We start from the raw sequence: 112,879 nt of genomic DNA on the forward strand, positions 1-112,879 counted from the left end.
GTCGGGTTCCAGTGTACCGCGTGCATCAGGTTGATGCAGCATGTACCGTTGGCGAAAACACGAGACACCCCATAACGACCTGGGAACCTCCCCGAAATTCCGAGAGGAACGACCGTAGATGACCGGTCACCACGAATCTACCGGACCCGATCTCGCGCTGAGCAGCGATTCCGTGCGCCGGGTGAGCCAGTATCAGACGGCGGGCGTGAACGCCCGGTTGAGGCTGTTCGCGCTCCTGACGGCGCAGGGCGTGCCCGCGAGCGAGGCGGACGACCTGGTGGCCGCGCTGGAGGCCGGTGCGATCGCCGGGGCGCAGAGCGAGGTTGTGGAGCGGGAGGGCATGGCGCCGGCCTCTCGGGGCGAGTTGTTCGCGGACGGCTGGGATGACGGTGTGAGGACGGTGAGCGAGGCCCTGGTGGGCATCGCGGACCGGGACTGGTCCCGGCGCGGCGGCCGGTCAGCCGGAGCCGCTGAACTGGCCGTACACATCGGGGACGTGAGGCAGCGTGAGCGGGCCGACCTGGTGCGGCTGGAGAAGTTCGTCCGGGGGAGCGTCCTGCCGGGCACCCATCCGCACACCACGGCGCGGCGGCGGGTGCTGGAGGCGCTGGGCGAGGCCGGCGGTCTGTGCACGGCCCGGACCCGGAACGCGGACGGGGACGTCATTGTCTGCACGCTCGCTGCCGGGCACTACGACCCGGACGACAAGCCACCCTTCAAGGACGGAAAGCCCGGCGGCTGGCACAAGGCGGATGCGTCGATCTGGAATGACTTGGGCGCGGCCTGCATTCCGCACGCGGCCCTCTGAAAACCACAGGAACTGACCGCTCGGGGAGGCAACGAAATGTCAGCGATTCAGCTCAAGGAACACCAGGTCGATCAGCATTCCGCGTTTCGTAGGTGGGTGGGATTCCCTGCAAGGTCGTCTGTGCCCCCGCAGGGTGCCCGTGCCACGATCGTGTCAGCGACCGGCTCGGGCAAGACGATCACGGCCGCTGCGTGCGCGCTGGAGTCGTTCGCGGACGGCCGGATCCTCGTGACCGTCCCCACTCTGGACCTGCTCGCGCAGACCGCTCAGGCGTGGCGTCTGGTGGGCCACCGGGCCCCGATGGTGGCGGTGTGCTCGCTGGAGAACGACCCGGTGCTGAACGAGCTGGGAGTGCGGACCACCACCAACCCGATCCAGCTCGCCCTGTGGGCGGGGTCCGGGCCGGTCGTCGTGTTCGCCACGTACGCCTCCCTCGTGGACCGCGAGGACATCGACTCACCCGAGGGCCAGCGGAAGGTTCGCGGGCCGCTGGAGGCCGCTCTGGCGGGCGGAGACCGGCTCTACGGCCAGCGCATGGACGGCTTCGACCTCGCGATCGTCGATGAGGCCCACGGAACCGCCGGTGATCTTGGCCGTCCGTGGGCGGCGATCCACGACAACGCCCGCATCCCGGCGGACTACCGGCTCTACCTCACCGCGACCCCCCGCATCCTCGCCGCGCCCCGCCCGCAGAAGGGCGCGGAGGACCAGGCGGAGATCGCGACCATGGCCGACGACCCCAACGGCACCTACGGCGCGTGGATCGCCGAGCTCGGGCTGTCGGAGGCGATCGAACGCGAGATCCTCGCCGGGTTCGAGATCGACGTCCTGGAGATCCGCGACCCCTCCCCCGTCCTCGGGGAGTCCGAAGAGGCCCGGCGCGGCCGGCGCCTGGCGCTCCTGCAGACCGCGCTCCTGGAGCACGCGGCGAAGTGGAACCTCAAGACCGTCATGACGTTCCACCAGAAGGTCGAGGAAGCCGCCGCGTTCGCGGAGAAGCTCCCCGAGACGGCAGCCGAGCTGTACCTGAACGACGCCTCGGACGCCGACCTGGCCGCCGCGGCCAAGCTGCCGAAGTCCTCCATCGACGCTGAGTTCTACGAGCTGGAGGCCGGCCGCCACGTCCCGCCGGACCGGGTGTGGTCGGCGTGGCTGTGCGGCGACCACCTCGTGTCCGAGCGGCGCGAGGTGCTGCGCCAGTTCGCCAACGGCATCGACGTGGCAGGCCGCCGGGTGCACCGCGCGTTCCTCGCCAGCGTTCGCGTTCTCGGGGAAGGCGTGGACATCACCGGCGAGCGGGGAGTCGACTCGATCTGCTTCGCGGACACCCGCGGCTCGCAGGTGGAGATCGTGCAGAACATCGGCCGCGCGCTCCGCCTCAACAAGGACGGCAGCACGAAGGTGGCCAGGATCATCGTGCCGGTGTTCCTGGAACCCGGCGAGGACCCGACCGACATGGTGGCCAGCGCCAGCTTCAAGCCGCTCGTAGCGGTCCTCCAGGGCCTGCGCAGCCACGATGAGCGCCTGGTCGAGCAACTCGCCTCCCGCGCGCTCACCAGCGGCAAGCGCAAGGCCCACGTCCAGCGTGACGAAGACGGGCGGATCGTCGGAGCCGGCGGCGAGGGCGCCGGCGAGGACCAGGAGCAGGACGACACCGACGCCGCTGCCGAGTCGGCCTTGCTCCACTTCAGCACCCCCCGGGACGCGGCCACGATCGCGGCTTTCCTGCGTACGCGGGTGTACCGGCCGGAGTCGCTGGTGTGGCTGGAGGGCTACCAGGCCCTGCTCCGCTGGCGCAAGAAGAACGAGATCACCGGCCTGTACGCCGTCCCGTACGACATCGAGGTCGAGGTCGGCGTCACCAGGGACTTCCCGCTTGGCCGCTGGGTGCACCAGCAGCGCAAGGCGCTGCGGGCCGGGGAGCTGGAGGACCGGCGCAAGACCCTGCTCGACTTGCCGGAGGCCGGGATGGTCTGGGAGCCGGGCGAGGAAGCCTGGGAGAGGAAACTCGCCGCGCTCCGCTCGTACCGGCGTGCCACCGGGCACCTCGCGCCGCGACAGGACGCGGTGTGGGACGACCCGGCCGGCAGCGGCCGCGTGCCGATCGGGCAGCACATGGCCAACCTCCGGAGGAAGGGTGGGCTCGGAAAGGACCCGAAGCGCGCGGCGGAGCGGGCGAAGCAGCTGGCGGCGATCGACCCGGACTGGAACTGTCCCTGGCCGCTGAACTGGCAGCGGCATTACCGGGTGCTCGCCGACCTGGTCGACGCCGACGGCAGCCTGCCCTACATCGCACCCGGCGTCACCTTCGAGGGCGATGACATCGGCACCTGGAGGTGGCGGCAGCAGGAACCCGGCACCTGGGCACAACTCCTCCCCGAACAACGCGAGCGGCTCACCGCGCTCGGCGTACAGGGCGCCTCTCTCCCCGTGACGGCCGCCGCCTCGGCGGAGCTCCGTCCGGCGCTGGCCGCCGCCCTCAAGGGGCCGAAGAAGCCAGGGAGCAAGGCCGAGACGGCGTTCCAGCGGGGCCTGACAGCCCTCGCGCAGTGGGTGGAGAAGGAGGGGAAGCGGCCCGTCCCGCGCGGGGCGGTCGTGGAAATCACGGACGACGGCGAGACGGAACCGGTGAAACTCGGGGTATGGCTCTCGAACACCAAGTCGAGGCGGGACAAGCTCACCGCAGAGCAGCGCACCGCCCTCGCCGCGCTCGGCATGGAGTGGGCGGGCGCGGTACCGGCCGTGGAGGCCGTCCCGGAGCCGCCTGCCTCGCTGCCCGCACAGCCGGCGGCCCCGAAGAAGGGGCGGGTGCGGGAGCACCACGAGGAGTGTGACGAGGAGCTGTACGAAGGCGGGAACTGCACCTGCTGGTCCATCAAACGGTTCGGACCGCCCTCCGAGCGCGACAGCTACTGGGACAACCTCTGACCACTCCCCCGACCCCGCGAGACCCCAGCCCGCCGGCAGGGCCTGGGATCTCGTACGCCAGCCGCGCGGCGGCGGGCCGCTACGGGCGGCGCGGGACGGTGACCCGGACCTCCGCCAGGAGCCGTGAGCCATCCTCCGGCCTACGGGGCGTCGGTGGTGGTGAGTACGCGACCGGCGAGCGGGCCACCCGGGAGTCGGACGATCACAGCGGTACCTCCAATCCGGCGGGACTGTCCCGCCTCACCGTCGCGAAACAGGGCCCACCGGCGTCCGGGTAGTCGTCTGCGGCAACGGGCGCGTACGGGTTGTGCGCATGGTGCGCAACGGCCCGACAGCAGGGACAGCCGCACGGCCAGCCTGCGGGGATGGACAAGTTGTCCCACGCTGGCGCCCGCATAACCCCCGTTGCAGGGCCCGCTTCCCGAATCAGGCCCTGGAACGGATTCAGTTGTCGAAGCCCTTTACTTGTGGGTCACCGCCGTTTGCGCGTCCGCTCAACGAGTGTCACTGCGACACAACTGACGAACTCACAAACGCACACGATCACGACGACAGGGTTCCTGCTGTTGGCGATCAGAACAGCCAGGATGAGGATCTGGCCAAACCACATGACCTTGAATAAGGTGGCCCTTTTTTCAGGGGACCCCTTCCTCTGTTGCACTCTCTACCTCCTGGCCATGCCGGGCGACCACAGATCACGTGTTCTCGGACTGGCCTGTAATTAGCCGTAGTACCACTCCTGCATGAACGCGGCGCCACCGAAGCCGGCCGCCCCGATGACGCACGCTCCCGCGAGATGCCCAAGCGAGTCACTGCCGCCCACAGCCTCGCCAACCACCGCTCCGGCGCAACCGCCGACTGCCGCTCCGATGACGGGGTTGTCGGTTGCCAGGGTTGCCACGACTCCAGCGATGGCGCCGACACCAATACCCGCGATGAGCCCTCCGAGATCTGTGGTACCGGTGGGGTCAACACGGTTGACGGGGTCACCGTCGGCGTAGAGGTAGGGATTGCTTTCCTTGCCGCTGGGGTCGGGTTGGGTGAAGCGGCCGAGGCTGGGGTCGTAGTAACGGGCGCCCATCTTGTACACCCCTGAAGGGTCGAGGTAGGTGCTCGTGTAGCGGAAGGGCTGCTGGGTGCCGGTGTTGGTGCGCGGCTCGCCGTAGGGGCCGTAGGTGTACGTGGCGGTGCGCTTTCCGGAGGCATCGACCAGGCCGATGACGGAGTTCTGGGCGTCGGTGAGGTAGTACTGGCTGCTGCCCCCTCTCCTCATGGCCACCAGGGTGCCCGACGGTTCGCGGACGAAACCGGTCGCGGCTCCGGAGGCGCTCTGCCCGGTGATACCGACCGCGGCGTTGGTGAAGGTGGTGCTGTCACGGTTCAGGCGCTGGGTGTTGTCCACTCCGGCGTAGGTCTGGTTGGTGGTGGTGCCGGACTGGGTGTAGGCGGCGAGCTGGGTGAACGGGGTCCAGTCCTCGCTGGTGCGGGCGCCGGTGGGGCTCGCGGCTGAGGTTTCGTTGCCGGCGCCGTCGTAGCCGAAGCCGGAGTCGGAGTCGTAGGCGGTCAGTTCGCCGGCGTCGTTGTAGCTGTAGGTGTGCTGGGCGTCCGCGCAGGTGGAGGGGAGGCTGGTGCCGGTGGAGCTCTGGGTGCGGTTGCCCGCCTTGTCGTAGCAGTACAACCAACCCGCTGTGGCGGAGCCGTCCTTGGTCTCCACCGCCTTCGTCAGGCGGCCGACGGTGTCGTAGGTGTAGGTGGTGGTGGCGCCGTCAGCGGTGCGCTTGTGGATCTTGTCGGTGTCCTTGCCGCCGGCCGTGTAGTCGTAGGAGATCGACGACAGGATGGTCGAACCGGACTTCACCTCGACCTTGGTGGGGCGGCTGGAGTCGTCCGGGGTGACGGCCTGGGTGGTGCCGCCGGGGAAGGTCGTCTTGGTGCGCTTGCCGTCATTGTTGTAGTCGAACGTCGTTTTCGCACCGCCCGGCTCGGTGACTGAGGTGAGCTCGTTGGCGTCGTCGTAGCCGTAGGTGACGGTGCCGGCGGAGTCGGTGGCGGTGGCCACGTTGCCGGACGGGTCGTAGGTGACCTCTGTCGTGCCGGTGCCGGTGCCGGGCAGGGTGCGGATGCGTTCGCGATTCTGCTCGTCGTAGGTGAACGTCGACGTGCCCGCCTGGGTGGTGCGGGTCTTGAGGTTGCCGTCGGCGTCGTAGGTGAACGTGGCGGTGGTGCTGCCAGCGGTCTGGGTCTTGATCCGGTCGCGGTTGTCGTAGGTGTAGGTGGTGGTGATGCCGCGGCCGTCGGTGACGGTCTTCTGCCGGCCCAGGTCGTCATAGGTGTAGGTGACGGGCTTGAGCGGGCCCGGCGGGGTGACCTTGGTCAGGTTGCCCTGGGAGTCGTAGGTGTAGCTGGTCTTCTTCTGGCGCGGATCGGTGGCGGTGCAGCGCTGGCCGGGCAGGCCGCCGCAGTCCATCGTCCCGGACTTCGGGTTGTAGGTGTAGGTCCACTTTGCGGCGGTGCCGCCGGTGGTGGTGTCGGTGGAGGTGAGCAGGTTGCCGGAATCGTCGTAGCCGTTGGTGGTCTCCTCCGCGGAGGCGGAGGTCAGCGTGTCGGGGAAGTAGCCACTGCCCTTCTTCACCCACGTCGTCGTGGCCTGGGCGCCGGTGGGGAGGGTGACTCCGGAGGGGTTGAAAGCCGAGTCGTAACTGAACTTGGTGACGTTGCCGGCGTCCGGGGTAGCGCCCATGGCGTCGGTGGCGGTGGCGATGTCGTTGTCCGGACCCCAGGACTTGGAGCGGGTGTGGCCGAGCGGGTCCTGGGTCTGCTTGGTGTGCCAGTAGCCGTCGACGGTCTTGAAGGTGTTTTTGCCGCGCGGATCGGTGACGCGGACAGTTCCTTCGGTGTCGGTCTGGTCCTGGCCGAGCAGCCAGCGGAAGGCGGTGGTGTTGCCTGCGCCGGTGGCGTTGTCGACCACGCGGGTGAGGGAAGCGGCCTTGGTGCTGTCCCAGGTGAAGGTGGTCTGCCGGCCCTCCGCGGTGGTGATCTTCGTCAGCCGGTTGGAAGTGTCGTAATCGAAGACGGTCGTCTTGCCGTCGCTGTCGGTGAACGTGTGGATCAAGTCACCGGTGTACGTGTAGCCGATGGAACGACCGGTGTTGTCGGTGACCTTGGTGATGTGGCTGCCGTCGTTGGTGACGGTCAGGGTCCTTCCCGACGCGGCGGTGATCTTGGCGGGGAAGGCGCCGGAGTAGGTGACGGTGGTGGCATTGCCGTTCTTGTCTTCCACCTTCGACACGCGCGCGTCCCCGGTGGTGCCGGAACGGGTGAAGGTGGTCTTCTCCCCCGTACGGCGGCTGGTGAGGGTGAAGGACTTCTTGTCGTCCGCTTCGGTCAGGTCCTGCTTGTAGCCCTTGGCCGGGGTGAAGCCGGAGCCGCTGCGGGCGAAGACGGCCATCGTGCCGGTGGGACCCTCGACCACGACCGCCGTGGGGGTCGCTTCCACGACGCGGTAGTCGGCGCCGGTGGTGGTGTTCCAGCCCGTCTGGCCCAGGCTATTGAAGGTGTTGCCCCACGACAGGCCCGGGCCGGCGTCCGGGATGTCGAGGCCCTTGACGGTCACGAGCAGGTTGCCGTTGTCGTAGTTGACCTGGGCGCTGATCGCGTCGGACACCTGGGCGGTGTAGAACTCCGACCACGGCACCTGCCCGACTCCTACCGGCAGCACACCGGTGTCGGCCGCGGCCGACTTCAGCAGCGGACCGCGCTTGTCGGCGGCCCTCACCGGCGTGCTGGCCGGGGGCCTGGTGGCACCGAGTGGAGTCTTTGTGACCTTGGGGGCGTGAGCGGCGAAGGCGCCTGCCCGTGGCTGGGCTGCGACGGGGAGGGCGGCTGTGATCGTGGCGGTGGCGGTCGCTGCCGCGATGACCGACAGGGGCAGCCATCGTCTGCGCGCGGGTAATGCGGGCATGCGAACATGCACGAGGGTCTCTCCAATGCTTGAGCAAACTGAAGTGAGCAGGGCCCAAGGGGGTGGCACCCGTGCCGGGGTGCCACCCCGCCCTGCGTCGCTGAGGTTGTGATCTGACTGCAGCTGAGGTGGTCAGCTGACGGCAGTGGACTGCCCGGCCAGCGACACCGTCGCGCGGCTGTTAGGCGCAGCGCTTGTCGGTGCGGACGTCGTAGCTTGGCTCGCCGGTGATGTTGATCTGTCCGTAGCCGGAGGTGCACTCGCTGACGGTGTTGGCGGCATTTCCCCAGAACTCCTGGTCGTGAGTGCCGAATACGGTCCGCTTGCCCACCAGTGAGTTGCGGTCGTAGGACCACACGCCGACGGTCAGGTCGAAGGTGATGTTCTTGTCCAGGAAGGACTGCCACATCCAGACGTAGCCGTAGTTCTGCTTGCAGCTGGGCGAGTAGAACTGCTTGACCGAGGCGGTCTTGTCCGTGCCCCGGTAGATGTACGACGTGGTGCCGATCTGATAGGCGTCGGAGCACACGCCAGCTGCCTGCGCCACAGCACTGGAGGGATTACCCGCCTCCGTGCCGGCAGACGTGGCGGAAGTGCCAGAAGACGGAGCCGGGCCCGTACCTGCCGCGGCCACTCCGGTTCCCAGCATCGACAAGGCGGCCCCCGCCGTCATGGCCGCGATCGTCATCTGTGCGCGTCTCACGTTGCACTCCCCCTTGGCAACACACAGCGCAGCCGCCATGAACGTAGACGAGCGCCCGGTCGGCTTGCGCAACGAAGGCGCACCCAGCGGTGCGCGTTCACATCCTCACCAAATCATGAGACGGAGCGGCATATTCCGTAGAGGCAATGCGCTGCGTATTCACAGATACGCTGAGTAGCGCCATGGATTCGAGCCCTGACTACCTGCGTTCTCATGGCTATCTCAAGAAACACCCCCAAAATGAAGGTGTGATGCACCCACAGCTTTCATATGCCCTGCTACTCAACAGCATGTGACATCTTCGACAGGCATGTCATCGGGAACCACGGGCACTCGCAGGAGATTTGCCGCTCGCTAAAGGTTGTCCCGTAAGCCCACGAGGCTGAGGGTCATGCTGCGTCAGGGTCGGTGCCGATGGCGCCGGCCGAGCGAAGGGAACGCCCGAGGTCTCCGGTGAGGATGCGCGGGTGTCGCCGCCACCACCACAGGTCGGGGCCGGGCAGCCTGTGGAACTGGTCGAGTGCTTGGCCGTCGTCGTCGACGGTCGCGGCCCTGTACCGGTCGTCCAGAGCTTTGATCCGCGGGGTCCAGAGCTGGACGATGTGTTCGTCCAGCAGGATCCATGCCTCGTGCAGCCAGTTCCGGCAGTAGAGGTCGTTGGTGTACTCGTAGATGTCGTCGCTGTAGCCGCGCTCGATGGCGCTGACCAGGGCGGCCCACGCGTTCACCCTTTCAGTGACCGTAAACGCCGTTCGCCAGCCGCGCTGGTGCAACAGCTCCCCCACCTCGGTCTCCGTAGCCACGGGCGGAGGATCTCACGCGGAAGCCGTCCGGGCGATCGAGATACCGTCCCGCCAGAGGCTGCGGGCCCTGAAGCATGATCAAGGTGAGACGATCTCGCCGTGGCTGGTGTGATCACGGCGTCGGAACCCTCATGGATAGCCCCGTTCACCGGGCTCAGCCCACGACAGTTCACGAAACTTGTGACCGCGTTGCGGCGGGAGGGCGCCGACCCGGTGAGCAGAGGCCGACCCTGGGGCCTGCCGCTGGAAGACAGATTTCTGCTGGTGGCCGCGTACTGGCGGACGAACCTCACTCTGCGGCAGTTGGCCCCGTTGTTCGGGGTCTCCAAGTCCGCCGCGGACCGGATCATCGCCCACCTCGGGCCATTGCTTGCCCTGCGGCCTCGCACGAGGTTCCGGAAGGACACGGTGCTGATCGTCGACGGCACCCTAATCCTCACCCTGGGACCACACGATCGCCGAGCAGTCGAAGAACTACAGATACTCCACCAACCACCAAGTCGTCATCGACGCCGACACCCGTCTGGTCGTCGCCGTCGGCCGGCCGGTCCTGGGGAACCGCAACGACTGCAAGGCATGGGAGCTGTCCGGTGCGAAGGACGCCATCGGCCGGACCACTGTGATCGCTGACGGCGGCTACCGGGGCACTGGCCTGATCATCCCTCACCGCCGTGACCCCGGTCGGGCCGAACTACCAAGTTGGAAAGAGGAACACAACGCCTCTCACCGCAAGGCCAGGGCCCGCGTCGAGCACGCCTTCGCCCGGATGAAGAACTGGAAGATCCTCCGCGACTGCCGCTTGAAGGGCAACGGCGTTCACCACGCCATGCTCGGCATCGCCCGCCTCCACAACGTCACCATCACCGGCTGAACCGAGCAGGCAGGTCAGCAAGCACGATCGTGATCATTTACGGGACAGCCCTTAGGCGTGCTTGAAATCCAGCACTAATGCCGAACTCACATACGAGGCAAGGGGGTCGGTCGACCCGTGCGGTCTACGACGCTATGACCGTCGGGGCCAGGCCGGACTCCGCCAAGCGAGAGGTGATCTCATGCGACGCACCGAGTACGACGGTGCCCGCAGCGGCTTTCCGATGGGCCCGGCCTAAGGGTCTCCTCCCTGCCTTTGACGTGACGTCGTCCTGGTGGTCCCGGTCCGCTGCGGAGGCGATGGACGCCAACGCCATCCCGGCCGCGATGCCCGCCCTGTGATCTCCGGCTGCGCGCCGGCCGACCGGATCGCCGACGCGCTCTGCACCCCGAATCCGACCGCGTAGGCGAGCGGGCGAACGTGACGGCGTTCGCGGTGCGGCGGTTCGTCGACCGCGGCCTCCTGGCCGACCTGAGTGCGAACCCGGACGGGACGCTGCACCACCCCGGTCAGATCGCGGAGGTCTGCCAACGCGAGGACCTCGCGGACCTGGTCGCCGCCGACACCCCGCTCGGACCCGAGCAGGCCGCCGCCCGCCTCCGGGTCCGACGCGCCGATTGGGGTCACATAGTCCGGTTCGGCTGGGTCCGCTCCCCGCAGTCGATCGAGGTCCGCTTCGGCACCAGCCGGGCCGGAGCCGTCGACGTCGCGCTCTACACCACCGCCTCCGTCGACGCGGCCGTTCCCGCCCACCCCGAGGTCGACTGGGAGCAGCTGCGCGCGGTGGAGAAAGGCCGGCGCTCCCCGCTCGCCTCCCTGAGCCCGGCACCGGCACCCGCGTAATCCTGCTGAGGGTGCAGCCCTGCGCACCCGGGCCCGTGGTCGCGCCGGGTGCGGAGGGTGGTCACCTGGCCTGGGGGCGCGCGGCCTCCAGGCGGTCCAGGCGTTCGTAGAGGGCGCGGACGAGGCGGGCGCGGTTCTGGACGCAGCGCACGGTGCTCTCGATCGTCACGGACAGCCGGCCTTCCGCCTCGCACAGGACGATGTCGGCGAGCGCCCGGGGCCCGCTGTTCTTGGGGAGTTGAGCGGCGCGGCGGCGGACGTCGGAGGCGACGGCGCGGGCGTGGCCGGTGAGCTGGAGGGCGATCTGCTCCAGGTCGCGGGCGGTGAGGGCGTCCTGGTCGGTCCAGGCGAGGACGGCCTTGACGAGGCTCTCGTACGGCTCGCGGTCGAGGGGGAGCTCCGCCTCGATGTGCCCTTCGGGGTCGTGCAGGACCGTGTGCGTGCTGGTGTGCATGGCGACCCTCGCTGCTGGGGAGGTATCGCGCGGATGGCCGGCGGTCACTGCTGCGGGTCCTCGCCGCCGGGGCGGTCGTCCTGGTCCTCGGTGTGCTGGGCGAGGAACCGGGCGAAGCCGCGGTCCGCGCGGGCGAGGAGGCCCGGGGAGGGGACGCCGTAGGCAGGCGACTGGAGGCCGCGGCCCTCGATGGCCGGGGCGGTGGATGCTAACCGGCACGGCAGCACCAGCCGAAGCCACGAGCCGCCGGTTCCCTCGAATGGGCGAGGCCCCGGCGGCTGCTCAGGCCGGTCCGGCCGCCGGTGGTGTGGTGACTTCGGGATCGGTCCCGCTTTGCGGTCAGGGCCGGCGGCGGAGCCAGCCGCGGCCCCGGCCGAGCTCGGGGGCGTCCTCCGGCTCCGGGGCGTGAGGCACCACCGCTCCCCGGTTCCGACTGGTCGCAGAGCTGAACGACCTCGTTTGCGTGGTTGTAATCAACTTGCTGCCCGCCTCGTCGGGCGGGCAGGGTCTGGATCATGCTTGAACTACGTACCTTGGAAGCAGACGACTGGCTACTTTGGCGGGAGTTGCGACTGGCCGCGCTTGCTGAGGCGCCCTACGCGTTCGGATCGACGCTGACCCAGTGGCAGGGCTCCGGCGACCGAGAGGAACGCTGGCGTGCCCGTCTGTCGATTCCTGGCGCGCACGATCTCATCGCGCTCCTCGACGGCTTCCCAGTGGGCATGGCCAGCGGTGGCTTCGATCACTTCTTGCGACAGCGTTTGTTGACGAGTTCTGACGTCGTCGCCCGGCCGAGGACTCCGCGGTTCGTCACGAGTTTTGAAGGCCGATGTAGCGGAGTCGTGTCGGTGGCTCGCAACAGGGCTGCCACAAGGTTTCAAGATCGCTTGACCTTGCCCCAGAGGGAAGGGCGACAGTGTCTCCGTAGATCAAATGAGCGAGCGGTGTGCGCTCGCCAGCCGGGCAGGACGAAGAGGGGGAGTTCGAGTGACGGCGACCTGCGTCATTCTCGATATCGGTGGCGTGCTGGAGATCACGCCGGAAACGGGGTGCGTGCAGCGGTGGGAAGAGCGGCTGGAGTTGCCGCTGGGCACTGTGCATGAGCGGATGCATGACGTGTGGCAAGCCGGGAGCATCGGGAGTATCAGTGAACGAGAGGTTCACGAGCAGGTGGCAGCACGCTTGGGGCTCGACGCGCCCCAGGTTGAAGGCTTCATGGCTGATCTCTGGGCGGAGTACTTGGGAACGCCTAACGAGGAGCTCATCGCTTATGTGCGTGGGCTGCGAGGAAGCTGCAGGCTGGGCATTCTGAGCAACAGCTTCGTCGGCGCCCGGGAACGGGAGACGGCGCTGTATCACTTCGACGAACTGGTCGAGCAAATCGTGTACTCGCATGAGATCGGCGTTGAGAAGCCGGACCCGCGTGCCTTCGAGGCCGTATGCGCCAGCCTGGAGGTGCGGCCGGAGAGCTGTCTGTTCATCGACGATCTCGCAGTCAATGCTGAGGCTGCTCAGGCAGCGGGCATGCAGGCACATCTGTTTGAGGACAACGCACGGACGATTACGCGCATCGCAGCCCATCTGGACGCTGGTCCCCGGGTTGTAGGGCCTGTCCCGCTCGGGTGATGTCGGCCTGGCCGGCCTTCAGCGGTTGCCGGCCAGGCGGTGGAGTGGTTGATCAGCCCGCTTCTGCGTGTTCGGCACGGGCTCGGGTGCTGGCCAGGCGGTAGGAGTCGGTTCCGGTCTCGATGATGGTGCCGTTGAAGGTGAGCCGGTCGACGATGGCGGCGCAGAGACGGGGGTCGGTGAAGGTCTTCGTCCAGCCTCCGAACGACTCGTTTGAGGCGATGGCGACGCTGTTCTTCTCCTCCCGCTCGGTCAGAACCTGGAACAGCAGTTCGGCGCCGTGCCGGTCCAGTTCCATGTATCCGAGCTCGTCGATGCACAAAAGGTCGACGCGGCCGTAGCGGGCGATGGTCTTGTTCAGCTGCTTCTCGTCGGCGGCTTCGACCAGCTCGTTCACCAGTTTGGTGGCGAGCGTGTAGCGAACGCGGTAGCCCTTCATGGCGGCCTCGGTGCCCAGAGCGATGAGCATGTGGGACTTGCCGGTGCCGGAGTCGCCGATCAGGCAGAGCGGCTGGCTCTTCTTGATCCACTCGCAGCTGGCGAGGGTGTTGATGGTGGCCGCGTCGATGTTGGGGTTGGCGTCGAAGTCGAAGGTCCGCAGTGATTTCTCCCTCGGGAACCCGGCTGCCTTGATCCGCCGTTCCGAGCGTCGGCGGGCCCGGTCGTCGCACTCCGCCATCAGCAGCTCGGCGAGGAAGCCGCGGTAGGTCATCTGGTCCTTGGCGGCCCGGTCGGCGATGTCGGCGAACTCGTTGCGGATCGACGGCAGCCGCAGCAGACGGCAGGCGGTGTCGATGGCGGTGGTGGCGGCTTGCTCGGTCAGTCCTCGCTGGCGGGGCAGGGTCACTGTGCTTCTCCCTCTCGGTGGTCACCGCCGCTGGCGCGACGTCGGAGCAACTGGTCGTAGGGCGTCACCGAGGGCAGTGGCCTGGTGTCCGGCGGCAGGTGGTTCAGCTTCCACTCGTGCAGGAACGTCACGGTCGCCGACGGCTGCCCGGTGCCCAGCGCAGACGAGGTGACTGGAGCGGGTTCGTCCTCGGTCTGGGCGGCTTTGCGGGCCTCCAGGGCGACCGCGTCCGCGGTCAGGGCCCCGGCCCGCAACGCTGTCGCCAGACCGGCGACCAGGTGCTCATGCGGGATATGCCGGGCCATCAGGAGCACCTCGATCAAGGCCCGGGTGCCCTCAGTGTCGCCGTGTGCCCTGACCGCTGCGGCCCACCAGGCGTCATGGACAGGGGTGAACTTGCCGGCGGAGCGGGCCTGTTCGAGTGCGGTCGCGCCGGGGAAGGCGCCTGGCTTGCGGATCAGGGCTTCGAGGTAGTGGTCCAGTTCCAGGCGGCAGCTGCCCTTGGCGATTAGCCGCTCGTGGCGGGCCGCTTCCACATTCTTGTCGTAAACCACCAGGTGAGAGGCGTGCAGCATCACCCTGACCCGCTTGCCGATCAACCTCACCGGCACTGAGTAGCGGTTGGTGCGGACCGCGATCTGGCTGTAGCGGTCGACGCGAGGCGTGAACACCCGTCCGGTCTCGAACGGCTCCTCGGGCAGCGGCATCAGCAGCGGCCGCTCGACCTCGAAGTACTCGTCGATCGTTCGGGGTCGGGATCCGATCCGGCGTCGGCCGTCGTGCTGGTCCCACTGCTCGACCAGTTCGTTCAGCTCCGCCAGTGACTCGACCTCGGGCACTGGGGTGAAGTGGTTGCGGCGGAAGTAGCCGATCTGCCCCTCGACTCCGCCTTTCTCGTGAGCGCCGTCGATGCCGGGCCGGCAGTAGAAGCTCTCGATCCCAAAGTGCGATTTGAAGGCGATCCACCGGTCGGTCTCCACCCTGGCCCGGCTCAGGCCCAGCACGCGGGCAACGGCGGCCTTCAGGTTGTCGTAGCGGACCTTGCTCCGTGGGACACCGCCCAGCGTCCGCAGGGCGTGCACGTGCCCTTCGAAGAAGGCTTCCTGGCCGCAGGAGGCGAAGACGCGGTGGACTGCCTTGCCCGAGTACGACAGGCGGAAGGAGAACAGGTAGCAGGTGACCAGTTCGCCGGCGAGGCGCACGCTCACGTCGCCGAAGTCGACCTCGGCCTCCATGCCCGGCTGGTGGGTCTGCGGCACGAACGCTTCCAGCGGGGCCTTGCCCGACTCCACCAGGATCCGAGGCTTTCGGTCCGCGACGTAGCGCCGGACCATCTGGTAGGAGACGTCGGCGCCGTGCTCTTCGACCAGGCGGTGGAAGAGGCGCGTGACCGTGTGCCGCTGCTTGCGCGGGGCATCCAGGTCCGCCCGGAGGATCTCGTCGATCACCGTCTTGTACGGATCCAGCGCGGTCGGGCGTGGCGGCAGCTTCTTCCGAGGCTCTGGCCAGACCGAGTCCACGGCCCTGCGGACCGTCCGCCACGACACGTTGTGCTTGCGCTCGATTTCCCGCATCGTCATGCCGCCGCGGTGGTCGCGCCGGATCGCGGCGTACAGCTCGACCTTCGACATCTGCGGCATGACCAGGGCCTTTCACCAGGAACACCCCGATGCTCCCGTGGCAAGGACCCAAGTGCCGTCAAAACTCGTGAACATCACCCGACCGTGGATCTGGGTGCCTCCCGAACCCGTGAACAACTGACGACGCAACTCGTGAACAAAGCCATGTCGTCGTGGACGTAGAAGGCTTCCAGCGGCCACACGGTGCGCTGCGCGGTGAACGGGATGATCCCCAGCGAGACGGACGCGAGCGGCATCACGGCCAGGAGGTGGCGCAGCTGCCCGCGCATCGCCTCGGGGTCAGCGGTGCGGAAGCGCAGGACGGACTCCTCCATGAGGACGACGTAGCGGTGCCCGCCTTCGTAGAGGAACCGCGAGCGGGCGACGCGGGCGGCGACGGCTTCGGCGACGTCGTCGGGGGTGCCCTGGAAGCGGGTGATCTGGTTCATCAGCGCGGTCGCGAACGCCGGCGTCTGGAGAAAGCCGGGCGGCACGTTGGACAGGTAGACCCGGCAGTGACGGGTCTGCTCATGGAGGGCGAGCCAGTCCTCCTGCACCTGGCGCATCCCGTTGCGGTGCAGGCGGCGCCACTCCATGTACATCGAGTCGACGGCGCGGGCGGTGGCGATGAGGTCGTCGGCCTGGTCGTCCGCGCCGCACGCCGCGCACCAGGTGCGAATATCGCTGTCGGAGGGCGCGGCCGCGCCCTTCTGGATGCGGGTGGTCTTGGCGGGGTGCCAGCCGCACCGGGCGGAGAGTTCCTTCCCGGTGAGGCCGGCGTCCTTGCGCAGGTGCGTGAGCCGCACGGCGAGCGCCTCGCGGGCCGCCTGAGCGCTGGACGAGGGGGAGGCGGTCGTCATGACGTGCGTGGCCCTTGGGTTGTGCGTCGGTCAGATGCGGTAGTCGGCGTGGTCGGTGGCCAGGTCCCACACCGCGCGGAACGCCTCCACGCACAGCTTGATGGCCTGCGGGTCGTCGGTGTGGTCGGGCTCGAGGGCCTGGCCGTCGCCGGAGAAGATGTTCCAGCGCACGAGGCGGTCGTCGATGAGCCAGAAGTCGTTGCCGGGCAGGGCGAGGGTGGAGGCGCGGCGGCGGGGCAGCCAGCGGACCTGTTCGCCGGCGCGGCAGTTGGCGTCGGTGATGGCGTGCTCGAAGCGGATGTAGTCGGTGACGGGCTCGGAGACGATCCGGGCCCGGCGGACCTTCACCCCGCGGGCGACGGTCCGTTCCACCAGGGGCAGCCAGCCGCTCCAGTACTCCGAGTCGTCCGCAGGCACGCTCCCGTCCCGCAGGAACGCCTCGAAGACCTCGCGTTCCTCCCCCACGGCGTAGACGTCGCGGAGCTCCAGGTGCAGGGCGTGGGCCTGGGCGGAGTCGAGCAGGTCCTCAAAGCTGGGTGCCGGCGGCCTCTGCGGCATCGCACGCCCTCCTGATCTGCTCCACCATGCTGACCGGGATCCGGACGATCCCCTCGTCGTCTGCGGGCGGACTGTCCTGACTGCAGGTGGCCCGCATCGCCGCGTCGGCGAACTTGCCCTGCAGAACCAGTTCCGGGCCCTGGGCGGTGTCGGTGTCCACCCACACCGCCGGGCAGTTCCCTCCACCCGAGTTCGGGTCCGTGCCGAAGAAAAGTAACGCCATGATCGCCTCCGGAGAAAGCCAGTTGCGGAGAGTTGCGCACTGACCGTCCCGCAGGCGGATACTGGCGTCAAGGGCGTCTTGCCGGGCCAGGCCGACAGTGCTGGTGGCGGCATTTATGCGGGGCGCGGACAGATTTCGCCGAGAACGGGCCTGATTCGGCTGACCGCCGGACGGCTGTGGTGAGGGTTCCTACGCTCCGATCATGAACTGGACGAATGCGCTGGCGATCTTCGGTGCCGTCACCGGGGCCAGCGGCCTGGGCTGGCAGATGTGGAGCCACCGCCTCACAGGCGGCCGGGTGGAGGTCCTCTCCACCCGACTCAAGCGGGACGGCCGGTGGTGGGTGCGCACCGATGTCTCGAACGTCGGCCGCTTGGACGTGACGATCGTCGGCTACTCCGTCTGGCGTGACATCCCCGGGCATCGCCTGAAGCGGGCGGTGTGGAAGCTGCGGGCCGTCCGGCGCCTGGGGTGGAAGCGGGCCCGGCGCATCCAGGTGTTGTTCAACCCGGCGGTGCACTTCGGGGCGCCGGTGCAGGTCGGGAGCGAGGCTGAGCGCATTGACCTGCCGTTGGTCCTCAAGGCCGGCTCCATGGTGTCGCTGCCGCTCATCGGGATGGAGGTGCCCAATCGGATAGGCCGGCAGCTTCGGGTCTCCCTGCACCTGGGTACCGGCCGCATCATCCGGGCCGACGTCCACGACGCCGACGCTCTGGAGCCCCTACGGATCGACCTGGACGAATACACCGGCGACTGGTCCTTGCACATCGGCCCGCCCACGACCGACTGACCGGACGCGTAACCGGGCCTTCGAGGGGCGGCGGGCGCTTACCGTGGGGCCGTGACCCCACCTTCCGATGACGTAGCCGACCCGGTGCCGGTGCGGGTCGTGCTGCCCGCCGATCCGGTGCTCAGTCATCCGGAGCAAGAGGTCGTCGCGCGGCTGTGGAGACGGCGGCAGACCGAGACGGGCTGGTTGTACCTGGTGGGGCTGCCGTCGTACCGGGACCTCGAGGACGGCGGCGTGGAGGCGGCGGAGTACCAGGTGTGGGTCCGCGCCCCCGACCATGTGCGGCCGGTCGACGGCGTCGACTACGACCAGGTCCCCACCGAGCCGCTTCCGCCGGCTCCGCCGACGTCGGTGGTTCGCGAGTTCCTCGGGGAGCGCCGGCCTTCGGGCTGGGTCCTGGCAAAGGTGCGTGAGGGGCGGGGCCCGGCCCGGGGCGTGCTGCACGCGCCGGACTGTGAAGAGGCACCCGAGGGAGCGCCGCTGCTCGATGTGCAGCGGGCCCTGGACGTCGCGGAGAACCCGGGGACGCAGTTGTGCACGCTGTGCGGGTGCGCTCAGGAGCTGACGCCGCTGCTGAGCGGCTTCGACCACATCACCGGCTCCTGACCCGACCCGCTACCGAGGCCGAACGTGAGCGGATCCGCCGGCCTCAGCTTCCGGCCGGTGACGGTGACACCGCCTGAGCGCTCCAGACCCGCCGGGCGCCGCGGCCGCCGCTACTCGGTGGTGTGCTCGGGGTCCGGCAGTTGGGGCGGGAAATGGCGCTCCAGGATCTCCACCCACCGGTGCAGGACCACGAAGCCGGTGGTGTCGGCCTGCGCCTGGACCAGTTCGGTCAGGGCGTCGACGAACGGCTGGGCGGGGCTGTCCGGCGGCAGGGTTTCGGCAGCGTGCTTCAGCCGCTCGTGCACGGTCGGGAAGAGCTCCTTGGCCCACTTGTCCTGTTCCTTGATACGCCGGGAGCCTGCCTCCAAGCTGATCTGCATGACGGTCCACTCCGGACAGTCGGAGGTGTGCCAGATCTCGTACGGCGTGCCGCCCGCGACGCGGACGTTCTCCCGGGCGGGGCCCGCTGTGCAGTCCGGGCACAGTTCGCCCGGCGTCTCCGCGAAGCCGTTCTTCATTCTTCTCGCTCCCTCCGCCTGGAAGGTCACGAGCCTGCCACGGAAGATAACGCGATGACCAGGGCTTTGCCGCGAGGCCTTCGCACGAGGCAGAGGCAGGGGTGGCCTTGCGCGGGGTCGGTCGTCCAGGGTGGGGCAATGAGCGCACTGCGACCCGGTGACATCACCGACGAGATGATCCAGGCCATGGACGCGGCCAAGCGGCAGGGACTACAGAAGGATCTGCGCGCCCTCGCCGCCAACATCCGCGCCGACGCCGAAGGCCGCTACGACAGCGCGGAGCCCGGATGGCGCTCCGGTGTCGAATGGACGCTGCTGTGGATCGAGAACACCGCCAGCCAGCTGACCGAGGGCAGGCCGGACGCGGGTGCCGGCGGCCGGGGTCAGGGCGTGTCTCCGGAGTAGTAGAAGCGGCACAACAAACCCGGGCCGCCCGATGGGCGCGGGTCGTCGGGGCGCGGGTCGTACAGCGCCCGCCCGCCGGGCCACCGCCCCAGCTCGGTCATCAGGGCGACACCGTCGTCTATCTCTTCTGGCCGCCAGCCCGTGATGTCGAGCAGCAGGCCGTCCAGCGGGCCGCCGACCAGCGCGGCGTACGTCTGGTGCGGCAGCGGGCCCGGGTTGGGGTCGTCGTGGTCGTGGTCGTGGCCGTACACCCGGCCGCGCAGCAGCTGCTCGTCACCATCGTTCATCCGACCAGCCTCCCAGCCGCCACCGACAGCCGGACAGAGCCGGCGGGCCCGGCCTGGGTGGAGGCCGGGCCCGCTGCGCTCACCACGGCTTGGGCAGCGCCGTCAGCGCCCGCCGATCCTCACCGCGGCCAACGACCCGCCACACCGGCCGGTCGGCCCCATCATGAGTGAGCTGGTGCAGGGTCGTCGTCGCCACGGTGATCCGCCAGTTCGGCTGGGCACGGTCGTGGAAGGCGGCCTCCCTCGTGTCCGGGGCCGCACGGCGCGGGGCCGGGGCGAAGACGAACAGCAGCGGCGGGAAGGGCCGCTCCAGGGACGGCCCGGCGTAGGTCTCCTGCCAGTGGCTGCGCGGGACGCGGGCGGCGTTGCCGCGCCCGGACGCGGGGGCGCTGCGGTAGGACTCGTAGCGCTCCAGCTTGGCGAGCAGGCGGGCGTAGGACATGGTGCGGTCGATCTCCACGAACGCGCTGGAGCCGTCGGCCAGGAGCGCCACGGCGTCGGGCACGAGGTTCCCGGCCGGGGTGGGGTGGGCGACTTCCACCCGCCAGTCGGCATGGTCGGCCATCTCCGCCTGGTGGAAGGCGATGACGGTGTCGACCAGGGCGAGGCCGTGCTCGCGCAGGCCCGTCTTGCTGGCCGCGATGCGCTTGCCTGTCGTGCGGCCGGTCGTCGGCGCGAGCTCACCGGAGGCGGCGGCTTCGGCGAGACCCGCCGGGGTGCAGTACCAGTAGCTCTGCTGGGCGCGGTGGGTTCGGCCGACCAGGGCCGGGGACTCGTCGAGCAGGTTGCGCAGCGCGCGTCGCACGTGGTCGGTGTCCTGCTGATGGGGCAGCAGCAGTGCCTTGAGCTGGCGGGGTGTGGCCAGGCGCAGCTGGGCGAGGGTGAGTAGGGCCTCGCCGCGGAGGTCCGCGCCGGCCTTCGTCGCCGCGGCTTTCCGGGGGCGGGACGCTTCTACAGGTACATCAGTACCTGTAGAAGCGGAGTTGCAACCGGCCGGGGCAGGCGAATCGGGGGTCTGATCAGCAACAACCGTCAGACGGCGGCTGGAAGCTGCGGGGCTGGGAGCGGGGCTTGTCGCAGGGCTCGGAGCGGGGCTTGCCGTCGCAGCGGTGCCCGCCAGGGCCGGCGGGGTGTGCGGGTCGGGTGCGGTGGTCATCGCGTCCTCGGGTTCCTCCGGCCGTGCGCGGCCGGGTCGGCAGTCGTCCGGCCCGCGCGGATCTGCGCACGGGCCGGAGCCACCGTGTGAAGCCACCCCTTGACCGCGGTCTGACAGCCACCGACACCAAGTGCCCGATTCCTCCTCGACCGCCCCTTGCAGTCCGGGTCTGTCCGTGACTGGAGTCACGCCCGCACCGCGTCCCGGAGCGCGGACTCTGTCCACAGGGCGGGGCTCTGAGGATCGCTTCTGAGGCTGCCGCGATCGGCGCAGCGGCCCGTACGTGAGGAGCTTTCCGTGATTTATGTTCAGAACCCACCTCTGTCCCAGGTTCCCGGCGTGCCGCTCGTTCCGTTGACGCCGGATGCGGCGATCAGCGCCTTCGGCTACCTCCGTGCCGTTCAGGCCGGTGACACCGAAGCGGCTGCCAAGCTCGCCGACGCCGATCCGCGGATGCCCGCGCTGCTCGTCGACATCGCCGAGCGGATCATCGTCCCGGTCACCGCCCTGTGTGGTCTCGACCCGGACCCGTGCGACGACTCCTTCGCCCTGGAGGCCGTCGGGCAGGTCCTCGTGGCCACCCTGCGCAACTGGTCGGTGGTGGCCGGGCCGCACACCGCGGAAGGCATCGCCCGCGCAGTCATCGGCTTTGTCGCGCACATCCTCACCGAGGAGGACCGCGAGGACGTCTCCGACGTCCTGCGCGAGCTGGAGGCCGTCGGCGTGAGCCAGGCCCTCGAGGTGCATCCCGCACCGGACGGTGCGCACCCGGTGCGCCTGACCATCGTGTAGCGCGCACCCGAGATCGGCGGTGGAGCGCACCGTGCGCACCGGGTGTGCACCGCCACCGGCCAGGTCCACCGCACCGTGCGCACCACCGCACCGCGCCAGGCGCGCCACCGGCGGCGGGCTCCTATATCACGCACCCCCTTGACCGCGGTCTGATCGGCGACCGGAAGCGCTGTGGCAAGGAAAAAGGGGCCGGGTAGCAGAGGAGGACAAGGGGGCGCGCTTCCAGGTAGCAGACCTCACGCGCGCACCCTGCCGCACCTGAAGAAGGGGTGCCGGTGCGCGCACCGGGTGCGGTGGACATCGCGGTGCGCACCACAGTGGCGTCCATCGTCATCCGGCGCACCGCAAGTGGAGTCCACTCGGTGGAAGCCATCGGGTGGACTCCACTCAGTGGACCCCATCGGGTGGCTCCACCCGGTGGGCTCCATCGGGTGGGCTCCACCCGATGGGCTGGACGGTGCACGGAATCGTCACCACAGCCAGGCGTTGGAGTGCCGCACCCGGAACAGGGCGCGGGCGTCGCGGCGCGCGGCGGCGTTGCCGATCCGGTTCTGCCGGGGGCGGGGCCGGCGCGAGTTCCCGGCGGCGAGGCGGCGCTTCCCGGCTTCCTGAAGTCGCTTCCTCTGCTTGCGCAGTTCCGCATTCTTCTCGGCCTTCGACTTCGGCTTCCGGGGGCGCTTCCAGATCGGCTGCCACCCCAGGGGCTCGTCGGGCTCGGGCTCCTGGTCCTCGGTGAGCGCGGCGGCCATCTGCTCGCGGGCGGCACGGGCGCGGGCGAGGGCGTCGTCGGGGTTGGGGCGTTCTTCCGGGGTGTTCACGCGACTCCTCCTTGGGTTCGACCCGGCGCGGGTTGGGAGCCGGGGTGCTGGGTGTGCGGCGGCGGGGCCGTCGCCGGGGTGCGCTGCGGGCGAAGGCCGTGGGCGACTTCGCGCGCCCGCCGGCTGTCCTGGAGCGTGGCGGCCACCTCCGCGGCGGCGGCTTCCAAGGTCTGGCGGGTCCGTTCCACCGTGTCGACGCCGGTCTCCAGCTCGGGAAGGCGGCTGTCCTTCCGGCCGTCGCGGAATGGCCGCGGGTGCGACCTCGAGGCGGTCGGCACGGCGACGGCGTACGGCCGGGTGCGAGAGCCCAGACGCTCCGCACGGCGCACAGCGTGGACCCGGGCGGCCAGGGCGTCGGCGGCGAGGCGGGCTCGCTCGTACTGCGGGGCGGACCTTTTGCGGGTCAGCGGGCGCAGCACGGCCTGGTCCTCGGTGTCGCGCGGGTACAGGGCGCGCAGGTCGGCGGTCATCATCCGTCGGCTCGCCGGGCGGGTGAAGTCGTCGACGACCGTCTGCACGATCTGTTCGTCCAGGCCCGGCTCGTGGGGCCGACCGCGCAGGACGTAGGAGATGTGGCGGCGGGCCTCGGCGAGCAGGTGGTGGCGCTTGAACGCGCCGCGCATCACGTACACCACGGCGACGACGTCGACGGCCGCCAAAGCGATGTCGACCACCGGCCGCACCCGCGCCCACACCGCCGCGGCCGCCGCCCGCGCTCGCTCGGCGAGCCGGTAGACGGTGCAGGCGCCGAACGCCCGGATTGCCGATTCCCGCCATCGCCTGCGGAGCTCGGTCAGGGACAGCAGCTCCTTGCGCTTCGGTGAGCGGGTCTGGTCGGCAGCCTGGCAGGCAAGCGCATAGCCGGCCTTCTCCCCCGGCGCGTGGCCCTGCCGTTCCTCGTACTTGTCCGTGAGGACGGACAGGGCGTCCTCGATCTGCTGGCGGCGGGTCGACTGCCAGCCGATGAGACGCCGGTCGATGCCCGCGATGTCCATGACGGGCCCGACCGCCGCCGGGCGACCCCGTCGACGGGACGGGTGGTCACCACGCACATGCCGGAGGGGGCGACGGCGGTGCACCGCTGACGTCCCGTTTTTCCGGCCGTCCCGCCCGGACCTCGGCCGCGAGGTCCGGGCGGGCCCGCTCCACGCGGATCAGGCGTACGTCAGGCTGATCTGCCGACCGTTGATCGTCCAGTGCTGGCCGCGGTCGAAGCTGTCGCACGGCCGGATGCGGACCTCGGGGGTGTTCCAGGTGTTCGCGAGGCAGTAGCCGGACGCGTGGGTCAGGCTGATCTGCTGGCCGCGGACGGTCCAGTGCTGGCCGCGGTCGATGTCGCAGCGCCGGGTGCGGACCTCGGGGGTGTTCCAGGTGTTGGCCAGACAGTAGTCGGGGGCGTAGGTGAGCTTGATCATGTCTCCGTCGACGGTCCAGTACTGGCCGCGGTCGAGGCTGTTGCACTGCCGGGTGCGCACCTCCGGGGTGTTCCAGGTGTTGGCGAGACAGTACGCGCCCGCGGCCCGGGCATGGGTGCCCGGTTCGGCGGCCGTGGCGCCGGCGGACGGCAGGAACGAGGCCGTCACCGCGAGAATGGCCACAGCGACGGCATTGCGGAGTCCGAGGGTCATGGAGCATCACCTTTCGCACCGGCGAAGTCGGGTGGCCCGCACATGTGGGCCGTGCCGTAGTTTTCCAACCCATCGGACGACAAACCGTGACACGCACGCTGTCACCTGAACGGCCCAGCGGTGTCAGTCGGCCGTGTGACACCGGGCGCCCGTCCGCCTCCCCGCGCGGCGACCGTCACCCGGGCTCGTGCCGCACTCCCGGCCGCTCCGCGTTCGCCGCCGTTGCGGATGATCAGCAGGACCCAGGCCAGCTCGGGCCCGCTCTGCTCCTGGAGCCGGGCGAACGCCGCCTCGTCGGCCGCGAGGGGCTCCAGCTGCATCATGTGCGCGCCCCGGACGCTGCGGGTGGCCTCGGCGCGGATCGTGTTCAGCACGCCGTCGGGACGTGGTGACCGAGCGGCAGGCCGAACTCCTCCTAGGGGAGGGCCGGCACCCGGACGCCGACCGGATCGAGCGCGAGCTCCTGGCGCAGGGCAAGACCCCGGAGCAGGCCCGGCGGGCGACCGTGCTGGGCAGGCCCATCGAGCACAACCGCTCACCGAAGACCGACAAGGCCAAGGAGCGCACCCCCTGGCTGGCCTTCGACCTGACGTTCCGGCCCCCGCCGACGGCCCACATCGCGTGGGCCCTGATGGACGACCGGCACCGCCGGGTGCTGGAGCTGTGCAACGACATCGCTCAGGACAAGACGCTGGCGTGGCTGGAGGAGTCGGTCGCGGAGATCCGCTGGAAGGCCGGCGGCAAGGAGCGCGACCGGGTCAAGGACGGGCTGGTCGTCGCGGTGTTCCGGCACTACGAGTCCAGGGCCACGGAATCGAGGCCGCTGCTCCACGCCCACGCGGTCGTGTCGATCCGTGCCCGGCGGCCGCACGACGGGAAGTGGGGCAACCTGTCGGCGGACTCGCTGATGACCCACATAGTCGCCGCTGACACTCTCTACACCCTGTACTTCATGGAGGAGGTGTCCGCCCGGCTCGGGTGGGCGTGGGAGCCGCGCGAGGTGACGCCCGGCCGCAGCCGTCAGGCCGAGCGCGGCCAGGCCCCGGCCCTTCCACACGCCGGGCGGGACACCGGCTTCGTCCTGGGCGGCGCGCAGCGGCGTGCCCGCCGTGCGGTGGCCGTCGCCGACCATCACACCGCGGAAGAGATAGCGCCACCCGTTCCCCGGGCGAACCTCCGACATGCTGATCATCGGCCCATGGAAACCCGGCGCTGACCTGCGAGAAAGCGTGATCCCGGGTACGTCCCGCCGGGCGGGAGGGCATCACCAGATCTTTACCGCCCCGCCCGCCAGGCGGGCCGCCGGGCCAGCCCGAGACGGTAAGCCGCCGGTGTGTGCACAGTCCGCCGCATGAATACGAACCTTTTCCACGGAGACCTCTGCCCGCTGTGTCGTCGCCCGCTCACGCTGCGCCCGACCGTCGAAGTCCGCTCGAACGTGCCGTACCCCACCCGGACCGAGTACCTGCCCCACTGCACCGTCTGCGCCAACGACCTGCCCAACGTGCAGAGGTGGAACGACCTGATGAACGACCGCTACGGCCTCTGACCCGGACCGTGCGAATGCTGCGCCACGACTTCATCGGCACCATCCAGCGCGACTGAGCACCACGTCACCGACGCCCTTCAACACGAACAGCCATCACCGCCCCCGGCCACCGGCCGGGGGCTTCGTGCGTCCTGGAGGAGTTCGCCGTGCCCACCTACGAGACCCTGCCGCGCTTCACCGCCGACCTTCACCGCCTCACCCCGGAGCAGCGTCGCCGCTTCCGCCAGGCCGTGGCCGTCTTCGTCGGCGACCTGCGCGCCGGACGCGGGCGCTTCCGCGTCGGCCTTCGCGTGAAGGGTGTCCGCAGCGCGCCCGGCGTCTTCGAGCTGACCTGGGACGGCAACGGGCGGGCGACCTGGCAGTACGGGCCAGCCATACGTCCCGGCGTGCAGCACGTCATCTGGCGTCGCATCGGCACCCACGACATCCTCACCGGCCCGTAACGCCTCACCGGGTCGCGTCCGCGTCGGGAGGCGGGCGCCCGCGGACTTGTGCCGATGGAGCTGCTGCCGCCAAAAATCGCGGGACTTCCCCAATTGGGGAAGTCCCGCTCAACAGCAGGGGTCAGTCCTCAACCAGTTCTGCGTCGACGATGCCGTCCTCGTCGACGGCGACGTTGACATCGGGGATGGCGTCGGCGTCGACCTTCACCTTGCTGAGGATCCGGCCGATGCGGCGGATGGCGTCCTGCTGCCGCTGGGCTTCTTCGCTGCTACGGGCCTTACGTGCGGCCTTGTCCTCCGTGGCGTTCTCGATTGCCTGCCGCGCCACGTTCAGAGCCTGTTTCAGATCCGCTGATCTGTGACGCTCGGTGGCGGGGCTGGGCGCCCAAATGCAGGAAGGTGCTGGTGGTGTTGGAGGGGGCGGGCGTGCTGGAGTCCGAACCTTGTGTCACGCCCTCTGTGGTGGTGGATACTGCGGGAGAGCGGTCCTGCCCCGGGGCCCCCTCCCGTCGTCGGCGTGACGTTCGCGCGCCCGCCCGGCGGACGGCCGATGGAAACCGTCCTCGCCGGGACATCCGGGCGGTCGCGGAACGCCCTCCGCACGGAGGCGCGTACGGGGGCGGCAGGCTCGGGCCGCTACGGGCTCGGGTCATCAACTGGTCAAGCCCATCAGTACGTCTTTCATGCTCCCGGCTTCCGGCACGGTCAGGTTCACCGGAATCATTTGATCGATTCCTGTGGGAAGGCCGAGGTCGGCGCATTGGTTGACGGGACTGCTGCCCCCCGCCGTCAGGGCCTGGCCGGCCAGCGCCCCTCCCGAGTGGGCGGCCGCGGTCCGGTCGCGGTGGTGCCCGCCTTGTCCGGCGCAGGAGTTGCCGATCACGGCGTTGCCGAAGCCGACGACGCTCGTGGCGTGGGCGGGTACGGCGGTGACCGCCGCGACAGCAGTGGCGAGCAGGGTCAGTGCCCCTGCGGCGTAAGTCCGGTTCATGGTCAGGCAACGCCCCCACGCCCCTCCCGGGCACGGTGGGGCACCCGAACGGTGTACACCGCCGTTGCGCCGCGTCGACCAGATCGCCAAGGGCAAGTGACCGCTCAGGTGGTGGCCGGTGCCGGTTTCCTCGGCCAGCTCGGGGTGGCGCCCTTCCGGGCGAGGCGCCTGGTCATGAGGGTGATGGCTGCCCAGGTGATCAGGGTCTCGGAGTGCTGGACGAGCCGTTCGTAGTCCCTCGCGTGGCGACGGGCGTGCATCATCCAGGCGAGCGACCGTTCGACGACCCAGCGGCGGGGCAGCACGATGAAGCCGGAGGCGTCCTTGGGACGGCTGACGGGCTTGATCGTGAGGTTGAGATGCTGCTTCGCCCAGCCCACGAGCTTCCCGGCATAGGCGGAGTCGGCCCACACGATCGTGATCTCGGGGTGCATCAGCCGCAGGCGGAAGAGGACTTCCTTGGCCGCCGCGGCGTCATGCAGGTCGGCGGGGGTGACCATGACCATGAGAGGAAGGCCACGGGTGTCGACGACCAGGTGACGCTTGCGACCGTTGATCTTCTTGCCCGCGTCATAGCCGCGGGTGGCCCTGGAGACGGTCTCGGCGGCTTTCACGCTCTGTGAGTCGATGACCGTGGCGACCGCCCGGGGTCCCTTGCCGAGGTCGCGGCGGATCCGGTCGGCGAGGTGGTCGCGGATCTGGCCGATGACCCCGGCGGCTGCCCAGCGGGCCATGAACCCCCAGACCGTGCGCCAGGGCGGGAAGTCCGCGGGCAGAGCCCGCCACTTGCAGCCCGTGTCGACCACGTATCGGATCGCGTCGACGATCTCCCGCCGGGGATGCTTCTCCGGCCGGCCGCCGCGGCTGGTCTCGCAGGCCGGCACCGGCAACAGCGGTTCGAGCAGGGCCCATTCCGCGTTCGTGGTGTCGGAGGGATAGCGACGCTGGCGCATGACTGCGGCTTCCCTCCGCATCGGATGGGGTGGGGCGCCCGGCCGAAGGCCGGGCGCCCCACCCGGTGGTGGTCAGGCAGAGACGACGAGGTCGAGGGTGGATTCGATGGAGTTGAGCTGGGCGACGATGTGGCGTACCCACTTGTCGCCCGGATGGGCGGCGGCGTGCGGGGCGACGGTGCCGGTGATGAACCGGCGGAACTCGGTGAGCTTCTCGGCAAGCACGGCCCGCTCGTATGCCTCCAGCGCGGCCCGTTCGGCGCCGAGCTGGTAGCCGTCGGCCCGGGTCCAGATCAGCGGTGGCCAGCCGTTCTCGGCGATGATGTCGCGCAGAGCGGCCAGCCCGGACCGGACCTGGCTGGGGGACAGTCCGCTCGCGCGGGTCAGCTGGGGAAACAGCAACCCTGCCGGTCTGGCCTCGAACAACACGAACCGCAGGGTGTCCGCATGCCGCTGGGCGGCCTCGCCCCGGCGCCGTGAGGCGCGGGGCACGGCTATTCGCCCCGCAGCATGCGGGCGAGCTCGCCGTCCATGTCGACCTTGCCCGTGTCGACCGCGGTCTCGATCCAGTCGAGCGTGGCTCGGACCTTCGCGACGTTCTCGTGGACGATCGTGCGTTCGTCCTCGCCGAGCGTGCGGTCGCGCAGGCCGGGAACGGCCCGGCCGGCCGCGGCGACGAAGGAGTGGCAGGCGGTGACCAGGTCGAGAAACTCCACCGTCCGGTCGATCTTCTTCACCGCCGGTGCGACGGGGCTGGTGTCCTCGAAGTGGTCCCGGGCTTGCCGAGATCGTTCGACCTGGGCATGGTTGACCTGGAAGCGGGCGGTGTCGTCGCTCATCGCCTTGAACGCGACGTCCGGCCGGCGCAGCAGGTTCGTGGCCGCCGTGGTGGCCACGTGTTCGTCGCGGGTGAACTCCTCCACCGCCCGGGCCTTGTCCACCGTGGTCACCTTGGCCGTGACCTCGGGCCGCTTCAGGAAGTCGCTGGTCACCACTGCGGCGACCTGGTCGTCCTGGGCCAGCGTGTGGATCGCGGTGATCTTCTCCTTCGGCGTCACCGGTGTCTCGACCCGGTTGCCGACCCGCCGGCTGGCGTCGTCCGGCGTCCACCGGGCCTTGCCCCCGGGCGGCGTGAGGATCGCGTCGAACCGTTCCTGATCGTTCTCGATGTAGGCCAGGATCCGGTGAACGGTGTAGGAGACGCCCCTCTGGCGGCGGTCGGCCGGCCAGCGCGAGGACGTCCACCGCGCCGACTTCACCGTACTGAACTTCAGGCCGATGTCCTCGGCCAGCCGCGTGAGCGTCGTGGTCACCGACCACTCCGGGCCCACCCCGTGGTGGCCGCCCGGCTCCCTCAACGGCTCGATCTCCAGAGCGCGGTCCCCGATCGTGAACTGCCCGCGCGTCTGCTGTTCCACCACGTCCCGCAGCTCGGACACGATCTGCTCATAACGGGACTGGCTGACGCTTCCGACCTTGTCGATCTCCTCCGGCATGGGTTTCACCACCCATGCGGGCCGCAGCACGGAGCTGACGTCCGTGACGTGGACACGACCCGCTCACCGCCGAGAGTCCGACCGAAAATCCACTGATCACAATGATTGACAGCAAATGACCGGATCGTGAGCGGAGTTGGGTTCAGGATGCGTTCACGCTGCGGTCACTGTGCCCGTTCGCCGAACGTTTCCTTCCGGCGCCGCCAGGCCCTCACCACACACCGGCGCGAGCAGTACACGGCATTCGACCTCCGGTCGACGCCGGCCACCCACCGGGCCCCACACTCGGGACACTCAACTTCGCCCGCACCGCCCAGCACGGCAGCCGTTAGCCTCCGCAACCGCCGGTCCGTACGCCACTGCCTGGCACGACACGCCGCAGAACAGAACAAGGCGTCAGGCCGCGACCCCGTCCTCAGCCGGTCGCCACAAGCCCGACAGTTCCTCTCCCCGGCCCGCCCAGTGCCCTTGGACACCACGCCAGCGTAGAACCCAAGGCTACTCAGAACCGGAGATCAGAAACACGCACTTACTGATCTTTTCGTAAGTTCGGTGGGTGTGCTGGGTCTGTGGGTGGAAGGATGTCCGGGTGGCTTATCGACCTTCCCCCTCGGCTGCCGGCTCCTCTCTTCCTCCTTTGTCAAGGCCGCAGTTGGCGGAGGCACGGCGTGTTCGGGCAGTCGAGTTGTTCGAGGACGGCGTCTCGAACGCGGAGATCGCGAGGGCCGTAGGGGTGTGTAGCGAAAGTGTGCGGCGCTGGCGTCGGGTGTGGGAGCAAGGCGGTGCTTCGGCCCTGCGGCGGCGTGCGGCCACCGGACGCCCGCCCAAGCTGGACGACACCCAGGTCGAGAGGGTCCGGGCCGCGTTGGAGCAAGGTGCCCAGGCTCATGGTTTCGAGGCCGACCTGTGGACGCTGGAACGAGTCGGCACGGTCGTCACCCGGGCAACGGGGGTGGTGTTGTCGAGGGCGTCGGTGTGGCGGCTGCTGACCGGCCGGCTCGGATGGAGCCTGCAGCGGCCCGAGCGGCGGGCGGTCGAGCGGGACGAGTCGGAGATCGCCCGCTGGATCGCGCACGAGTGGCCGCGCATCAAAAAGGGGCCGTGAACACACGTGCCTGGATCGTCTTCCTCGACGAATCAGGTGTCTCCCTACTGCCTCAGATCCGCCGCACCTACGCACCCCGTGGCCGGACCCCGCTGCTGCGGCACCGCCTGAACTGGAAACGGGCGTCGATGGCCGGAGCCCTGGGTTACCACTCCACCGACCCCGATCGCGGGGCCCGCCTGTGCTTCCACCTCAAGCCCGGAAGCTACGACACCGCCGGGCTCATCGAGGTCCTGGAGCAGATGAAGGTGTTCTACCGCGGCGAGCGAGTGGTCCTGGTCTGGGACGGCCTGTCGGCCCATTGGAGCCGGGCGATGCGGGCTTGGGCTGCCGAGCAGGACTGGATCACTCTGGAGCGATTACCCGCCTACGCTCCCGAGCTGAACCCGGTGGAACTGCTGTGGTCCTCGCTCAAGAAGCGTGAACTGGCCAACCTCGCCGGCGACCACCTCGCCGATGTCGCCGACGCCACCGAACAAGGCATCCACCGCATCAACCACAACCCACAACTGCCATGGTCCTTTCTCACCCACACCGGCCTGACCATCCACCCAGCACACCCACCGAACTTACGAAAAGATCAGTAGAAGTCGTCTCATTTGGTGAGTCTGCGGTAGCAGATGAGGGTGCAGGCGATGCTGGTGAAGGCCAGGAAGTGCTCGGCTTTGCGCTCGTAGCGGCGGTGCAGGCGGTGGCATCCGGCGGGCCAAGACATCGTGCGCTCTACGGTCCAGCGATGGCGGCCCAGACGGGTCGAGGACTCGATGCCCTTGCGGGCGATGCGGTGCCTGATGCCGCGGCTGCGTAACCATCGCCGCAGGTGGTCGTAGTCGTATCCCTTGTCGGCGTGGACCTTTGCCGGTCTGCGTCGCCGGCGCCCGCGCCGGGAACGGATGGGCGGTATGCCCTTCACGAGAGGGATCAGGGCCTGGCTGTCGTGGAGGTTCGCTCCCGAGATTCCGGCGGACAGGGGCAGACCGGTCAGATCCCCTTTTTCAGGGCCCGCATGTTCACCGAGTCGATCGCGCAGCGGGACCAGTCCAGCTCGCCGCGGGCACCGAGCTCATCGAGGACCAGGCGGTGGAGTTTCGCCCACACCCCGGCCTTCGACCACTCCGTGAACCGCCGGTGGGCGGTGGCACCCGAGGGCCCGAACGAGGCAGAGGGCAGTTGCTGCCACGTGCAGCCCGACGTCGCCACGAACACGATCGCAGCGAGCACTTCCCGGTCGCCGTGCCGACGCCGGCCCCCACCTTGCGGGCGAGTCGGCGCCTCTGGCACCACCCGCTGGAACAACTCCCACAGCTCATCTGGCACCAGCCGCTCAACGATCCCCACACCCGCAGACTACCGAAGGAGCCAAATGAGATGATTTCTTGGGCAGCCACTTTGGCGCGAGCCTCGAAGATCAGGGCCCAAAATCGGGCACTAACGGGCAGGCCACAAGCATGCCCGATTCGCGGGCTAACGTAATGGGCCCTGATCACTCGCACCAAGGCAGCTCCAGCCCAAAGCCGCTCCACCGACCTTGAGAGTGTCCCCGGCTGCGCTCGGCATCGCCGAGTACGTCATCGTCGCCGACCCGCCGCACATCGTCCTCACTCGCATCCAGCTCTACTCACCCTGACTGATCTCGATGGCAGGCCGCGGAGGCTTTGCGGTCCTCCTCGCCGATGCGGGCGTACGCGTCGGCGGGCCCTGCTCCGTGCAAAGTGCAGTACCCGCCCCTTCTTTAAGCATTGCGATTAGGATAGGGTGTCCCAATGCAAATCGCGCTGCGGGTCTTGGAAATTGAATGTACTGATCCGATCGTTCTCGGACGTTTTTGGAGTGCCGTGCTTGGGTCCCCTATCGGGCCCGGAGAAGATGGAATCAGTATCAGGATTCCGGGCCACATTCCACAGTTCCTCTATCTGGTCGAGGAGCGAGACTCCATGCGGCCGCGAAGCCGTACTCGCCTTTGGCTGAACCCTGTGCAGGGCTCATTGGTTGAGGAAGTGGAAAGACTTAAGGCATTGGGGGCGACAGTGCTCGAAATGCGCTGGAGGCACAAGGGGTACGGATTGGGAGTGGTCACGATGGCTGATCCAGAGGGTAACGAGTTCCGTGTCGAGTCCAGCGATCGAGAAGCTGCGGAGGTTGAGGCACTCATGGCAGAGTGACAGCCGTTTGCGGCTGGCGGAAATGTCCCCGTCAGCCGCAAACGTTTAGGGGATCAGCCGCAATAAAGGTTATTGGCCTTAGTGCTGACGACCTTTGACCCCGTCTGCCCCTGGTAGTGAATCGCCAGAGTCGCGATCGTGGTGTACGGGTGCCTGGACACGATGCCAGCACACTTGTAGCTCACGTTGAGTTTCTGGCTTGTGCACGACCTCCAGCCGCCGTCCTTGAAAGCGACATCGCCGAATGTCCCTCCGTGAGAGATGGCCACTGTCAGGTGACACTCATCGGGTGCGGGATTCGTGCACTCCCCGAACCTTGCCGATGCATAGATCGTCTCTGCCGTGGACGAGGAAGTTGGGTGCATCGGCTGTGACGCCACAGCTCACAATTTCCTTCTCCGGCCGATGTTCCGACTTGGGAGCGGCCTGGATGGAAGCACGTGCTCCAGGAGTCGGCAGCCCCTGGGCACTAGCCGGCGTTGCCGCTGTGGTCAGCACGGCTACAGCAGCAACGCCCGTGGCAGCAGCGAGCCCGAATCTCTTGGTTGTCAAATTTTCCCCCTCATTCTTGGGGAATGCGGGGGAGCCTGACGTACCCCGGATTCCCCGATTCCCCTTCTGATGTCACCAGACCCACGGGCTTCCTGGTCAGAGAAGTCCTCATGTGAATTTGGTGCTGCGGTCTTTCTATATCGTCTGCACGGGCGGGCGCAAGCAGTTTGTGCGCGAGGTAGTTCCTGTCGAGCGAATGGTGGCCGAATCCCTTCCTTTCACTACGTGAGGAAATCTCCGCTAAGATCCATTTGTAGCGTATGGCCCGACTAGGGGGATTCTTGGGATGCTCAGATGTTGCTGCCCTGCTCGCGCACATCCATCGACACTCTTACTGGCACACCTCAGAGGGCGTTTGATCTAGGCGGATTGCCGCTTATGCCCTAGTAGGTTCCTCGCCAGGTTGGCGTGGTCTCGTCCGTTATGCGCTTGGCGAGATTGTCGATGGACGCGACGTGGATCATGGCCTCGGAGCTGGCGGTGAGGGTTTCGTAGTCGCGGGCGAGGCGTCGGTGCATCATGATCCACCCGATGCTCCGTTCCACCACCCAGCGTCTTTTCACTACGTGAAATCCGCGAACTCCGGGGTTCCTGTTGACGACTTCGACGTCGATTCCGAGCTTCACCCCGTGCTCGACGACGGCGTTCTTGAAGCCGGTGTCGACCCAGCTCTTGGAGATGGTCGGATACGTTTCCTTCGCTTGGTCGAGGAGGCGTATTCCCAGGGCGTTTTCGTGGAGGCCGGCGGCGGTGACGGTCACGGCGAGGATGAGGCCGAGCGTGTCGGTCAGGATGCCGCGCTTGCGGCCTACGATCTTTTTGGCGGCATCGGTCCCCTGGCTGGTCACAGGCACGTTGCTGGAGGTCTTCACGCTCTGGGTGTCGATGACGGAGGCGGTGGGTTCGGGCTTGCGGCCCTCCTTCGCGCGGGCCAATCCCGTGAGGTCGTAGTTGAGTTGGGCGAAGATTCCCTCGTCGCGCCAGGCGGCGTAGTAGAAGTAGACGGTGCCGTGCCCCGGGAAGTCGTGCGGGAGGTATTTCCAGGGGATTCCGGTGCGGTTCAGGTAGAGAATCGCGTCGAACACATCACGGAGGTCGACTTTGGGCGGCTGGCCGGTGGGCCGGCGGTCGAGCCGGGCTTCCCGCCAAGCCGTCAACGTCGGCTCGATCAGGGCCCATCGGGCGTCGGACAGGTCGCTGGGGTACGGCTTCCGCTGGCTCACGCCGTAGCGTGATCATGGACTACACCGGAAGTCGTCATTCCGCTGCCCTCAGGCGTTTCTGTGATCTTTTCAAACCAGACGAACTTCAAGGTGCAACCTCGGATGAGACGGACAGTCGAGTTCGCAGCTTCAGGAGGCTCGATAGCCACCCACCCACCCATACACCTCAAAATATGACACGGATCAAAGGCTCTAATCGGGCCTGACCTGCGTAAACGCCCTCTGAGGGCCTGTTTCGGGGGGTGTCACAGCCACTCGTTGACGGCGGCGACGAGGACGGTCGACTCGTAACGGACCGCGAGCTTGTCGTGTCGCGTGGCCCCGGTCCGGTGTCTTTCGAGGCGGTTGATGCCGCACTCGACCGCGTGCCTCTCGCGGTAGTCACTCGGGTCGAACTTCGGCGGCCGACCGCCGAGCGAGCGGCGTTTCTTCCGGTTGAGGGGCGAGTGCCCGTTCGCGGACCCGGCACCGCCAGGTTCCGGCGCGTGCGGGCCGGGTGCCGACGAGGCGGCTCCGCCGGGTTCCCGAGCCGCCTCTGCCGGTTCGCTCCGCCGTCGCCTGCCGGCCACCGGTCCCCGGCATGCGCACTCACCGGGATGAGTCACACCGGTGGCGGCCTCACGTCACGTCACGTCACGTCGCGGAGCCGTGGGCCACCGGTTACGGAATGGTTGCGCCCTCGGCGCTCAGCGCGGCCGGCACCGGCTGGAAGAAGGTCTCGCCGCCGGAGGAACAGTCGCCGCTGCCGCCGGAGGTCAGCCCGATCGCCGCGTCCCCGTCGAAAAGCGCGCCGCCGCTGTCGCCGGGCTCGGCGCAGACAGTGGTGTCGATCAGTCCAAAGACCGATCCCTCCTGGTAGTTGACGGTCGCGTCGAGGCCGGTGACTGTGCCGCCGTACACACCGGTGGTGCTGCCGCTGCGCTGGACTTGTTCGCCCACGTAGGCGTCAGCGGCGTGGGTGATCTGCTGAGAGCCGCCGTCGTAGAGGTCGACAGCGCTCGGGTGGTCGCTGGCCGGGTCGTCGTACTGGGCCAGGGCGTAGTCGGTGTCCGGGAAGTGGGAGTCGACGGTCTGGGCGATCTCGCCGCCGCCCTGGGAGTCGGACCAGCTGGAGGCGGCGTTGCCGCAGTGACCGGCGGTCAGGAAGTAGGGCGAGCCGTCGACCGAGACGTTGAACCCCAGGGAGCAGCGCACGTCACTGCCCCAGATGGCGTCGCCGCCCGCGCTCAGCGGCTTGAAGGGGGAGGCCGCCCGGCGTACGAGGACCTCGTCCCCCAGCGCCCTGGTCACGGCATCGAGCCGGGTGCGCTTCGCCCCCGTGACGGTGGGATCGACGGTCACCACGACCTTGTTCCGGCGGGGGTCGATCTCCCAGGCGGTGCCCGCGATCCGGGCCCGTCGGGCCAAGGCTGTGGTGGCGGAGCGGAGCTGGGTGGTGGAGAAGCGCACGGTTCTGGCAACCGCTCCGGCGGCGCGGACCCGGGCCGCGGCGGACGGGTCGGTGACGTTGACGACGAAGTGGTGGGCCGAGGCGTCGTAGTAGGAGCCGGCCGCATGGTCGCCGAGGTGAGCCAGGAGTGCGGCGGTTGCCTGGGCGCGGGCGGCGGGAGGAGCGTCGGCCGGGGCCGCGGCGGCCGTGCCGGCGCCCGGAAGCACGAGTGCGCCTGCGGAGAGCGCCAGCGCACTCGCACCGCTGAGGGTGCAGGTGGCGACAGTTGTACGGCGTTTCCTCATGTGGAGCCTCCAGTGGGGGTTGCCCCGTCCGCTCGGAGGGCCGGGGCCGGAGGGAGGCACGGCACGGAGACGCCACGAGCCGAAGAGGGCGTGCCCATGCCAAGCGCCGACGAGTATGGCAACGCGTTCCTTGCACGAACAAGGAAGGATTCAAGCCGCCCGCCCGGTACGGCACTTCGACCGCCAGCCGAGTTCGTCGGCTCACGTCACCGTCCGTCAGGCCAAGCCAAGTCCCGCGCGGTGCCACGTAGAGTCGGCACCACGGGGTCCCTGCGCACGCTTCGCACACGCGCGAGTGACCGACAAGCACCGCTTGTGTCCGGTATCCGGAACCTGGGCCGTCGATTTAGACGTTCTTGGCCCAGCGGTGACCGGACGCAGACCTGATGTGGCCGTCGGCTTTTGCCTGAACGGCCCGACACCGCCATGACGGACATCAGCCACGACACCTCGGAGCGCGGGTGGGGCCGGCTTCCCCAGGAGCTGGAAAACTATGTCGTCTGCCCGCCCCACAGGGCAAGCCGGTCCCGGTTGGCCGTCGTGCACGGGGTCGCCCGGCTCGGGTGCGAGCAACTAGCTCGGACATCGCCGCCTGCTGGTAGGCCACAACGTCATACGCCCGGCCCCGCAGCGGTGGTGACGGTGGTGGCGCACGACTTCTCGCGCACCACCACGCCGGCGCGAATGGCGCACTCGTACTGAAACGGGAGGCGGGGGGGGTCCCCCGGCCCGCATCCTGCCCCCGGCCGGCTCGCCGGGATCGGCCGGGCAGGCCGGGCCGGTGTGCTAAGCCGCCGGGCGCGGACAGGAGGTGCCCAACCGTCAGTGCGGCCACAGGATGGTGCCGGAGCGGCGAGAACGCACGAAGGCGTGCTCCGAACGGGTGACGTGTCGCTCTGGGAGTGCACGTTCGAATGTCTGAGGTGACCCTCGAAGGTGCGCTTCCCGGTCCGGGCTCCCGTCCGAGGCGCCAGGGCCTGGGGGACGCGCCGGATTGGAAAGGAGTTGCCGCATGAAGATCGGAATCGCACGCAGCCTCGCCGCCGGGCTCACAGCGACGATGCTGGCCACGGGGGCAGGCGTCGTAGCGTCGGGTACCGCCTCCGCGGCGCCGTCGACCACGACGGTCAGCCACGCCGCACCGACCGTCGGGAAGAAGTGCCACAAGGTCAAGGGCCACTACCGGACGGTCACGGCTCACGGCAAGACCAAGCGGGTCTGGGTCAAGCCCCACAAGGTCTGCACCAAGAAGTAGCCGCTCGAGCTGCTGCCGGAGGTGCCCGCCCGCCGGCACCTCCGGTCCCGCGTCTTCCCCCTGCCCCGGAGCCCCTCGACATCGCGCTGCTCCGAGCGCCTGGGCTCTCCGGCTATTCCGGGCATGATTTCCGTCCTGTGGCTACTCGCGAGGACGGGGTTCGGAATACAGCCCCCGTGCGAGTCCTCCGGGGGAGCTCCTGGAGGACTCGCGCGTTGTGGGCGACGGCCACCGGACGGATCCTGAGAAGGATGCGGAGGGTCGCATCGCCGCTGCTTGCGCCGCAGAGCGCCAAGGAACTCCTCCTCGCTCGCCCCGGGGGTGTGCGACCCACGTCAGCCAGCTGTACTTGGGCAGGAAGCCGGACTTGTGCAATGCTCGCGGCGACCGCGCTCGCCGCCAGCTACGTGCGCGGGCGGCCGCGCCCGTGGCCATGACGGGCAGCCGGTCGGATCCGGTTCACCGGCGCGTGGGTTTACGGCGGCGCCGCCCGCCAGGCGGAACCGATGGGCGCTACCGCGCGTATGCCGGCTCCTGGCTGTACGAGACCGTGCCTAAGCGTGCGTTGCGTCAGTGCCAGTGTGGATGGTGAAGACGTGGTCCAAGCCGGTGATGGCAAGGATGCGGAGGGTGTCGGCGGGCACGGCGGTCAGGACCGCGTCGGCGTTGGCGGCACTGGCGTACTGGCGCGCGGCCAGGAGGGCGGTGAGGCCGGTGGAGTCACAGTATTCGAGGCCGGACAGGTCGATGGTCAGGCTCTGCCCTGCGTGCAGGTCGAGCTGTTCGACCCGCTCGCGCAGGGCATTGGCCTGGTCGTAGTCGAGTTCGCCGGCTACGTGCAGGACGGGCCCGGTGCCGGTGTTGTGGTGGGTGATGGTCAGCGGGCTCATTGGAGTTGATTCGTCACCGGGCTCTGGGTCGGGTGGGTGGAGGGGACGCCGAGGGCGAGCAGGGCGGTGTCGTCGTCCAGGCCGTCGCCGAACCTCTCCAGCAGCCCCGTCAGCGCGCTGATCATCGCTTGGGGGGTGGCGGGTGCGTGGTCGGTCGCGAAGGCACGCAGGGCGTCGTCGCCGAATAGGTGCTCTCGGGTGGGGCCGGTGCGGGCCTCGGTGAGGCCGTCGGTGTAGAGCAGAAGCGTGTCACCGGGGGCGAGGGTGGTCTGGGCGGTGCTGAACGGCGCGGCGGGCAGGGCACCGACGAGGAGTCCGCCGGGGGTGGGGAGGTAGTCGGCTTGGCCGTTGGCCCGCATGACCAGCGCCGGAGGGTGTCCCCCGGAGGCAAGGCGCAGCCGGGTGCGGCCGCCGGGGTCGGGGGGTTCGATGACGCCGAAGATGACGGTGCAGAAGCGGGGGTCCCCGCCCGCGGTATACCGCTCGTGAAGGACGGCGTTCAGCGTGGCCAGTGCTGCGGCAGGTTCATGATCGTGCAGTGCCGCAGCGCGCAGGGTGTAGCGGGTCAGTGAGGTGAGGGAGGCCGCTTGGGGGCCCTTACCGGACACGTCGCCGAGGAAGAACGCCCACCGGCCCTCGGCGAGGGGGAACAGGTCGTAGAAGTCGCCGCCGAGCCGGTCGGGGGAGGCGGTGTGGTAGTAGACGGCCGCTTCCAGCCCCGGCACGGCGGGCAATGTGGAGGGTACGAGGGACTGCTGGAGAACGGCGATTGCGGCGGACAGCCGTTCCCGGTCGGCTTCGGCCTGGCGCCGGGCCGCTTCCGCCTCCGCGTGGGCCCGTTCGGCCTCGGCGCGTGCGTCTTCGGCTTCTTTGCGGCGTCGCAGGAGTTCCTGTTCGTAGGCGCGGCGGTCGGAGGCGTCGAAGACGGTGGTGCGGATCAGCAGTGGCTCGCCTTCGGTCCCGTGCTTGACCACGGAGGACACCAACACCGGCAGCCGGCGTCCGTCGGTGCCCTTCATCTCCAGGGCGATTCCGCGCAGTTCACCCTGCATGCGGAGCAGCGGCGCGAAGTGCGTCTCGTGATACAGCTTTCCGCCGACGGTGAGGAGATCGGGAAAGCGGAGCCTGCCCACCACCGCCTCGCGCTGGAGGCCGAGCCAGTCCAGCAGGGTGGTGTTGATCTTGGCTATGGTGCCGTCCATCAGGGTCGACAGATAACCGCAGGGGGCCGCTTCGTACAGGTCCTCGGCGCTGTCCTCCAGCAGCGCCGTGAACGCGGCGTCCGTCGTGGTCTTCCCGGCCTCCGGCGGGTCCGGTTCCTGCCCGGTGCGGCACATCATCGCAAGGACTCCAGGAAGTCGAGCAATGCTTCGTTGGTGGCCTGCGGCGCGCTCAGCTGCGGGCAGTGCCCGGTCGCATCCAGAGTGACGAGGCGGGAGGTGGGGATGGCAGCGTGCACGTACGCGCCGACCTCGCGGGGCGCGATCACGTCCTGGGCGCACTCCAGCACCAGGGTCGGCACCGTCACACTCTTCAGGTCCTCGCGGCTGTCGGACAGGAACGTCGTGCGGGCGAAGACCGCCGCGATGTCAGGGTCGGTGGCGCAGAAGCTGTTGGTCAGCTCCTGCCCCAGTTCCGGCCGCTCGGGATTCCCCATGATCACCGGCGCCATCGCGGCAGACCAGCCCAGATAGTTCGAGTCCAGCGAACCCAGCAGCTCGTCGATGTCGTCCGCGGTGAAGCCGCCGCGGTAGCCGTCGTCATCGATGTAGCGGGGAGAGGGGGCCACCATCACCAGCGCCCCGATCCGCTCCGGCGCTTGGCGCGCGGCCAGTACCCCCACCATGGCGCTGACCGAATGCCCGACGAACACCGCGCCCTCCAGCTCCAGCTCGTCGCAGACTTCGACCACGTCCTGGGCATAGCCCTCCAGCGAGGAGTACCGCTCCCGGCTGAAGGCCGACAGATCCGAACCACCGGAGCCGACATAGTCGAACAGCACCACCCGGTACCGCTCCTCCAGGGCCGGCACTGCCAGCCGCCACATGTTCTGATTACAGCCGAAACCGTGCGCCAGTACCACCGCCGGCCCCTCAGCCAGACCCGTCACGGTCACATTGTTTCTGCTGCGAATATCCATTACGGCATTCTCTCACCCAGCGCGCGTGCCCCGACCGAGGGGCGCCGGGGCAGGCGCTGCCCACGGTCGCGCAGCCGGACCAGTCGCTGTCAACGCAACCCCAGCGGGTGGGCTCCACGCAGTCGAGTGGGTGCGGAGCGCGGTGGGGTCCACTGAGCCTCCGCCAACCTGAAGCAGCAGGTCAGCGGCCTGGTGTGACCGGCTCTCGAAGTACTCGCGCTGGTCGTGGGCGGCTGTCTGCGGAGTAGATCGTCTGACAGAGCCGGACGGTTCGCTGGTTTCTACTCGCTGGGGTCAGGCGGCCATTTACGATCCGGTGCATGGATCCCGAGCTGCTGGAACGGATCACCGCGCGGCGCGCGGAACTGGATGAACTCGAAGCACAGCTGGCCAAGCAGCTGGCGGAGGTGCGGGCCGAGCGAGACGAACTTGCTGTCGCCGAACGGGTTCTTGAGCGGGTGAGCGAACAGATCGCTGATGAGCGCGTCTCGGCCACGTCGGTGCCCACGCAGGTGGGTGGGCGGGCAGTCATGCTGATCCCACACCGCACCTCCGATGTGAAGGAGAACGCGCTCCCGCCGGACTACCAGCGCATTCTCGCCGCCGTGCGACAGGCCGCTGGACCGGTCATGGCTCGGCAGGTCGGCGAGATGCTAGGAGTGGACGTCAACATCCGATCCAAGCTGGAACCGCTACGCGGAAAGCTGGTCCGACTGGTCGACCGGGGCTGGCTGCGGAAGCTACCCGACGGCCGGTTCACCACCCGCCTGTGACCGGCGGCTGCTGATCACGTACTTCGCCCCATCCGACAGATCGTTGCCAGCGGATGGGGAGCTGCTCGGCTCTCCTGCTGAAACTCACGATAGAAGTCGCCCATCACCGCGGCGACGGGTGCGTGACGGACAAGGAGCGCCGCGACCCACGCGGGAACCCCCTCTGGGGGCACCCCTTGGGCGCACGCATTCACAAACGCCTTGCGTTCTTCCGGTGTGTATCCGTAGAGAGCGACGGCCAGCCAGTTCACCAGGTGGGTGACGGCGTAGTACTGGTCGTAGGTGCGGTGCTGGTCGAAGAAGTCGGCCTCGTCCCGTGCGAGGTCGAAGCGTGAGGAGATCGCGAGGCCGTAGTCGGTGAAGAAGAGCCGCTGGCCGTCGGTGAGGATGTTCTCGAAGTGGGCGTCGAAGTGCAGAAGCCCGCGAGCCTTCATGAACGCGATGCCGACTTTCAGCTCGTCGTCGACCATGGCGCAGGCCCGCTCGGCCGCCTCGTCACCGGCCCCGATCTGGACGCCCAGCCAGTCGTGCAGGTTCTGCGGGATGTACTCCAGGAACAGCACAAGGCTTGCCGTGGAATGCTGGAGAGCTTCGATCCGCCGGCGTACCGCTGATCCGCCTCCCCAGTAGGCGACAGCTCGGTCCACATCGGCCAGTTCCTCGGGCAGCGGCCGGCCAGAGTCTGGGATCACCCGCCAGTGGTACATCAGGGGGAAACCCTCGTAGTCTCCCGCGACCACCCAGTTCGTCGTCATGGTGTGCGCGGCCAGCTCCCGCCAGGCCCCGAACCCCGGGCCGCCGATGGTGCCGATGCCGTAGTGGCAGAAGGCCGGAAGTTCGAACAGATTCGCGGTGGAGTGAACATGCTCCGGCCGTCGCTCCAGATCGGTCAGCCGCACCTGCTTGACGAAGACCCGGGTTCCCTCGACCTCCAGCAGGACCGTCTTCCCGCCGATGCCCGACCCCAGCGGTGCTGCGGCGTCCACGAACTCGCGCAGACTCCGGTCACTGCGCAGAGCCAGCGATGTGGAAACGGCACCGTGGGCGGCCAGACGCGCACCGAGGGACAGGTCAGGACCCTTCACTCACTCCTCCTACCGTGCCCCACTTCTTGTTTAACGGCTCCAGCAGACACCGGAACAGGGCAAAGACCACCCTCCCACGTTGGAGCCTGTCGAGATGTGGCGTAACTGGAGGTGTTCCACGTGCCGTTGAGGCTGTGTGACGAGAACTGAACAGCCTGCCGAGAATTCCAGCGCGCTTACTTACCAGTGCCGTTTATCGCTGTCCACGCGCACCGTCAGCCACCTCGCCGGTCTGCTGCGACGCCATCTGAAGGCGATCCGCTCCAGGTGGCGGATCCTGCCGCCCGGAAAGATCGCGGTGATCGTCCTGGCCGTGCTGCGGCACGACCAGCGCTTGGCCGACATGGTCGGCGGCAACGACGTGTCCGAGTCCACCGTCCGCCGCTGGCGGGACGAGCTAATCGGCCTGCTCGCCGCGCAAGCCCCACGCCTGGACCGTGCCTTGAACAAGGTCACCAAGCAGGGCGGGGAGGTGGTCCTGATCGACGGCACCCTCATCCGTACCCAGCGTCGCACCGGCAAGGCCGACCGGCGGAACTACTCCGGCAAGCACCGCAGCCACGGCCTGCACTTCCTCGCCCTCACCGACGAGAACGGGCGCCTGATCTGGATATCCGCCGCCCGGCCCGGCCGCACCCACGACAACACCGCCGCCCGCCATGACCACATCCTGACCCACCTGCGAGCCGCCGGCCTCGGAGCGCTGGCCGATCTCGGCTTCCGCGGCCTCGACAACGACATCCTCGCCCCCGTGATCGTCACCGGCTATACCGCCAGCCGAACCCACAGGCTCACCCCCGGAGAGAAGAAAGCCAACCGCATCCTCGCCGTGGGGCGCGCACCGGTTGAACACGGCTTCGCACACCTCAAGAACTGGCGGATCCTCACCAAACTCCGCACCGAACCCGCCCGCGCCACCCGTATCCTGCGCGCGTTGCTCGTCCTGACGAACCTCGAAGTCAACCGCTGACGGATGATCTTCCCCGCGGACTCCCGCCCACAACCAGCACGAGCGCCCCGAGGACCGATCACACCAGCCCCATGACCTGCGTCTTCAAGTTGGCGAAGGCTCAAGGCACCTCTTAACGCCTTCCAGATCGCCTTCGAAGGACGCCTCACCCCCACCACCAGCCACTGAATCTCAACAACCAAGATCAGCCGTTGACTGGACACACCCGATCGGGGTTCCAGCGTCTCCCCCGCACGGACGGGTGCTGGGCCGCCGTCCGGTCGCTCGGAGAGACGGACCGAGGCACGCCGCCGGACGGCGGATGGTGGGCGGCCAGGGCGGTGTGCGTGTGCAGCGCGTCGTCGTGGCGGTCGAGAACCACGGTGACGGGCGGCAGCGGCGGGGCGGGAGGCATGGGCGGCGTAGTCAGGCGAGGCGGCTGAAGGCCCAGCGCAGCCGCTCCTGGTCCCGGAGTGCGACGCTCGCGAAACGGTCCAGGCGTTCGTACAAAGCGCGGACGAGCCGGGCCCTGTTCTGGGCACACTGCGCGGTGCCCTCCGCCGGGACGTAAGGGCGCCCGGTCTGCGTCCTCGAGGACTACGTCGGCGAGGGCGCGGGCGGCATGATCTTCGGGCGGCAGGTCCGCGGCGCGGGCGACGCGGCGCGCGGCCGCGTCGCCGATCCGGTTCTGCGGAAGCGGGGCCGGCGCGGCGGCCGAGCGGCGCTTCCCGGCGTCCTGTAGTCGCCGACGCTGCTTGCGCAGCTCCTTGTCCTTGTCCGCCTTCGACCTCGGCTTCCGGGGCGGCTTCCGGATCGGCTGCCATCCCAGGGGCACATCGGGCTCGGGCTCCCGGTCCTCGGCGAGCGCGGCGGCCAACTGTTCGCGGGCGCCAAGGGCGTGGGCCAGAGCGTCGTCGGGCTTGGGGCGTTCTTGCGGAGTGTCCACGTGTCCACGTGACTCCTGTGGTTCGGCCAGGCGTGCCGGGCTGCCGGGTGTGCGGCGGCGGGGCCGTCGCCGGGGCGGGCTGCGGTCGGGGGCCGTAAGCGGCCTCGCGCGCCCGCTTGCTGTCCTGGAGCGTGGCGGCCAACTCCGCGGCGGCGGCCGCGTCACCGACACCGCCGGCGCCACCTGCGAGAACGACGCCACACCGTCACCGTCGGCCAGACCGTCACCTGCCGCGTCACCATCCGCAACACCGGGCGGTTGAGCGCTGCCGAGCCGCTCCTCGCACCGCCCATGGTGCGCACGTCGGCCGTAGGCGCACACTGTCCGCCCCGCCGCGTGCCACGGCGTGGACATCTGAGCAGTGCTACCGCCCGTGTGGTGGCGCTGCCGGGCGAGGCACTCTCCTGCCGGGCGACGCGGCCGTCAGCGGACCGGACGCGTTCCCACCCGGGCCGGTGGCAGGCCGTTTTGCCGCCTGTCAGTGGCGAGCGGTGGCCAGCACAGTGCGTTCGGTTTCGTCCTGTACGAGCAGGGAGAGCAGCGACGCCACGGGCAGGCCGGCTTCGGCCGGGTGGCGCAGCACCTTGTCCGGCTCGATGTGGTAGGTGTTCGTGCGTCCCTCGCGGGTGTGGGAGAGGTAACCGTCCTGTTCGAGGTCCGAGATGATCCGCGCTACGGCGCGCTCGGTCAGGCGGCAGTGAGCGGCGAGGTCGCGGATACGGACGTTGGGGTTGTCGGCGATGGCTGCGAGGACGCGCGCGTGGCTGGTGATGAACGTCCATCCCCTGTGTGTCTCGTGCACTCCGGCCATGTCGGCATTCTATGACCGTGCTTGCCTGAACCCATTTACATGACATAGTTTTCACGTAACAGGTGGCGTGATCCCGTGAGAAACGATGAGAAGGAGCTCCGGCATGGTGTGGGACGAGGCCGTCACCCCGACCCTTACGAGCGGCACCAGCGCGACGCTGGCGGCGGAGCAGACAGAGGCGTCTGTCGCACACGGGGCCGACGTGCTCCAGTACAGCCGGCACGGCGCCTGGGTGATCGAGGCTCACGGCGCCTACGACCTGCAGTCGATCCAGCCCCTGGCCGACGCGCTGGACGCCGCGGCCAAGAAGTACCCCAAGGTGGTCCTGGACGCCTCACACGTCACCTTTGCGGACTCGACGTTCCTGAACCTGCTGATCCTCACCCATCAAGCGGCCACCCTGCGCCTGGTCGCGCCGTCCGCCCCCGTCCGGCGCCTCTGCGCCATCACCGCCGTCGACACCGTCCTGGAGATCCGGGACACGGTCGACGACGCGACCGCCTCGTAGGGTCACAACGCCCGACCCGCAATTCTCATCGCGATGCTCACGGCGCCAGCGGGGTGGCTACCCCCCCATCGGCGCGGAGATCCCCTCCTCGATTCTCGCGGTCGACACCCAGTTCCGGATCGGGACGGACACTCTGCGTCTCGACTTCGGGGGCGGCATCAAGCAGCGTCGACGTCAACCCGGCAACAGGGCACTGGAGTGCCGGGTGAGGCCGCCAGGAGGTCAAGGCGCTGTCGGTGCATGCAGCCAGGCCGTGCCACTGCTTGGGCTTGTTGATGCGCCGTTCGACGGTGTTGCGCTGCTTGTAGGTATCGGCGTCGAAGCCCGGCACCGAGGAGGCGGCGGCGTAGCCGTCGGGCTTGTCGGTGAGGTTCTCCGAGGGGACCGGCGGGGCGCCTTCGATGTAGCCCATGAGCTGTGGGTCGAACTGGGCCTGGCCGACCCATTCGGTGACCAGGTCGCCCACCTTGTAGCCGGTGATGAGGGCTGACCGTCTGACGCCCCGGCCCCGTGCCGACAGAGCACGGTGCCGGGAGACCCCACCGAGCGAGGCGCGTTGCGGGCGGCCGGGCAGGAGGTCCGTGCGCAGATGGCTGAGCCGGGTGCGCGGCTGGTGCAGTTCTGCGAGGTATCGGTCACTTACCCGAGCAAGCGCGTCATGGCGGCCGACCCGGCCGGTGAGCTGGTGCCGGCTGACTGGAGTCGTGCCGCGTGGAATGTCCTGCGGGAGGAAGCGGAGCCGATCGCCGCGCTGGCTCGGCCTGTGGACCTCTACTCCAGGGACACCAGCCGCTCGTCATCGAGGTGGACGGCATCCGGTTCCGGACGGTCACCCGGGGACTGGCCGTCGACTGGGTCTCCCCCACGGTCGGGCAACGCCCCCGGCCATGAACTTTCCGGTGAGATCGGCGGCATCGAGTTCGTCGAACCCGCCGACCTGCCCGCCCTGATGGCTCAGGACGACGCCCGCCGCGCCCTGTCCGCGCCCACCCCCTGGACCGGGACGAGGTCCTGCGCGCCGCCCGCGCCCGGCACCACTTCCCCTTTCGTACCGGCACGGCCCCGGAACACCTTCCCGTACGCCAGGTCAGGGGCTGGCTGTTCGCACCGGACTGCTGCGCGCTCGTGCTACTGGAGCCGGACACGGGCGCGGCCTGCCCGGCGGCACTCCCGAACTCCAAGACCGCGGCGACCCCGCGCTCACCCTGCGCCGGGAAACGTTCGAGGAAGCCGCAGCCGAGTTCGATGAGCCGCGGTTTCTCGGGCACCTCTCCGCCCCGGACGAGACGTGCACCCGCCTACGGTACGCCGCCACCCTCACGCACCTGGGACCTCCGCCCGTGGATCCGGCCACCGGCCGCGCCTCCATCCGCATCCCGGCCACACCCGAGCAGGCCCGGGAGCTCTTCGATTGGGGACCTCCGGCCGCCGCTCAGCTCGCCGCCGTCCACCACGCCCGCGCACGCGTGCCCGGCCCAAGGCCGGGCCGTTATCGCAGCGAGGATCCTCATGAGCGACACACCATTCGTCGTCGGCAAGTCACTCATGGCCGCCCGGCTCGTCCTCCGGCAACGCGACGGCCAGGGCGGCGACTTCGTGCCTGAGTGAGCTGCGTCCGACCAGTCTGCCCTGGGCCACTGACAATCCTGGCCGGATTTCGCGTAGCGAGCTCAGCCTCTCCCCGGCGGCACGAGGCGCAGGTGGCCGGTGGGCTTCTCGCTGCGCCGTCGGCCGCGTGTGTCTCAGCAGCTGACATGTGCTCCGGGTAGATCGGCCAGCAGGTCGGCCCAGTGGTGCGTTCGGCTGGCCTGGCAGATACGTCCGGCTGTCCATTCCGGGTCAAGGCTCCATACCCGTCGATCGCCGAGGTCGCCGATGGTTGCGAGGGTGCGGCCGTCAGGGCTCAGCGCAGCTGCCCTGATGCCGTCGCTGTCGCCGTCGAGGACAGCGGCTGTCCGAGCTGTGTCCGTCTGCCACATCCTGATCGTGTGGTCGTAGCTGCTAGTGATCAACGTACGCCCGTCCGGGGTGAAGGAGACTCCCGAGACGATGTCGGTGTGCCCCTGGAGTACGGCGATGGAGCGGCGTCCGGCTACGCTCCACAGCCGCGCGGTCCGATCACTGCTGGCCGTGGCGAGCACGCCGCCGTCAGGACTGAACGCCAGTGCCATCACCACGTCCGTGTGGCCGTGGAGTACGGCGATGGTGCGGCGTGCGGCCACGCTCCACAGCCGCGCGGTCCGATCACTGCTGGCCGTGGCGAGCATGCCGCCGTCAGGACTGAACGCCAGTGCCATCACCGCGTCCGTGTGCCCGCGCAGTACAGCGATGGTGCGGCCCGCGGCGACATCCCACAAGCGCACCGTCCCGTCGTAGGATCCGGTGGCCAGAGTGCGGCCGTCAGGGCTGAAAGCTGCCGATAGGACCGTGGTGGTGTGTCCGGTGAGGACTGCGGTCTGCCGGTGCCTCGATGTGTTCCACAGCCGCACCGTGTGGTCGTAGCCTCCGGTGGCCAGCGTGCGGCCGTCAGCGCTGAAAGCCAGCCCCCACACATCCCCTTGCCCCGATCTCCAGGCGGCGGCCTGTCGGTGCCGGTGCAGGTCCCAGAGCAGCACCGTGCCGAAGGCAAATGTGGTGGCGAGGGTGCCGCCGTCCGGACTGAAGGCGACCCGGTTGGCCGACGCAGTATCGCCGAGTACGGCGGTCTTTCGGCGGGTCGCTGCGTTCCACAACTGCGCTACTGGATCTGCCGCCGCGAAGGCGTCGGCCGTCGCGAGAGTGCGACCGTCGGGGCTGAACGCCACCACATCGGAGTCACCCGCCAGGGCACCGATCGCCCGGCGGGTTCGAACGTCCCAGAGTTTGACGCCGCCGAAGCCGGCGGTGGCCAGAGTCCGGCCGTCCGGCGAGAAGGTGACAGCGGTCACAGATTCCCCGCGCCGGTCGAGGACGGCGGGATCGCGAGGTCCTGTGACATTCCACAACCTGGCCGTGCCGTCGTCACTGGCTGCCGCCACGGTACGCCCGCTCGGTGCGAAGGCCAGTGCCCGGACGGCGTCCCTGAATCCGGTGAGAGTGTGGGTGACGTGCCGCGACGCCGTGGACCAGAGGTGCACTGCACGGTCTGTGCCTGCTGTGGCCAGGATAGCGCCGTCCTGGGAGAAGGCCAGGGCCGAAATGGCCCCGGTGTGCAGATCGAGGATGGACGCCGTGCGCGACGTGGCCGTGTTCCACAGCCTGACCGTGCCGTCGGAGCTGCCGGTGGCCAGGGTGTGTCCGTCCGGGCTGAACCTCACGGCGTTGACGGTGTTGTCGTGGCCGGTGAGGGTGGCAGTCTCCCGCTGTGTGCCGGTATCCCAGAGTTTGACGCTGTGGTCGGCACCGGCGGTGGCGAGGGTGTGTCCCTCCGGACTGAACGCCACGGCGTTGACCGCGTCGGTATGGCCGGTCAGCGTTGCAGTCAGCTGATGTGTGCTGGTGTCCCAGAGTTTGACGCTGTGGTCGGCACTGGCGGTGACCAGGGTGTGCCCGTCCGGGCTGAACTCCAGCGCTTGGACGGCAGCGGTGTGGCCGGTCAACTCGTTGGCTGTGTACTTGGCGTAGGAGCTGAGCAGGCTGCCGCGGGCCTCTGCTGTGGGCGCCGTCCGAAAGCCCTGGAGCGCCAGCATCATGGCCGCCTCCGGCAGCCGGGGCAGCACCGCCTCGGACCGGGCTGCCAGTTCCCGCGACTGGGCGATGTCCCGCTGCTGGTCCGCTGTGTGCTGGGCGTGGACGGCGTAGAGGGCGGTGACCGTTGCCAGCAGGGAAAGGAGGCCGAGTAAGGCAACTGCCTGGTGCCGGAGACGGGTGCGGCGCCGCACCGCCGCCTCTTCGGCGAGCCCGGCAGCGAGGCACGCGTCGAGGAACTCCTTCTCGGCGTTGGAGAGAGAGGACCGGGGCAGGGCGGCGGCGACCGTCAGGCGCACGCCTCGGTACAACGTGCCCGGGTCATCTCCCAGTTGCTTCCAGACGCGTGCCGCTTCTGTCAGTTGCCGGTGGACTCGCAACTGTTCGCGGGCCTCGTCGATCCAATGGCGTAGCCGGGGCCACGCCGTGAGGAGGGCTTCGTGGACCAGGTCGACGGTGTCGTGGTCCAGGGTGAGCAGGCGGGAGCGGGCGAGGCAGTCAAGGACGATGGACGTGTCGGTCGGGTTGCCGAAGTCGAGCTCCGCGCGCGAAGCAGGCCGTCGGGTGTCGGGAGTTCCCTCGCCCGGGGTGACCAGACGCAGCAGGATCCCGCGGGCAAGGTCGCCTTGGGCCGGGGTGAGGCGAGCGTATGCGTCCTCTGCTGTGCGGGCTATCGCACCGTGCAGACCGCCCACCGTTTCATAGGCTTCGAGCGTCAGAGCGCGGCCTCTGCGGCGCTGCCACGTCTCCAGCAAGGCGTGTGACATCAGCGGCAGCGCGCCAGGTTCGTCTTCGACCTCGTCGAGGATGTGGGCGGTCAGGGCGCGCTCGACGATCAGACCGGCGGTCTGGGCAGGCTTGACGATGGCTTCGCGCAGCTCCTCCCGGCTCATCGGACCGACCAGCACGGTGGCGTCCTGAAGAGCGGCGGTCAGCTGGGGGTGCTCAGCGCAGCGGCCGAGGAAGTCGGCGCGTACGGAGATGACGACGCGCAGCTGGTTCGCTGGGTCGGTCGCGGCCAGGAGCCGGTCGATGAACTGGTCACGTTCGGCTGGGCTGGTACACAGCGTGTAAAGCTCTTCGAACTGGTCGACGAGCAGCCATGTGTCGCCGTCCCCGTCGGCCGGCACCAGGCGCTGAGCGTGGGTGCGCAGGGGGTGTTCTCCGGGGGTGAGCACGCGCACGGCGGTCGGCTGCGGACCGGCAGGGCCGGGGGCGCGCAGACGCGGGAGGAGGCCAGCGCGCAGCAAGGAGGACTTACCGCTCCCCGATGGGCCGAAGACTGCTGTGAAGCGTCCCGCGCAGGCCTGCTGGAACAGGCGGTCGGTGAGCCGCTGACGGCCGAAGAACAGACCGGCGTCGGCGGGTTCGAAGCGGGCCAGTCCCCGGTATGGAGGCTTGGCGTCCTCATCCTCTGTACGAGGCTTGGCCGCCGCTTCCGCAGCTGTCTGGCGCCACCGCGCCTCCCACTCTCCCGGATCCCCGCCGCAGGCTTGGACGTAGGCAAGGACCACCGGCAGGGTCGGTAACCGCTCACCGCCCGCCGCCTGCGACAGCGTGCTCGCCCCCTGCCCCGTGCGCTGCGCCATCGACCGGTACGTCGGACTGCCGGCGTCCGTGCGGAGCTTGCGTAGTTCGAGCGCGAACCGCGCAACCGGCCCGGTACTCGGGTCAAGTGGGCTTTCCCGACGTCCCGCCATCGACGCCTCCCCTACCTCGTCCCGCCTCCCCCGTGGATGCGGCGCTGTGGCTCGCGAAGCTACGCGCGCCCGCGGCACGAGGACAAACCAAGGGCGCGTTCTTTCGCCAGCGGCCGCACATGTGCCTGTGGCCTGTGCTGCGGCCATTGATCAGGGTGGCGAAGCGGGCTGTCCATTCAATGCCCGGCCAGGTGAACTCGGTCTGGTCAGCCCCGGATAACCCTGGCAGGTCAACCGGGGGAACAGGGTGCGGCGCCCGTCTTGCAGGGAAGCAGGCAGGTGCTGCGTCCAGGGGGTCCGGGGCTGGCACATGGCGGCGCGCGTGCCTGCGCGCGCCGGCCCCGACCGACAACGGAGGGACCGAGATGAGGACCACAAGGCATCAGGAAGCCGACGGGAAAGAAGGGACCTTCTCCATGCGTCTGACGACTGTCACCAGGGCAGTCGGCGTCGCCGCCGCGACCGCACTCCTCGCGGTCGGCGCTGTCGCTCAGGCCCAGGCGTCTCCGTCTGCCGGCTACATCGGCGACGGCTACGCCAACAACACCCACGGCGTGTGGTGCGTGCAGCACCTCGTCAACGATGTCGCATCGTCCAAGGGCAAGGGACGCCCGCTGGACGAAGACGGAAAGTGGGGTCCGAACACCAAGAGCTGGGTCAAGTGGTACCAGGGTGCCTCCGGCCACAGCCTCGACAAGGACGGCATCGTGGGCAAGGGCACGGGCGGCTGGCTGCTACTCGACGGCGACTCGTACTACGGCGGCCACAACTATTGCTACACCTACGTCCCGTCGTACTTCTGAGCCGTTGCCAACGCATCATCGTTGAAGCGGCTCACCCCTGACGACGGCCTCCTTGAGACCGAGTGCAGAGGTGCGTGCCCGACGGTGGTGGCACGGGCCCGGACGCGTATTCCGCGACGGCCTGGGCCGGCAAGGTCCCGGCAGCATTCCAAGCGCCCTGTCCCCGGCAGCTCCAATGCCGAGGGCAGGGCGTTTGCGTAGTGACCGCCGACATCACGTCCCATGATGCGACGGCGCACTCCGTGTCGGAGCATTGCTCTTCAGGCTGCTGGAGGTCATGGCCTCTCGTGGGACGGTTCGGAGGGGTTGATGACAGCCATCCACATGGGCTCCGTACGGGTCTGGAGCATGTGCAGGGCGGTGCGGACGCCGGCGAGCGGGTAGCGGTGGGTGATCAGGTCTTCCGCCTGAAGGAGGCCGCTCTCCATCAGGCGCAGGACTTCGTGGGCGTCGGAGCGGGTGCAGGAGCGAGTGCCGATGAGGCGCCAGCAGTTGGTCATCAGGGTGAGGGCGGGGAACGGGCAGGGCGTGGGGTTTCCGCCCATGTGGACCATGGTCGCGCCGGTGGCGAGGGCGGCGGTGGCTTGCCAGGTGGTGGGGCCGTCGGGTGTGTAGTCGAGAACGGCGTCCGCGCCCTGGGGCAGCAGGTGGCGTAGCCGGGCGGTGAGGCCGGAGTTGGTTGTCCAGTCGGTGTCCAGCTCTTCCAGGGCGACGGTGTCGGAGGAGTACTTCCGCGACATGTTCGGCTACCGCTACCCGGTGGGCCGCGGCGGCTGGCGGGACTGGATCGACAAGCACGGAAAACCCTCGTACCACGACGCGACCTTCGTCCTGTGCTCGCCCGAGGACGGCGCCGCCCTCGGGCTCGGTGCGCTGCGCAATCCCGGCTCCGAGGACAGGTCGGCCGAGGTCTCGCTGGCACTCGGCGACATCAGCAACCGAGGGCTTGGACTCGGCCGCGAAGCCGCGCTGCTGATGGCCGAATTCGGCTTCCACGTCATGGGACTGCGCCGCATCTACGCCTGGGTCCTCGCGCAGAACCTGCCCGCGGCCGCCGCGTGTCAGGCGGCCGGCGCCGTCCAGGAAGGGGTGGCGCGCAAGGCCAGGCTGGTCAATGGCACCCCGGTCGACGCAGTGCTCTACGGCGTCCTCGCCGAGGAGTTCGCCGAGCGGATGAGGGTGCTCCACCGGCAGTCGGACACCTCCCAGGTCTGACCGCCTCGATGAGTGAGCACCCGGCCCCGGTGTCCGGCCCGTCCCAGGCTGGTACCCGCTCGGGTCGGCCCCGGTTCGGCCGCGATTTCTGGCTGCTGTGGTTCGGGCAGGGAGTCTCCAGCGTCGGCTCGGCGGCCAGCGATCTGGCCTACCCCCTGCTCGTGCTGCAACTCGGCGGGACCCCGTTCAAGGCCGGCCTCGTCGGGCTGGTGAGCACGGGTTCGCGACTGCTGCTGCGCCTGGTGGCAGGGCTGGTGGTCGACGTCTGCTCCAGGAAGCGTGTGCTGATCTGGTGCGACATCGGCCGGGCCGCCACGGCCGGTGGCCTTGCCGCGGCGGTCCTGACCGGGACGGCCGGCTACCCCCTTGTCCTGGGGGCGGCCTTCCTCGAAGGTGCGTTCTCGGTGTTCTTCTTCTCGGCGGAACGCGCGGTACTCCCGTACCTCGTCCCCCGCGCGCGGCTGAGCGAGGCGATCGCACACAACCAGGTCTACCTCCAGGCCGCGACCATCGCCGGAGCGCCCGTCGGCGGGTTTCTGTTCTCGCTGGGAGCGCCGGTGCCGTTCCTCGTCGACACCGGTTCCTACCTCGTGTCGCTCACCACCGTGCTGGGCATCACCGCCCGCCTATCCGGCACGGAGCACAAGGTGCGGCTGGCCACGTCGGAACTGTTCCAGGGCATGCGCTGGGTCTGGCACGACCGGCCGGGCCGGGCGAGTCTCATCTATCTCTGCGGCATCAACGCGATCGTCGCGGCGATGCCGTTGGGCGTCATCGTCGGTCTGCGTACGGCCGGTGTCGCACCGGCGGTCATCGGAATACTGCTTGCCTGCGGCGGTGTCGGCGGGGCCGCCGGGGCGCTGGCCGTGCCGTGGCTGCGCACGAAGTACCGTGACGGCGCCCTGCTGGTCGCCCTGGGGTGGCTGTGGCCCCCGATGCTCGCGGTCCTCGCCGTCAGCTCGGCACCCTGGGCCGTGGCAGTCGTGATCTTCTTGCTTGCCACGACCATCGCCCCGACACAGAGCATCATCTTCGGCTATCAGACGGCGCACGCACCGGACGAGTTGCAGGGCCGCGTGCACTCGGCGGTGAATCTGCTCAGCAATGCCGTCACGTCGTTGGCGCCGGCGGCCGTGGGAGCACTGGTGACGTGGGGCGGCTATCCCGCGACCGGTGCGGCACTGGCCGTGGGCGCGCTCACGATGATGGCGTGTGCCACCACATCCCGTTCCATCCGACAGTTCTCCAACCGCTGAGGAGCAAGATGTCCCCCTACGACACGTTCGCCCAGGCCTATGCCGGAGAGCTGGAGAACATACTGTCCCAGGGCGCCAAGGTCCCGTCCGTGCGGGATCCGCTGTCCAAGGCTTCCGGCTTCGGCGCTCAGGACAGGCCCTACCGTGAGCTGCTCGCCCACACCTTACGCATCGGCTCACCGCGGTCCTGCCTGGCCTTCACGCCTCTGCTGCCGGTCCACCTCCCCTACTGCTTCGGTCTGGCGGCGTGGTCGCTGGACGGCAGGGACGATGTCGGCACACCCGCCTACTACCGCCGCGGCGCCTACGAATACTCCGACGACCAGCACACGCTGAGCGGGGCGTTCGGCCGACGGCTGCTCGCCGCGGCGCCGGGGAACCAGCTGTCTGCGATCATCGAGCGGATCCGGCGGGACCCGGCGCACCGCCGGACGTTCGCCGTCATCCTCGATCCCGCGGACCACTTCACACGGTCCCGCGAGCACCCCTGTGCCGCCAGCGTCCAACTCTTCCTGCGTGACGGCGCGCTCACCTGGATCACCGTGATGCGGGCGCAGCAGGCCCTGACCGTGCTGCCCTACGACGCCTTCCTGTTCATGGTGATGCACCAGGTCGCCGCGGCCCGGCTGGGTGTCGCCTGCGGCCCCTACATCCACCAGTCCGGCACCTTCCATGTGTACGAGAACGAGATCGAGTTGGTCGGCAAGCTGATCTCACAACCGGTGACGCCGGTGGAGCTGCCCGCCCTGCCCAGCGGCCCGGACGACGTGCGCGCCGCCGTACGAGAACTCGTGGACCTCGAACGCGGACTGCGTACGGCGGCCGACGCGGGTGACAGCGCGGCCGTGGACCGCTTCGCCTCCATGGAAGCGTCCTTCGCCTTCACGGAGGTCGCCAGGGCCTGCCTCACCACCTTCGCCTACCGCAAACTCGGCGACGCCGAGACCGTCGTCGACAGCCCCGCCGTCACTCCCGCGGTCACCGATCTCATGGCAGCGATCTGACGCGCGGAAGGAGCGGAGGAGAGCAGTGGCCAGTCACCAGGGTTCCGCACCGCACGGCTTCGTCACCGGTTCCGGCCGCTGCGGTACGACATCTCTCGCCGCGGCCCTCGACCGCACGGCCGTCTCCCTCGCGGGCACCCGTGTCCGGGCACGGCACGAGACACACGCGAGAGAGCTGGTCCGTCGTCTGCTCGCCGGTGACCAGGAAGGCGCCGTCGCCCTGCTGCACGGCATCGGACCCGGCATAGAGGTCTCGCCGTACCTGATGTTCCTCGAGGACCGGCCGCTGCCGGGAGTGCCACTCGTCGCACTGTGCCGGGACGGCCGCAGAACCGTGGCCTCCGGGATGAACGACGGGTGGTACTACTGGACCGTGCGGCCACGCGAGGCTCACTGGTCACGGCTGCAACCCGCCTTTCCCGGCGACCGTTTCGAGAAGTGCTGCCGCTTCTGGTCGTGGACCTACCGCAGGCTGCTGGACTGGGAAGCGCCGATCGTCCGCATGGAGGACATCCTCGCCCCCGGCCCGGAGCGGAACCGGCTGTGCGAAGCGCTCGGGCTGTCACCTCTGCCCGGTTCGCTGCCACGCAAGAACCACGATCGGTTCGGCAAGGCGAAGTTCGCCGTGCTCACCAGGCGACGGGCGAACGGCCCGCAGGACTGGACACCGGTCATGCGCGCGACGTTCGAGACGCACTGCGGCGAGATGATGGACCTGCTCTATCCGGGCTGGCGCCACACCGGATGGGGCGGTGGCGCATGAGCATGCGGCCGGGTGCCGGTTCCTGCGGGATAGACTCCGGACATGTCGGGAGCCGCGGAGCACAGGGACGTCATCTCCGAGGACGAAGCGCGAAATCTCAACCGGCGCAGCTGGGACGAGCGCGCACTGGTCCATGGACAGGACGCGTCGTACTACGACACGGAGAGGTTCCTCGCCGGCGGGAGCACACTCCGGGACCTGGACGTCGAACTGGCCGGGGACGTAGACGGACATGATCTCCTCCATCTCCAGTGCCACTTCGGACTCGACAGCCTGAGCTGGTCCCGGCAAGGCGCCCGCGTCACCGGAGTGGACTTCTCACCGGTGGCGATCGGGCGCGCACGGGAACTCGCCCGGCGCACCGGCCTGCCTGCCGATTTTGTCACCGCGGACGTTCTCGACCTGCCCGCGGACCTGACGGAGTGCTTCGACGTCGTATGGGCCTCCTACGGAGTGTTCGCCTGGATCGGAGACCTCCGGGGGTGGGCACGCAGCGCCGCGCGGGCCCTACGGCCGGGCGGCCGACTCGCCGTCGTCGATCTCCATCCGCTCGCGCGCATGATCGACCAACGAAGTCCCCTCGTGGTCGACTGCCCGTACGCCGACGACGGGCCGCAGCACTACTCCAGCGCGACGAGCTACGCCGCCCCCGACAGGCCGTTGGAGAACCGGGAGACCGTCCAGTGGTCCCACTCCCTCGGCGAGGTGGTGTCCGCGTTCGCAGCCGCCGGTCTGCGGATCAACGCCGTGGAGGAACACCTGACGAGTGAACGCAACGACCGGGACGGCGTTCTCACCCAGGGGGCCGACGGGCTCTGGCGGCTGCAACTCTGGGAGTACCCCCTTCCGGTCCTCTTCAGCGTTCGCGCCACGAAGCCGTAGGTATCCCGCCCGGCCGATCGCCAGGGCCCCGGAGGGTCCGCCTCGCTCGCCGCCTTCCTCGTCAGGCGCTTCGCGGCCCCACGGCCCCGCAAGCGGCGGCGGAGACCGGTAAGACGCACGTCCTGTCGGACGCGAACGGGCTGCCTCCCCTCATCGGCCTCTCGGCCGCCAACACCCACGACAGCCTCGCGCTGAAGCCGGTGATCGAGGGTCACCAATGGCCCAGCCGAGCAGGGGCCGTGCCCTTGATCACCACGATGGTCAGCCAGGCACGCTGGTCGGCGGCTGCGATGAGAATGACCCCTGGACATCCGCACGGATCCCGAGCCGTCTCAGGTGCTTGCGAATAGCGTGGGAACGGGGTCAGTGGCCGTGGGTACGGCGGTACGCGTTGATCAGGTCCGGTCGCTGTCGTGGAGGCGGCGGACCGCTTCGCGCAGGGCGACGCCGGAGATGCGGTCGATGCACGGTTTCACCCATCCGGTCACGAAGCGGCTGTCATGGCGGCTGGTCTCGCGAAGCACCCAGCCGATGGCTTTTCGAAGGAAGAATTCGGGCTCTCCCAGCATGGCGTCCGCGTGCCGGCCCAGCCGCTTCACGTCGGGCTCCTCGGTGCGGATGCCGGAAATCAGGGCGAGAGGGGCCGAGCGGCGGAGCCAGAAGTTCGCGTGGACGGCCCGGCCGGCTCCCTGCCGGTGTTCGCAGACGCTGCTCGTCGAGCTGGTCAGCCGCCTCGGTGAGTCGCGAGTGGGGCAGGCTCACCCGCCGGATTCCAGAATGTGCTTGAGGGCGGCGAGCTCGGTGTCGACGAGAGCGACCTGCTCGTCGAAGAAGGCATCGGCGAAGGCCGGCGGCTGGAAGAAAGTGATCATGAATTCGGATCCGGTGCCGTTGGCCACGACGCGGGCGGGGACCTGCCAGGATGCCTGGGCATCGACGTAGTCGTGGTCGAGGATTCCCAGTTCGGCGTTGCCGCGGATGCGGAGCCTGGCGGGACCTTGCGGGGTGGTCATCAGCCACCAGTCCGACTCGTCGGTGGGCTCGATGGCCTTGACGTTGACGATCGCCCAGGCGGGCCAGTTGGCCGGGTCGGCGAGGAAGGCGAAGACGTCGGCGACGCGGCGCTCTATGGAGACGGTCTTGGTGACCGAGCGCGCGGTGGAGGGGGTGGTGCTCACGGTGGCGCCTTTCAGGGGGTGGGTGGTGCGGGGGACTCTTGGGGGGCTTCCCCGACGAGGTGGCGAATCCAGGACTCCAGCTGGCGGCGCTGGTCCGGTTCCAGGGCGGCGAAGAAGTGGGCGTCGTTGCGATCGGCGATCTTTGCCAGCTTGGGGGCCAGGTCGCGGCCGGCGTCGGTGAGTGTCAGTCGCACGGTACGGCGGGAAGCAGGATCCGGTTCTCGGGTCGTCAGTCCCTTGGCGGCCAGACGGTCGACCAGGCGGGACACCGCGCCGGCATCGATGCCCATGTACCGGGCGACCTCGCGGGTGGTGGTGGCGTCGCCTCGGTACAGGCTGATCAGGACCGCCCACTGAGAGACGGTCACGTCGTGCTCGGCTAGTTCCCGTTCGAAGCGGCCGTGGACTTCGTCGGAGAGCCGACGCAGCCAGTAGCCGAGGTGGTCGCGCAAGCCGCTGGTGGAAGTTGTCACCCCTCCACAATGAGGGCCGCGACAACTGTTGTCAAGACACCGATGGCTCGCCCGGTGCTTCGATGCCCACGTACCGCCTCCTTGGTCAGCGCCGCGTACGGATGAGGATGGCAGCGAGGTGGAGCGCGGCCTCGTACACGACGGCGAGCTTGTCGAACCGTGCGGCCAGGCCGCGCCACCGTGTGATGCGGCTGGCGCACCGCTCGACGGTGTTGCGCTGCCTCTAGCACTCCGCATCGAACCCGAGCGGGCGCCCGCCCTGGCGGCCTCGCCGCAGACGGTGGCCGATGTGGTCCGACGGCTGCGGGGTGACCGCGCGGATCCGTCGGCGTCGCAGGTGGCTGCGAATCGCGCGTGACGAGTAGGCGCGGTCGGCCCGGACCACGGCGGGGCGGGCCCGGGGCCGACCGCTGCCGGTCCCCGGCACACGGATGCCGGCCATGACCGTCTCGAAGGCGGGCGCGTCACCGGCCTGACCCGCGGCGACGGCCAGAGTCAAGGGCCGTGCAGGGCCGTTCGCGGCCAGGTGGATCTCCGTGCTCAGCCCGTCGCGGGATCAGGGACGGCATGTCCTGCACGGTCGCCGTGACCTCGGGCGGGGCCGAGTTGGGCGGCGGACCGGCCGGCGCCGTCTGCGTGCCAGCGGCGGCCACCGTCAGTAGCATGCCGGCTGCGGACCTGGGCGAGCCAGCCACCCGCCAGCCTCCGTACGGGCACAGGACGTGCTCCTGGTGCTCGCCCCTGGCCTGCTCGGCTCGGCGTTCGGGGGTGGCCGCCTGCTGCTTGCAGTCCGCGCACAGGCACGGGCGGGTCTCGCGCGGGGCGCCGCCCGGCGGGCTCGACGGCCTCCCATTGTTCGTCGGTGACCTTCGTGCCTCGTGCCCGGCCGACGCACACCGCGGACGGCGGCCCTCTCGCTCGGCCTCGTGCTGTGCGGTGATGCGGCGCAGTTCCTCGGGCGTCTGATCGCGACGGGCGCAGGGCGCTGGCGAGCCGGATACCGACGGTGACGCTGTAACGGCTGACCGCTGAAGCCGGTGTTCCAGGCGGTGTTCTCCGTGCGGAGGCGGATGAGACGGTTGTGGCAGCGGTGGGCGCCGGGCGGGGCCAGGCATCCTCGCCAGGCACCCTCACCGCATTCAGGCCGCATCCGGATGCCCTGGCGCGTCAGTATCGGACGTCGCGGGTGTGGACCTCCGACGGCGAGGTGCCGAATGTCAGTTCGCCGGCCCGGGTCGGCCCCGGGAGGCGCGCCCCTACTGTGTCGGTGGAGGAGGGTGCTTGCCACCGACGCCCGCTGGGCCGCCAGCAGGGAGGTGAGGTGTGTCGGAGCGCCTCGTGGCGTTCGCGGGCAGCGGCGGCCGGCGAGGGTGTCACCGCCGCGTCTTCCCAGATCATGGTTCCTTCGACGACGCCGGAGCCCCAGAGCAAGGTCAGGCCCGCGATGACCGCGTCGCAGTCTCGATCGATGCCGGCCGCGAGAGTGCGGAGGCTGGGCAGTTGTCCTGGCGGACGGCGTCGAGCCGCTGCGGGAGTCTTTCGCCCTGGCGCCCGGTGAGCAGCTGGGCGAAGGACCGAACGGGGCAGGCCAGGACATCGAGCTCGGGACAGTCGGCCAGAATGGCCTTGATCCGGAAGTCACGGCGGCGAGTGGCGCCGGTGCGGGCATGCGGGCCGACGCGACGTTCCGAGACGCGCTCGTGTACGCCGGGACCGACCCGCGCCGGAAAACCGGACACCCGTATGCGAAGGCATGGCCGGCCCGAATCAAGTGTGGGGCCGGAGCCGATCGTTGAGTGCAGCACCGACTTCGGGGCAAGTCCTGTGGATGGTGTCGAGGAAGGCGCGCAGTACCGGGGAGTGATCGCGGGCCGCGAAGGACAGGACGAGGTCGGGCAGGGGCGTGCTCGGGGTCACTTCACAAAACCGCACGCCGGGACGCGGGACCGCCCTCATCCGGGACGGCCCCAGGCCGACGCCCACGCCGGAGGCGGCGAGGCCGATGATCGTGTGCACGTCCCTCGCGACGGTCGCGCCTCCGAGAGCCGAGGAGTCCGTGCCCAGCAGGGTGCGCAGTCCGGCGACTACAGCGGGCTCGTCCTCGCCGGCCGACACGATCAGCGGCTGTCGCTGCAACTGGTCGGCGCTCACCGAGGGTTGACTTGCGTACGGGTGCACCGTACTGATCACAGCGATCACGTGGTCACGTCCGATCGGGACGGACACGAGTTGCTCGGCTCCGGCGCCCCGTGGCGGGCCGAGGGTGATGGCCACGTCCAGCTCCCCGGCGACGAGAGCTGGGCTGCTGCGGCTGGTCGCCATCTCGTGCAGTTCCAGTCTCACGTCGGGCCGTTCCCGGCCGAACCGGCTCAGGACGCCTGGCAGCGGGTCGAGCAGCGCCGAGGCGACGAAGCCGAGGCGCAGCCGTCCCGTCTCGCCGCGCGCGGCCCGGCCCGCGTCGACCTTGGCCGCCGCGATCTCGTCGAGCGCCCGGCGTGCCCGCGCGAGAAACGCCTCGCCGGCGGCGGTCGGGAACACCCCCTGCCGTGTACGGTCGAACAGCCGGGCCCCGACCTCGCGCTCCAGGTCGGCGATCTGTTTGGACAGCGGCGGCTGCGCGATGCCCAGTTCGCCGGCTGCCCGGCCGAAGTGCTCGTGCTCGGCGAGAGCAACCGCGTACCGCAGGTGCCGCGCTTCCATGACCCGCCCTCCATCCCGTCGGCTGGTGGCAATACCTCAAAGATATTGCCATGCCACTTACCAGATCTATGAATGGATGGCCTTGTGGTTCCGGTCTGCAATGGAGCCATGAGGAACGTATCTCTGACCGACACCGTCTTCGTCTTCGTGCACGGCGCCTGGCACGGCTCCGGGCAGTGGGCGGCGACGCAGCGCGCGCTGGCCGGACTGGGCGCTGCGAGCGTGGCCGTCGACATGCCGGGGCACGGCTTCGACGCACCCCTGCCCACCGGATACCTGCTGCCCGGCCAGCCGGGTCTGCTGACCGAGAAGTCACGGCTCGCCCTTCTGACGATGGACGACTGCGCCGAGGCAGTACTGAGCGTCCTGCGCCAGGTGCGCCACCACCGCACTGTCGTGCTCGTCGCGCACAGCGCGGGCGGCGGTCCAGCGTCTCTGGCCGCGGAGCGGGCGCCCGAGTTGGTGGACCGGATCGTCTACCTGTCCGCGTTCGTCCCGGGCGGGCGCCCGCGGTTCTTCGACTATCTGGGCTCACCCGAGAACGCCACCGCGTTGGGCCAGAACCTGAACCTCGGCGACCCCGAGTCCCTGGGCGCCGTACGGATCAATCCGCTCTCACCGGATCCCGCCTACCTCGACGAACTGCGGGAAACCCACTATCACGACACTCCCCTGGACCGCTTTGACCGGTGGCGGTCCGCGCTGAGCCCTGACCTGCCCCTGGCGCTCCCGACGACTCCGGTCACCCTGACCGCGGCACGGTGGGGACGCATTCCGCGAACTTTCCTGCGCTGCTCCGAGGACCGGGCGCTGGCACCGGCCGCGCAGGACCTGATGATCGCGGAAGCCGACCGGGCCTTCCCCGGCAACCCGTTCACCGTGCGTACCCTGCCCGGCAGCCACAGCCCGTTCGCAGCCCGGCCGGGCGAACTCGCCGCGGTCCTCGCCTCATGAGCCGGCACCGGCCCGTGAAGGATGCCCCGTTCCTGAACGCGGCACGGCTCGCGGACGGTGGCGGCGGGCGGTACTGCCGGTCGGGCTGAACGCGACAGCCGACCTGGGTGCCGGCTCAGGTGCCGTGCAGGTGATCCTGGCCGGGTACACCCTGACCTACGTCTACTCACTCATCACGGCCGCGCGCCTCGGCGACCGGTACGGCTAGGTTCTTTCTCTTTGGTCAGCGTCGGGTTCAGATGAGGATGCTGGCGAGGTGGGGTGCGGTCGGGTAGGTGATGGCGAGGTTGTCCAGTTCGGGTGGCCCGACGGCGCCACTGCTTGAGTCAGATGCTGCACCGTTCGAGGGTGATGCGCTGCTTGTAGGCAGCTGACCTGGTCCGACGACTGTGGAAAATGGGCTGCTGTCGCCGCATCCCCGGCATACATTCGCGGCGCGGCCCCAGCGGGCCATTCACGGAGAGAGGGTGCAGTGGGAGTGCAGGGACAGGAACGACAGACAAGATCGGGAGTCAGACTGCGTCTGGCCCGCTCCGGCGCCGGCCGGTGGAATTGGCTGTTCGTCCCCGGCGGACCGGGACTGGGCTCGCAATCACTGCAGGGCCTGGTGGAGGTGGTCCAAGTCCCGGGATCGGCCTGGCTGGTCGATCTGCCAGGCGACGGTTCCAACCGCGCCGTGCCCGACCACTGCGATCCCTACGCCCATTGGCCGGACATCCTGGTGGAAGCCGCACAAGCCTTGGACGACGTCGTCATGGTCGGCCACTCGACCGGGGGCATGTTCATGCTCTCCGTCCCCGAACTCGAGGACCACCTCGCGGGCATGGCCATGGTCAGCAGCGCCCCGCACGCCGGCTGGCGGGACGCGTTCGCCCAGTACGCCCAGGACCACCCGATCCCCGCCGTCACGGCGGCCGCATCACGCTATGCCGAGCATCCCGACGACCGGAACCTGCGGGACCTGACGCTGGCCGCCGCGCCCTGGAACTTCACAGAGGAAGGCCTGGCCCGGGGTCGTTCCCTCCTCGATGGCCTGGCCTACAACCACGACGCGGTCGAGTGGGCCGACGCCCACTTCGACGAAACCTACCGAGCGCGCTGGAGCCCGCGCACCATGCCGACCTTGATCGTCAGCGGGGCTCTAGACCATGTGTGCACTCAGCATTTCTGGCAGGAGGACGCCGCCTTCACCCGCCCGAACATCCTGCACCGCCGGATCGAAGGTGCCGCCCACTTCCCCTGGATCGAGAACCCGGAAGCGGTTCACGCAGCGTTCACCGACCTGATCCACCAACTGAACGACCCGACCACGCAAGTGATCATCCCGCGCTAGGCGATGAGCAAGCAGTCTGTGCCAGGAGCTTCAGCGTCTGGGTGAAGCGCCCCAAGGCAGCCCAGGTTTGGTCTCTTGGTCAGCTTCGGGCCCAGATGAGGATGCCGGCGAGGTGTAGCGCGGCCTGGTAGGCAAGGGCGAGCTTGTCGGTTCGCGTGGCCAGGCCGCGCCACTGCTTGAGCCGGTTGATGCAGCGCTCGACGATGTTGCGCTGCTTGTACGCCTCACGGTCGAATCCGGGTGGGCGGCCACCTCGGCGGCCTCGCCGCTGGCGGTGGCCGATCTGGTCGGACGGCTGCGGGATGACCGCGCGGATTCCCCGGCGCCGCAGGTGAATGCGGATGGCGCGGGAAGAGTAGGCGCGGTCGGCCAGCACAGCGAAGGGCCGGGTCCGCGGCCTGCCCTGGCCGCCAGGGGGACACGGATCCGGGACATCACGGCCTCGAAAGCGGGTGCATCACCGGCTTGGCCTGCGGTGACGGTGAGGGCGAGCGGTCGTGCACGGCCGTCCGCGGCCAGGTGGACCTTCGTGCTCAGACCGCCGCGGGAGCGTCCGAGTGCGTGGTCGGTGGGCTCGCCGGGGCGGATCGCCTCCTTTTGCGGGCTCCGGCTGCGTGCTGGTGTGCCCGGACGACAGTGGAGTCCACCGACACCGTCCAGTCGATGTCGTCGTCGGCGTCCGCCGCTGATAGGACAGCGCCGAGGATCGCCTCCCAGGTGCCGTCGACTGCCCACCTGATCAGCCGTTTGTGGGCGGTCTGGAACGAGCCGAGCTCGTCGGGCAGATCCCGCCAGGGCGAGTTGGTGCGGTACTTCCACGCGATGGCCTCGAGGGGGCGGCGGTGGTCGGGCCTTGACCCGGAATCTTGGACACGGGCTATGCGGCTTGGGCCAGGGTAATTGATGTTGTGGCGAGTGCTGTCTCGTAGGCGATGGGGCTGCGTTGTCCGAGGCGGGAGTGACGGCGTCGGGTGTTGTAGCGGTGCAGCCAGCGGAACGCGTCGAGGCGGGCCTCGCGCTCGCTGGACCAGCGCTTTCGGCCCTGGAGCGCCTCGCGTTTGAAGGTCGCGTTGAAGGACTCGGCGAGTGCGTTGTCGGCCGAGCTGCCGATCGCGCTCATGGACTGACGGACGCCGGCTTGGCGGCAGGCGTCGGCGAATGCCCGGCTGGTGTACTGGGCTCCGTGATCGGTGTGCATGATCGCCCCGGTGAGGCTGCCGCGGGTTTGTTCGGCGGCTGCCAGGGCGTCGATGACGAGGTCGGTGCGCATGTGGTCCGCGATCGCCCAGCCGGCCAGGCGGCGTGAGGCGAGGTCGATGACGGTGGCCAGGTAGAGGAACTTCCCGCCGTCCACGGGGAGATAGGTGATGTCGCCGACGTACTTCGTGTTCGGTTTGCGTGCCGTGAAGTCGCGGCCGATCAGGTCCGGGGCCTTCGCCGCGGCCGGGTCCGCGATCGTGGTGCGGTGCCTGCGACGCAAGCACACGCCGGCCAAGCCGATGATTCGCATCACGCGCGCGATCCGCTTGTGGTTGACCCGCTCGCCTGCCTCGCGGAGCTCGGCGGTGATCCTGGGGACGCCGTAGGTGCCGTCCGACTCGCGGTGCACGGCCCGTATCCGTGCGGCGAGAGCGCCGTCGGCCGCCTGCCGGGCGGCCCGGTCCGCGGCCGTGCGGCGCCAGTAGTAGAAGCTGGAGCGGGCGATGCCCAGGATGGTGCACAGCCGCTTCACGCCGTAGCGGCGCTGGTGGTCGGCGACGAACTGGAAGCGGTTCACCAGCGCGTCTCCCCGGCGAAATACTTCGCCGCCTTCCGCAGGATCTCGCGCTCTTCCTCCAGCTCACGGATCTTCTTCCGTAGAGCGGCGTTCTCCGCTTCCAACGGCGTCGGCGGCTCGGCCGGCACCTCCGCCCGGCGCCCCCGGGGCCGGCTCGCTCCGGCCGCCCGGACCCAGTTCCGCAGGGTCTCGGGGTTGATCCCCAGATCGGCGGCGACCTGCCTGATCGTCGCCTCGGGCCGCGACTGGTACAGCGCGACCGCGTCCGCCTTGAACTGCGGCGGATAGTTCTTCATGACCACGAGATGTCCGTTCTCAGATCCTCAGGATCCAGTGTCTCGTGTGTCCAGGATCAAGGGTCAAGGCCCGTCGGCCCACCGCCGCCCCCGGACCGGATCGGTAGGCATCAACGGCTCGAGCCGATCCCACATCGCATCAGTGATCACTAACCGGACAGACACATCCGGTCAACTGACCAACCCGTAAAAGAGACACGCTGTAGCTGTGCTGTCCCGACAGGTTGGTGACGCGGCTGGCGGGTGGTTGGCCCCCGATTCCGGTGTGGGGTCGGTGATAGTTGTACCAGTACAGCCAGTTGGTGAATGCTTCCATGCGATCCCGGTTTGAGGTGTAGGGCTTCTGGTAGGCCCACTCGTCGAGCAGGGTGCGGTGGAAGCGTTCGACCTTGCCGTTGGTCTGCGGGCGCCAGGGGCGCGTCCAGCGGGGCTGGATGCCCAGGTCGCGGCAGGTGTTGCGCCAGGTGTTCTTGCTGTAGGACCAGGCGTTGTCGGTCAGGACGCGTTCGACCGTGATGCCCAGGGAAGCGAAGTGTGCGGTGGCCCGTCTGAGGAAGCCTGGGCAGGTCGGGGCGGTCTCGTCGGTCAGGTCTTCGGTGTAGGCCAGTGTGATCGTCGAGTGCGGTGTGCAGGTAGGAGTATCCGGCGCCGTCGCGGCGGTCCTTGTTCGGGCTGCCGGCCGCCCGGCCCAGGACTTTGTGACCGCCGCCGTCGGGGATGCGGCCCAGCTTCTTGACGTAGATGTGGATCAGCTCGCCCGGACGGTCGCGTTCGTAGCGGCGGACGGGCTCGCCGGTGGCCCGGTCCATGGCGGCCAGTGGCGGCAGGCCGTGCCGGACCAGAATGCGGTGGGCGGTCGAGGCGGCGATGCCGCATCGGACGGCCAGTCGTAGCGGCCCGATCCGGTGCTCGCGTCGTAGCCGTAGCACCTGCTCCTCGACGGCGGCCGCGGTCCTGCGGGGCTGGTGGTGCGGGTGGCTGGAACGGTCGCACATTCCGGTGACGCCGAGTTGCCGGTAGCGGTGAGCCCAGCGGGCTGCGGTGGTGTGGCTGACCTGGAAACGCTCGGCCGCCCGCCGCACCGGCCATCCGTCCTCGACGACGCAGCGGGCCAGACGGAGTATCCCGGTCTCGGTCAGCGGGGCATTACGGTGGACCACGAGGGCCTCCTGATCTCGGTGGAGATGTCGCAATCCACACCGAACCCGGAGGCCCTCACCCGTTTCAAGAACCCAGCGCGCGTGTCACCAACGTCCCGGGACAGCACAGCTAGGGCGGCTGTTCATGCCGGGCACCATCGTCTTGATGGCCGGTTGCGTAGCGGCCGCGTGTGCTCCCGAGGTCACGTTCCTCATCGCGGCCGGCTGGTCCAGGGCGCGGGCAGCGGCCTGGTCGCCCCGCAGGTTCTGCCGATCATCCAGGTCGTCATCCCCGCTGCCCGGCGCCCACGGGCTCTCGGCCTGTTCGGTGCCACGATGGGTATGGCCTCGCTGGCCGGGCCGCTGGTCGGCGGACTTCTCGGCGGCGCCGACGCCTTCGGTCACGGCTGGCGCTCGCTGTTTCAAGCCCTTCCGGCCAGCCCAGCGGGGCCCGGGCCTGGAGCCGCTCGGCTCGCGGAGTCCCTGGCGGCGCTGGTCGACGCGGCCGGTGCGCCGGAGGGCTGTCTCGCCCGGATCGTCGGACCGTCGCCCGCGCGGGGGCCGTTCGATGTCCGGGCCCGAACGGTCACCGGACGCGGTCACTTGTACCAGTCGATGGACCGCGCCTGCCGTACGGTGAGCCGGTGCGGCCGTTCGTGGCGGAGCAACAGGCGGTGCAGGGTCCGCTTGACGTCCGCGGCCAGCGCCGGACTCGGGTGGTCGACGTACACGTCGAGGTCGTAACGTTGCTCGCCGTCCTGCGCGTACACCCGGCTCGTGGACCGACGCACGCCCGGGATGGCCTCGGCTGCGGCACGGACCGAGGGGAGCCAGACCTTCTCGCCCTCGACGACGACCGAGTCGGAGAGCCTGCCCTGGATGTAGTGGTATCCGTCCTCGTCGATGGTGAAGAGGTCTCCGGTGGCGATGGTCTGAGGTGCGACCAGCGGGCTGCTGCGGTCGTCGGGCACCCTGCGGCGGAGTACCGTGCTGGACTCCACCAGGAGTTCCTGGGAGCCGTCGTCGAGACCGGACGGCCGCAGCCGGGTACGGACCCCGTCCAGCGGGAGGCCGCTGGACGCATACCGGTGAGGTGGCTCCCGGTGGGCCGCGAGGGTGGTGACCTGGGGGCCAGCCTCGGTGAGGCCGTACGTGAGGTAGAGCTCGAGTCCGGTCCTGCAGGCCAGCAGCCGCTGAACGTGGCCCGGGTGCAGCCGGTCCCCGCAGACCGTCAGGGTGCGCAGCGTGCCCGGCAGGGCGGGGTCGTGTTCGATGAACCGCGCGACCGCGGCCGGTGTCAGGGACGAGAGGGTGACCCGGTGGGTGCGCAGCGTCTCTGCATAGGTCCCCGGGGTGAACGGCGGACCCGTGACGACGAGCCGCGAGCCGCGGACCAGCGCGGCGAGGGCCTGTGCCACGAGGGCGTACGAGTAGTGCAGCGGGAGGTTGACCAGCACCGTGTCGGACTCCCGCTGGCCGACGGCATCGGCGTGCCGTAACGCGTTCTCCAGCAGCGAGTCGAAGGAGTGCAGGCACCCGCTGGCGATGCCGGAGGTGCCCGAAGTCATCAAAATGACCTCGCCGCGCGCGTGGCGCTGCCGTTCGCTCCACGGCAGGAGCAGCAGGTCGGCGTCCCCGAACGGGAGCGGGGACGGTGCGCCGTACCGCCGTGCGTCGGCCCTCGGCGTGATCAGGGCGCTCGCGCCGAGCCGGCGGGCCACTTCGGTGATGCGGGTGGAACTCGACGCCGGCGCCAGCGGAACGGGCACCCCACCGTGGAGGAGCACCCTACGGCCTGGCCTTGTACATCCCGTGGTCGTTCCAGACCCGAAGGGCCACCCCGCGCGGGGAGGTCGTCCAGTTCACCGACAAGACGAACGCGTCGCAGTGACACGAGGCCGCAGGGGCGCCGTCACACCCATGTCCAAGGCCTTCACTGTTGCCGGGCACCCCTCCGGGACTTCACGGCTCCTGCTCCAACGGGGACCCGCCGGGCAGGTCCCGGCACACCTGCCTCAGGCCCGCAGCCACTCCGTCACCGCCACCTCGCCGCCTGTGCGCAGGCGCAGGGCGAGCGGGCCGACCGGTGTGGGGTCGCCGATGAAGCGGTCAGGCCGAGCTGCCGCCGATAACCGGCGTGGAGGCGACATACCGACGATCTGGGCAGCAGCCCGGAAACACTACCCAGGTCAAGGCCCGCACGGGGCTGTCCAGCCTGGACGCCACCAACGTTGAACAGCAGTGCGGGCGGGGCCGGTGATGGCCGCCACACGGCACGGCATGCCGACCGTCGCCGCACCGACGACTCGCTGACGGCCGCACTCCACCGGCTGGCCGATCGACCAGCCGGAGATCCTGCGCAGCGATCGCTTCGAGTACAGCGGCCGCACCCGGTGCTATGCCCACCGCCTGACCGCGAGCCGACCGGCGCTCTCCGTGCGGTGTCCGCCCGGTCATCCGGATCAGGCGATGGAACCTCCCCGGCGGTACCGTGCCCCTCACCCGCCGCTCCCTGATGGACGTCGCCGCCATCACGTCCGGGCCGGCGCCGCGTCTACGGCGGCACCACCGAGGCCGACACGCTGCTCACCGAGCAGTCAGAGACCGCTTACAGCGCCGCCACCGAAACCCACAGCGGCTGCTGAGTCCGGGGCTGGTGCGGGGCGGGCTGTTCTGTTGGTGTGGTCACTTGCCGGTGCCGGTGTGGTAGCCGACGGGGTCGACGTAGACGTCGGGGGCGTTGCCGGTGGTGGCGGGGACGGTGATCTTCAGGCCGTTGAGGCTCATGACGTCGAGGACGGTTTCGTTGGGCGGGGTGACGGCGAGCTTGGTGTAGGTCTTGCCGGAGCCGCTGGTGTCGGGGATGTAGTGGAGGAGGAAGCGGGTCTCCTCGCCGGGGGCGATGGTGACGGTGGGCGCGGTGGTGTCGGTGCGGGCGGCGTCGGGGCCTTTGTCGCCCAGGCCGTCGGCGCCGAGGAGTTGGACGCCGGGGAAGCCGTGCATGGTGCAGGTGGCGGAGCCGGTGTTCTTCAGGTTGACGACGATCTCGTTCGCGACTCCGGCGGAGGCGGCGCTGAAGCCGAGGTGCGCGGTCTTGCACGGGGCGCCCGACGCGGTGGTCCCGGTCCGGGCGGTGGCCTTCTTCCCTGTGCCGCCGCTGGTGCCGGATCCGGTGCCGGCGTTGTTCCCGCCACTGGTGCTGCCGCGGGTGGTGGTCCCCGTGCCGCCGTTGGTGTCGCTGGAGGCGCCGGAGGAGGCACCGGTGGTGTCCTGGCCGCTCGTGGAGCTGCTCGCGGAAGTCTGCGCGCTGTGCTGCGCGGCCGTGCTCGAACCGTCACTGCCGCCGCACGCGGTCAGCGAGAGGCCGGCCGCGGCGACGATCACGGTGAGGGCGGAGATCTTGTTGACGCGCATGTGCACTCCTGCGAGGTGGTCTGGTCCGGCCCGCTCGAACTGGCGAGCCGCTGTCGTTCGTCTTTGGGGATGTCCGCTGCCGGGCGGCCCGTTGCGATGCGGGTCTCATCAAGATGCCGCTGTGACAAGCGAGTTGATGAACCGTGACAACGCCTCGCGCGAGCACGAGCGAATCCGGTGAACCGGACACAGTGTTCAGGTTTGCCCCGGCTGCCGCCGGTCTCCGGCAGGCGGCACGGCCGGTGGTGGGCTGTGCTCTGCCACCGCCTGTGTGAACACGCCTGTCTCCAGTGGGAATACGGGGGACGCCTCACCGTGACTGAGCGTTCCCGACGATCAGAAACGTTCGCCGGTACCGACTCACACGGATGCGTGCGGGGTGCCACCGCTCCGGCCGTCGCCGCGAGCCTCTCGCTCACCGCCGCGGTGACGACGATGAGCACGACGGCCGGGACTGCGCGAACTCGGGCTACGCCGGCGTCGACCTGCGATTCAGGGAAGGCACGCTCTGCGTGAAGCGCACGGGTGAGAAGGCTACCTCGTCCGTCCCCCGGAACGGGCAGTCGATCGCCCTCGGCATCCGTTACCCGTCAACGACACGGGCGGCTCCGGCGTCCGCGCCACCGGGCTGCGGGTGACGCCGCCGAACGAGACCCGGACGGTCACCCTCACGGGGCCCGGCGCCGCCACGCCGCCCGTCACCGCCTCCCAGGTGACGGTCGGCCCGGTGGGCGCGCCGGCCAGAGCGGCTGAGCGGTACCGCCGAGGTGGCTCGGTGTCGGACGGGGACGACGCCGGGAAGACGGCCGCGCCACCTCGGCGGTACGGTCCGGGGCACCGCCTGGCACGGACCGGTCTGCTGGGCCCGGGGGTCGATCGCGTGCGGAGCTGTTGGCGTGAGCCGCTCACGTTGGACGGTCCGCCGTCCGGGCGAGCTCCATGATCTCGTCGACGGGCCTTCCGGTGTGCAGGGCGACGGTCTGGGCGATGAGGTCGGTGATGTCAGGCCAGGGCATGTTCCCGTGCGCGTTGTACAACGCGACCAGGCCGTGCAGGGCGGTCCAGAGCAGCAGGCCGGCCTGCCACTCCTGCTCGGGCCCGCGACGGCCCTGGCGTTTGCGACGGTCCTGGCGTTCCGGCTGGTCCTGCCTGGCGCCGGCCAGCGAAGCGACGACGGATCCGAGCAGTTCCTCTCCCGCGCCGTGTGCGTTCGTGGGCACCAGCTCGGCGGGCATCCCGCCACCGAAGAGCGTGCGGTACTGCCCGGGGTGATCGACTCCCCAGTGCACGTAGGCGGCGCACCGGGCGACCAGGTCGGCCAGGGGCCCCTCGGCGCCGTCCGCGGCCGTGCGCATGACCGCCGCGAGTTCGTCGTACCGCAGCCGCAGCACATGCTGGACGAGCGCACCGAGGTCCGGGAAGTGCCCGTAGATGCTCGCCGGGGCGACACCGACCTCGCGGGCGACCTGCCGGAGGGTGAGCGTCTCGGGCCGTTCGAGCGTGGCCAGCAGCCGGGCGGCGGCCTCCACCAGTTCGGCCTTGAGGGCCTGCCCCTGCCCCCGTGGGTTCCGTCGGCGGGGGGCGGCTTCCTTGCTGCTCACAGTAGTACTCCCGGCGTTCGGCAACAGTCGTTCACTGTACTGCTGGCCGTGCGCCGGCTTCCAACTCCCCCGCCTTCCGGCCTTCTGCCTTGACACGGGTTACCAACACTTGTTCACTTACATAACCAACAGTTGTTTAGTTATTTGGGGAGGAAGCATGCGCATCGCCGTACTCGGGGCGACCGGCAGGGTCGGCCGCCTCGTCGTCGAGCAAGCCCTTCGACGCGGGCACGAGGTCGTCGCGCTGGTTCGCCGACCGGAGACCCGCCCGATGCACGGGCAGCCGACCGTCGAGATCCGCCAGGCTGACGTCACCGTCCCCGCCGCGTTCCCGGAGCTGAGGGACGTCGACGTGGTCGTCTCCGCCCTGGGCATCGGCAAGGGCGAGGCCCAGGGAACGCTCGTCGCCGGCGCGAGGGTCCTCGCCGACGTCCCGGTACGCACGCTGTGGCTCGGCGCGCTCGGCTCCGGCTCCTCCGTCGGCGCCGGCGGCGGGATCTACCAGTGGGTCATGAAAGCCTTCGTCGGCGAGGAGCTGGCGGAGAAGGCCGCCGCGGACTCGATCGCCCTCGACAGCGGCGCGACCGTCTTCCACGCCCCCGACCTGTGGGCCGGCGGCGTCAGCACCAGGCGCCGCAACATCCCGCTGGAGGAGTACGCGAAGCCCGTCCTGCCGCCGCACGCCTCCCGAGCCACCGTCGCGGCGCTGATGCTCGACGAGGCCGAACGGCCGACCCGCGCGGCGGGGATCCTCGTCCCGGTGGGACGCGCCTGATGCGCGAATACATCGCCGTCGAGGAGGCCATCGCGATCCCGGGCCTGGCAGACCGGCGGCCGCCGACGCCGCTGCCGGACAACATCGAACCGGCTTTCCTCGCGGACATGGCCGCCCGGCTGCCCGACGTCACGCGGTTTCGGCTGCCCGACATGGACGCCAACGGCATCGTCGTACAGGTGCTCTCCCTCACCGTCCCGGGCATCGAAGCGGAAACCGATCCGGTCCGTGCAGTGGACAACGCCCGGTACGTCAACGACCACCTCGCCGAGATCGTCGACGCCCACCCTGGCCGGTTCGCCGCCTTCGCGGCGCTCCCGTTGCAGGACCCGGCCGCCGCCGTCACGGAGCTGCGCCGGACCGTCGAACGCCTCGGGTTCAAGGGAGCGCTCGTCAACGACCACATCCAGGGCCGATACCTCGACGACCCCTCGTTCGACCGGGTCTGGGCCACGCTGAGCGAACTCGGTGTACCGCTGTACCTGCACCCCGGCATGCCGCCCGCCGACCGCTGGCGCGTCCTCGACGCCCATCCCGAGCTGGACGGCGCGTTGTGGAGCTGGCAGGCCGCCACCGGCGGGCACGCCATGCGTGTGATCATGTCCGGGGTGTTCGACCGGCATCCGCAGGCGACGATGATGCTCGGGCACGCCGGCGAATTCCTCCCCTTCCAGCTCTCCCGCTTCGACTCGCGCTACGCGACCCTCACCGTGCCGCGCCCGCTGCGGCACCAGCCGTCCGAGTACTTCGGGAGGAACGTGCTCGCCACGACCAGCGGTGTGCTGTCCCCGGCCGCGATCGAAGCACTCGTGCACGTGCTCGGTGCGGACAGCGTGCTGTTCGCCGCCGACTACCCCTACGAGAAAACAGGTGCGGCCGTCACCGCCCTCGAACGGACCCGTCTCCCGGACACCGACAAGCAGAAGATCGCCTCGGGCAATGCCCGCCGGCTCCTGCGCGTTTGACCCCAACTGCCGGGCACGCTGCGGTAGTTCCGGTCCGCGAGGCCGGGGATGCGGCCCGCGGGTGGCTCGCCTGCGGGTGCGGTATGTCCGCAGTGGTGATGGCGGGTGTCGAGCCGAGCGAGGCGGGCGTCACAGCGTTGAGGCTCCGGTGCGGCGGGCCGGGGTTCGCCCACGCGCACCGCGGCGGCACGCGCCGGGTGGCCGGCCCCGCGGCTCGTGCCGCCGGGGCCGGCCCACCGTCGTCAGCTCCCTCCAGGCCTCACCGGCCGAAGCCGTAGGCGAACAGGTGCTCGCTGCCCGACGAACCCGTCACCGGCAGGGTGATCGAGGCCACTTGCTTGGCCGTGTCGAGCGGGACCTTCGTGGCGAAGACATAGGTCTTCACGCCGTCCCGGCCGCCGCTGCCGGTGTTCCGGTAACCAGTCGTGAGGGCCGTGGTATCGCCCGACATCGGCTTCGTGGAACCGGCGTTGAGCGTCCAGTCCGAGAACCCGACCACCGCCTTGGCGGTGGTGCCGTCGGTGTAGGTGACGGTCAGCGTGCCCGAGACGCCGCTGCCGTCAGTCGGCGCGTTGGTCGCCGTGCCCAGCAGACCCAGTGACGCTCCCGACGTCCCGGCCGGCATCGGGATGGTCTGACCGGCCATCTCCAGGTTGTCCAGCTGTCCGGACGCCACCGTCGGCCAGGTGTAGGAGACGCCGTCGACCGTGAGGGTGGAACCGCTCGTGGCACCGGCCGCCGACAGCGCGTTCTGGGAGAACGCCCAGCCGCCGTTGTCGAAGCCGCCCGAGAAGGTCGTGCCGTCGGGGTAGATGCCCTCGTTGGTGTCGTACGGCCAAAGTTCCCCGGCCTTGGCCACGGCGACCCGGAGGGCCGCACCGTTCAGCGCCGCACCGGTGTCGTGGTCGGTCAGCGTGAAGGCGACGGGGAACGTCCCCTCGCTCGTGCCCGCCGTGACGTGGACCTTCGCCTCGGCGCTGCCCGAGGCGGGCACCTTCAGCGAGCCGGACGCCGACTCGAGCGTGACACCCGATGGCGCCGTCGCCTTCCAGTCGACGGTGACGTCCTTGCCGCCGAGGTTGGTGAGCCCTAGCGTGCCGTCCCCGGAGGCGCCCGGCTGGAGCACCAGGCCGTCGCCGGCCGGACCGGACGCGGCCGCCAGGACGCGGTCCCCGCCCGTGGTGTCCGACGGCGGCACCGCCGACGGGTCGGAGGCCCAGGACTTGTCCGGCTGGGTACCGAGGGTGAAGTCCAGGGCGCCCGCGCCCTTGAACTGCCCGTACGTCAGCCAGGGGGCGTTCCACTCCTTGCCCTTTACGTCGAGGGACCGCACGTACGGCGCGTCGGGCGCCGCCTGCGGCGCGTTGATCCGCACCGTCCTGCCGCCCGCGAGCGTCACCTGCGCCACCGGGAAGGCCGGGCTGCCGAGCACGAGGGTGTCCGTGCCCGGGGTCTCCGGATACATGCCCAGCTCGGACCAGACGTACCAGGAGCTCATCGCGCCCAGGTCGTCGTTGCCGAACGAGCCGACCGGGGCGTTGAAGTACAGGTCCCGCTGGGCGGCGCGGACGGCCTCCTGGGTCTTCCACGGCTGACCCGTGTAGTCGTACTCCCAGGGGATCTCCACACTGGGCTCGTTGCTCAGGTTGGCGTCGGTGTCGCCCGGGTCCGTGATGTTGTCGAGCAGGCTGTCCAGGTAGGACGAGTACGCCTGCTCTCCGCCGCGCGCCTGGATGAGCTGCTTGAGGTTGAACGGGACCATCGGCGTGTACTGGGCCGACGTGCCTTCGACGAAGCCGTTGGAGGTGCCCGGGGTGAACCCGGCTGCGAACCGGCCGTCCTTGTCCTTGGCCTGCATGTACCCGGTCTGCGGGTTGAAGACGTTCATCCAGTCCTGGGCGCGGGTGGCGAACTTCTGGTAAACGGCCTTTTCGCCGAGCGACTTGGCGAAGGCGGCGAGGGCGTAGTCGGCGGAGTCGTACTCCAGCTGGGTGGAGACCGGGCCGTAGAAGTTGCAGCACCCGTAGTCCTTCTCGTCCAGCGGGAGGTAGCCCTTGGCGTCCCGTACCGACTCGCCGGGGCGGTCGTTGTTCGGGGCGGTGGCCTCGTGCTGGAGGGCGGCGAGCGCCTTGTCCGTGTCGAAGCTGCGGGCGCCGAAGGCGTACGCGTCGGCGATGATGCCGGCCGCCGGGTCGCCGACCATGACGTAGCTCTCGCCGTTGTTGGAGGCCCACTTGGGGAGCAGGCCCGTCTGGTCGTAGCCGTTGAGCATCGAGGTGACGACGTCGCTGGTGACCTTGGGCTCGGCCATCGCCATCAGCTGGGTCTGGGAGCGGTAGGTGTCCCAGCCCGAGTAGTTGGCGTACTGGGCCCGCTGTCCCCTGGCCAGCTTGTGGACCTGGTTGTCCATGCCCATGTACTGGCCGTCGTCGTCCGAGAAGACGTTGGGGTGCAGCAGCGCGTGGTAGAGGGCCGTGTAGAACTGCACCTGCTGGTCCCTGGTGCCACCGCCGATCCGGATCCTGTCCAGCACCGCGTTCCAGGCGTCGTGGTTCGCCCGCTCCACCGCGTCGAGGTTCCAGTTCCCGATCTCGGTGGTGAGGTTGTCCGCCGCGCCCGCGTCACTGGTGTACGAGATGCCGACCTTCGCCTTCACCGTGGGGTTCGAGGAGGTGTCGAAGGTCAGGTACATCCCGTTCGCACCCGAGGTGGGCGGTTGGGTGGTCTTGCCCGTGGCAGACGGCGAGGGTGTGGCGCCGGTGCTCGGGGCCGGGGACGGCGTGCCGGAGGGCGTACGAGCGCTACCGTGCACGGTCGGGGAGGGGGCCGCGGGCACGGTGAAATGCTGTTCCTTCAGTCGCTTCGACGGGTGCGGCCGCGCGCTCTGCCTGACCTCGCCCGCCTTCAGCGAAGTCGCGTCGGGGTTGATGGTACCGCCGACCCAGGTACCGCTGCCGGTGAACGGCTGGTCGAACTTGATGTCGAAGTGCAGGGTGTACCGGTTCTTGGCGCCGCAGAAGTGGCCGCTGTCCACGGAGCCTTTGATTTCCTTCTTGTTCACCACCTGGACGCGGGTCCCGTCCACCTGGGTGGCGCCACCGCTGAGCTTGAACAGCAGGTTCGCCTGACTGCCCGCCGGGAAGGTGAAGGAGCCCAGGCCGGCTCGGGTGGTGTCGGTCAGCCTGGTGGTGACGCCGTTCGCGTCGGTGACCTCGTACGACCCGATGCCGGTCTGCTCGTCGCCGTGGCTGAAGCCCACGGACGCGTTGCCGAGGTTGCCGGAGAGCGTGCCGGTCACCGGAAGGACGGGCACGTCACCCGCGACACCGCAGCCGGGCCCTGAGACATGGGTGAGGCTGAAGCCCGAGATCTTCTTGTCGTCGTACTCGTAACCGCCGCCCGAGGGCCGGTCGGGCGTCGTGTCCGGACCCCACTGCACCATGCCGGCCGGCATGTCGGGGCCGGGAAAGGTGTCCACCTCTCCGGAGGTGCCGATCAGCGGGTTGACGAGGGACGCGGCATCTTTCACCAGGGCAGGCGGCGCGGCACTCGCGGCGTACGCGCCCCCGATCGCCGGGAGCGGGAATGCCGCGAGGCCCAGGACGGAGATCAGGGTCAGACGTTGGCGGAATCTCTTTCGACCACGTGGCGCAGCTGAACGTCGGGGTCGGACCATCGGTTGCCTCCGCAGCGTTTCGTGCTTCGCACAGGTGCTGATGTGCCGAAGGGCTGGACATCGGTGAAGGCCTCGGTGCCGGGCGCCTCGGTCGGCTGCCTGACAACGTTGCCATACACAGGTGTCGAGTGAAACGCCTGGGCTCACGGGGTGTCAACGAGGCCAACAGCGGTTTCTGAAAACGAAGTTCGCGGTGCGGGCGGCCGACGTGATGGTGGAGCGGCCGGGGCCGAGGCCCACCGGACGCCTGATCGGCTGACGTTGACCCTGGTGAACTGGGGATATTCGGGGCGGCCCCGGGTTGCACCCTTGGTTCGCCGACGACACGGCTCCCTTGACCGGACCAGCCGGAATCCGGCGGGGGGCCTTGGGGCACTTCCGACTCCTGTTCTTGCCGCTCCAGTAGATGAAGGACAGACCGGATCCCAGACCGAACAGCATGGGCTCGGACGGATCAAGACCCTGGTGCCTCAGCAGCACCCCCAAGGTTGTCGTCTCGCAGTGCTGCGCACCGCGGGCGTCGATGTCGATCACCGTGGTCATGCCATGCTCTCCCGGACCGGGATGACCACTCGGGTCATCAGTTCTTCTCGCGGTGCGTCCACCGGTCCGACGAGATACGCCTCGCGCACGGGTGCGGGCTTTCCCTTCCTCGGGGGGCGGGTCAAGCATTCGATCTCGCCAGAAACCTGGCAGTCAGGATCGGGCTGGAGCTCCTGGTCCAGGAGACCACCTCCCCACGGAAGGCACGGGAGAACGTGGCGGCCTCTGTTGACGCCGGCCGGGGCGCGGGCCGCACGCGGCCCGATGACTGCCAAGCACCGCTCCTTCCTTCGCAACGTTCCGAGGAACCTGCACGCCCCGCAGGAACAGCTCGTCCCCGCAATCACCGCCTGCGCGAACGCCTTCCTCAACCCGCCCATCGCCAACCTCGGTCACCGGGGTGTCGAGAAGGTCGGCAGGCTGGTGCGCGCATGGCTGCGGCGCACCGCCGACGCGGAACGGGACCTGCCACAGGCCGCCCTGCTGATGGAGAAGGCCGGCACCGGCGGCGCCCTGTTCCGCAATCTCTACCGCGGCTTCCTCGCCGAATGCACCGAGCTGCTCGACAGCAGCCACCTGCGCACCGGACACACGCTGTACAGCGAGGCGGCCGGCCTGTGGACGGAAGTAGCAGCACTGATCACGACGGCTGGTCGATCGGGCGATACGCAGTATCTCGTCCAGGCTGGCTCGGTCCTCGGTGACCTCTCACGGCTGAAGCGCGAGGCCATGCAAGCGCTGTGCCGCCTCGGGGAATGAGCTCCGGCATCAACCAGCCCTGATCGCGGCATGGACTCGGTAGCCGTGATGGTCACCGAGGGCAAAGAGGTCATCCGATGGGCCGACTCGACAGACGGCCGCGGTCCCGGCACTCGACACGGGTCTTCTGGTCCTAGGGTCAGGTGTGCCGTTGACTGATGCGCCGTCGGGTAGCGGCCGGCCCGATCGCGAGGTGCCTCGGTCCGCCCGGCAACGGCAGGACCTCTTGTGCAGCCAGGCGGCAACGACGTAGCGACGCCGAACCGGTGCGGCTGGGCGCCGCGCGCGAGGATCCCCCGCTCACCCACCGGCGTCTGCTCGCCCCCTCCTCGACACCGAGGCGGTCGGACGGGTGCTGTACGCGGACGGCTGGGGAGCGCCCGCGCCGCGGGTGCCGGCGTCCTCGAGGTCACGGGAGGCGGAGCAGCATGGCGGTGAGAACGAGGGCCAGCAGGGCGATGTAGCCCCGGGCGTGGACCCGGTCTGCGATACGGGGCGGCCTGCGGCGCAGCAGAACGATGACGGGCACGGCCCCCAGCAGGAGCAGTGCGACGGCCCCGAGGTCGACCGAACCGGCGGCGAGCAGGAGCGCATCGGTGTCCACCGTGTCGCCCGCCGCGGGGGCCGTCGTCAGGAAGATCGCGCAGGCGGGGGCGCTGATGCAGAAGGTGAGGGGATTGGCGAGTGCGGTGGCGGCGGCCATCGGCAGCCCGGAGCGGCGCAGCAGCGGCACCGTCAGCACGCTGCCGCCGACGCCGAGGAAAGAGGCCACCGAGCCGATCAGCAGGCCGAGCGCGGCGGGGACGGCGGCGGTGCTGTCCCCGGCCGGGCCGTCGTGCGCGGGGCGGAGGAAGCCCGGCCGTACGAGGACGTCGACGAGAGTGGCTGCCAGGTAGAGGACGAAGCCCCAGGTGATCAGCCTCGGGGGTGCGAACGTCGCCGCGTAGGCCCCGGCGAGCCCTCCGGCGCCGAGCAGCGCCAGCAGCGGGAGGCGGTGCCGTAGGCCGGTCAGCAGTGGTTTCGGCGTGGCGGCGGTGGCGACGGCCGCGTTGACGACCATGACGAGGGAGGACGTCGCCACGGCGACCGTCGAGGCGGCCGGGCCCGCGGCGGCGTCGGCCCAGACGACGACCGGAACGGTGACGAAGCCGCCGCCGAACCCGAAGAGCACGGTGGTCAGCCCGGTCAGGACGCCGATGGCGAGAAGGAGTACGACAGTCACCCGGTCAAGTTCAGCGGGCGATCCGGATGCCGACAATCGAAGGCAGACCCGATGCTTTCGACTTTCGGCCCTAGGCTGGCGGAATGCGCAATGTCTCCCTCGCCGAGCTGGACCACCTGCCCGCCGAGGTGCTCCCGATCGCGACCGACTACCCGCCCGGCACCCTGCTGACCTGGCACGAGCACCGGCGTGCGCAGTTCCTGTACGCAGCCACCGGGACGATGCTGGTGGAGACCGGCGAGGGGGCCTGGACGGTGCCGGGCGAGCGGGCCGTGCTCATCCCGCCCGGAACGCGCCACCAGGTGCGGATGCTGGACGTGCGCACGTCGAGCCTGTACATCGAGCCGGGGGCGGTGCCGTGGTGGCCGCGTTCCTGCCGGGTGGTCGAGGTGGCACCGCTGCTGCGCGAACTGCTCCTGGCCGCCGCCGACCTCGACGCCGACTACGCGGCCCGCGACCGGGACGGCGCGCTCGTCGCGCTGGTCCTCTGCGAGCTGGCGACGCTCACCGAGGTGCCCCTGCACATCGTCCTGCCGCACGAGGCCCCCTTCGACGAGCTGTGCCGCAGCTATCTGGCCGGCCCGGACATCGCGGTGACGAACGCCATGTGGGCGCGGGCCGCCTCGATGAGCGAACGCGCCTTCACACGCGGCTTCCGGCGGCTGACGGGCGTGAGTCCCGCGGCCTGGCGGTCCAGGGCCAGACTGCTGGCCGCCATCCCGCTGCTGCGCCACAAGTCCGTGACGCAGGTGTCGGCGCTGCTCGGCTATTCCTCCCCGGCCGCGTTCTCCTACGCCTTCTCCCGCGCCTTCTCGGTGCCCCCGTCGTCATTGGGAAACTGAGCGACGGCGGGCCGCGCCGGCCCGCGCGGGCATCTGCCCGCACACATCAACTCTTCTGCCCTACAGGCGCGTTCGGCTCCCCTGGCGGAGGGCCGTCAGCCCGTGGTCTCGACGCCGAGGGCGGCGAGCAGGACGCGGACGCGCGAGCCGGACCTCGGCCCGGCCGAGACACTCGTCGCGGCGGGCAGGCCCTCTGTGGTGACCGGTCCGGCCGTCGTCCTCCGCAGTCGGCTGGCTCACGGCCCGAGACACTGAAGGGGGCTGGTACGACTGGCACCGTGCCGACGGAGATTTCGGGCCACGCATCGGGTCACACCACCGGCAACCGTCCTGTGTCATCGCCGGTGCATCGTATGGCTGTTTTACGCCGGCCACCGACGGGGACCCGCACAGCACGCCACTGGAGTGCCGAAGCTCCGTATGGCGAGCCGGTGGCGGTTCCACCGTCCATCCGATTCGGGTGCACGGCCCGCAGAGGCGCGCCGGAGCCGGCCACGGACGTCGCATGGCGATTTCCTGGAGTTGAGGCTTTTCGTGCCGTCTCGCTGATCGCCGTGCCGTGGCCGTGCCACGGCACCGAGAGAAGTCATCATGAAAGCAGCGGTATATGAAGGACCGCGAACGGTTGCGGTGAAGGACGTACCGGACGCGAAGATCGAACACCCCTGCGACATCATCGTCAAGATAACCACCACCAACATCTGCGGTTCGGACCTCCACATGTACGAGGGCCGCACCTCGTTCGAGTCCGGCCGGACCCTGGGACACGAGAACCTGGGCCAGGTGGTGGAGGTCGGCCCGGCCGTCCGCAAGGTCCAGGTCGGCGAGTACGTGGTCCTGCCCTTCAACATCGCCTGCGGCTTCTGCAAGCAGTGCGAGCAGGGCCTGACCAACTACTGCCTGACCATGCAGCCGGAACCGGCCCTCGCCGGAGCCGCCTACGGCTTTGCCGACATGGGCCCCTACCAGGGCGGCCAGGCGGAGCTGCTGCGCGTGCCCTACGGCGACTTCAACGCGCTGCGGCTGGGCGAGGACGCCGCCGAGCGGCAGACCGACTACGTGATGCTCGCCGACATCTTCCCCACCGGCTACCACGCCACCGAGATGGCCCACGTCAAACCGGGCGACCAGACCATCGTCTTCGGGGCCGGTCCCGTCGGGCTGATGGCGACCTACTCCGCCCTCCTCAAGGGCGCCGGCCGCGTCTGGACGGCCGACCACCAGCCCGACCGGCTGCGCAAGGCGGAGGAGATCGGGGCCATCCCGATCAACACCGCCGAGCAGGACCCCGCGGAGGTCGTCAAGGAGGCCACCCTCGGTCTGGGTGCCGACAACGGCTGCGAGTGCGTCGGCTACCAGGCGCACGATCCCCAGGGCCACGAGGACGCCAGCCTCACGCTCAACGGCCTGATCGACGCGGTCAGGTTCACCGGCGACATCGGCGTGGTGGGCGTGTTCCTGCCCCAGGACCCCGGCGGCCAGGAGGCCCAGGGCGAGCTGGAGGCCCAGGGCAAGGTCCCGATCGACTTCGGCATGATGTGGTTCAAGGGCCAGCGGATGGGGACCGGGCAGGCGCCGGTGAAGAAGTACAACCGGGCGCTGCGGGACCTGATCGCCGGCGGGAAGGCGGAGCCGAGCTTCGTCGTCTCCCACGAGCTCGGCCTGGACGAGGCCCCCACCGCCTACGAGCACTTCGACGCCCGCGACGAGGGCTGGACCAAGGTCGTCCTGCATCCGAACGGACACGGCAACGGCCACAAACAGTAGAGAGCCGGGGGCCCACCGCCCTCGGGCCGGGCCGGCCGACCACCGGAATTCCAGCCCCGGCTGCGGCCAGGGCTGGTAGGCCGTCGCCTGCGATCCCGTGAGACTGGGCAGCGTCGGTCGGACGCGTTCGGCGCGGTGGTAGGAACGGCGGGGCCGCCCCGCCCGGCCACGAAGCGCCGCAACCGAGGATTGGGGGCGGAGTCCGCGGAAACCCCTGCGTTGTCCGCTGTGCCGTCGCCCTCTGGTCAAGCGACCCGCCTTCCGGTCACGTCACCGCACGTGGGGAGCAGTCATGAACACGGATATCCGCTCCACCTCCCGCCTCAGGCACGATCCGCTCGTGCGGGGACTGGGCTGGGCCAGCGCGCTCCTGGGCGTGCCGCAGGTCGTCGCGCCGGCGGGCTTCGCCCACGTCCTGGGCGTGGACGGCACCTTCCGGCATCGCTCGGCCACGACCGTGGTCGGTGTGCGCGAGCTCGCGGCGGCGACCGGGCTGCTGGGGCGGCCGCATCCCGCCTGGCTCTGGGGCCGCGTCGGCGGCGATCTCATGGATCTCACGATGCTGGCCCAAGCTCTCAGGAACCACAACGGTCGTGGTCTCGGCCGCACTGTTGCCGCGACCGCCGCGGTCACAGCCATCACGGTCACGGACGTCTACGCGGCCGTGACCCGCACCCGTAGGAGCACCCCCATGGAACTGACCGCGGCCACCACCGTCGCCGAACCCCCGGACGAGGTCTACGCCCTCTGGAAGGACCTGAAGCGACTGCCCGACTTCATGGCGCACCTGGACGAGGTGCGCGTCACCGGCCCGCGCACCACTCACTGGCAAGCCAGCGCACCGTTCGGCAAGACTGTCGAATGGGACGCCGAGACCACCCAGGACGTCCCCGGTCGGCTGATCGCCTGGCAGTCGGTGGACGGCGCCGACATCGACAACTCAGGCGACGTCCGCTTCATGCCCGCCCCCGGCGGCCGGGGCACCGAGATCCGGGTGACCCTGCGCTACGAACTGCCCGGCGGAGCGCTGGGCAAGGCCGCGGCGCGTTACTTCGGCGAGGAACCGCACCAGCAACTGGACGACGACCTCCGCCGCTTCAAGCAGATCGCGGAGACCGGCGAGGTCGTCCGCTCCGAGGGCGCGCCCGGCGGCAAGCAGGCCCGCGGCGAATTCCCGCAGCACCCGGCCCGGCCACTGACCGAGGACGAACTGAAGGAGGCCCTGGCATGAAGGCCAACTGCTGGGCTGGACGCAACTCGGTCGAGGTGCAGGACGTCCCCGAACCGTCGATCCTTAACAGCCGCGACGCCATCGTGAAGATCACTTCGACGGCGATCTGCGGCTCCGACCTCCATCTGCTCGACGGCTACGTGCCCACCATGGAAAAGGGCGACATCATGGGCCACGAGTTCATGGGAGAGATCGTCGAGGTGGGCCCCGGCATCAGCGACAGCGGACTGCGCGTCGGTGACCGGGTCGTCGTACCCTTCCCCATCGCCTGCGGCGCCTGCGCGTCTTGCCGCGCGGAGCTGTACTCGTGCTGCGAGAACACCAACCCCAACGCCGGCATCTCGGAGAAGTTCTTCGGCCATCACACCGCCGGCATCTACGGCTACTCCCACCTCACCGGCGGTTTCGCCGGCGGTCAGGCCGAGTACGCCCGCGTGGTGCTGGCCGATGCCAACGCCCTCAAGATCGAGTCGGACCTCACCGACGAGCAGGTGCTGTTCCTGTCCGACATCCTGCCGACCGGGTACATGGGCGCCGACATGTGCGACATCCAGGAAGGTGATGTCGTCGCCGTCTGGGGCGCCGGTCCGGTCGGCCAGTTCGCCATGGACAGCGCACGGGTCCTGGGCGCGCAGGAGGTCATCGCGATCGACAAGGAGACCTACCGGCTCGACATGGCGGCCGCCCAGGGATACACGACCATCAACTTCGAGGACACCGACGTACGCTCGGCGCTGCTCGAACTCACCGGCGGCCGGGGCCCCGACAAGTGCATCGACGCGGTCGGCCTGGAGGCCACTCATGGCGCCTCGCACATCCACCTCTACGACCGCGCCAAGCAGGCGGTCCGCTCCGAGACCGACCGGCCACACGCTTTGCGGCAGGCCATTCTGTCCTGCCGCAGCGGAGGCGTGGTGTCGGTCATCGGCGTCTACGGCGGGCTGATCGACAAGTTCCCCGCTGGTGCCTGGATGAACAGGTCCCTGACCCTGCGCACCGGACAGTGCCACGTGCAGAAGTACATGAAACCGCTGCTGGGCCTGATCGAGCAGGGCAAGATCGACCCCACCCGGGTCATCACGCACCGGCTGCCGCTGACCGAGGCACCGACCGGCTACGACCTGTTCAAGAACAAGAAGGACCACTGCGAGAAGGTCGTCCTCACCCCCTGACGGCCGCGCCGCGGGCTGCCGCCGTACGTGGGCCCGACGCCGACGCGCCGGGCCAGCCGCAGCCCACCGGAGACGCGGCGGGGTCATGTGTCCGCCGTGGTGGCCGATGAAGCGGTATGTGGGACTGCGCTCCCCTCGGCCAGGTCAAGGGCCCGTTGTGCCAGCCACTGGTCGTGGACGGCACTGGGGGAACGCAGCAGGGAGCGTTGGAGCAATGTTTCGCTCCGTTCCAGGCGCTTGCGTACCGCCGATGCCGAGACGGACAGCGCGGCAGCGGTCGGCACGATGCGTCCATCGAGGCGGAGCCACGTGGTGAGCGTCCGCGCTACCGAGACCGGGACGCCCGGTGCTCGTACGGGACCGAACTGTCGGTGCGCCCACGCCACGACGTGGGGCAGCGCAAGAAGTCCGTCCAAGGTGGGAGCCCGTCCCACGGCACCTGCCGTGCGGTGCTCCGGCTGGGAGGGGCTGCCCGCGCCGATCACACGAAGTGCGAGAGCCAGTGCGGCCTGGTCGGACAACCGCTCCAGGTCAAGGCCCGATAACCTCTGCACAAGGGTGAGACGCGCCGCCAGGGTGTTGCGGTGGATCTTGAGATGGGTCGTCGCCTTGGAGGAGAAACTGAGCCATGACGCGGTCGTGGCCAGCAGTTCCGCGCTGTCCGGGTCCTGCGGACGCCGCGCACGGTAGGCACGCATCGGCGCGAGGAAGACCGCTGCCCAAGCCTCCGCGGCCGGCCCGATGGTGAGGGCAAGGTCGGGGTGGTTCGCGAACGTCGCACGCCGCTCCGCACTGTGACGTGCTGCGGCCAGGGCGTGGAAGGCCTGCGCGTAGCCGATCGCGGTGTCCCGTAAAGGCACCGGGTCACTCACCCCGATGCAGCAGGTCTCCGCCACCGAACGAGGCCAGACCGGCTCGACGGCCATGCCGGCAGGAGAGGCGCAGTCGGCCGGCGCGAGCACCACCAGATGGTTGGCGTACACGGGACACGGCACGACCCACGCACCGTCGACCGCCTTGGCCCACGTGTCCGCGACCGCCCTGCGTACCGTGTGCGGCCCCTCGATGACGTAGAGCCGCAGCACATCGGGCAGCGCGGGCCGCAGTGCCCCCGCGACCAGGCGTGCGGTGGTCACCTGACCGTTCATCAGCAGGTGCACGACGGCCTCCCGGACCCGCGCGTCGGCGTCCCGGAGCCGACGCTGCTGCTGCCGGGTGCGCTCCAGTTGCCAGCACAGGCTGAGACCGGATGCGGCGTCCGCGAGCAGGAGCAGCAGGCCGGGGGGCATCGGCCGTGCCACCACGGCCGCGAGGAAGGGCGCGCGAACGCCTGGTGGGCCGTCGAGAGGAAGGACGACGCACGTGAGGTCCTGCTCGTCGAGGGTCACGGACCTGCACCCTCGAGCAGAGGCCTTCCGGATCCCTTGCAGCACGAGATCCTGCTCGGCCCTGCCGAGGGGCTGCGGGGGCGGGCAGGCTGGAGCGCCCGAGCGGTCCGCCAGGAGGACGGCGGCCCCGGTACGGCCGGCCAGCCAGCGGAGCAGCAGCGCGCTGCCACCCATTCGAGCCGCGCGCTGCATGTCCAGCACGTCATCGGCCCGCCGAGCCGGTGCCGGTGCCGTCGTGGCCGTACGCGGATCATGACCGTGCATGTCACTCCCCCGAGAGACTGCCGACTCCGTTCGGCCAGAGCGTATCCGGGGCTCCGCCAGGCGGACAGAGGGGCTCGCTGTGCGCTCTGGCACCGGAGGGGCCGCCTCACTGTGCAACGGCGTCCTTCGCACCGCCTTCGTCCGCCGTAGTCTCTGCCCTGCCCGTCCGACACGGGAGTACAGGGGGGAACGAACGGGGACCCCGTCCTGCTCTGGGACTACTACTCCCCGACCCTCCCGGCCGGGCGGCACGGGGACGCGCCCCAGAACGGGAACTGGACCTGACCGCCAACCGAGGGCTGTGGCTGTGCCGGCTGTCCTCGGCCGTGCCACTCCCCTCCCCCGGGCCTGACCCGGACCGGGGCCTTCGTCAGACAAGGAGCACACCGTGCCCTCTTTCGTGCCTCTGATCGGAACAACCCGGCTGGCCCTCGCCGCCGCGGTCGTACTGCCGATGACCTGCCTCGGGGTTGTCGCATCATCCCCGTCGGCCCACGCCTGCGGCTCCAGCGCCATGGCCGGCTCGCGCACGCTCACCGACAGCAGAGACGGTTGGCCGCTGGGGACGATCACTCTCTACTACGACTCGTGCCGACGGTCCACCTGGGCGGAGTTGGACGTCGACTACAACAGCATGGACTGCCACTTCCCGTCCGGCCCGGGTTGGTGGCTCGCGGTCGACCTCGTCGACCAGAACGGTCACGTCGTCTCGCACGGTGACTCCGACGGATTCAAGCGCTGGTACGGCGTCGTCAGTGCGTCTCAGCCCATCGACAACTACCCGGCGCCCAAGTCCTTCCAGGCTCGGGCCTGGGTACGTACCGCCTACTCGGACGGCAGCCAGGAGAACAGCGTGTTCTTCGACTCGGACTGGCACCAGTACTCGACCGGGGGCGATCCGGGAGGCGGTTGGGACGCCGCCCTCGACAGCCAGAGCATCTGCTAGAGAATCGTGACGTGCCGATCACGAGGAACGCCACCGAGATCAGGCACAGGATCGGGGTGACCCGAGCATGCCCCGGCCCACCGGATCACCGCGCCCAGGGCCGGGGCCCGTGGCACTGTGCCCCGTGGGGCCGCGCGGACGTGCGAGAACTCGATCGCTGCCCGAGACCGGTCCAGCTGATTCTTCCGGATGTGTGAACGCCGGGGCGTCCCGGTCGTGGGCGACCGCGCCTGCATCGGAGCCAGCCGCTGGGCCACCGCCGCCGCCCGCCAGACGGCGAACTCGCGCCGTTCGAACGGACGCTGAGCCGCGCACTCGCCCGTGCTCCCGTCGGAACGAGGCGTCGCCCGACTGCTCCGTACATCGCCGTGTTCGTCGAACCGGCTCGTGACCGCGACATGTCGGTCAAGCAGACGTACACGGACAGGGACTTCGGACGCACCGGGTACCTGGTGCCGCCCTCCGCAGCCGATCGCGCGTCTGCTGCCGGGGAGGACGTGTTCAGGCTGAGCCTCGCAGCACCAGCCGCGCATGGTCTGCCGCCCGAACGCGAGGTAGTGCAGGCGGTGCGTGACCACCTCGAGGATTCCTGCGGATACGGCAGCGCCGCCGGGCGCCCCGATGCCCGTGACGCGGTGGTCCGCATGGGATGGATGGCACTGACCGGGCGCCGCGGTCCCGTCCGACTACGTCGCTGCGCTCGACGCCCTTGTGTCGGTGCGGCTGTGCCCGTATCTCCCCGTCCTGGCGTGAACCGCGCACCGGTCCCGAGCCCCCGTGCCGACCGCCGCGGGCGCCGGGCGGCCGTGCCGGTTGATCGTCGCGGCTCGGGGTAGCGAAGCGGCATGGCCACCGAAAACACTTCCGTTCCCGCCATCGGCCCGCTCCAGCCCCGGATCGACGTGCCGTCCCTCAGGGCGGTCCTCGATGGCGAGTACGCCGAGATCCGGGACCTCGTCCGGACGAACCTGGTCACCCATGCCGCCGTCCTCGACGAGGCCGACTCGCTCGGCATCGACGCGTTCCGCGAGAGGGTCCGCGATGTCGTCGTCCAGCTGGCCGCGACCGGTCAGACCGGCATGGGCTTCCCCGCCGCCTATGGTGGCGGGGACGATGTCGGCGCGTCGATCGCCGCCTTCGAGACCCTGGCGTTCGGTGACCTCTCCGTCCTCGTGAAGGTCGGCGTCCAGTTCGGGCTCTTCGGCGGAGCCATCCTGCATCTCGGCACCGATCACCACCACAAGACGTACCTGCCGCGCCTCGTGACCGGAGAGCTGATGGGCTGCTTCGCCATGACCGAGGTGGGTCACGGTTCCAACGTCCAGGCGCTCGGCACCATCGCCCGCTACGACCCCGAGAACCGGGATTTCGTCCTCACCACCCCAGACGAGCAGGCGCGCAAGGACTACATCGGCAACGCCGCCCGCCACGCCGAACTCGCCGTCGTCTTCGCCCAGCTGGAGGTGGACGGCCGGTGTGAGGGCGTCCACGCCTTCGTCGTCCCCCTCCGGTCCGGCGGCCGGGTCCTGCCCGGTGTCTCCATCGAGGACGACGGCCGGAAGATGGGCCTCAACGGCGTCGACAACGGCCGCATCCGCTTCGACGGTGTACGCGTCCCCCGCGAGGCGCTCCTCGACCGCTTCGCCCGGGTCACTCCCGAAGGCGTCTATGAGAGCGCCATCGAGAACCCCGACCGACGCTTCTTCACCATGCTCGGCACCCTCGTGCAGGGCCGGGTCAGCGTCGCCGGAGCTGGCGTCGGCGTCGCCAAGGTCGCACTGGCAGTCGCCATCAAGTACGCGGACCGTCGACGCCAGTTCAAGGCGTCTCCAGGCACCGCGGAACAGGTACTCCTCGACTACGGCCTCCACCAGCGACGGCTGCTGCCCCTCCTGGCCCGCACCTACGCACTGCACTTCGCCCAGGACGTCGTACGAGCCCAGCTGCACGAGGTCTTCTCCGGCGTCGACGACGACCCGCAGGCACGGCGCCGCCTCGAGTCGCGGGCCGCCGGCATAAAGGCTCTCGCCACCTCGCACGCCACCCGCGTCGTCCAGGAGTGCCGCGAGGCGTGCGGCGGCGCCGGCTACCTGGCCGTGAACCGCTTCGCCGCCCTCAAACGCGACAGCGACGTCTTCACCACCTTCGAGGGCGACAACCACGTGCTCCTCCAGCTCGTGGCCAAGGGCCTGCTCACCGACCACGCGAGCGAGTTCGAGGACCTCGACCAGCTCGGCATGGTCCGCTACGTCACCGGCCTCGCCGTCGAGACCGTCATCGAGCGGACCTCGGCGCACAAGCTCCTCGAACGCGTCCATGACCTGCTGCCTGGCGGCGATGCATGGGACCGGGAAGCCGGACTCCTCGACTCGGAGTATCAGCTCGCCATGGTCCGCTTCCGCGAGGAGCACATGCTCGCCGGACTCGCCCGCCGCATCAAGCGCCGCATAGACCGGCAGGACGAACCCGGCGCGGTCTTCTCGCATGTCCAGGACCACGTCATCGCCCTCGCCCGGGCCCACGTCGAACGGCTGGTCACGGAAGCCTTCGTCGACAAGGTGCGCGCTCTTCCCGAAGGTGCCGAGAAGGATGCCCTGGGCCTGCTGCGGGACCTGTTCGCGCTCTCGACCATCGAAGCCGACCGCGCTTGGTTCATGGAACATGGCCGGCTGACCGTCCAGAGGTCCAAGGCGATCAGCCGCGAGGTGAACGACCTCTGCCGCAAGGTGCGCCCCCTCGCCGTCGGCCTCGTCGACGCCTGGGGCATCCCGGCCGCCGTCCTGCGGGCACCGGGCCTCGTCGGCCCAGCCGACTGAAGTGCCCACCACCCTCCTCTGTCTGCCGACTGGGTGAGCGGGCACGTAGCCCTACCGGATTCCGGAACGCCCTCGTGGACGACGGGAGCGGGCAGGAGCCGGACAAGCGGTCGCCGAATTTTCGTTCCAGTCCCCTACCGACAGCAGTTGTCCGCCCCCGGGACGGCTCCTGCGCCACGGCGCACGCTGACCAGCGTGACGTCAGGACCGGGCGTCACGCTTGAGGTTGTCCTGGCACCACTGGCGGAATCCGGTGGCGGCGACGGAGTCCGGATCGCGAAGTTCGGTGTCGTAGATCCCGTTGTTCTGCGCCTCGACCATGTCCGCCATGTCCTGTGCAAGCGCCGGGCTCGCGCCGCCCCGCACCATCGCGGTCCGGAAGTCCGCGAGCGGGACCTGGTGATAGCGGACGGTACGGCCCAGGACCTCGGAGATGACCTCAGCCATGGCGTCGGGGGTCAAATTGTCGGGGCCGACCAAGGGGACGCGGGCCTGCCCGCTCCACGAAGTGTCGAGGAGGAGCGCTGCAGCGGCGGCGGCGACGTCCCGGGTGGCGACGGTCGGCAGCGGCCGGTCCGCTGCGTTCGCCATGGAGAAAGTCCCCTGTTCCTTGATCGTCGGGGCCTGGCGGAGGAGGTTTTCCATGAAGAACGGCAGGGCCAACGCCCGGTAGGCAACGCCGCTGGATTCGATCAGCTCGTCCATGGCGAACGCAGCCGAAAGGAGACCGGCCTCGCCCTGGTAGCCGCGGCCCAGGGAGGTGACGCCCACCACCCGCACGCCCCGGGTTGCCGCTTCCTGGCAGGCGGACCGGGTGAAGTTCAGGTAGTAACCCCTGGCGCTGTCAGCATCACGGAACCCGGCCGGGGGCACGAGCCAGAACAACCGGTCGGCGCCCGCGAGCGCCTTCGTGATCGTGGCGGCGTCGCCGTGGGAGCCCTGCACCACCTCGGCCTGTGCGCGCACGCGCGCCGACAACCGGGAGGGGTCACGGACGATCACACGGACCGCCTCGCCGCCATCCAGGACGCGGTCCACGACCTGTCGGCCGATGTCGCCGGTCGGCGTGGTGATTACGATCATGAATTCCTCCGTGAAAGACGGTCGACGGCAAAAGCCCGAGGGGCTCGCCCATTGCTTCCGAGTCAACCGGGGGCGGAGGTGCAGGTGAAGGACCAACCTGGTCGCCATTGATACCCTAGGGATATGAATGACCTCGAGGTGCGGCAGCTGCGGTACTTCGTCGCGGTCGCGGAGGAGCTGCACTTCGGACGCGCCGCCTCCAGGTTGGACATGGCGCAGCCCCCGTTGTCCCGCACCATCCGGGACATGGAGCGGCAGCTCGGTGTGGCGCTCTTCGAGCGGACTACCCGGCAGGTGAAGCTAACCGCGGCCGGGGAGGTCCTGCTCCGCGATGCCCGGACCGCCCTGGAGGCGGTCACCGCCGCCGCCCACCGGGCCCGGCGGGCAGGCAGTGTGTCGCCGCGGCTGCGGATCGCTCTCAAGGCGGACGTCGACGGTGGTCTGCTGCCGCAAATCCTCGACACCTACGGCGCCGACGAGACGTCCCTGCCGCCCGAGCTGGTCCTCGGAGGTTTTGGCGAGCAGCCGCAGGCACTGCGCGAGGGGCTCGCTGACGTCGGACTCGTACTGTGCCCCTTCGACAGCCGCGGCCTGGACAGCGAGTCGCTGCTTACCGAGCCGGTCCTGGTCGCCCTGGCCGCCGCCGATCCGTTGGCCGCCCGGACCCGGCTGAGCCTGGACGACCTGGCCGGCCGCGAGCTCCCCGACGGCTCACCGGCCGACCGTGGCCGGCCGGTCGAGCACGCCCCTCAGCCCGGGGCGGCGCGGTCGGCATCGAACCTGTCGGAGATCTTCAGTCTCGTCGAGACAGGTAGCATCGTGTTCTTCGCACCCGCCTCGGTAGCGCGACGCTACCCGCGACCCGGCATCTCCTACCGCCCGGTCAGCGACCTCCCGGACGCCACCCTGGCCGTCGCCTGGCCCCAGGACGCGCGCTCACCGGCCGTCGCTGCCTTTGTGCGCGCCGCCTGCACCGTCGCCGCCGCGCAGGCAGAACCCCCCGGGCAGCGCGCCACACTCTGAGCCGCGCCCGCCTCGATCTGGTGCCACCGTTCCCCAGCGCCCCCGCAGCTCCCCACATGCGCCCCCTCGCCAGACTCGCCCTGCGCGACCGCGAGCACCCGTCAGCCGAGAGAAGGAGGAGGAACGTCGTCCGACAGGGCACTAGGTTCTGCGGCGCCAGCTGTGAAAGAACAGCGGAATCGACAGCAGGAGCAGGGCTCCTTCGACGGCCAGGCTGACCAGCCCCAGCGGCTCGGTCCAATTGCCCATGTCATCGCGGTAGTCGGGTAGCCCCGGCCCCCTGGAGAGGATGTAACCCAGCAGGGGCCCGACGGCTACCCCGACTGCCAGCAGCCATCCCAGTCGGACACGACCGATCAGGAGCAGCACGGCGACGAGCACGGCCGCGACCTCCAGGACGTGATAGGCGACGCCGATGTAATGGGGATCCCTCGTCGCCGTGATGCCGCCTTGATCCACGACATGGACGGTGGCCACCACGAGGCACAGCAGAGCTCCCGCCCACCTCGCCGGCCAAGTGGTCGCTGTCGTCGCGGTGCGGTGAGACATGCGGAGGTACCCTCGCCCTCTCCGGCAGTGTGGGCCTGCCACACTGCGATCCCATTGGCGCGGGGCGCCTGATCAGGCAGCGCGCCCACGTGCCAGTTCCCAGTATCGGCGTGCGACTGGTCGGTGTCGCCTCCGCGAGTGCCCCCGAGCGACACCGGGCGCCCTCGCCGCGCCGCAGGCGCAGGACCAGTACCGGGCGCTGGTTGCCGGTGCGGCGGGCGGCGCGTTCCTGCCGGGAGCAACCGGGATGGTGGTGGAGGTGGGTCATCCGTGGGTGCCGAGACCCAGGAGGTCGGGGGCCGGCACGGGGCAAGGCCGCGGCCGGAGCAGCGGGGCCCCGACCACCAGCCGGGCGCCACTCATCTGGAGGGGCAGCACTCCGTGCACCGGGCGTCCGCAGCCGGGCCCGCCGGACCCGCCGGGCTGAGCATCGACGTCGTCGGCGAGGACGTCGAATGCGGTGAGCCGAAGTCGGCAATGTCGTCCTGCTGGGCAGACGCCACCTCCCTGGGCGGCGTCGAGGGCCACGCGGGCATACTCGCGCCTGTTCCGTGAGGCCCGCGGCGGGGCGTGACATGGAGATTGCGCGGGTTCCCGGCGCGGGCCCGGCCCGCCTCCGGCGCATCTGCCCTGGTCCTGGTGTGGGGCGTGCTCGTCTGGTGTGGCTCCTGGTCGGCGTGCGGACGTGCGAGGGCCCGGCCGTGCATACGGCCGGGCCCTCGGGCGGGCTGGTGCCCTGTCAGGTCACCATCGGTACCAGCGGCCGCGGCTGCCGCCGGCATCCGTGGAGCGCACGACGAAGCCGAGCAGCCAGACCACGAGGACGACCAGCGCCACCCACCAGAGAATCTTGAGGGCGAACCCGGCGCCGAAAAGGATGAGCGCAAGAAGCAGGACGAGCAAAAGGGGAACCATAGTTATCGACCTCCTGAGCCGCCGTATGCCCCCCATCGTGGAGGGCATACCCGGAATCCGCCTCTGTTTACGAGGAACGGACGGGGGCACGAGCCGGTCACCGCAACACCGGACAAACGCTTCGAGGAGGCTGTCTTTCATGAGTGCCGGCGAGAAGGCCAAGGCGACGAGCGAGCAGGCCAAGGGCAAGACCAAGGAAGCCGTCGGCAGCGCCCTCGGCAACGACCGGATGGCCGCCGAGGGACAGGCCGAGAAGAGCACCGGCGACGCTCGCGCCGCCAAGGAGAAGACGAAGGACGCCTTCAAGCACTGACACCCCGCACACCCAAGCCCCAGAGGGGGGCCTTCCCAACGACGGAAGGCCCCCCTCAGCCAACCCCGCACTCTCCGCTGAACCAGCCGGGACAACGGACGCCGACCGCCCCGCCCCCGACGTGGACGTGCACGTTCTCGTCCGCGTCGACGTACGCGACCGGACCGCCGTACGCGTCGGCCGTCCGATCCACGCCGGCAGTCCTACCGCGCGGTCTCAGTACACGGTCGCAGGTGTCGCGGATATGACACCCGCGAGGGCTCTGCCGATGGGCGTCGACGCGTACGACGAAGCCGTCGCAGAGCAACCCGGGTGCCGACCGATCAGACCTTCCACGTTGACCGGCAGGTGCCGACGTTGTGGCGCCACCTGGGGCTCCTCGCGCAGGAGCGAGGCCCGGTCGCGGCGGCCGGACGGCACCAGCCGACGGAAAACGATCTCCGACAAGCATCGGATAGGGCGACGGACAGTCCCCGGCCCGGGCCGGGCGAGAACACCGGGTACCAGCCGGACTTTTGGTGGGTCAAGTTCTTGCTGGCCGTTGCCGGCGTTGCACTGGCGGGGGTCGCCACATCCAGGTGCCCAGCGCCTCCAAGAGCGCGACGGCCAACCGTCCTCACCCTCCGGCCCCCGGCGGCGTCGCCCGACCGACGCCGCAGGCCAGGACCGACCGTGTGCGGCCCGCCAGGGCCACCGGCTACAGGGTGACCGCCTGACTGTACGACTCGGCGGATGAGGTGCCGTTGCCGTCGTAGCCGAAGTACGTGCAGAGGCCGCCGGTCTTCCACGAACCGCTGGCATACGGTGCCCAGTCGGACACGCCACCGTAACTGGCGTTGGAGACGGTGGTCTGGTTGGAGGAGACGTTGTTCCCGTTGCGGTAGAGGGCGACGACGATGTTGAGGGAGGCCACGCGGGCGGTGCAGTTGACGTTCGTACCGCCCATCACTTGGGTGGTCCCGGCGCGGCTCGGCTTGGTGACGGTGACGGAGCAGGTGGTGAGATCGTCCGGGAGGGCGTGGGCCGATCCGACGACGGTGACACTCGCGCCGTCCGCCGTCACGGTGGCGCCGTGACGCCCGGCCGGGACCGTGAAGGTGACCGTGTGTGACGCGTTCCCAGAGGTGACCTGGGAAGCGGCGTGGGCGGAGGTGGTCGCGGCTACCGGGAAGGCCGCGGTGGCCACCAGGCCGGCCAGGCAGCCCGCGAACGTGATGCGCATGAGGACCTCGATTCGGAGGGACTTCGGGGAGGACGAGGGTCACGTCCCGCGGCGGGCAAGAGTCTGCGGCCGCCCGAGCAGGAGTGTCAAAGCGTGCCAAGCGCGTTTTCACGTCGTTCTGTTCCCGCGGTCGCGAGCCGTGCCGGGCGCTTGCGTGCCCGCTGTACGGGCATCCGGCCCCTCCCGTGGGGGCACCGCAGGATGGCCGGGGAACGCCCCGGTGTCACAGGTTCCGCGGGAAACGCACTTCCTGCCGTGGCACGCCCCTTGTCCGCCCGACCCAGGTGGTGTAAAAGCTGCCGGTCCGGAGCCAGCTGCCGCTCCTGTCCGGCTCCGGGTCGTCCTCCGACTCCGGCGGCGTGGGGGCACATGAGCGAACAGATCGCTGATGAGCGCGTAGCCGCCTCGCCGGTGCCGCGCAGGTGGGTGGGCGAACAATGATGCGGCGCCGACCCCCGGGCCCTGCAGGTGCTTGAGTGCGCTGCTCCGGGAGGCTGAGCTGTGGCATCGTATCGGCGCGTGCGGTCAGGCAGGACCTTGGCGAGGGTGATCCCGGGAAGACCGTCGCTGCCGATGTGTCCATCCGCGACAGCCACTGCGTCTTCCTGCGCGAGCCACCTGCATGCCGGAAATGTCAGAGCTGGTAGAAGTCGGTGTAGTGGTCGGGCGAATACCAGACCACACCGGCGTTCGAGTCGACGACGATCCGGTAGGCGTCACGATGAGCGCCGCAGGTACGCGGGTAGATGTCGTACTCGTAGAAGGTGTCACCGGACGGCAGTTGCCCGTCATTGTTGTAGAACTCGCCGCCGGCATAGCTGCATTCGCCGTCCGGCCAGTCATACCAACCCCGAGCGGTCGGATAGCCGAGATCGGACCACGTCGAGTTAGCCGTGGCGGCGTCGGAGCATCCGCTGATGCTGCAGGAACCGTAGACCGCCGCGTTCGCGGCGGGACCGTTGACAGCGGACACGCCGAGCACGGACGCGAGGGCGGCGATCAGCACCGCGAACCGCTTGGCCCGGGACAGTCGGGGACGTCGAATAGTCAGCACGTGAACCTCCAGGTGAATGAGTCCATGGACATGACACTCTGGTGGTCCTATGTGACAACCGGATGTACCCCTGGTTGCCGAGCGGAGGTGATCCCCTTTCCTGACGATACGTAAGAAAAGGGCAATGACCAGGCTGATTTGTCTACGCGCGCTGCTCGCGGCGACGGTTCCGACCAGGGGCAGGTTCGTGACGAGGAGCGGTGCGACGAGGGCGCCAGGCGTGGTGGCGCGGCAGCGGCTGCGTTGCCGGCAAGGAGATCGGTGGCCGACGTGCACTTCCTTCGAGCCAGACGACCAGTCGCCGGGGCGGCGCTGCCAAGGGTTGGCTGAGGGGGGCCTTCCGTCGTTGGGAAGGCCCCCCTCTGGGGCTTGGGTGTGCGGGGTGTCAGTGCTTGAAGGCGTCCTTCGTCTTCTCCTTGGCGGCGCGAGCGTCGCCGGTGCTCTTCTCGGCCTGTCCCTCGGCGGCCATCCGGTCGTTGCCGAGGGCGCTGCCGACGGCTTCCTTGGTCTTGCCCTTGGCCTGCTCGCTCGTCGCCTTGGCCTTCTCGCCGGCACTCATGAAAGACAGCCTCCTCGAAGCGTTTGTCCGGTGTTGCGGTGACCGGCTCGTGCCCCCGTCCGTTCCTCGTAAACAGAGGCGGATTCCGGGTATGCCCTCCACGATGGGGGGCATACGGCGGCTCAGGAGGTCGATAACTATGGTTCCCCTTTTGCTCGTCCTGCTTCTTGCGCTCATCCTTTTCGGCGCCGGGTTCGCCCTCAAGATTCTCTGGTGGGTGGCGCTGGTCGTCCTCGTGGTCTGGCTGCTCGGCTTCGTCGTGCGCTCCACGGATGCCGGCGGCAGCCGCGGCCGCTGGTACCGATGGTGACCTGACAGGGCACCAGCCCGCCCGAGGGCCCGGCCGTATGCACGGCCGGGCCCTCGCACGCTTGAGGCGGAGGCGCCAGAGCTCAGCTACACCCGCGACACGCTGATCGAATGATCACAGTCCTGGTCCGCTTCGGCATGACGTCGGCCGTGCTCCTCGCCGGAACGAAGCGGCAGGCCCGGCGGGGGCAGTCGCTCGTCGCACAGGCGCAGGGCCGAAGGTGAGAGAATCCGAGGGTGATGGCAAGCACCAGAGACATCGAGAAGGCAGCCGGTGTGCTGCGCGGCGGCGGCCTGGTGGCCCTGCCGACAGAAACGGTCTACGGCTTGGGCGCCAACGCCGAGGATTCCGCCGCCGTCTCGCGTATTTTCCAGGTCAAGGGACGCCCGCCTTCCCACCCGCTGATCGTCCACATCGGCAGCGCGGATCTGCTGGGCGACTGGGTCGAGGATGTGCCCACGACGGCCCGCCTTCTGGCCGAACACTTCTGGCCGGGGCCCCTGACACTGGTCCTGCGGCGTGGCCCACGCGTACCCCTCGTAGCGACCGGTGGCTTGGAGACGGTCGCCGTACGCGTGCCCGACCACCCCGTCGCACGTGCACTACTCGCAGCCTTCGGCGGTGGTGTCACGGCCCCGTCCGCCAACCGGTTCGGCTCGGTCAGCCCGACCACGGCGGACCACGTCCGTACCGAGCTCGGGGATGCGGTCGACTTCGTGCTGGACGGCGGTCCCTGCGAGGTCGGCGTCGAGTCGACCATCGTCGACGTCACCGGCGGTATCCCGAGCATCCTGCGCCCCGGCGGGGTGACGCGCGAGGACCTGGAAGCCGTTCTGGGTCACTCCCTCGACGTCCCGTCGACCAGCCACGTCCGGGTGCCGGGCCAGCATCCGTCCCACTACGCGCCACGTGCACGCGTCGTCCTCGTCGAACCCGAGAAAGTCGTCGCCGAAGCGGAGCTGGCCCAGGAGCTTGGGCACCGGGTGGGCGTCCTGCTGCCGGCCCCCTCCCCCGGCGATCCCGTAAAGGCGCACGCCGTGGTCGAAATCCCCCGGTCGGCGGCTGCCTACGCGCGGGGGCTGTACGGGTTCCTGCGCGAACTCGACCAGCAAGGGTGCGATCTCATCGTCGCATCGCTGCCGGTGGAGGAAGGGCTGGGACTGGCGATCGCCAACCGGCTCCGCCGCGCCGCAGGACCCCGCTCCACCGTGTGACGCCTTACTGCAGGTGACGGTCCGGATGGACCGGCTCCGGGACTCGCGCTCTCCTGCGAAGAGCCATATCGGAAGAGACGTCGCCGCTGCCGAGTGCGCCGGGCCGGCAGCCGCTGCGGCCACCAGAAGGAGGCAAAAGGCGGTCAGTCGGTAGGGCGCGGCCTCAGCGGGTGGGGAGCCCACGCAGGAGTCACCTCCGGGTAACCCACGTCCGTGGGGGAAGCGTCCTGCCGTCCGGCCCGGCTCCCTGGGATGGCCCGGCTGGCGGTGCTTGCTCGGCGACTCTTCGGGTACCGCGCTTGAATGAGGATGGTATCCGTAGGCACAGACGATTGCTGAAAGCGATGGGTTCGTGACTCGTCTCGGTGGCTTGGGAGACGACCAGTCGAGTGGTCCGGGTGACGATGCCCTGTCCCTCGCGCTGGAGATCGCCGATGCCGTGGACAGCCTGGTGAACCTGTGGACAGTGGCCAGCCAGGGGGCGAGTCTGCGGCTGTCGTCGCATCAGTTGCGCGCACTGCGCGTCCTGGAGTCGGACCCGGGGCTCAATCTCACGGCTTTGGCGGAAGGCATGGAGATAGGGCCGCCGACCGCCAGCCGGCTGTGTGACAGGCTGGAGGCGGCCGGTCTGCTGGAGCGCGTGCTGCATCCGCGCAAACGGCGGGAAGTGCAGTTGCATCTCACAGCGCGTGGTCGGCAGGTGCTCGGTGAGGTGGCCTCCCGCAGAGCACAGGCACTTGCCGAGGTTCTCGCGGAGATGGAACTCGCCGAGCGGACGGCGCTGAGCCGGGGCTTGAGCGCCTTTCTTGCCGCTCAGGGCGACATCGACCGGAGGGCTGGGGGCTCCACCCGCTGACGGGAGCCGGGTCAATGCGGGCGTCCGGTCCAGTCCAGGCAAACCACGGCAGCGTCGGACATCAGCTCCCTGCTGCCGTAGTGCTCGATCAGCCCGGAAACGACCGCGCGTGCCGTCTCGTGTGCCGGGGTGGTGCGGAGGGCGCCGAGGATCTGGCGCAACGCTCGTTCCCCGTATAGATCGCCGGCTGCGGAGCGGGTGTCGTGCACGCCTGTGCTGACCACTATGAGGCGATCGCCCGGCTCGACTTGGAAGACTTGTTCTTCGTAGGGGGTTTCCTCGAACATGCCGAGCGGCATCTGGGCGTCCAGTTCGACTCGTTCGGTGTGACTGCCGCGCTGGCGGAACAGCTGGGGGGAGCCTGCGTCGACCGCGCGGACCGTGCCGGTGGGCAGGTGGAAGTCCAGCAGCAGTGTGGAGGCGTACACCTTGCCGCCGTACTGGGCGTAGATCGCCTGATCGGCCAGGCATGCCTGGTCGGCGAGGGCGATGCCGGCGCGGCGCGCGTTGCGCAGGGCACTGACCGTGAGATTGGTGAGCAGGGAGGCGTCGATGCCCTGCCCCATGCCGTCGGTGACGGTCAGGACGAGATGGTCGGCGCTGGTGGACCAGTCGAAGTTGTCGCCCCCGATCGCGTAGGCCGGCTCAAGATGGGCGCCGATCACGTACTCCTCTCGGGCGCACCCCCGGCCTGGGAGGAGTTGCCACTGCATTTCGGCGGCGAGGGTGAGGCGGCGAGTACGACGGGCCTGAAGGTAGAGGTCGGTGTCGCGGTCGACGGTGGAGACCTCGTGGCCCAGTGCCGTGGCGAAGTCGCCGAGCTGGAGCACGGTGTCCGGGGCGGCACTAGCCTCGGGCAGTCGTACGGAGAGGACGCCGAGCCGGTCGCCGCGCACGGTGATCGGCAGGTGCACCAGGTGACCGGACGGCTCGCGGCACACTTCGATCACCGGACTCTGCTGGATGAAGGCGCTGCCCGCCGGACCGTCATGGGCGGGGACCGGAGTGCCGGTGCAGGGCAGATGGGACACCGGCTGCAGGACGCTCAGGCCGTAGTCGGCGAGGAGGAGGGTGACCTCCTGTGCCCCGAACCGCTCGGCGAGAATACGGCGGGCAGTGGCGACGAGCGCGTGGGGCGCAGCCGCGCGGAGTCGTGCTTCTGCCGACGCAAGTGGTCCAGAGGTATTCACCGCATCCACCCTCTCGCCTTGTGGTCCCCACGCTACCCCGAGAATGCTCGCTTCCATGAGAGTCGCTGCGTGAGAGGAGTCGGTTCGCCACCGCGCTGGCGCGCGGTGCCGTGCGCAGCCGGCCCAAGGCCACGGCCGCACGCAATCCGTGGCCCGTGACGTCCCCTATGCCGGCGAGGACGGCCGTCGTGCAGTGGGACAGCGTCGTACCGGTCGCCGCCGATGTCCGAGCCCCGGCTGGCGGGGCAACAGCGAGCGGCCAGGAGCACGGTCTGCCCGGCCGGACGAGGCCCTCCTCCTCGCCCAGGCTCAGCACGGCCGCGGTGTTCTTGTCGCCTTGCGGCAGGGCTTGTTGCAGCCGCCTGCCGGCGTGCACTACGCCGTCCTTGGCGGGCGGGCGCGGCAGGGCGCAGGTGAGGGCGCCTGCCGGACGCGGGACAGCAGTACCCCCAGCCCGTCAATACCGAGGCATCGGCGCAACCGTGCCGTCAGCGACGTGCGGAAGCGGGTCCGTTCCATGGCCGGTGCCCCGCCGTCTGTGGCGATGCGGTCGGCAGCGGCGCGAATGTGTGCCGCGTCGGCGACCGACGCCAGCTTCCAGGCGTCAGAAGTCACGGTCATGGACGCCCGTCGGACGGGTCGGGGTCAGTACGGCCACACTGGTGTCGTCGCGCAGGGGGCGCGCGGCGCTGCCGGCGTCCCGCAGAACGACCGCGGCCACCACGGCCGGGTCATGGGTGAGGAGCTGCTGGTCGTGCGGAGGCGTCCAGTGGCTGGGGAGGCCGCCGCTGTGCAGGATGAGCATGCTGTCCGGCTGCCAGGCCAGGTGCTGGACGGGCACGGTCGCGGGGAACTGGGCTCCGACGATGCCCGGTTGGGATACGAGGTGCTGCCATCCGGCGGTGTTGCGGAGGCGGGCGCCGACGTTGCCCACGCCGGCGAACAAAAGCCGGTTCACCCTTTCGTCGAGCTGCGCCACTGCGATCGCCGCGCCTCGCGTGGGCCGCAGGGCGGCATGCAGATGGCGCAGGATTTCGGCCGGCGGCAGGGCTGCGGCCCGGCACAGGCCGTCCATCGCAGCCGTGGACGCCACGGCTGCCTTGTCCCCGTGGCCGAGACCGTCTGCGAGCATCAGCGTGACCTGGGAGCCGGAGCGTACCCAGGTGAAGGCGTCGCCCGAGTGCTCGGCTCGGCCGAGGGAGGCGTTGATCCCCCCGGCCCGCGTGCCCGTGGGGGAAGGGAGCAGCCGCGAGTGGGACGCGACGCGCGGGCGGGCGGAGCTGACCCGTGCGACGGCGACGGTGCCCCGGCCCGAGCAGGTGTGCAGGTCGAAGGCGCTGGAGATCCGCAGGCAGGTGCCCAGGCCCGCGCCCAGGGACGACGGTGCCGTGGTGTAGCCGTCCTGCATCGCCGCCCGTACGTCGCCGATACCCGGCCCGTGATCGAGCGAGGTGATCTGAACGCAGGGGACGGCATGCGCGAGGGTGTCGGCAGGTCCGGTGAAGTTGATGACGATACGGCCTGCGTCGGCGTGCTTGACGAGGTTCGTCGCGAGTTCCGTCGCCACCAGGGCCGCGACCGCCGTGGCGTGTGGGTCCAGCCCTGTCTGGGCGCAGGCGTCTTCTATGGCGACGCGGACATCCCGGACCCGGGTGCTGTCCTGGACCGGGATGTCCCAGACCCTGCTCACGGAGTACCGGGGCGTGGCGAGGGGAGGCCGGAGACCCAGTCGGCGATGGTGACGGTGGTGCCCTGGCCGGGCCGGCTGTCCACGGTGAACTCCTTCACCAGCCGTTTGGCCCCGCTCATGCCCAGACCCAGGCCGCCGCCGGTGGTGTAGCCGTCCGTCATCGCACGTTCGATGTCCCGGATGCCGGGTCCGGTGTCGACGAAAGACAGCCGCAGACCGGGCTGGGCCCCATCCGTCAGCAGGGTGACTTCCACATGCCCGCCGCCTCCGTGGACGAGGGTGTTGCGGGCCAGCTCACTGGCCGCCGTCACCAGCTTGGTCTGCTGGACCAGGCCGAAGCCGAGGCCGGCGGCGACCTGGCGCACGTGCTGGCGCACCCAGGCGAGGTCCGCGTCCGAGCCGACGGGCAGGCGTGTGGTCGAGGCGAGCGGGGCATGCATCATGCACCCTCTTCCCGGTCGGCGGGCAGGGTTGCGGATGACGTGCGGTCCAGTAGGGACAGTGCCCCTTCGGTGTCCAGCGCCGTGACCACGCCGGGCAGTGTCAGGCCCAGTTCGACCAGGGTGATGGCCACGGCCGGGCGCATACCGGCCAGCACCGTCCGTGCGGCCAGCAGGCGCGCGCCTGCGGCGATCTCGGCCAGGACGCGGCCTAGGAAGGAGTCGACGATCTCCACGCCCGAGATGTCGATCACGACACCGCGCACCGGATCCGGGTTCGAGGCGATGCGGTGGGTGATGTCGTTCTGGAGGTGTTCGGCCGCCCCGTCCTGCAGCTCTCCCTGGAGGGTCACCAGCAGGATGTCGCCCAGTGTCAGGACAGGCACCGGGCCGCCGTGGGCGGCGGGGAGGCCCGTCACCGCGGGTTCGCTCCGGCGACCGGTCGGGGTGAGACGACGATGCCCTGCTGGTTGAGCGCGTACGCCAAGGCGTCGGCGAGGCCGGCTCGGGTGAGGATCGACCCGAGGTCGATACCGAGGTGGACGATGGTCTGCGCGATGGCGGGACGGATCCCCGACACGATGCACTCCGCGCCCATCAGCCGGGCTGCGGCGACCGTCTTCATCAGATGCTGGGCCACGAGCGAGTCGACGGTCGGCACGCCGGTGATGTCGAGGATGGCGTACTGCGCCCGCTGTTCCACGATGGCCTCCAGCAGGCTCTCCATCACGACCTGGCTGCGCGCGCTGTCCAGGGTGCCGATCAGCGGCACGGCGACGACGCCCTCCCACAGTCTGATGACCGGAGTGGCCACCTCCAGAAGCTGCTGGCTCTGGCGGGCGATGACTTCCCTGCCCGCGCTGACCGTCGTCTCCATGACCACCAGGCGGAGCGTGCCCATCAGGGCGGTCAGCCCGAGCAGGCACGCCTGTGCGTGCTCGTCGGCAAGGTTTTCGAACTCGGCCCGCAGCAGTGCGGTGACCGGCTCACGCAGTCCGGCCACCTCGCCGGCGATCTGCGAGGGACTGGAGCCGGCCCGGGCCCGCGAGGCAGCCATCCGCCCGAGCTGGTCTCTCACAGGGGCGAAGCCGGGCGCCTCGATGTCGTCCAGCCGTCCCGTGCGCGCCACGTCGGCGAGGGCGTCCACGACGGCCTTGCACGCCTCGACCGCCTCGCCCCTGGAGACCGTGAAGACCGTCCGGAACAGGGAGGCGTCCGCCCATTGCTGGGCGATCTGCTCGCGACGCCGTTCCAGAAAGCCTCCGAGTTGCTGCCTGACCTCGGGGGCCGTGTCGTGCTCGGTCACCTGCATCGTCTCCCTGCTGCGAGCCTTGTGATCGACCCAACCGCGACCCATCAGGCAATTATTGCCGCATGGCAAACGTTAGCGCGAGGAAGGAGAGTCGAACAACACGCGATCGCCACAATCGGGGCCCGCCGTCGTCAGGACCCGGAGGTCCGGCCATGCCAGTCCAGGCAGACGACCAGCGCATCGTCGTCAGGCACCGGCTTGCCCCGGTGACCGGTCAGCTCCCGCAGGATCGCGCGCGGCACCTCGGCGGCAGGCAGCAGCCGCGTGACATGGATGGCCCGGGCCAGGGCCGCGTCCCCGTACGCCTCACCCTTCGGGGACGCCACCGCGTGGACGCCGTCACTGACGAAGACAAGCCGGTCGCCGGGCTCGACACGGAAGTCCTGCGCGACGTAGTCGGTCTCCTCGAACATACCGAGGGGCAACTGGGCATCGAACGCCACGCGCTCCACGACGCCCTTGCGCAGCCGCAACAGCTGGGGGGATCCCGCATCCACGACGCTCGCCCGCCCGGTGGCGAGGTCGAAGTCGAACATCAACACGGACAGGTAGCAACGCCCCTGGTAGTGGGCGTACACGGCCTGGTCGGCAAGGGCCGCCTGGTCGGCGAGGGAGATGCCGGCGCGCCGGGCGTTGCGCAGGGCGTTGATGGCCAGGTTGGTGAGCAGCGACGCCTCTATCCCCTCGCCCATGCCGTTGGTGACGTACAGCATCAGATGATCGGCGGTAGCCGACCAGTCGAAGTTGTCACCGAAAATCGCGTAAGCGGGCTCAAGCTGCGCTCCCAGCTCGTATTCGGGACGAGAGCATGAGCGGCCGGGCAGGAGCTGCCACTGCATCTCCGCGGCAAGGGTCAACCGGTCCTTGCGCCGCGCCTGCAGGTACAGGTCGGTGTCGCGCTCGGCCACGATCACCTCGTGCCCCAGCATATCGGCGATCTCGGCCAGCTCGGACTCCCGCTCGCGGGCAGCCTCGCTCTCGCGAAAATTCACCGAGAGCACACCGAGCCGGTCGCCGCGCACACTGACCGGCAGATGCAGACGCGCGCGCCCGTCGCGGCCCTCTTCACGGTAAGGCTTCTGCGAACCGAAGGCCCGGCCGGCGGGGCTGTTGTGCACCGACACCGGTTCCAGCGTGTGCGGTAGCACCGAAACCGGCTGAAGCACGGTCAGGCTGTAATCCGCCATGAACAGTTCGACGTCCTCCGCGCCGTACTGCTCGATCAGTACGGCACGGATGGCGTCGAGCAACTCATGGGGAGCCGCCGTGCGCAGAGCGCGCTCGGCCGTCATAAATCTATTCATAAGGGGATATACACCTATCTTCCGTCGGAAACCGTACGCGCCTCACCAGGGAGGCGAAGTTCAGGAACGGGCCACACCGCTGCCAAGGGCCATCTGTAGCCAGCACGCGCACCTAGTACGCTGACAGTCGCCCCAGTGCCTGCGAGAGTGTGACTGTGACTGCCTTCCGCCGCTGCCCAGAGCCCGATGAGGTCGCGCGCGTGACCACCACGGCCGCCGAGTTGCTGGAGGTCGTGTGGGGCCGCGCGTCGACCGCCCCCACCTCCGCTTCCCAGCTGCGCGCGCTGCACATCCTCGAGCACCACGACGGCATCAATCTGCGCACCCTCGCCGAGTCCCTCGCGTCCACCCCGCCGTCCACCAGTCGGCTGTGCGACCGGCTGGTGGCCGCCGGCTTCGTCGAGCGAGTGGCGAGGGCGGAAGACCGGCGCGAGGTGCGACTCCACCTCAGCGGCCGGGGCCGCACCTTCCTCGCCGATCTGCGCGCTCGCAGGGAGAACGAATTGCAGACGGTGCTGGCCGATATGCCCGCCGCCAAGCGGATCGCACTCCTGGAGGGACTGGAAGCGTTCTGCGTCGCCGCGGCGACACAGATACACGGCGAAGTCCCGGATTCGGGCAGCCGTAGCGCCTGAACCGCCGTTCGCGGCACCGGTGTCACCCCCACCTGTCGACGATGGTGACCAGCACACGGAGCGGTCTCCGTCCACCGGAGCATTCCAGGTCCTTCCCCGCGCACGTCCGACGTGGCTACTTTGTTGCGTCACGGCCATTGTTGTCAAACGACAACAGTGCACTCTGGCCGGCCCTTGCCCCTCTTCGAATACCCCGATCTGACAGAAATTGTGGTGGCACCGGCGTGGAGCTGGGCGAGTCCGGTTCCGCAGCCGTGTGAACCCGAGCCTTCGCCGTCGAAGGACCGTGCCACTCCTCGACGTCCTCACCGAGCCAGCCGCACGAGTGGTCCGGGAGCGGACCGGACATCACCTGAAGCGGCGCGGGTAGAGGGCTGGGGAACACGACGAGCGCGGGCTGGGAAGGATGGTTTCGATGAGCACTGGGGACAAGGCCGACAACGCCGCGAACAAGATCAGGGGCAAGGCGAAGGAAGCGGTCGGCAAGGCGGTCGGCAACGAACGTCTGCAGGCAGAGGGCAAGGCCGACCAGGTCGCAGGCGACGTCAAGCAGGCCGGTGAGAAGGCCAAGGACGCGGCGAAGGACATCTTCAAGGACTGAGCCGCATCCCGAACAGGCGGGGCCTGGCTCGTCGGGCCGGGGCCCGCCTTTCGCGCGCAGCCCCTGTTCGGCAGCGGAGCCGCGTGGTGGCCGGCCGGCGCGGTGACTGTGAGTGGTACCCGGTCAGTTCGAGGGGGAGCATGCGGTGATGGATGACGATGGCGATCACCAGTACGGGTGGTGGGCGGCACTGCGCCGCACACCGGTGGCCGTCTGGAACGACGACGTCACGGACTGGGCAGCCGCTTTGACCTACTACGCGGTTCTCGCTCTGTTCCCCGTCCTGTTGGTGATCCTCTCGGTTCTCGGGCTGACCATGCCTGCGACGACCCCCCGGGTGATCCACCAGGTGACGGAGATCGTCCCGGCCACGTCCCGCGGGCTGCTGCGCAGCGCTCTGCAGCAGATGGCCCACCAATCGTCCGCGGCATGGATGCTGGTCTTCTTCGGCGCCGTGGGGGCGCTGTGGTCGGGCTGCAGCTATCTGAGCGTCTTCCGCAGGGCCCTGCATGCGATCCACCGCTCCGACTCGCACCGGCCGGTGTGGCGTACCGCCCCGCGCATCGTCATCACCGCGATCGTACTGATCAGCCTGCTCCTCACCACCACCCTCACACTGTTGCTGAGCGGCAGCCTGGTCAGGCGCCTGGCGCGGGCACTCGACCTGGCCACCGTGCCCCAGACCGCGTGGGAAACGCTGCGCTGGCCAGTTCTGGCCGCGGTGGCCGTCGCCCTGGTCCTGGTGCTCTACCGCTCGGGTCCCGCTCCCTCCCGCCCGCTCCGGAAAATGGCACCGGGCGGGGGTCTTGCGATCGTGCTTCTGCTGGCCGTCTCCCTCGGTTTCACCGTCTATGCCCAGCATGTGAGCACCTACTACCGCCTGTATGGCTCGCTCGCGGGTGTGGTGGTTTTCCTCATCTGGCTGTGGCTGTCCAACCTGGCCCTCTTGATCGGCGCTCAGTTCAATGCCGAGCTGGCGACATTCGGGCGGCACCGCTCGGCGGCGATCACCGCAACTTCACCTTCGACCGCGCGGCCTCCGGCCTGATCGTCTGCTTCCTGACGGCCGCCGGTGTCCCCTCGTAGCACGGATGGCCCAGGACAAGCGGCGAGCAGCGCCGGTGAGCGAGCCGCGCCGGCCGTCGTGCGAGGAGATGACGGGTTCTTGGGGGCCGGGGTGCATGGAGGCGGGTTGTCGGGCAATGCGCGAGTGGTGACACGCATTGTGATCGTCTTCCTGACTCTGACCGCCGCACTCGTGAGCGCTGCGGCGGCCGTCGGTTGCTCGCCCTATTGGTGGTTCGCGGCCGTTCCGTTGCTGTCCCTCGGTGTGTTGGGCGGCTGGGACCTGGTCCAGCGCGAGCACTCGGTGCTGCGCAACTATCCCGTTCTCGGTCATGCCCGCTTCCTCCTGGAGCGGATACGCCCGGAGCTCCAGCAGTACTTCGTCGAGCGGAACTTCGACGGCCGTCCCTTCGACCGGGACGTGCGCAGCATCGTCTACGAGCGTGCCAAGGGCACGGACGCGGAGGAGCCGTACGGCACCGAACGCGACGTGTACGCGCCCGGTCACGAGTTCCTCGTTCCGTCGATGGCGCCGTGCCCGGTGCCAAAGACTCCGCCGCGGGTACGGATCGGCGGCCCGGACTGCGAGCGGCCGTACGACATGGCCCTGCTCAATGTGTCGGCGATGAGCTTCGGCTCGCTGTCGGCCAATGCGGTCCTGGCGCTCAACGGCGGCGCGGCGGCCGGGAAATTCGCCCAGGACACGGGCGAGGGCGGCCTGTCGGAGTACCACCTGCGTCCGGGGGGTGACCTCGTGTGGGAGATCGGTACGGGATACTTCGGCTGCCGTACCCGTGATGGGGACTTCGACGCGGCGGAGTTCGCCGAGAAGGCGGCGCACGACCAGGTCAAGTGTGTTTCCCTGAAGCTTTCCCAGGGTGCGAAGCCCGGCATCGGCGGTGTGCTGCCGGGGGCGAAGGTGAACGCCGAGATCGCCCGGGTGCGGGACGTGCCCGAGGGGCGCACGGTCGTCTCCCCGCCGTACCACCGGGTGTTCTCCACTCCGCGCGAACTCGTGCGTTTCATCGCCCGCATGCGTGAGCTGTCCGGTGGCAAGCCCGCCGGGTTCAAGTTGTGCGTGGGCTCGCGCCAGCAGTTCCTGGCGGTGTGCAAGGCCATGCTGGAGGAGGGCACGGCACCCGACTTCATCGTGGTGGACGGTGCGGAAGGCGGAACCGGCGCGGCGCCGCTGGAGTTTGCCGACCACGTGGGCACCCCGCTCACCGAAGGCCTGATCACGGTGCACAACGCCTTGGTGGGGGCGGGGCTGCGCGACCGGATCAGGATCGGGGTGAGCGGCAAGGTCGCCACGGGTACCGACCTCGTCAAGCGCATGGTCCAGGGCGCCGACTACGCCAACGCGGCGCGGGCGATGATGTTCGCCGTCGGCTGCATCCAGGCGCAGAGGTGCCATACCAACACCTGTCCCACCGGCGTCACGACCCAGGACCCGCACCGAGCCCGCGCCCTGGACGTACGGGACAAGGCCCCGCGCGTCCAGCGCTTCCAGGAGGCGACGGTGGCCAGCGCCCTGCAGATCATGGCGTCCATGGGGGTCAGCGACCCCGCGCAGCTGCGCCCGCACATGCTCCGCCGCCGTATCGACCCCCTCACCGAACGCTCCTACGAGGAGTTGTACGAGTGGCTGGCGCCGGGGCAACTGCTCGCGGAGCCCCCGGCCTCATGGGCGGCCGACTGGCAGGCCGCCGACCCCGACCGTTTCACCGTCTGACCCGGAGGACCCACATGTCCCGTACTGTTGCCCGCGTCATCGTGGACGCGCTGAGCGAACTCGGCGTGCGTCAGGTGTTCGGCGTCGTGGGAGACGCGCTCAACCCCCTGACGGACGCCATCCGCAGCACCGAGAGCCTGGAATGGGTGGGTTGCCGGCACGAAGAGGCGGCGGCCTTCGCCGCGAGCGCGCAGTCCCAGCTCACCGGCACCCTCGGCGTGTGCATGGGCACCGTCGGACCTGGTTCCGTCCACCTCCTCAACGGGCTGTACGACGCCGCCAAGAGCCACGCCCCGGTCCTGGCCATCGCCGGACAGGTGCCGCTCGCCGAACTCGGCAGCGACTATTTCCAGGAGGTCGACAACGACGCCCTCTTCAGCGACGTGGCCGTCTTCCGCGCCACCATCACGTCGCCCGACCAACTGCCGCAGATGCTGGAGACAGCGGTGCGCACCGCACTCGGCCGCAAGGGCGTCGCCGTCCTCACCGTGCCGGGTGACCTGGGAGAGCGGGAGCTGACCGCCGACCGCCCGCCCCGGTTCTCCCTGACCCCTGCGGTGAGCCGGCCGGACGGTTCGGCCTGCCGGCGCGCCGCGGAACTCCTCGACCGTTCCGAGCGCGTCACCCTGCTCGTCGGGGAAGGAGCACGCGCTGCCCGCGAGGACGTCCTCGCCCTCGCCGACCGTCTGGCCGCGCCGATGGTGCTCACGCTGAAGGCGAAGGCGGGATTCGAGGGCGACCACAACCCCTTCCAGGTCGGCCAGACCGGCCTGATCGGCAACCCCGCCGCGGCGGCGGCCCTCCAGGACGCGGACACTCTTCTCCTGCTCGGCACCGACTTCCCCTACCGGGACTGGTACCCCGAGGGCAAGACCGTGATCCAGGTCGACACCGAGGCCACCCACATCGGACGCCGGGTGCCGGTCGAGGTCGGTCTCGTGGGCGACACCGGCGCCACCGTGCGCGACCTGCTGGACCACCTTGCCACGTCCAAGGGCACGCCCGACCGTTCCCACCTGGACAAGGCGCGCGAACGCTTCGACCGGTGGCGCGCCGGCCAGGCGCGGCTCGCCGACCCCGATCACGACAAGGGCCTCGTGGGACGGCTCCGCTCCGCGCTGGACAACCGCGCCCACGACATCAGGCCCGAGGCGCTGGCCGCGGCGGTGGACCGTGCCGCCGCCGACGACGCCGTCTTCACGTCCGACACGGGCATGGCCACGGTGTGGCTCTCCCGTTTCGTCGAGATGCGGGGAGAGCGGCGCCTCATCGGTTCGTACAACCTGGGCTCGATGGCCAACGCGATGCCGCAGGCGCTGGGCGCCCAGTGCCTGGACCGTGAGCGCCAGGTCGTGGCCTTCTGCGGCGACGGCGGACTCAGCATGCTCCTCGGCGATCTCATGACCCTCAAGACCCACCGCTTGCCCGTCAAGCTCGTCGTCTTCGACAACCGGCGCCTGGGGATGGTGAAACTCGAGCAGGAGCAGGCCGGTCTGCCCGAGTTCGGCACCGTGCTCGACAATCCCGACTTCTCCGCCGTGGCCGAGGCCATGGGTATCACCGGCATCCGCGTGACGGACCCGTCGGAGGTGGAGAGCGCGGTGCGACGGGCCTTCAGCAGTCCGGGGCCGGTCCTGCTCGACGTCCTCACCAACCCCGACGAGGTCGCCGTTCCGGCCCAGCCGACCGTCGAACAGGGCTGGGGGTTCGCGGTGGCCAAGATGAAGGAGGTCGTACGAAGTCACGGGGACACCAGCGGGCACTGAGCGCTTCGAGCCGTTCCGGTTCCCGGGCGGCCGCCATCGGTGATCAGGAAGGTCTCGCCGGCGGCGGCCTTGGCACAAGTCTGCCCGAAATGCCGGCATCAGGCGATTACTCATCTGCTTCACGGACAGACGGAGCTTCCCGAGATGAAAAACGGGATGCACGGGCATCCCCTCGACGAGTATCTGCAGAGGACGGGCATGACTGAGGACATGTGGAACCACGCGCCGACGGCAGGCCACACTCCTGACGCCGACCTGACCGGCTATGCGGTGGAGACGTCGGACGGGCGAGTCGGCAAGGTCGACCAGCACTCCAGTGACATCGGATCGCAGTACATCGTCGTCGACACCGGCGTGTGGATCTTCGGCAAGAAGGTCCTGCTGCCGGCCGCGACGATCACCGCCGTCGACCACGAGTCGAGGACCATCCGGTTCGCCAGCTCCAAGGAGCAGATCAAGAACGCGCCGGAGTTCGACAAGGACAGGCACCTGGGCGACCCCGCCTACCGGGACCAGATCAGTGGCCACTACGGGACCGGCGGCCCAGGGCACTGAGTGCCGGCGCGGACGCCGGCCCGTCCGCGCCGTGAAGTCGCTGGCGGCCGTGGCTGTGCCACTGGCCCATCCGCTGGTATCCGCACGGCTGACGCCCCCGTGGCAGCTGGCGAAGCGGCGCGGCCGGCCACTCGCCGCACCGGATCATCGGGCCTCTGGCCGGTCATCCTGGACCAGCGGCGGACTGCTGGTTTACCGACAAGCAAACCGCGTACAGCAGAAATGAACATCGTCTCACCGGGTAGGCGGCCTGCTGTCGTATAAAACCCGTCCGAGGAGAACTTGTGAGCCAATCAGCAGGTCTGGGCGTCGAGGTGGCCGTGATCAGCTCCGACGCCGCGATCATCACCGTCTGCGGAGACCTCGACGCCGACACCGAACTCGCACTTCAGCACCAGGTGGCCGGCCAGGTGGTGCACGGACGGCGTCACCTGGTGCTGGACCTGGCGGGCGTGCCGTTCATGGACTCCTCCGGGTTGCGCGTCATCGTCCGAACCGTCAGCGAGATGCGGAACATGGATGGATCCGTGTCCCTGGCCGCGCCCAGCCAAGTGGTGCGACGTGTGCTCGACCTGACCGGGGTCGGCATGAGCTGCCCCATATTCGACACCGTGGACGCGGCCTGTGAAGCTCTCCTCGGCCAGAAGGACGAAATGTCGAAGCACGCGTGACAGGCCTTGATCGATGGCAAGGCCTGACGTGGGAGCCAGGGCAGGCGGATCAGCGCTGCTCACTCGGTCCACGGTCAGGCCTGCCCGGCGTCTGCCACCCGGAACACGGTGTCCATGTCATGCGCGGCCCCCTGAACCGGGTGCTCATCCCACAGGGCGATGAGGAGGCGGGAGGCGGGGTGCCCGCCGCGCGTGCAGCCGGAAGATCATGCGCCGGCGGAGGACCCATCGAACGAGGTTTGGCCCCACCCCGGCGAGAGCGCGTAGGCGCCAGGACCGTCCGGCGGCTCATGGCTCAGGCAGGAGTGTGCTCTGCGTCACGCCTGCGTGTTCCCGGTACCCCCAGAAGGCTCGTTATGAACGGAAGGCCCGGGGAATCCATCCCCATACCCGGCAAAGCCGCGCCTTCAGAACCGCAGAGCTAGGAGAAGCCGCATGACGCGGGAGACGCGATGGCGAACGCGCGGAACCTCGCGGTGTGCGGCGCCGGGCGCGCCGGTGCGCTTCGGACCGACCTACGTCGACCCGTTCGCGCATGCTGTCGCCGACTGCGGCGAATGCGGTGAGCAGACCGCGTACCTGGGCCGGGACCGTCCCCCAACAGAAAGCGCGCACAGGCTCACCGCGTGGC

Annotated in this window: 101 protein-coding genes and 12 pseudogenes; 51 read left to right on the forward strand and 62 right to left on the reverse strand. The window is 69.6% G+C overall.

Features of this window, described 5'->3' with window-relative positions; translation table 11 throughout:
* Positions 1-118 precede the first annotated feature (118 nt).
* Together ACE4Q9_RS00005 and ACE4Q9_RS00010 are read left to right on the forward strand one after the other, a co-directional pair.
* Positions 119-808 (forward strand): hypothetical protein, encoded by a 690-nt coding sequence (locus ACE4Q9_RS00005; RefSeq protein ID WP_397982096.1) that lies wholly within the window; start codon positions 119-121, stop codon positions 806-808.
* Positions 809-844: 36 nt separating this feature from the next.
* Positions 845-3,736, forward strand: coding sequence for a Helicase associated domain protein (locus ACE4Q9_RS00010; RefSeq protein ID WP_397982097.1), 2,892 nt, complete (start codon positions 845-847; stop codon positions 3,734-3,736).
* Positions 3,737-4,457: 721 nt separating this feature from the next.
* On the opposite strand, the gene ACE4Q9_RS00015 is transcribed toward ACE4Q9_RS00010, so the two are convergent.
* The 3 genes from ACE4Q9_RS00015 to ACE4Q9_RS00025 form a co-directional block, all read right to left on the reverse strand.
* Positions 4,458-7,511: an RHS repeat-associated core domain-containing protein gene (locus ACE4Q9_RS00015; protein WP_397982098.1), complete on the reverse strand. Its 3,054-nt coding sequence runs from the start codon at positions 7,509-7,511 to the stop codon at positions 4,458-4,460.
* Between the two features lie 367 nt (positions 7,512-7,878).
* The gene (locus ACE4Q9_RS00020; protein WP_397982099.1) at positions 7,879-8,244 is read right to left on the reverse strand and encodes a hypothetical protein; all 366 of its coding nucleotides are present in this window, start codon (positions 8,242-8,244) and stop codon (positions 7,879-7,881) included.
* 545 nt (positions 8,245-8,789) lie between these two features.
* Positions 8,790-9,203, reverse strand: a complete 414-nt coding sequence (locus ACE4Q9_RS00025; protein ID WP_225625893.1) for a hypothetical protein — start codon at positions 9,201-9,203, stop codon at positions 8,790-8,792.
* Positions 9,204-9,302: 99 nt separating this feature from the next.
* Here ACE4Q9_RS00025 and ACE4Q9_RS00030 point away from each other — a divergent pair.
* A pseudogene (locus tag ACE4Q9_RS00030) lies at positions 9,303-10,074 on the forward strand (transposase).
* Between the two features lie 420 nt (positions 10,075-10,494).
* Positions 10,495-10,917: a hypothetical protein gene (locus ACE4Q9_RS00035; RefSeq protein WP_397982100.1), complete on the forward strand. Its 423-nt coding sequence runs from the start codon at positions 10,495-10,497 to the stop codon at positions 10,915-10,917.
* Between the two features lie 61 nt (positions 10,918-10,978).
* Here ACE4Q9_RS00035 and ACE4Q9_RS00040 read toward each other — a convergent pair whose 3' ends face one another.
* Both ACE4Q9_RS00040 and ACE4Q9_RS00045 read right to left on the reverse strand, forming a co-directional pair.
* Positions 10,979-11,371, reverse strand: a complete 393-nt coding sequence (locus ACE4Q9_RS00040; RefSeq protein ID WP_397982101.1) for a DUF6415 family natural product biosynthesis protein — start codon at positions 11,369-11,371, stop codon at positions 10,979-10,981.
* 44 nt (positions 11,372-11,415) lie between these two features.
* Positions 11,416-11,598, reverse strand: coding sequence for a hypothetical protein (locus tag ACE4Q9_RS00045; RefSeq protein WP_397982102.1), 183 nt, complete (start codon positions 11,596-11,598; stop codon positions 11,416-11,418).
* Positions 11,599-11,886: 288 nt separating this feature from the next.
* Between ACE4Q9_RS00045 and ACE4Q9_RS00050 the strand changes: the two are divergent.
* Together ACE4Q9_RS00050 and ACE4Q9_RS00055 are read left to right on the forward strand one after the other, a co-directional pair.
* Positions 11,887-12,105: pseudogene (locus ACE4Q9_RS00050) on the forward strand (GNAT family N-acetyltransferase); the annotation flags it as partial.
* A gap of 253 nt (positions 12,106-12,358) precedes the next feature.
* A complete protein-coding gene (locus ACE4Q9_RS00055; RefSeq protein WP_397982103.1) occupies positions 12,359-12,997 on the forward strand; it encodes an HAD-IA family hydrolase in 639 nt (212 codons plus the stop codon).
* A gap of 52 nt (positions 12,998-13,049) precedes the next feature.
* On the opposite strand, the gene istB is transcribed toward ACE4Q9_RS00055, so the two are convergent.
* From istB to ACE4Q9_RS00080, 5 genes are all read right to left on the reverse strand, one after another.
* On the reverse strand, positions 13,050-13,844 hold the full coding sequence (gene istB, locus ACE4Q9_RS00060; protein ID WP_222812189.1) for an IS21-like element helper ATPase IstB: 795 nt from the start codon (positions 13,842-13,844) through the stop codon (positions 13,050-13,052).
* On the reverse strand, positions 13,841-15,475 hold the full coding sequence (istA, locus tag ACE4Q9_RS00065; RefSeq protein WP_397987072.1) for an IS21 family transposase: 1,635 nt from the start codon (positions 15,473-15,475) through the stop codon (positions 13,841-13,843). Before istA ends, istB begins: the two co-directional genes overlap by 4 nt.
* An 83-nt stretch (positions 15,476-15,558) precedes the next feature.
* Positions 15,559-16,323 carry a Scr1 family TA system antitoxin-like transcriptional regulator gene (locus ACE4Q9_RS00070; protein WP_397982104.1) on the reverse strand — a complete coding sequence of 255 codons (765 nt, stop codon included), beginning with the start codon at positions 16,321-16,323 and terminating at the stop codon, positions 15,559-15,561.
* Between the two features lie 30 nt (positions 16,324-16,353).
* Positions 16,354-16,881: a DUF6879 family protein gene (locus ACE4Q9_RS00075; protein ID WP_397982105.1), complete on the reverse strand. Its 528-nt coding sequence runs from the start codon at positions 16,879-16,881 to the stop codon at positions 16,354-16,356.
* Positions 16,850-17,041 carry a hypothetical protein gene (locus ACE4Q9_RS00080; protein ID WP_397982106.1) on the reverse strand — a complete coding sequence of 64 codons (192 nt, stop codon included), beginning with the start codon at positions 17,039-17,041 and terminating at the stop codon, positions 16,850-16,852. Before ACE4Q9_RS00080 ends, ACE4Q9_RS00075 begins: the two co-directional genes overlap by 32 nt.
* 265 nt (positions 17,042-17,306) lie before the next feature.
* Here ACE4Q9_RS00080 and ACE4Q9_RS00085 point away from each other — a divergent pair, with 265 nt between their 5' ends.
* Entirely contained in the window at positions 17,307-17,894 is a 588-nt protein-coding gene (locus ACE4Q9_RS00085) for a hypothetical protein (protein WP_397982107.1), read from the forward strand.
* An 84-nt stretch (positions 17,895-17,978) separates the two neighbouring features.
* The gene (locus tag ACE4Q9_RS00090) at positions 17,979-18,500 is read left to right on the forward strand and encodes a DUF6233 domain-containing protein (RefSeq protein ID WP_397987073.1); all 522 of its coding nucleotides are present in this window, start codon (positions 17,979-17,981) and stop codon (positions 18,498-18,500) included.
* Positions 18,501-18,610: 110 nt separating this feature from the next.
* Here the strand turns inward: ACE4Q9_RS00090 and ACE4Q9_RS00095 are convergent, their stop codons facing one another.
* Complete coding sequence (locus ACE4Q9_RS00095) at positions 18,611-19,018, reverse strand: hypothetical protein (protein ID WP_397982108.1); 408 nt, start codon at positions 19,016-19,018, stop codon at positions 18,611-18,613.
* A 138-nt stretch (positions 19,019-19,156) separates the two neighbouring features.
* On the opposite strand from ACE4Q9_RS00095, the gene ACE4Q9_RS00100 reads away from it, so the two are divergent.
* Positions 19,157-19,423 carry a hypothetical protein gene (locus ACE4Q9_RS00100; RefSeq protein ID WP_397982109.1) on the forward strand — a complete coding sequence of 89 codons (267 nt, stop codon included), beginning with the start codon at positions 19,157-19,159 and terminating at the stop codon, positions 19,421-19,423.
* On the opposite strand, the gene ACE4Q9_RS00105 is transcribed toward ACE4Q9_RS00100, so the two are convergent.
* Positions 19,402-19,710 (reverse strand): hypothetical protein, encoded by a 309-nt coding sequence (locus ACE4Q9_RS00105; protein ID WP_397982110.1) that lies wholly within the window; start codon positions 19,708-19,710, stop codon positions 19,402-19,404. The two genes, ACE4Q9_RS00100 and ACE4Q9_RS00105, sit on opposite strands and share 22 nt — an antisense overlap.
* 79 nt (positions 19,711-19,789) lie before the next feature.
* Positions 19,790-20,866 (reverse strand): replication-relaxation family protein, encoded by a 1,077-nt coding sequence (locus ACE4Q9_RS00110; RefSeq protein WP_397982111.1) that lies wholly within the window; start codon positions 20,864-20,866, stop codon positions 19,790-19,792.
* 339 nt (positions 20,867-21,205) lie between these two features.
* Here ACE4Q9_RS00110 and ACE4Q9_RS00115 point away from each other — a divergent pair, with 339 nt between their 5' ends.
* Positions 21,206-21,658, forward strand: coding sequence for a hypothetical protein (locus ACE4Q9_RS00115; protein WP_397982112.1), 453 nt, complete (start codon positions 21,206-21,208; stop codon positions 21,656-21,658).
* Between the two features lie 470 nt (positions 21,659-22,128).
* On the opposite strand, the gene ACE4Q9_RS00120 is transcribed toward ACE4Q9_RS00115, so the two are convergent.
* The 4 genes and pseudogenes from ACE4Q9_RS00120 to ACE4Q9_RS00135 form a co-directional block, all read right to left on the reverse strand.
* Positions 22,129-22,476 (reverse strand): hypothetical protein, encoded by a 348-nt coding sequence (locus ACE4Q9_RS00120; protein WP_397982113.1) that lies wholly within the window; start codon positions 22,474-22,476, stop codon positions 22,129-22,131.
* Positions 22,473-23,477 (reverse strand): annotated as a pseudogene (locus ACE4Q9_RS00125) (relaxase domain-containing protein); the annotation flags it as partial. The pseudogene ACE4Q9_RS00125 and the gene ACE4Q9_RS00120, both read right to left, overlap by 4 nt.
* Positions 23,478-23,630: 153 nt before the next feature.
* The gene (locus ACE4Q9_RS00130) at positions 23,631-24,104 is read right to left on the reverse strand and encodes a ricin-type beta-trefoil lectin domain protein (protein ID WP_397982114.1); all 474 of its coding nucleotides are present in this window, start codon (positions 24,102-24,104) and stop codon (positions 23,631-23,633) included.
* 101 nt (positions 24,105-24,205) lie between these two features.
* Entirely contained in the window at positions 24,206-24,478 is a 273-nt protein-coding gene (locus ACE4Q9_RS00135) for a hypothetical protein (protein WP_397982115.1), read from the reverse strand.
* A gap of 8 nt (positions 24,479-24,486) precedes the next feature.
* Between ACE4Q9_RS00135 and mobF the strand changes: the two are divergent.
* The 3 genes and pseudogenes from mobF to ACE4Q9_RS00150 all read left to right on the forward strand — a co-directional run.
* Positions 24,487-25,119: pseudogene (gene mobF / locus ACE4Q9_RS00140) on the forward strand (MobF family relaxase); the annotation flags it as partial.
* 336 nt (positions 25,120-25,455) lie between these two features.
* Positions 25,456-25,653, forward strand: a complete 198-nt coding sequence (locus tag ACE4Q9_RS00145) for a hypothetical protein (RefSeq protein ID WP_397982116.1) — start codon at positions 25,456-25,458, stop codon at positions 25,651-25,653.
* Between the two features lie 146 nt (positions 25,654-25,799).
* Positions 25,800-26,096 (forward strand): hypothetical protein, encoded by a 297-nt coding sequence (locus tag ACE4Q9_RS00150; protein ID WP_397982117.1) that lies wholly within the window; start codon positions 25,800-25,802, stop codon positions 26,094-26,096.
* Positions 26,097-26,217: 121 nt separating this feature from the next.
* On the opposite strand, the gene ACE4Q9_RS00155 is transcribed toward ACE4Q9_RS00150, so the two are convergent.
* The 5 genes from ACE4Q9_RS00155 to ACE4Q9_RS00175 all read right to left on the reverse strand — a co-directional run bounded on the left by ACE4Q9_RS00155 (position 26,218) and on the right by ACE4Q9_RS00175 (position 29,536).
* Positions 26,218-26,424, reverse strand: a complete 207-nt coding sequence (locus tag ACE4Q9_RS00155; RefSeq protein ID WP_397982118.1) for a hypothetical protein — start codon at positions 26,422-26,424, stop codon at positions 26,218-26,220.
* Between the two features lie 324 nt (positions 26,425-26,748).
* Entirely contained in the window at positions 26,749-27,087 is a 339-nt protein-coding gene (locus tag ACE4Q9_RS00160; RefSeq protein WP_397982119.1) for a hypothetical protein, read from the reverse strand.
* 104 nt (positions 27,088-27,191) lie between these two features.
* Positions 27,192-28,040 (reverse strand): IS5 family transposase, encoded by an 849-nt coding sequence (locus ACE4Q9_RS00165; protein ID WP_397982120.1) that lies wholly within the window; start codon positions 28,038-28,040, stop codon positions 27,192-27,194.
* Positions 28,041-28,112: 72 nt separating this feature from the next.
* Positions 28,113-28,532 (reverse strand): RacP protein, encoded by a 420-nt coding sequence (locus ACE4Q9_RS00170; protein ID WP_108990771.1) that lies wholly within the window; start codon positions 28,530-28,532, stop codon positions 28,113-28,115.
* Positions 28,533-28,534: 2 nt separating this feature from the next.
* Entirely contained in the window at positions 28,535-29,536 is a 1,002-nt protein-coding gene (locus ACE4Q9_RS00175) for a DUF6192 family protein (protein WP_397982121.1), read from the reverse strand.
* A 589-nt stretch (positions 29,537-30,125) separates the two neighbouring features.
* Here ACE4Q9_RS00175 and ACE4Q9_RS00180 point away from each other — a divergent pair.
* Together ACE4Q9_RS00180 and ACE4Q9_RS00185 are read left to right on the forward strand one after the other, a co-directional pair.
* Positions 30,126-30,641, forward strand: coding sequence for a winged helix-turn-helix domain-containing protein (locus ACE4Q9_RS00180; protein WP_397982122.1), 516 nt, complete (start codon positions 30,126-30,128; stop codon positions 30,639-30,641).
* Entirely contained in the window at positions 30,638-31,228 is a 591-nt protein-coding gene (locus tag ACE4Q9_RS00185; RefSeq protein ID WP_397982123.1) for an IS630 family transposase, read from the forward strand. Before ACE4Q9_RS00180 ends, ACE4Q9_RS00185 begins: the two co-directional genes overlap by 4 nt.
* A gap of 8 nt (positions 31,229-31,236) precedes the next feature.
* Here ACE4Q9_RS00185 and ACE4Q9_RS00190 read toward each other — a convergent pair.
* A pseudogene (locus ACE4Q9_RS00190) lies at positions 31,237-31,979 on the reverse strand (IS5 family transposase).
* Positions 31,980-32,404: 425 nt separating this feature from the next.
* On the opposite strand from ACE4Q9_RS00190, the gene ACE4Q9_RS00195 reads away from it, so the two are divergent.
* Positions 32,405-32,803: a VOC family protein gene (locus tag ACE4Q9_RS00195; protein ID WP_397982124.1), complete on the forward strand. Its 399-nt coding sequence runs from the start codon at positions 32,405-32,407 to the stop codon at positions 32,801-32,803.
* Positions 32,804-33,738: 935 nt separating this feature from the next.
* On the opposite strand, the gene ACE4Q9_RS00200 is transcribed toward ACE4Q9_RS00195, so the two are convergent.
* Both ACE4Q9_RS00200 and ACE4Q9_RS00205 read right to left on the reverse strand, forming a co-directional pair.
* Positions 33,739-34,578, reverse strand: coding sequence for an IS5 family transposase (locus ACE4Q9_RS00200; RefSeq protein WP_397982125.1), 840 nt, complete (start codon positions 34,576-34,578; stop codon positions 33,739-33,741).
* 660 nt (positions 34,579-35,238) lie between these two features.
* Positions 35,239-36,312 (reverse strand): S1 family peptidase, encoded by a 1,074-nt coding sequence (locus ACE4Q9_RS00205; RefSeq protein WP_397982126.1) that lies wholly within the window; start codon positions 36,310-36,312, stop codon positions 35,239-35,241.
* A 1,012-nt stretch (positions 36,313-37,324) separates the two neighbouring features.
* Here ACE4Q9_RS00205 and ACE4Q9_RS00210 point away from each other — a divergent pair.
* The gene (locus ACE4Q9_RS00210) at positions 37,325-37,567 is read left to right on the forward strand and encodes a hypothetical protein (protein ID WP_397982127.1); all 243 of its coding nucleotides are present in this window, start codon (positions 37,325-37,327) and stop codon (positions 37,565-37,567) included.
* A 554-nt stretch (positions 37,568-38,121) separates the two neighbouring features.
* On the opposite strand, the gene ACE4Q9_RS00215 is transcribed toward ACE4Q9_RS00210, so the two are convergent.
* From ACE4Q9_RS00215 to ACE4Q9_RS00225, 3 genes are read right to left on the reverse strand one after another with little or no spacing between them, the layout of a single operon-like run.
* On the reverse strand, positions 38,122-38,457 hold the full coding sequence (locus tag ACE4Q9_RS00215; RefSeq protein WP_397982128.1) for an STAS domain-containing protein: 336 nt from the start codon (positions 38,455-38,457) through the stop codon (positions 38,122-38,124).
* The gene (locus tag ACE4Q9_RS00220) at positions 38,454-39,794 is read right to left on the reverse strand and encodes a PP2C family protein-serine/threonine phosphatase (protein ID WP_397987074.1); all 1,341 of its coding nucleotides are present in this window, start codon (positions 39,792-39,794) and stop codon (positions 38,454-38,456) included. The genes ACE4Q9_RS00215 and ACE4Q9_RS00220 overlap by 4 nt, the downstream gene beginning before the upstream one ends.
* A complete protein-coding gene (locus tag ACE4Q9_RS00225) occupies positions 39,794-40,597 on the reverse strand; it encodes an alpha/beta fold hydrolase (protein WP_397982129.1) in 804 nt (267 codons plus the stop codon). Before ACE4Q9_RS00225 ends, ACE4Q9_RS00220 begins: the two co-directional genes overlap by 1 nt.
* Before the next feature lie 320 nt (positions 40,598-40,917).
* On the opposite strand from ACE4Q9_RS00225, the gene ACE4Q9_RS00230 reads away from it, so the two are divergent.
* Complete coding sequence (locus ACE4Q9_RS00230) at positions 40,918-41,370, forward strand: hypothetical protein (RefSeq protein ID WP_397982130.1); 453 nt, start codon at positions 40,918-40,920, stop codon at positions 41,368-41,370.
* Between the two features lie 14 nt (positions 41,371-41,384).
* Here the strand turns inward: ACE4Q9_RS00230 and ACE4Q9_RS00235 are convergent, their stop codons facing one another.
* Positions 41,385-42,455, reverse strand: a complete 1,071-nt coding sequence (locus ACE4Q9_RS00235; RefSeq protein ID WP_397982131.1) for a protein kinase family protein — start codon at positions 42,453-42,455, stop codon at positions 41,385-41,387.
* Between the two features lie 136 nt (positions 42,456-42,591).
* On the opposite strand from ACE4Q9_RS00235, the gene ACE4Q9_RS00240 reads away from it, so the two are divergent.
* On the forward strand, positions 42,592-43,425 hold the full coding sequence (locus tag ACE4Q9_RS00240; RefSeq protein ID WP_397982132.1) for a transposase family protein: 834 nt from the start codon (positions 42,592-42,594) through the stop codon (positions 43,423-43,425).
* 1,403 nt (positions 43,426-44,828) lie between these two features.
* Here ACE4Q9_RS00240 and ACE4Q9_RS00245 read toward each other — a convergent pair.
* Entirely contained in the window at positions 44,829-45,161 is a 333-nt protein-coding gene (locus ACE4Q9_RS00245) for a helix-turn-helix transcriptional regulator (protein ID WP_397982133.1), read from the reverse strand.
* 103 nt (positions 45,162-45,264) lie between these two features.
* Here ACE4Q9_RS00245 and ACE4Q9_RS00250 point away from each other — a divergent pair, with 103 nt between their 5' ends.
* A complete protein-coding gene (locus ACE4Q9_RS00250; RefSeq protein WP_397982134.1) occupies positions 45,265-45,669 on the forward strand; it encodes an STAS domain-containing protein in 405 nt (134 codons plus the stop codon).
* Positions 45,670-45,706: 37 nt separating this feature from the next.
* Here the strand turns inward: ACE4Q9_RS00250 and ACE4Q9_RS00255 are convergent, their stop codons facing one another.
* Together ACE4Q9_RS00255 and ACE4Q9_RS00260 are read right to left on the reverse strand one after the other, a co-directional pair.
* Complete coding sequence (locus ACE4Q9_RS00255; RefSeq protein WP_397982135.1) at positions 45,707-46,135, reverse strand: hypothetical protein; 429 nt, start codon at positions 46,133-46,135, stop codon at positions 45,707-45,709.
* A gap of 1,276 nt (positions 46,136-47,411) precedes the next feature.
* Positions 47,412-50,924 (reverse strand): hypothetical protein, encoded by a 3,513-nt coding sequence (locus ACE4Q9_RS00260; protein WP_397982136.1) that lies wholly within the window; start codon positions 50,922-50,924, stop codon positions 47,412-47,414.
* 527 nt (positions 50,925-51,451) lie between these two features.
* Between ACE4Q9_RS00260 and ACE4Q9_RS00265 the strand changes: the two genes are divergently transcribed.
* Complete coding sequence (locus tag ACE4Q9_RS00265) at positions 51,452-51,838, forward strand: hypothetical protein (RefSeq protein ID WP_397982137.1); 387 nt, start codon at positions 51,452-51,454, stop codon at positions 51,836-51,838.
* 275 nt (positions 51,839-52,113) lie between these two features.
* Here the strand turns inward: ACE4Q9_RS00265 and ACE4Q9_RS00270 are convergent, their stop codons facing one another.
* Positions 52,114-52,578, reverse strand: coding sequence for a zinc-binding dehydrogenase (locus ACE4Q9_RS00270; RefSeq protein ID WP_397982138.1), 465 nt, complete (start codon positions 52,576-52,578; stop codon positions 52,114-52,116).
* Here ACE4Q9_RS00270 and ACE4Q9_RS00275 point away from each other — a divergent pair.
* The 6 genes and pseudogenes from ACE4Q9_RS00275 to ACE4Q9_RS00300 all read left to right on the forward strand — a co-directional run.
* Positions 52,577-53,053 (forward strand): GNAT family N-acetyltransferase, encoded by a 477-nt coding sequence (locus tag ACE4Q9_RS00275; protein ID WP_397982139.1) that lies wholly within the window; start codon positions 52,577-52,579, stop codon positions 53,051-53,053. The genes ACE4Q9_RS00270 and ACE4Q9_RS00275 overlap by 2 nt on opposite strands.
* A gap of 8 nt (positions 53,054-53,061) precedes the next feature.
* Positions 53,062-54,309 (forward strand): MFS transporter, encoded by a 1,248-nt coding sequence (locus ACE4Q9_RS00280; protein WP_397982140.1) that lies wholly within the window; start codon positions 53,062-53,064, stop codon positions 54,307-54,309.
* An 8-nt stretch (positions 54,310-54,317) separates the two neighbouring features.
* Positions 54,318-55,313: a thymidylate synthase gene (locus ACE4Q9_RS00285; RefSeq protein ID WP_397982141.1), complete on the forward strand. Its 996-nt coding sequence runs from the start codon at positions 54,318-54,320 to the stop codon at positions 55,311-55,313.
* A gap of 25 nt (positions 55,314-55,338) precedes the next feature.
* The gene (locus tag ACE4Q9_RS00290) at positions 55,339-56,076 is read left to right on the forward strand and encodes a hypothetical protein (protein WP_397982142.1); all 738 of its coding nucleotides are present in this window, start codon (positions 55,339-55,341) and stop codon (positions 56,074-56,076) included.
* Between the two features lie 42 nt (positions 56,077-56,118).
* The gene (locus ACE4Q9_RS00295; RefSeq protein ID WP_397982143.1) at positions 56,119-56,958 is read left to right on the forward strand and encodes a class I SAM-dependent methyltransferase; all 840 of its coding nucleotides are present in this window, start codon (positions 56,119-56,121) and stop codon (positions 56,956-56,958) included.
* 110 nt (positions 56,959-57,068) lie between these two features.
* Positions 57,069-57,176, forward strand: a pseudogene (locus ACE4Q9_RS00300) (IS5/IS1182 family transposase); the annotation flags it as partial.
* A 177-nt stretch (positions 57,177-57,353) separates the two neighbouring features.
* Here ACE4Q9_RS00300 and ACE4Q9_RS00305 read toward each other — a convergent pair.
* The 5 genes and pseudogenes from ACE4Q9_RS00305 to ACE4Q9_RS00325 form a co-directional block, all read right to left on the reverse strand.
* A complete protein-coding gene (locus tag ACE4Q9_RS00305; protein WP_397987075.1) occupies positions 57,354-57,686 on the reverse strand; it encodes a DNA alkylation repair protein in 333 nt (110 codons plus the stop codon).
* A gap of 30 nt (positions 57,687-57,716) precedes the next feature.
* A complete protein-coding gene (locus ACE4Q9_RS00310; RefSeq protein WP_397982144.1) occupies positions 57,717-58,136 on the reverse strand; it encodes a hypothetical protein in 420 nt (139 codons plus the stop codon).
* Between the two features lie 11 nt (positions 58,137-58,147).
* A complete protein-coding gene (locus tag ACE4Q9_RS00315; RefSeq protein WP_397982145.1) occupies positions 58,148-58,609 on the reverse strand; it encodes a MarR family winged helix-turn-helix transcriptional regulator in 462 nt (153 codons plus the stop codon).
* 85 nt (positions 58,610-58,694) lie between these two features.
* Positions 58,695-59,165 (reverse strand): annotated as a pseudogene (locus tag ACE4Q9_RS00320) (transposase); the annotation flags it as partial.
* 1,211 nt (positions 59,166-60,376) lie between these two features.
* Positions 60,377-61,309 carry a LysR family transcriptional regulator gene (locus tag ACE4Q9_RS00325; protein ID WP_397982146.1) on the reverse strand — a complete coding sequence of 311 codons (933 nt, stop codon included), beginning with the start codon at positions 61,307-61,309 and terminating at the stop codon, positions 60,377-60,379.
* A 108-nt stretch (positions 61,310-61,417) separates the two neighbouring features.
* Between ACE4Q9_RS00325 and ACE4Q9_RS00330 the strand changes: the two genes are divergently transcribed.
* Both ACE4Q9_RS00330 and ACE4Q9_RS00335 read left to right on the forward strand, forming a co-directional pair.
* Complete coding sequence (locus ACE4Q9_RS00330; protein WP_397982147.1) at positions 61,418-62,263, forward strand: alpha/beta hydrolase; 846 nt, start codon at positions 61,418-61,420, stop codon at positions 62,261-62,263.
* Between the two features lie 478 nt (positions 62,264-62,741).
* Complete coding sequence (locus ACE4Q9_RS00335; RefSeq protein ID WP_397982148.1) at positions 62,742-63,596, forward strand: alpha/beta fold hydrolase; 855 nt, start codon at positions 62,742-62,744, stop codon at positions 63,594-63,596.
* A 79-nt stretch (positions 63,597-63,675) separates the two neighbouring features.
* Here ACE4Q9_RS00335 and ACE4Q9_RS00340 read toward each other — a convergent pair.
* From ACE4Q9_RS00340 to ACE4Q9_RS00375, 8 genes and pseudogenes are all read right to left on the reverse strand, one after another.
* Positions 63,676-64,501 (reverse strand): annotated as a pseudogene (locus tag ACE4Q9_RS00340) (IS5 family transposase).
* A protein-coding gene (locus ACE4Q9_RS00345) for an IS3 family transposase (RefSeq protein WP_397982149.1) occupies positions 64,474-65,675 on the reverse strand; the annotation gives its coding sequence in 2 pieces (ribosomal slippage) (positions 64,474-65,384 and positions 65,384-65,675; 1,203 coding nt in all). Before ACE4Q9_RS00345 ends, ACE4Q9_RS00340 begins: the two are co-directional and overlap by 28 nt.
* Positions 65,676-65,741: 66 nt before the next feature.
* A pseudogene (locus tag ACE4Q9_RS00350) lies at positions 65,742-65,834 on the reverse strand (IS5/IS1182 family transposase); the annotation flags it as partial.
* Positions 65,835-65,874: 40 nt separating this feature from the next.
* Positions 65,875-66,829 (reverse strand): annotated as a pseudogene (locus ACE4Q9_RS00355) (IS481 family transposase); the annotation flags it as partial.
* A gap of 84 nt (positions 66,830-66,913) precedes the next feature.
* Complete coding sequence (locus tag ACE4Q9_RS00360; protein ID WP_397982150.1) at positions 66,914-67,213, reverse strand: hypothetical protein; 300 nt, start codon at positions 67,211-67,213, stop codon at positions 66,914-66,916.
* A 194-nt stretch (positions 67,214-67,407) separates the two neighbouring features.
* On the reverse strand, positions 67,408-68,595 hold the full coding sequence (locus ACE4Q9_RS00365) for an AMP-binding protein (protein ID WP_397982151.1): 1,188 nt from the start codon (positions 68,593-68,595) through the stop codon (positions 67,408-67,410).
* Between the two features lie 898 nt (positions 68,596-69,493).
* Positions 69,494-70,222 carry a DUF4232 domain-containing protein gene (locus tag ACE4Q9_RS00370; protein WP_397982152.1) on the reverse strand — a complete coding sequence of 243 codons (729 nt, stop codon included), beginning with the start codon at positions 70,220-70,222 and terminating at the stop codon, positions 69,494-69,496.
* A 905-nt stretch (positions 70,223-71,127) separates the two neighbouring features.
* On the reverse strand, positions 71,128-71,823 hold the full coding sequence (locus tag ACE4Q9_RS00375) for a TetR/AcrR family transcriptional regulator (protein ID WP_397982153.1): 696 nt from the start codon (positions 71,821-71,823) through the stop codon (positions 71,128-71,130).
* 157 nt (positions 71,824-71,980) lie between these two features.
* Here ACE4Q9_RS00375 and ACE4Q9_RS00380 point away from each other — a divergent pair, with 157 nt between their 5' ends.
* Together ACE4Q9_RS00380 and ACE4Q9_RS00385 are read left to right on the forward strand one after the other, a co-directional pair.
* Positions 71,981-72,598 (forward strand): NAD(P)-dependent oxidoreductase, encoded by a 618-nt coding sequence (locus tag ACE4Q9_RS00380; protein WP_397982154.1) that lies wholly within the window; start codon positions 71,981-71,983, stop codon positions 72,596-72,598.
* Positions 72,598-73,563, forward strand: a complete 966-nt coding sequence (locus ACE4Q9_RS00385) for an amidohydrolase family protein (protein WP_397982155.1) — start codon at positions 72,598-72,600, stop codon at positions 73,561-73,563. Before ACE4Q9_RS00380 ends, ACE4Q9_RS00385 begins: the two co-directional genes overlap by 1 nt.
* Positions 73,564-73,822: 259 nt before the next feature.
* On the opposite strand, the gene ACE4Q9_RS00390 is transcribed toward ACE4Q9_RS00385, so the two are convergent.
* The gene (locus ACE4Q9_RS00390) at positions 73,823-77,092 is read right to left on the reverse strand and encodes a lectin (protein WP_397982156.1); all 3,270 of its coding nucleotides are present in this window, start codon (positions 77,090-77,092) and stop codon (positions 73,823-73,825) included.
* Between the two features lie 534 nt (positions 77,093-77,626).
* Positions 77,627-77,782, reverse strand: a pseudogene (locus ACE4Q9_RS00395) (BtrH N-terminal domain-containing protein); the annotation flags it as partial.
* Between the two features lie 21 nt (positions 77,783-77,803).
* On the opposite strand from ACE4Q9_RS00395, the pseudogene ACE4Q9_RS00400 reads away from it, so the two are divergent.
* Positions 77,804-78,541, forward strand: a pseudogene (locus tag ACE4Q9_RS00400) (DUF4872 domain-containing protein).
* A gap of 409 nt (positions 78,542-78,950) precedes the next feature.
* Here ACE4Q9_RS00400 and ACE4Q9_RS00405 read toward each other — a convergent pair.
* Positions 78,951-79,763 (reverse strand): TSUP family transporter, encoded by an 813-nt coding sequence (locus ACE4Q9_RS00405; RefSeq protein WP_397982157.1) that lies wholly within the window; start codon positions 79,761-79,763, stop codon positions 78,951-78,953.
* 83 nt (positions 79,764-79,846) lie between these two features.
* Here ACE4Q9_RS00405 and ACE4Q9_RS00410 point away from each other — a divergent pair, with 83 nt between their 5' ends.
* The 4 genes from ACE4Q9_RS00410 (at position 79,847) to ACE4Q9_RS00425 (ending at position 84,775) form a co-directional block, all read left to right on the forward strand.
* Positions 79,847-80,605, forward strand: coding sequence for an AraC family transcriptional regulator (locus tag ACE4Q9_RS00410; protein ID WP_397982158.1), 759 nt, complete (start codon positions 79,847-79,849; stop codon positions 80,603-80,605).
* A gap of 591 nt (positions 80,606-81,196) precedes the next feature.
* Complete coding sequence (locus ACE4Q9_RS00415; RefSeq protein ID WP_397982159.1) at positions 81,197-82,372, forward strand: glutathione-independent formaldehyde dehydrogenase; 1,176 nt, start codon at positions 81,197-81,199, stop codon at positions 82,370-82,372.
* A 292-nt stretch (positions 82,373-82,664) separates the two neighbouring features.
* On the forward strand, positions 82,665-83,603 hold the full coding sequence (locus ACE4Q9_RS00420) for an SRPBCC family protein (protein WP_397982160.1): 939 nt from the start codon (positions 82,665-82,667) through the stop codon (positions 83,601-83,603).
* Positions 83,600-84,775: a zinc-dependent alcohol dehydrogenase gene (locus ACE4Q9_RS00425; RefSeq protein ID WP_397982161.1), complete on the forward strand. Its 1,176-nt coding sequence runs from the start codon at positions 83,600-83,602 to the stop codon at positions 84,773-84,775. Before ACE4Q9_RS00420 ends, ACE4Q9_RS00425 begins: the two co-directional genes overlap by 4 nt.
* A gap of 83 nt (positions 84,776-84,858) precedes the next feature.
* Here ACE4Q9_RS00425 and ACE4Q9_RS00430 read toward each other — a convergent pair whose 3' ends face one another.
* A complete protein-coding gene (locus ACE4Q9_RS00430) occupies positions 84,859-86,163 on the reverse strand; it encodes a helix-turn-helix domain-containing protein (protein ID WP_397982162.1) in 1,305 nt (434 codons plus the stop codon).
* Between the two features lie 652 nt (positions 86,164-86,815).
* Between ACE4Q9_RS00430 and ACE4Q9_RS00435 the strand changes: the two genes are divergently transcribed.
* Together ACE4Q9_RS00435 and ACE4Q9_RS00440 are read left to right on the forward strand one after the other, a co-directional pair.
* Positions 86,816-87,373 (forward strand): hypothetical protein, encoded by a 558-nt coding sequence (locus ACE4Q9_RS00435; RefSeq protein WP_397982163.1) that lies wholly within the window; start codon positions 86,816-86,818, stop codon positions 87,371-87,373.
* Between the two features lie 845 nt (positions 87,374-88,218).
* Positions 88,219-90,189 (forward strand): acyl-CoA dehydrogenase, encoded by a 1,971-nt coding sequence (locus tag ACE4Q9_RS00440; RefSeq protein ID WP_397982164.1) that lies wholly within the window; start codon positions 88,219-88,221, stop codon positions 90,187-90,189.
* A gap of 201 nt (positions 90,190-90,390) precedes the next feature.
* Here the strand turns inward: ACE4Q9_RS00440 and ACE4Q9_RS00445 are convergent, their stop codons facing one another.
* Complete coding sequence (locus ACE4Q9_RS00445) at positions 90,391-91,272, reverse strand: NmrA family NAD(P)-binding protein (RefSeq protein ID WP_397987076.1); 882 nt, start codon at positions 91,270-91,272, stop codon at positions 90,391-90,393.
* 123 nt (positions 91,273-91,395) lie between these two features.
* On the opposite strand from ACE4Q9_RS00445, the gene ACE4Q9_RS00450 reads away from it, so the two are divergent.
* Positions 91,396-92,295 (forward strand): LysR family transcriptional regulator, encoded by a 900-nt coding sequence (locus ACE4Q9_RS00450; RefSeq protein WP_397982165.1) that lies wholly within the window; start codon positions 91,396-91,398, stop codon positions 92,293-92,295.
* Between the two features lie 141 nt (positions 92,296-92,436).
* On the opposite strand, the gene ACE4Q9_RS00455 is transcribed toward ACE4Q9_RS00450, so the two are convergent.
* Complete coding sequence (locus ACE4Q9_RS00455; RefSeq protein ID WP_397982166.1) at positions 92,437-92,775, reverse strand: hypothetical protein; 339 nt, start codon at positions 92,773-92,775, stop codon at positions 92,437-92,439.
* A gap of 339 nt (positions 92,776-93,114) precedes the next feature.
* Here ACE4Q9_RS00455 and ACE4Q9_RS00460 point away from each other — a divergent pair, with 339 nt between their 5' ends.
* Entirely contained in the window at positions 93,115-93,399 is a 285-nt protein-coding gene (locus ACE4Q9_RS00460) for a hypothetical protein (RefSeq protein ID WP_397982167.1), read from the forward strand.
* A gap of 189 nt (positions 93,400-93,588) precedes the next feature.
* On the opposite strand, the gene ACE4Q9_RS00465 is transcribed toward ACE4Q9_RS00460, so the two are convergent.
* Positions 93,589-93,759, reverse strand: a complete 171-nt coding sequence (locus tag ACE4Q9_RS00465) for a hydrophobic protein (RefSeq protein WP_397982168.1) — start codon at positions 93,757-93,759, stop codon at positions 93,589-93,591.
* Positions 93,760-93,898: 139 nt separating this feature from the next.
* Between ACE4Q9_RS00465 and ACE4Q9_RS00470 the strand changes: the two genes are divergently transcribed.
* Positions 93,899-94,072 carry a CsbD family protein gene (locus tag ACE4Q9_RS00470; protein WP_397982169.1) on the forward strand — a complete coding sequence of 58 codons (174 nt, stop codon included), beginning with the start codon at positions 93,899-93,901 and terminating at the stop codon, positions 94,070-94,072.
* A gap of 697 nt (positions 94,073-94,769) precedes the next feature.
* Here the strand turns inward: ACE4Q9_RS00470 and ACE4Q9_RS00475 are convergent.
* The 3 genes from ACE4Q9_RS00475 to ACE4Q9_RS00485 all read right to left on the reverse strand — a co-directional run bounded on the left by ACE4Q9_RS00475 (position 94,770) and on the right by ACE4Q9_RS00485 (position 96,907).
* Complete coding sequence (locus ACE4Q9_RS00475) at positions 94,770-95,294, reverse strand: hypothetical protein (protein WP_397982170.1); 525 nt, start codon at positions 95,292-95,294, stop codon at positions 94,770-94,772.
* Between the two features lie 634 nt (positions 95,295-95,928).
* On the reverse strand, positions 95,929-96,348 hold the full coding sequence (locus ACE4Q9_RS00480) for a ribonuclease domain-containing protein (protein WP_397982171.1): 420 nt from the start codon (positions 96,346-96,348) through the stop codon (positions 95,929-95,931).
* 385 nt (positions 96,349-96,733) lie between these two features.
* On the reverse strand, positions 96,734-96,907 hold the full coding sequence (locus tag ACE4Q9_RS00485; protein ID WP_397982169.1) for a CsbD family protein: 174 nt from the start codon (positions 96,905-96,907) through the stop codon (positions 96,734-96,736).
* 139 nt (positions 96,908-97,046) lie between these two features.
* On the opposite strand from ACE4Q9_RS00485, the gene ACE4Q9_RS00490 reads away from it, so the two are divergent.
* The 3 genes from ACE4Q9_RS00490 (at position 97,047) to ACE4Q9_RS00500 (ending at position 99,287) form a co-directional block, all read left to right on the forward strand.
* Positions 97,047-97,217 carry a hydrophobic protein gene (locus ACE4Q9_RS00490; protein ID WP_397982168.1) on the forward strand — a complete coding sequence of 57 codons (171 nt, stop codon included), beginning with the start codon at positions 97,047-97,049 and terminating at the stop codon, positions 97,215-97,217.
* A gap of 239 nt (positions 97,218-97,456) precedes the next feature.
* Positions 97,457-98,431 (forward strand): L-threonylcarbamoyladenylate synthase, encoded by a 975-nt coding sequence (locus ACE4Q9_RS00495; protein ID WP_397982172.1) that lies wholly within the window; start codon positions 97,457-97,459, stop codon positions 98,429-98,431.
* Positions 98,432-98,783: 352 nt separating this feature from the next.
* Positions 98,784-99,287 (forward strand): MarR family winged helix-turn-helix transcriptional regulator, encoded by a 504-nt coding sequence (locus tag ACE4Q9_RS00500; RefSeq protein WP_397982173.1) that lies wholly within the window; start codon positions 98,784-98,786, stop codon positions 99,285-99,287.
* Positions 99,288-99,298: 11 nt separating this feature from the next.
* Here the strand turns inward: ACE4Q9_RS00500 and ACE4Q9_RS00505 are convergent, their stop codons facing one another.
* From ACE4Q9_RS00505 to ACE4Q9_RS00530, 6 genes are all read right to left on the reverse strand, one after another.
* On the reverse strand, positions 99,299-100,486 hold the full coding sequence (locus ACE4Q9_RS00505) for a PP2C family protein-serine/threonine phosphatase (protein WP_397982174.1): 1,188 nt from the start codon (positions 100,484-100,486) through the stop codon (positions 99,299-99,301).
* 595 nt (positions 100,487-101,081) lie between these two features.
* The gene (locus ACE4Q9_RS00510) at positions 101,082-102,167 is read right to left on the reverse strand and encodes a SpoIIE family protein phosphatase (protein WP_397982175.1); all 1,086 of its coding nucleotides are present in this window, start codon (positions 102,165-102,167) and stop codon (positions 101,082-101,084) included.
* On the reverse strand, positions 102,164-102,607 hold the full coding sequence (locus tag ACE4Q9_RS00515) for an anti-sigma regulatory factor (RefSeq protein ID WP_397987077.1): 444 nt from the start codon (positions 102,605-102,607) through the stop codon (positions 102,164-102,166). Before ACE4Q9_RS00515 ends, ACE4Q9_RS00510 begins: the two co-directional genes overlap by 4 nt.
* Complete coding sequence (locus ACE4Q9_RS00520; RefSeq protein ID WP_397982176.1) at positions 102,607-103,026, reverse strand: STAS domain-containing protein; 420 nt, start codon at positions 103,024-103,026, stop codon at positions 102,607-102,609. The genes ACE4Q9_RS00515 and ACE4Q9_RS00520 overlap by 1 nt, the downstream gene beginning before the upstream one ends.
* Positions 103,023-103,919 carry an STAS domain-containing protein gene (locus ACE4Q9_RS00525; RefSeq protein WP_397982177.1) on the reverse strand — a complete coding sequence of 299 codons (897 nt, stop codon included), beginning with the start codon at positions 103,917-103,919 and terminating at the stop codon, positions 103,023-103,025. The genes ACE4Q9_RS00520 and ACE4Q9_RS00525 overlap by 4 nt, the downstream gene beginning before the upstream one ends.
* Positions 103,920-104,050: 131 nt before the next feature.
* Positions 104,051-105,223: a PP2C family protein-serine/threonine phosphatase gene (locus tag ACE4Q9_RS00530; RefSeq protein WP_397982178.1), complete on the reverse strand. Its 1,173-nt coding sequence runs from the start codon at positions 105,221-105,223 to the stop codon at positions 104,051-104,053.
* Positions 105,224-105,423: 200 nt separating this feature from the next.
* Between ACE4Q9_RS00530 and ACE4Q9_RS00535 the strand changes: the two genes are divergently transcribed.
* From ACE4Q9_RS00535 to ACE4Q9_RS00565, 7 genes are all read left to right on the forward strand, one after another.
* Entirely contained in the window at positions 105,424-105,858 is a 435-nt protein-coding gene (locus ACE4Q9_RS00535) for a MarR family transcriptional regulator (RefSeq protein WP_397982179.1), read from the forward strand.
* Between the two features lie 415 nt (positions 105,859-106,273).
* Complete coding sequence (locus ACE4Q9_RS00540; RefSeq protein WP_397982180.1) at positions 106,274-106,459, forward strand: CsbD family protein; 186 nt, start codon at positions 106,274-106,276, stop codon at positions 106,457-106,459.
* Between the two features lie 148 nt (positions 106,460-106,607).
* Positions 106,608-107,507 carry a YihY/virulence factor BrkB family protein gene (locus ACE4Q9_RS00545; protein ID WP_397982181.1) on the forward strand — a complete coding sequence of 300 codons (900 nt, stop codon included), beginning with the start codon at positions 106,608-106,610 and terminating at the stop codon, positions 107,505-107,507.
* Between the two features lie 165 nt (positions 107,508-107,672).
* Positions 107,673-109,256 (forward strand): FMN-binding glutamate synthase family protein, encoded by a 1,584-nt coding sequence (locus ACE4Q9_RS00550; protein WP_397982182.1) that lies wholly within the window; start codon positions 107,673-107,675, stop codon positions 109,254-109,256.
* A 14-nt stretch (positions 109,257-109,270) separates the two neighbouring features.
* Positions 109,271-111,022, forward strand: coding sequence for a thiamine pyrophosphate-dependent enzyme (locus ACE4Q9_RS00555; RefSeq protein WP_397982183.1), 1,752 nt, complete (start codon positions 109,271-109,273; stop codon positions 111,020-111,022).
* 198 nt (positions 111,023-111,220) lie between these two features.
* A complete protein-coding gene (locus tag ACE4Q9_RS00560) occupies positions 111,221-111,577 on the forward strand; it encodes a PRC-barrel domain-containing protein (protein ID WP_397982184.1) in 357 nt (118 codons plus the stop codon).
* A gap of 284 nt (positions 111,578-111,861) precedes the next feature.
* The gene (locus tag ACE4Q9_RS00565) at positions 111,862-112,248 is read left to right on the forward strand and encodes an STAS domain-containing protein (protein WP_397982185.1); all 387 of its coding nucleotides are present in this window, start codon (positions 111,862-111,864) and stop codon (positions 112,246-112,248) included.
* The last annotated feature ends 631 nt before the right edge of the window (positions 112,249-112,879 follow it).

The organism is Streptomyces sp. AM6-12, from assembly GCF_044327085.1.
Lineage (GTDB): Bacteria > Actinomycetota > Actinomycetes > Streptomycetales > Streptomycetaceae > Streptomyces.

What these genes read in the sequence shown, in the direction of transcription:
- ACE4Q9_RS00175 (WP_397982121.1), bottom strand. Translation starts at nt 29,536, where the DNA reads ATGCCGGAGGAGATCGACAAGGTCGGAAGCGTCAGCCAGTCCCGTTAT.
- ACE4Q9_RS00495 (WP_397982172.1), top strand. Translation starts at nt 97,457, where the DNA reads ATGGCAAGCACCAGAGACATCGAGAAGGCAGCCGGTGTGCTGCGCGGC.
- ACE4Q9_RS00230 (WP_397982130.1), top strand. Translation starts at nt 40,918, where the DNA reads ATGGATCCCGAGCTGCTGGAACGGATCACCGCGCGGCGCGCGGAACTG.
- ACE4Q9_RS00530 (WP_397982178.1), bottom strand. Translation starts at nt 105,223, where the DNA reads ATGAATAGATTTATGACGGCCGAGCGCGCTCTGCGCACGGCGGCTCCC.
- ACE4Q9_RS00215 (WP_397982128.1), bottom strand. Translation starts at nt 38,457, where the DNA reads ATGAGCCCGCTGACCATCACCCACCACAACACCGGCACCGGGCCCGTC.
- ACE4Q9_RS00470 (WP_397982169.1), top strand. Translation starts at nt 93,899, where the DNA reads ATGAGTGCCGGCGAGAAGGCCAAGGCGACGAGCGAGCAGGCCAAGGGC.
- ACE4Q9_RS00085 (WP_397982107.1), top strand. Translation starts at nt 17,307, where the DNA reads ATGAACTGGACGAATGCGCTGGCGATCTTCGGTGCCGTCACCGGGGCC.
- ACE4Q9_RS00420 (WP_397982160.1), top strand. Translation starts at nt 82,665, where the DNA reads ATGAACACGGATATCCGCTCCACCTCCCGCCTCAGGCACGATCCGCTC.
- ACE4Q9_RS00490 (WP_397982168.1), top strand. Translation starts at nt 97,047, where the DNA reads ATGGTTCCCCTTTTGCTCGTCCTGCTTCTTGCGCTCATCCTTTTCGGC.
- ACE4Q9_RS00265 (WP_397982137.1), top strand. Translation starts at nt 51,452, where the DNA reads ATGCGTCTGACGACTGTCACCAGGGCAGTCGGCGTCGCCGCCGCGACC.
- ACE4Q9_RS00210 (WP_397982127.1), top strand. Translation starts at nt 37,325, where the DNA reads ATGAAGATCGGAATCGCACGCAGCCTCGCCGCCGGGCTCACAGCGACG.
- ACE4Q9_RS00280 (WP_397982140.1), top strand. Translation starts at nt 53,062, where the DNA reads ATGAGTGAGCACCCGGCCCCGGTGTCCGGCCCGTCCCAGGCTGGTACC.
- ACE4Q9_RS00270 (WP_397982138.1), bottom strand. Translation starts at nt 52,578, where the DNA reads ATGTCGCGGAAGTACTCCTCCGACACCGTCGCCCTGGAAGAGCTGGAC.
- ACE4Q9_RS00010 (WP_397982097.1), top strand. Translation starts at nt 845, where the DNA reads ATGTCAGCGATTCAGCTCAAGGAACACCAGGTCGATCAGCATTCCGCG.
- ACE4Q9_RS00560 (WP_397982184.1), top strand. Translation starts at nt 111,221, where the DNA reads ATGACTGAGGACATGTGGAACCACGCGCCGACGGCAGGCCACACTCCT.
- ACE4Q9_RS00130 (WP_397982114.1), bottom strand. Translation starts at nt 24,104, where the DNA reads ATGACCCTCGGACTCCGCAATGCCGTCGCTGTGGCCATTCTCGCGGTG.
- ACE4Q9_RS00250 (WP_397982134.1), top strand. Translation starts at nt 45,265, where the DNA reads ATGGTGTGGGACGAGGCCGTCACCCCGACCCTTACGAGCGGCACCAGC.
- ACE4Q9_RS00485 (WP_397982169.1), bottom strand. Translation starts at nt 96,907, where the DNA reads ATGAGTGCCGGCGAGAAGGCCAAGGCGACGAGCGAGCAGGCCAAGGGC.
- ACE4Q9_RS00160 (WP_397982119.1), bottom strand. Translation starts at nt 27,087, where the DNA reads ATGAACCGGACTTACGCCGCAGGGGCACTGACCCTGCTCGCCACTGCT.
- ACE4Q9_RS00330 (WP_397982147.1), top strand. Translation starts at nt 61,418, where the DNA reads ATGAGGAACGTATCTCTGACCGACACCGTCTTCGTCTTCGTGCACGGC.
- ACE4Q9_RS00005 (WP_397982096.1), top strand. Translation starts at nt 119, where the DNA reads ATGACCGGTCACCACGAATCTACCGGACCCGATCTCGCGCTGAGCAGC.
- ACE4Q9_RS00525 (WP_397982177.1), bottom strand. Translation starts at nt 103,919, where the DNA reads ATGCAGGTGACCGAGCACGACACGGCCCCCGAGGTCAGGCAGCAACTC.
- ACE4Q9_RS00380 (WP_397982154.1), top strand. Translation starts at nt 71,981, where the DNA reads ATGCGCATCGCCGTACTCGGGGCGACCGGCAGGGTCGGCCGCCTCGTC.
- ACE4Q9_RS00275 (WP_397982139.1), top strand. Translation starts at nt 52,577, where the DNA reads ATGTTCGGCTACCGCTACCCGGTGGGCCGCGGCGGCTGGCGGGACTGG.
- ACE4Q9_RS00385 (WP_397982155.1), top strand. Translation starts at nt 72,598, where the DNA reads ATGCGCGAATACATCGCCGTCGAGGAGGCCATCGCGATCCCGGGCCTG.
- ACE4Q9_RS00295 (WP_397982143.1), top strand. Translation starts at nt 56,119, where the DNA reads ATGTCGGGAGCCGCGGAGCACAGGGACGTCATCTCCGAGGACGAAGCG.
- ACE4Q9_RS00285 (WP_397982141.1), top strand. Translation starts at nt 54,318, where the DNA reads ATGTCCCCCTACGACACGTTCGCCCAGGCCTATGCCGGAGAGCTGGAG.
- ACE4Q9_RS00205 (WP_397982126.1), bottom strand. Translation starts at nt 36,312, where the DNA reads ATGAGGAAACGCCGTACAACTGTCGCCACCTGCACCCTCAGCGGTGCG.
- ACE4Q9_RS00555 (WP_397982183.1), top strand. Translation starts at nt 109,271, where the DNA reads ATGTCCCGTACTGTTGCCCGCGTCATCGTGGACGCGCTGAGCGAACTC.
- ACE4Q9_RS00475 (WP_397982170.1), bottom strand. Translation starts at nt 95,294, where the DNA reads ATGCGCATCACGTTCGCGGGCTGCCTGGCCGGCCTGGTGGCCACCGCG.
- ACE4Q9_RS00225 (WP_397982129.1), bottom strand. Translation starts at nt 40,597, where the DNA reads ATGGATATTCGCAGCAGAAACAATGTGACCGTGACGGGTCTGGCTGAG.
- ACE4Q9_RS00145 (WP_397982116.1), top strand. Translation starts at nt 25,456, where the DNA reads ATGAATACGAACCTTTTCCACGGAGACCTCTGCCCGCTGTGTCGTCGC.
- ACE4Q9_RS00445 (WP_397987076.1), bottom strand. Translation starts at nt 91,272, where the DNA reads ATGATCGTAATCACCACGCCGACCGGCGACATCGGCCGACAGGTCGTG.
- ACE4Q9_RS00100 (WP_397982109.1), top strand. Translation starts at nt 19,157, where the DNA reads ATGAGCGCACTGCGACCCGGTGACATCACCGACGAGATGATCCAGGCC.
- ACE4Q9_RS00260 (WP_397982136.1), bottom strand. Translation starts at nt 50,924, where the DNA reads ATGGCGCAGCGCACGGGGCAGGGGGCGAGCACGCTGTCGCAGGCGGCG.
- ACE4Q9_RS00040 (WP_397982101.1), bottom strand. Translation starts at nt 11,371, where the DNA reads ATGCACACCAGCACGCACACGGTCCTGCACGACCCCGAAGGGCACATC.
- ACE4Q9_RS00220 (WP_397987074.1), bottom strand. Translation starts at nt 39,794, where the DNA reads ATGTGCCGCACCGGGCAGGAACCGGACCCGCCGGAGGCCGGGAAGACC.
- ACE4Q9_RS00075 (WP_397982105.1), bottom strand. Translation starts at nt 16,881, where the DNA reads ATGCCGCAGAGGCCGCCGGCACCCAGCTTTGAGGACCTGCTCGACTCC.
- ACE4Q9_RS00195 (WP_397982124.1), top strand. Translation starts at nt 32,405, where the DNA reads ATGCAAATCGCGCTGCGGGTCTTGGAAATTGAATGTACTGATCCGATC.
- ACE4Q9_RS00410 (WP_397982158.1), top strand. Translation starts at nt 79,847, where the DNA reads ATGCGCAATGTCTCCCTCGCCGAGCTGGACCACCTGCCCGCCGAGGTG.
- ACE4Q9_RS00110 (WP_397982111.1), bottom strand. Translation starts at nt 20,866, where the DNA reads ATGACCACCGCACCCGACCCGCACACCCCGCCGGCCCTGGCGGGCACC.
- ACE4Q9_RS00425 (WP_397982161.1), top strand. Translation starts at nt 83,600, where the DNA reads ATGAAGGCCAACTGCTGGGCTGGACGCAACTCGGTCGAGGTGCAGGAC.
- ACE4Q9_RS00105 (WP_397982110.1), bottom strand. Translation starts at nt 19,710, where the DNA reads ATGAACGATGGTGACGAGCAGCTGCTGCGCGGCCGGGTGTACGGCCAC.
- ACE4Q9_RS00070 (WP_397982104.1), bottom strand. Translation starts at nt 16,323, where the DNA reads ATGACGACCGCCTCCCCCTCGTCCAGCGCTCAGGCGGCCCGCGAGGCG.
- ACE4Q9_RS00095 (WP_397982108.1), bottom strand. Translation starts at nt 19,018, where the DNA reads ATGAAGAACGGCTTCGCGGAGACGCCGGGCGAACTGTGCCCGGACTGC.
- istA (WP_397987072.1), bottom strand. Translation starts at nt 15,475, where the DNA reads ATGTCGAAGGTCGAGCTGTACGCCGCGATCCGGCGCGACCACCGCGGC.
- ACE4Q9_RS00245 (WP_397982133.1), bottom strand. Translation starts at nt 45,161, where the DNA reads ATGGCCGGAGTGCACGAGACACACAGGGGATGGACGTTCATCACCAGC.
- ACE4Q9_RS00440 (WP_397982164.1), top strand. Translation starts at nt 88,219, where the DNA reads ATGGCCACCGAAAACACTTCCGTTCCCGCCATCGGCCCGCTCCAGCCC.
- ACE4Q9_RS00515 (WP_397987077.1), bottom strand. Translation starts at nt 102,607, where the DNA reads ATGCATGCCCCGCTCGCCTCGACCACACGCCTGCCCGTCGGCTCGGAC.
- ACE4Q9_RS00325 (WP_397982146.1), bottom strand. Translation starts at nt 61,309, where the DNA reads ATGGAAGCGCGGCACCTGCGGTACGCGGTTGCTCTCGCCGAGCACGAG.
- ACE4Q9_RS00540 (WP_397982180.1), top strand. Translation starts at nt 106,274, where the DNA reads ATGAGCACTGGGGACAAGGCCGACAACGCCGCGAACAAGATCAGGGGC.
- ACE4Q9_RS00450 (WP_397982165.1), top strand. Translation starts at nt 91,396, where the DNA reads ATGAATGACCTCGAGGTGCGGCAGCTGCGGTACTTCGTCGCGGTCGCG.
- ACE4Q9_RS00415 (WP_397982159.1), top strand. Translation starts at nt 81,197, where the DNA reads ATGAAAGCAGCGGTATATGAAGGACCGCGAACGGTTGCGGTGAAGGAC.
- ACE4Q9_RS00370 (WP_397982152.1), bottom strand. Translation starts at nt 70,222, where the DNA reads ATGCGCGTCAACAAGATCTCCGCCCTCACCGTGATCGTCGCCGCGGCC.
- ACE4Q9_RS00165 (WP_397982120.1), bottom strand. Translation starts at nt 28,040, where the DNA reads ATGCGCCAGCGTCGCTATCCCTCCGACACCACGAACGCGGAATGGGCC.
- ACE4Q9_RS00545 (WP_397982181.1), top strand. Translation starts at nt 106,608, where the DNA reads ATGGATGACGATGGCGATCACCAGTACGGGTGGTGGGCGGCACTGCGC.
- ACE4Q9_RS00465 (WP_397982168.1), bottom strand. Translation starts at nt 93,759, where the DNA reads ATGGTTCCCCTTTTGCTCGTCCTGCTTCTTGCGCTCATCCTTTTCGGC.